This is a genomic window from Lysinibacillus sp. Bpr_S20 (assembly GCF_023337835.1).
Classification (GTDB): domain Bacteria; phylum Bacillota; class Bacilli; order Bacillales_A; family Planococcaceae; genus Lysinibacillus.
In genome coordinates, this window is the sequence record NZ_JALNLQ010000004.1 from 286919 (window position 1) to 402261 (window position 115343).

General features: G+C 38.2%; 101 protein-coding genes, 1 other RNA gene, 4 pseudogenes and 4 other annotated features (2 of these 110 running past the window's edge). Of the genes and pseudogenes, 90 read left to right on the plus strand and 16 right to left on the minus strand.

Annotated elements, in window-relative coordinates; genetic code table 11:
- Both MWJ95_RS12400 and MWJ95_RS12405 read left to right on the plus strand, forming a co-directional pair.
- Positions 1-37 carry the 3' portion of a spore germination protein gene (locus tag MWJ95_RS12400; protein ID WP_249105806.1) on the plus strand. 1061 nt of this gene lie to the left of the window's left edge, so 37 of the gene's 1098 nt are visible here — the last part of the coding sequence; its start codon lies beyond the left edge, outside the window; it ends in the stop codon at positions 35-37.
- The gene (locus MWJ95_RS12405) at positions 34-1236 is read left to right on the plus strand and encodes a Ger(x)C family spore germination protein (protein WP_249105808.1); all 1203 of its coding nucleotides are present in this window, start codon (positions 34-36) and stop codon (positions 1234-1236) included. Before MWJ95_RS12400 ends, MWJ95_RS12405 begins: the two co-directional genes overlap by 4 nt.
- A 94-nt stretch (positions 1237-1330) precedes the next feature.
- Here the strand turns inward: MWJ95_RS12405 and MWJ95_RS12410 are convergent, their stop codons facing one another.
- From MWJ95_RS12410 to MWJ95_RS12440, 7 genes are all read right to left on the minus strand, one after another.
- On the minus strand, positions 1331-2188 hold the full coding sequence (locus tag MWJ95_RS12410; protein WP_249072784.1) for a DUF6612 family protein: 858 nt from the start codon (positions 2186-2188) through the stop codon (positions 1331-1333).
- Between the two features lie 322 nt (positions 2189-2510).
- Complete coding sequence (gene qoxD, locus MWJ95_RS12415; RefSeq protein ID WP_249105811.1) at positions 2511-2795, minus strand: cytochrome aa3 quinol oxidase subunit IV; 285 nt, start codon at positions 2793-2795, stop codon at positions 2511-2513.
- Positions 2795-3394: a cytochrome aa3 quinol oxidase subunit III gene (gene qoxC, locus MWJ95_RS12420; protein ID WP_249072782.1), complete on the minus strand. Its 600-nt coding sequence runs from the start codon at positions 3392-3394 to the stop codon at positions 2795-2797. The genes qoxD and qoxC overlap by 1 nt, the downstream gene beginning before the upstream one ends.
- A 1-nt stretch (position 3395) precedes the next feature.
- Positions 3396-5339: a cytochrome aa3 quinol oxidase subunit I gene (gene qoxB / locus MWJ95_RS12425; RefSeq protein WP_249072781.1), complete on the minus strand. Its 1944-nt coding sequence runs from the start codon at positions 5337-5339 to the stop codon at positions 3396-3398.
- Positions 5340-5366: 27 nt separating this feature from the next.
- A complete protein-coding gene (qoxA, locus tag MWJ95_RS12430) occupies positions 5367-6308 on the minus strand; it encodes a cytochrome aa3 quinol oxidase subunit II (protein ID WP_249072780.1) in 942 nt (313 codons plus the stop codon).
- An 827-nt stretch (positions 6309-7135) separates the two neighbouring features.
- The gene (locus MWJ95_RS12435) at positions 7136-7978 is read right to left on the minus strand and encodes a DUF2785 domain-containing protein (RefSeq protein WP_249105814.1); all 843 of its coding nucleotides are present in this window, start codon (positions 7976-7978) and stop codon (positions 7136-7138) included.
- A gap of 305 nt (positions 7979-8283) precedes the next feature.
- Positions 8284-8751, minus strand: coding sequence for a hypothetical protein (locus MWJ95_RS12440; RefSeq protein WP_249072778.1), 468 nt, complete (start codon positions 8749-8751; stop codon positions 8284-8286).
- A gap of 185 nt (positions 8752-8936) precedes the next feature.
- On the opposite strand from MWJ95_RS12440, the gene MWJ95_RS12445 reads away from it, so the two are divergent.
- The 32 genes and pseudogenes from MWJ95_RS12445 to hemL all read left to right on the plus strand — a co-directional run bounded on the left by MWJ95_RS12445 (position 8937) and on the right by hemL (position 44791).
- Positions 8937-9926, plus strand: coding sequence for a CDC27 family protein (locus MWJ95_RS12445; protein WP_249072777.1), 990 nt, complete (start codon positions 8937-8939; stop codon positions 9924-9926).
- A gap of 111 nt (positions 9927-10037) precedes the next feature.
- Positions 10038-11327 (plus strand): trigger factor, encoded by a 1290-nt coding sequence (gene tig / locus MWJ95_RS12450; RefSeq protein ID WP_249072776.1) that lies wholly within the window; start codon positions 10038-10040, stop codon positions 11325-11327.
- A gap of 742 nt (positions 11328-12069) precedes the next feature.
- The gene (gene clpX / locus MWJ95_RS12455; RefSeq protein ID WP_249072775.1) at positions 12070-13341 is read left to right on the plus strand and encodes an ATP-dependent protease ATP-binding subunit ClpX; all 1272 of its coding nucleotides are present in this window, start codon (positions 12070-12072) and stop codon (positions 13339-13341) included.
- Between the two features lie 230 nt (positions 13342-13571).
- Entirely contained in the window at positions 13572-15896 is a 2325-nt protein-coding gene (lon, locus tag MWJ95_RS12460; protein WP_249105817.1) for an endopeptidase La, read from the plus strand.
- Between the two features lie 4 nt (positions 15897-15900).
- Positions 15901-16482, plus strand: coding sequence for a ribosome biogenesis GTP-binding protein YihA/YsxC (gene yihA, locus MWJ95_RS12465; RefSeq protein ID WP_249072773.1), 582 nt, complete (start codon positions 15901-15903; stop codon positions 16480-16482).
- Positions 16483-16604: 122 nt separating this feature from the next.
- On the plus strand, positions 16605-16778 hold the full coding sequence (locus tag MWJ95_RS12470; protein ID WP_249072772.1) for a YjfB family protein: 174 nt from the start codon (positions 16605-16607) through the stop codon (positions 16776-16778).
- Between the two features lie 164 nt (positions 16779-16942).
- The gene (locus MWJ95_RS12475; RefSeq protein ID WP_249072771.1) at positions 16943-18601 is read left to right on the plus strand and encodes a hypothetical protein; all 1659 of its coding nucleotides are present in this window, start codon (positions 16943-16945) and stop codon (positions 18599-18601) included.
- 208 nt (positions 18602-18809) lie between these two features.
- On the plus strand, positions 18810-20264 hold the full coding sequence (locus MWJ95_RS12480; RefSeq protein ID WP_249072770.1) for an S-layer homology domain-containing protein: 1455 nt from the start codon (positions 18810-18812) through the stop codon (positions 20262-20264).
- Positions 20265-20281: 17 nt separating this feature from the next.
- On the plus strand, positions 20282-23185 hold the full coding sequence (locus MWJ95_RS12485; RefSeq protein WP_249072769.1) for a VWA domain-containing protein: 2904 nt from the start codon (positions 20282-20284) through the stop codon (positions 23183-23185).
- Positions 23186-23438: 253 nt separating this feature from the next.
- Positions 23439-23630 carry a hypothetical protein gene (locus tag MWJ95_RS12490; RefSeq protein WP_249105820.1) on the plus strand — a complete coding sequence of 64 codons (192 nt, stop codon included), beginning with the start codon at positions 23439-23441 and terminating at the stop codon, positions 23628-23630.
- Positions 23631-23941: 311 nt separating this feature from the next.
- On the plus strand, positions 23942-25264 hold the full coding sequence (locus MWJ95_RS12495) for an MFS transporter (protein ID WP_249105822.1): 1323 nt from the start codon (positions 23942-23944) through the stop codon (positions 25262-25264).
- Positions 25265-25305: 41 nt separating this feature from the next.
- Positions 25306-26439, plus strand: coding sequence for a 2-aminoethylphosphonate--pyruvate transaminase (gene phnW, locus MWJ95_RS12500; protein WP_249105823.1), 1134 nt, complete (start codon positions 25306-25308; stop codon positions 26437-26439).
- A 144-nt stretch (positions 26440-26583) separates the two neighbouring features.
- On the plus strand, positions 26584-27390 hold the full coding sequence (locus MWJ95_RS12505; protein ID WP_249072765.1) for a DeoR/GlpR family DNA-binding transcription regulator: 807 nt from the start codon (positions 26584-26586) through the stop codon (positions 27388-27390).
- Positions 27391-27435: 45 nt separating this feature from the next.
- Positions 27436-27999 (plus strand): MgtC/SapB family protein, encoded by a 564-nt coding sequence (locus MWJ95_RS12510; RefSeq protein WP_249072764.1) that lies wholly within the window; start codon positions 27436-27438, stop codon positions 27997-27999.
- Between the two features lie 217 nt (positions 28000-28216).
- A complete protein-coding gene (locus MWJ95_RS12515; protein ID WP_249105826.1) occupies positions 28217-28360 on the plus strand; it encodes a Rossmann-fold NAD(P)-binding domain-containing protein in 144 nt (47 codons plus the stop codon).
- A pseudogene (locus tag MWJ95_RS12520) lies at positions 28330-28897 on the plus strand (saccharopine dehydrogenase C-terminal domain-containing protein); the annotation flags it as partial. The gene MWJ95_RS12515 and the pseudogene MWJ95_RS12520, both read left to right, overlap by 31 nt.
- Before the next feature lie 85 nt (positions 28898-28982).
- Positions 28983-29792 (plus strand): phosphonoacetaldehyde hydrolase, encoded by an 810-nt coding sequence (phnX, locus tag MWJ95_RS12525; RefSeq protein WP_249072763.1) that lies wholly within the window; start codon positions 28983-28985, stop codon positions 29790-29792.
- Between the two features lie 53 nt (positions 29793-29845).
- Positions 29846-30352, plus strand: a complete 507-nt coding sequence (locus tag MWJ95_RS12530) for a BMC domain-containing protein (RefSeq protein WP_249072762.1) — start codon at positions 29846-29848, stop codon at positions 30350-30352.
- Positions 30352-31827 carry an acetaldehyde dehydrogenase (acetylating) gene (locus tag MWJ95_RS12535; RefSeq protein ID WP_249073032.1) on the plus strand — a complete coding sequence of 492 codons (1476 nt, stop codon included), beginning with the start codon at positions 30352-30354 and terminating at the stop codon, positions 31825-31827. The genes MWJ95_RS12530 and MWJ95_RS12535 overlap by 1 nt, the downstream gene beginning before the upstream one ends.
- A gap of 12 nt (positions 31828-31839) precedes the next feature.
- Positions 31840-32121, plus strand: coding sequence for a BMC domain-containing protein (locus tag MWJ95_RS12540; protein WP_249072761.1), 282 nt, complete (start codon positions 31840-31842; stop codon positions 32119-32121).
- 3 nt (positions 32122-32124) lie between these two features.
- Positions 32125-32934 (plus strand): phosphate propanoyltransferase, encoded by an 810-nt coding sequence (gene pduL / locus MWJ95_RS12545; RefSeq protein WP_249072760.1) that lies wholly within the window; start codon positions 32125-32127, stop codon positions 32932-32934.
- Entirely contained in the window at positions 32879-33751 is an 873-nt protein-coding gene (locus MWJ95_RS12550; protein ID WP_249072759.1) for a hypothetical protein, read from the plus strand. Before pduL ends, MWJ95_RS12550 begins: the two co-directional genes overlap by 56 nt.
- Before the next feature lie 2 nt (positions 33752-33753).
- Positions 33754-34020 (plus strand): EutN/CcmL family microcompartment protein, encoded by a 267-nt coding sequence (locus tag MWJ95_RS12555; protein WP_249072758.1) that lies wholly within the window; start codon positions 33754-33756, stop codon positions 34018-34020.
- Between the two features lie 58 nt (positions 34021-34078).
- Positions 34079-35212, plus strand: coding sequence for an alanine dehydrogenase (gene ald, locus MWJ95_RS12560; protein ID WP_249072757.1), 1134 nt, complete (start codon positions 34079-34081; stop codon positions 35210-35212).
- 100 nt (positions 35213-35312) lie between these two features.
- Positions 35313-36260, plus strand: coding sequence for a malate dehydrogenase (gene mdh / locus MWJ95_RS12565; protein WP_249105829.1), 948 nt, complete (start codon positions 35313-35315; stop codon positions 36258-36260).
- Positions 36261-36850: 590 nt separating this feature from the next.
- Positions 36851-37633, plus strand: a complete 783-nt coding sequence (locus MWJ95_RS12570; protein ID WP_249106058.1) for an MBL fold metallo-hydrolase — start codon at positions 36851-36853, stop codon at positions 37631-37633.
- A 577-nt stretch (positions 37634-38210) separates the two neighbouring features.
- Positions 38211-39575 carry a glutamyl-tRNA reductase gene (gene hemA / locus MWJ95_RS12575; protein WP_249072755.1) on the plus strand — a complete coding sequence of 455 codons (1365 nt, stop codon included), beginning with the start codon at positions 38211-38213 and terminating at the stop codon, positions 39573-39575.
- 416 nt (positions 39576-39991) lie between these two features.
- Complete coding sequence (gene ccsA / locus MWJ95_RS12580; RefSeq protein ID WP_249072754.1) at positions 39992-40819, plus strand: cytochrome c biogenesis protein CcsA; 828 nt, start codon at positions 39992-39994, stop codon at positions 40817-40819.
- An 18-nt stretch (positions 40820-40837) separates the two neighbouring features.
- Entirely contained in the window at positions 40838-41770 is a 933-nt protein-coding gene (gene hemC, locus MWJ95_RS12585) for a hydroxymethylbilane synthase (RefSeq protein WP_249072753.1), read from the plus strand.
- A complete protein-coding gene (locus MWJ95_RS12590; RefSeq protein ID WP_249072752.1) occupies positions 41760-42521 on the plus strand; it encodes a uroporphyrinogen-III synthase in 762 nt (253 codons plus the stop codon). The genes hemC and MWJ95_RS12590 overlap by 11 nt, the downstream gene beginning before the upstream one ends.
- Entirely contained in the window at positions 42518-43498 is a 981-nt protein-coding gene (gene hemB, locus MWJ95_RS12595) for a porphobilinogen synthase (RefSeq protein WP_249072751.1), read from the plus strand. The genes MWJ95_RS12590 and hemB overlap by 4 nt, the downstream gene beginning before the upstream one ends.
- Positions 43499-44791, plus strand: a complete 1293-nt coding sequence (gene hemL / locus MWJ95_RS12600) for a glutamate-1-semialdehyde 2,1-aminomutase (protein ID WP_249105831.1) — start codon at positions 43499-43501, stop codon at positions 44789-44791.
- Between the two features lie 319 nt (positions 44792-45110).
- Here hemL and MWJ95_RS12605 read toward each other — a convergent pair whose 3' ends face one another.
- Positions 45111-45806, minus strand: a complete 696-nt coding sequence (locus tag MWJ95_RS12605; protein ID WP_249105832.1) for a VC0807 family protein — start codon at positions 45804-45806, stop codon at positions 45111-45113.
- Positions 45807-46597: 791 nt separating this feature from the next.
- On the opposite strand from MWJ95_RS12605, the gene MWJ95_RS12610 reads away from it, so the two are divergent.
- The 5 genes from MWJ95_RS12610 to MWJ95_RS12635 all read left to right on the plus strand — a co-directional run bounded on the left by MWJ95_RS12610 (position 46598) and on the right by MWJ95_RS12635 (position 54801).
- The gene (locus tag MWJ95_RS12610) at positions 46598-47044 is read left to right on the plus strand and encodes an SRPBCC family protein (protein ID WP_249072748.1); all 447 of its coding nucleotides are present in this window, start codon (positions 46598-46600) and stop codon (positions 47042-47044) included.
- Between the two features lie 383 nt (positions 47045-47427).
- Positions 47428-48318 (plus strand): valyl-tRNA synthetase, encoded by an 891-nt coding sequence (locus MWJ95_RS12615; RefSeq protein WP_249105834.1) that lies wholly within the window; start codon positions 47428-47430, stop codon positions 48316-48318.
- A gap of 269 nt (positions 48319-48587) precedes the next feature.
- Positions 48588-48867 (plus strand) — a binding site (T-box leader).
- 125 nt (positions 48868-48992) lie between these two features.
- Entirely contained in the window at positions 48993-51638 is a 2646-nt protein-coding gene (locus tag MWJ95_RS12625; RefSeq protein WP_249072746.1) for a valine--tRNA ligase, read from the plus strand.
- Between the two features lie 620 nt (positions 51639-52258).
- Positions 52259-53548 (plus strand): bifunctional folylpolyglutamate synthase/dihydrofolate synthase, encoded by a 1290-nt coding sequence (locus MWJ95_RS12630; protein WP_249105836.1) that lies wholly within the window; start codon positions 52259-52261, stop codon positions 53546-53548.
- Entirely contained in the window at positions 53548-54801 is a 1254-nt protein-coding gene (locus MWJ95_RS12635; RefSeq protein ID WP_481817354.1) for a bifunctional folylpolyglutamate synthase/dihydrofolate synthase, read from the plus strand. The genes MWJ95_RS12630 and MWJ95_RS12635 overlap by 1 nt, the downstream gene beginning before the upstream one ends.
- A 68-nt stretch (positions 54802-54869) precedes the next feature.
- On the opposite strand, the gene MWJ95_RS12640 is transcribed toward MWJ95_RS12635, so the two are convergent.
- Positions 54870-55286 carry an SRPBCC family protein gene (locus MWJ95_RS12640; RefSeq protein WP_249105842.1) on the minus strand — a complete coding sequence of 139 codons (417 nt, stop codon included), beginning with the start codon at positions 55284-55286 and terminating at the stop codon, positions 54870-54872.
- Between the two features lie 609 nt (positions 55287-55895).
- On the opposite strand from MWJ95_RS12640, the gene MWJ95_RS12645 reads away from it, so the two are divergent.
- The 20 genes and pseudogenes from MWJ95_RS12645 to MWJ95_RS12740 all read left to right on the plus strand — a co-directional run bounded on the left by MWJ95_RS12645 (position 55896) and on the right by MWJ95_RS12740 (position 71548).
- Complete coding sequence (locus MWJ95_RS12645; protein WP_249105843.1) at positions 55896-56543, plus strand: hypothetical protein; 648 nt, start codon at positions 55896-55898, stop codon at positions 56541-56543.
- A 99-nt stretch (positions 56544-56642) separates the two neighbouring features.
- Positions 56643-57236 carry a Maf family protein gene (locus tag MWJ95_RS12650; protein WP_249072741.1) on the plus strand — a complete coding sequence of 198 codons (594 nt, stop codon included), beginning with the start codon at positions 56643-56645 and terminating at the stop codon, positions 57234-57236.
- A gap of 34 nt (positions 57237-57270) precedes the next feature.
- A pseudogene (gene radC / locus MWJ95_RS12655) lies at positions 57271-57744 on the plus strand (RadC family protein); the annotation flags it as partial.
- 557 nt (positions 57745-58301) lie between these two features.
- Positions 58302-60111 (plus strand): annotated as a pseudogene (locus MWJ95_RS12660) (reverse transcriptase/maturase family protein).
- A 105-nt stretch (positions 60112-60216) separates the two neighbouring features.
- Positions 60217-60420 (plus strand): annotated as a pseudogene (locus tag MWJ95_RS12665) (JAB domain-containing protein); the annotation flags it as partial.
- A 576-nt stretch (positions 60421-60996) separates the two neighbouring features.
- Positions 60997-62016, plus strand: coding sequence for a rod shape-determining protein (locus MWJ95_RS12670; RefSeq protein WP_249072739.1), 1020 nt, complete (start codon positions 60997-60999; stop codon positions 62014-62016).
- A 13-nt stretch (positions 62017-62029) separates the two neighbouring features.
- A complete protein-coding gene (gene mreC / locus MWJ95_RS12675; RefSeq protein WP_249072738.1) occupies positions 62030-62944 on the plus strand; it encodes a rod shape-determining protein MreC in 915 nt (304 codons plus the stop codon).
- Positions 62944-63468, plus strand: coding sequence for a rod shape-determining protein MreD (gene mreD / locus MWJ95_RS12680; RefSeq protein ID WP_249073030.1), 525 nt, complete (start codon positions 62944-62946; stop codon positions 63466-63468). The genes mreC and mreD overlap by 1 nt, the downstream gene beginning before the upstream one ends.
- 27 nt (positions 63469-63495) lie before the next feature.
- Positions 63496-64164 carry a septum site-determining protein MinC gene (gene minC, locus MWJ95_RS12685; protein ID WP_249072737.1) on the plus strand — a complete coding sequence of 223 codons (669 nt, stop codon included), beginning with the start codon at positions 63496-63498 and terminating at the stop codon, positions 64162-64164.
- Between the two features lies 1 nt (position 64165).
- A complete protein-coding gene (gene minD, locus MWJ95_RS12690; protein WP_249072736.1) occupies positions 64166-64963 on the plus strand; it encodes a septum site-determining protein MinD in 798 nt (265 codons plus the stop codon).
- A 93-nt stretch (positions 64964-65056) separates the two neighbouring features.
- Positions 65057-65611 (plus strand): M23 family metallopeptidase, encoded by a 555-nt coding sequence (locus MWJ95_RS12695; RefSeq protein ID WP_249105846.1) that lies wholly within the window; start codon positions 65057-65059, stop codon positions 65609-65611.
- Entirely contained in the window at positions 65601-66212 is a 612-nt protein-coding gene (locus MWJ95_RS12700; protein ID WP_249072734.1) for a site-2 protease family protein, read from the plus strand. The genes MWJ95_RS12695 and MWJ95_RS12700 overlap by 11 nt, the downstream gene beginning before the upstream one ends.
- 45 nt (positions 66213-66257) lie before the next feature.
- Positions 66258-66333, plus strand: a sequence feature (ribosomal protein L21 leader region).
- A gap of 14 nt (positions 66334-66347) precedes the next feature.
- Positions 66348-66656: a 50S ribosomal protein L21 gene (rplU, locus tag MWJ95_RS12705; protein ID WP_053484819.1), complete on the plus strand. Its 309-nt coding sequence runs from the start codon at positions 66348-66350 to the stop codon at positions 66654-66656.
- 16 nt (positions 66657-66672) lie between these two features.
- Positions 66673-67029, plus strand: coding sequence for a ribosomal-processing cysteine protease Prp (locus MWJ95_RS12710; RefSeq protein ID WP_249072733.1), 357 nt, complete (start codon positions 66673-66675; stop codon positions 67027-67029).
- Positions 67026-67325: a 50S ribosomal protein L27 gene (gene rpmA / locus MWJ95_RS12715; protein WP_024363181.1), complete on the plus strand. Its 300-nt coding sequence runs from the start codon at positions 67026-67028 to the stop codon at positions 67323-67325. Before MWJ95_RS12710 ends, rpmA begins: the two co-directional genes overlap by 4 nt.
- A 316-nt stretch (positions 67326-67641) precedes the next feature.
- A complete protein-coding gene (locus MWJ95_RS12720) occupies positions 67642-68169 on the plus strand; it encodes a Spo0B domain-containing protein (RefSeq protein ID WP_249072732.1) in 528 nt (175 codons plus the stop codon).
- Positions 68170-68174: 5 nt separating this feature from the next.
- Positions 68175-69464, plus strand: coding sequence for a GTPase ObgE (gene obgE / locus MWJ95_RS12725; protein ID WP_249105848.1), 1290 nt, complete (start codon positions 68175-68177; stop codon positions 69462-69464).
- A gap of 24 nt (positions 69465-69488) precedes the next feature.
- A complete protein-coding gene (locus tag MWJ95_RS12730) occupies positions 69489-69944 on the plus strand; it encodes an ACT domain-containing protein (protein WP_249072730.1) in 456 nt (151 codons plus the stop codon).
- Positions 69945-70258: 314 nt separating this feature from the next.
- Positions 70259-71134, plus strand: coding sequence for a prephenate dehydratase (gene pheA / locus MWJ95_RS12735; protein ID WP_249072729.1), 876 nt, complete (start codon positions 70259-70261; stop codon positions 71132-71134).
- A 24-nt stretch (positions 71135-71158) separates the two neighbouring features.
- Complete coding sequence (locus MWJ95_RS12740) at positions 71159-71548, plus strand: thiol-disulfide oxidoreductase DCC family protein (protein ID WP_249072728.1); 390 nt, start codon at positions 71159-71161, stop codon at positions 71546-71548.
- A 161-nt stretch (positions 71549-71709) separates the two neighbouring features.
- Here the strand turns inward: MWJ95_RS12740 and MWJ95_RS12745 are convergent, their stop codons facing one another.
- The gene (locus MWJ95_RS12745; RefSeq protein ID WP_249072726.1) at positions 71710-72243 is read right to left on the minus strand and encodes a transcription repressor NadR; all 534 of its coding nucleotides are present in this window, start codon (positions 72241-72243) and stop codon (positions 71710-71712) included.
- Between the two features lie 141 nt (positions 72244-72384).
- Here MWJ95_RS12745 and MWJ95_RS24495 point away from each other — a divergent pair, with 141 nt between their 5' ends.
- From MWJ95_RS24495 to MWJ95_RS12785, 8 genes are all read left to right on the plus strand, one after another.
- The gene (locus MWJ95_RS24495) at positions 72385-73431 is read left to right on the plus strand and encodes a LysM peptidoglycan-binding domain-containing protein (RefSeq protein WP_283175748.1); all 1047 of its coding nucleotides are present in this window, start codon (positions 72385-72387) and stop codon (positions 73429-73431) included.
- 70 nt (positions 73432-73501) lie between these two features.
- Positions 73502-74299 carry a phosphotransferase gene (locus MWJ95_RS12755; RefSeq protein ID WP_249072725.1) on the plus strand — a complete coding sequence of 266 codons (798 nt, stop codon included), beginning with the start codon at positions 73502-73504 and terminating at the stop codon, positions 74297-74299.
- Positions 74300-74413: 114 nt separating this feature from the next.
- On the plus strand, positions 74414-75034 hold the full coding sequence (ruvA, locus tag MWJ95_RS12760; RefSeq protein WP_249072724.1) for a Holliday junction branch migration protein RuvA: 621 nt from the start codon (positions 74414-74416) through the stop codon (positions 75032-75034).
- 18 nt (positions 75035-75052) lie between these two features.
- On the plus strand, positions 75053-76057 hold the full coding sequence (gene ruvB / locus MWJ95_RS12765) for a Holliday junction branch migration DNA helicase RuvB (RefSeq protein ID WP_249072723.1): 1005 nt from the start codon (positions 75053-75055) through the stop codon (positions 76055-76057).
- Between the two features lie 17 nt (positions 76058-76074).
- Positions 76075-77118, plus strand: coding sequence for a tRNA preQ1(34) S-adenosylmethionine ribosyltransferase-isomerase QueA (gene queA / locus MWJ95_RS12770; RefSeq protein WP_249072722.1), 1044 nt, complete (start codon positions 76075-76077; stop codon positions 77116-77118).
- Positions 77119-77172: 54 nt separating this feature from the next.
- A complete protein-coding gene (gene tgt / locus MWJ95_RS12775; RefSeq protein WP_249072721.1) occupies positions 77173-78318 on the plus strand; it encodes a tRNA guanosine(34) transglycosylase Tgt in 1146 nt (381 codons plus the stop codon).
- A 169-nt stretch (positions 78319-78487) separates the two neighbouring features.
- Entirely contained in the window at positions 78488-78748 is a 261-nt protein-coding gene (yajC, locus tag MWJ95_RS12780) for a preprotein translocase subunit YajC (RefSeq protein WP_249072720.1), read from the plus strand.
- Positions 78749-78900: 152 nt separating this feature from the next.
- Positions 78901-79536: a DUF421 domain-containing protein gene (locus tag MWJ95_RS12785; protein ID WP_249072719.1), complete on the plus strand. Its 636-nt coding sequence runs from the start codon at positions 78901-78903 to the stop codon at positions 79534-79536.
- Here MWJ95_RS12785 and MWJ95_RS12790 read toward each other — a convergent pair.
- Positions 79533-81050 carry a putative polysaccharide biosynthesis protein gene (locus tag MWJ95_RS12790; protein ID WP_249072718.1) on the minus strand — a complete coding sequence of 506 codons (1518 nt, stop codon included), beginning with the start codon at positions 81048-81050 and terminating at the stop codon, positions 79533-79535. The two genes, MWJ95_RS12785 and MWJ95_RS12790, sit on opposite strands and share 4 nt — an antisense overlap.
- Before the next feature lie 93 nt (positions 81051-81143).
- Between MWJ95_RS12790 and MWJ95_RS12795 the strand changes: the two genes are divergently transcribed.
- The 10 genes from MWJ95_RS12795 (at position 81144) to trpA (ending at position 95920) form a co-directional block, all read left to right on the plus strand.
- Entirely contained in the window at positions 81144-81452 is a 309-nt protein-coding gene (locus MWJ95_RS12795; RefSeq protein WP_249072717.1) for a post-transcriptional regulator, read from the plus strand.
- A gap of 339 nt (positions 81453-81791) precedes the next feature.
- Positions 81792-84059 carry a protein translocase subunit SecDF gene (gene secDF, locus MWJ95_RS12800; RefSeq protein ID WP_249105852.1) on the plus strand — a complete coding sequence of 756 codons (2268 nt, stop codon included), beginning with the start codon at positions 81792-81794 and terminating at the stop codon, positions 84057-84059.
- A 708-nt stretch (positions 84060-84767) separates the two neighbouring features.
- On the plus strand, positions 84768-88154 hold the full coding sequence (locus MWJ95_RS12805) for a hypothetical protein (protein WP_249105854.1): 3387 nt from the start codon (positions 84768-84770) through the stop codon (positions 88152-88154).
- Between the two features lie 330 nt (positions 88155-88484).
- Positions 88485-88880 (plus strand): DUF6440 family protein, encoded by a 396-nt coding sequence (locus tag MWJ95_RS12810; RefSeq protein ID WP_249105856.1) that lies wholly within the window; start codon positions 88485-88487, stop codon positions 88878-88880.
- 397 nt (positions 88881-89277) lie between these two features.
- Positions 89278-89629 (plus strand) — a binding site (T-box leader).
- Between the two features lie 500 nt (positions 89630-90129).
- Complete coding sequence (locus MWJ95_RS12815; RefSeq protein ID WP_249105858.1) at positions 90130-91491, plus strand: chorismate-binding protein; 1362 nt, start codon at positions 90130-90132, stop codon at positions 91489-91491.
- Positions 91491-92522 (plus strand): anthranilate phosphoribosyltransferase, encoded by a 1032-nt coding sequence (trpD, locus tag MWJ95_RS12820; protein ID WP_249105860.1) that lies wholly within the window; start codon positions 91491-91493, stop codon positions 92520-92522. The genes MWJ95_RS12815 and trpD overlap by 1 nt, the downstream gene beginning before the upstream one ends.
- Positions 92519-93310, plus strand: coding sequence for an indole-3-glycerol phosphate synthase TrpC (gene trpC / locus MWJ95_RS12825; protein WP_249105862.1), 792 nt, complete (start codon positions 92519-92521; stop codon positions 93308-93310). The genes trpD and trpC overlap by 4 nt, the downstream gene beginning before the upstream one ends.
- The gene (locus MWJ95_RS12830) at positions 93307-93921 is read left to right on the plus strand and encodes a phosphoribosylanthranilate isomerase (protein ID WP_249105865.1); all 615 of its coding nucleotides are present in this window, start codon (positions 93307-93309) and stop codon (positions 93919-93921) included. The genes trpC and MWJ95_RS12830 overlap by 4 nt, the downstream gene beginning before the upstream one ends.
- Positions 93921-95129 (plus strand): tryptophan synthase subunit beta, encoded by a 1209-nt coding sequence (gene trpB / locus MWJ95_RS12835; protein WP_249072709.1) that lies wholly within the window; start codon positions 93921-93923, stop codon positions 95127-95129. The genes MWJ95_RS12830 and trpB overlap by 1 nt, the downstream gene beginning before the upstream one ends.
- Entirely contained in the window at positions 95129-95920 is a 792-nt protein-coding gene (trpA, locus tag MWJ95_RS12840; RefSeq protein WP_249105868.1) for a tryptophan synthase subunit alpha, read from the plus strand. Before trpB ends, trpA begins: the two co-directional genes overlap by 1 nt.
- On the opposite strand, the gene MWJ95_RS12845 is transcribed toward trpA, so the two are convergent.
- Positions 95917-96195, minus strand: coding sequence for a hypothetical protein (locus MWJ95_RS12845; RefSeq protein WP_249105871.1), 279 nt, complete (start codon positions 96193-96195; stop codon positions 95917-95919). The genes trpA and MWJ95_RS12845 overlap by 4 nt on opposite strands.
- A 306-nt stretch (positions 96196-96501) precedes the next feature.
- Positions 96502-96855, minus strand: a complete 354-nt coding sequence (locus tag MWJ95_RS12850) for a hypothetical protein (protein WP_249105873.1) — start codon at positions 96853-96855, stop codon at positions 96502-96504.
- Between the two features lie 323 nt (positions 96856-97178).
- Between MWJ95_RS12850 and recJ the strand changes: the two genes are divergently transcribed.
- Positions 97179-99497: a single-stranded-DNA-specific exonuclease RecJ gene (gene recJ, locus MWJ95_RS12855; RefSeq protein WP_249105876.1), complete on the plus strand. Its 2319-nt coding sequence runs from the start codon at positions 97179-97181 to the stop codon at positions 99495-99497.
- A 33-nt stretch (positions 99498-99530) separates the two neighbouring features.
- Positions 99531-100043, plus strand: coding sequence for an adenine phosphoribosyltransferase (locus MWJ95_RS12860; RefSeq protein ID WP_249105879.1), 513 nt, complete (start codon positions 99531-99533; stop codon positions 100041-100043).
- 676 nt (positions 100044-100719) lie between these two features.
- On the opposite strand, the gene MWJ95_RS12865 is transcribed toward MWJ95_RS12860, so the two are convergent.
- Positions 100720-101166 (minus strand): MarR family winged helix-turn-helix transcriptional regulator, encoded by a 447-nt coding sequence (locus MWJ95_RS12865; protein ID WP_249105882.1) that lies wholly within the window; start codon positions 101164-101166, stop codon positions 100720-100722.
- Positions 101167-101383: 217 nt separating this feature from the next.
- Between MWJ95_RS12865 and MWJ95_RS12870 the strand changes: the two genes are divergently transcribed.
- Positions 101384-102643 (plus strand): MFS transporter, encoded by a 1260-nt coding sequence (locus MWJ95_RS12870; RefSeq protein ID WP_249105886.1) that lies wholly within the window; start codon positions 101384-101386, stop codon positions 102641-102643.
- Here MWJ95_RS12870 and MWJ95_RS12875 read toward each other — a convergent pair whose 3' ends face one another.
- The gene (locus tag MWJ95_RS12875; protein ID WP_249105889.1) at positions 102644-102802 is read right to left on the minus strand and encodes a hypothetical protein; all 159 of its coding nucleotides are present in this window, start codon (positions 102800-102802) and stop codon (positions 102644-102646) included.
- Between the two features lie 328 nt (positions 102803-103130).
- Here MWJ95_RS12875 and MWJ95_RS12880 point away from each other — a divergent pair, with 328 nt between their 5' ends.
- The 5 genes from MWJ95_RS12880 (at position 103131) to MWJ95_RS12900 (ending at position 108530) form a co-directional block, all read left to right on the plus strand.
- Positions 103131-104222 carry a carbohydrate kinase gene (locus MWJ95_RS12880; RefSeq protein WP_249105891.1) on the plus strand — a complete coding sequence of 364 codons (1092 nt, stop codon included), beginning with the start codon at positions 103131-103133 and terminating at the stop codon, positions 104220-104222.
- Between the two features lie 4 nt (positions 104223-104226).
- Positions 104227-105141: a pseudouridine-5'-phosphate glycosidase gene (locus MWJ95_RS12885; RefSeq protein WP_249072700.1), complete on the plus strand. Its 915-nt coding sequence runs from the start codon at positions 104227-104229 to the stop codon at positions 105139-105141.
- Between the two features lie 370 nt (positions 105142-105511).
- On the plus strand, positions 105512-107707 hold the full coding sequence (locus MWJ95_RS12890) for a RelA/SpoT family protein (protein ID WP_249072699.1): 2196 nt from the start codon (positions 105512-105514) through the stop codon (positions 107705-107707).
- A 93-nt stretch (positions 107708-107800) separates the two neighbouring features.
- A complete protein-coding gene (gene dtd, locus MWJ95_RS12895; protein ID WP_249072698.1) occupies positions 107801-108241 on the plus strand; it encodes a D-aminoacyl-tRNA deacylase in 441 nt (146 codons plus the stop codon).
- A 73-nt stretch (positions 108242-108314) separates the two neighbouring features.
- The gene (locus MWJ95_RS12900) at positions 108315-108530 is read left to right on the plus strand and encodes a DUF2642 domain-containing protein (RefSeq protein WP_249072697.1); all 216 of its coding nucleotides are present in this window, start codon (positions 108315-108317) and stop codon (positions 108528-108530) included.
- 200 nt (positions 108531-108730) lie between these two features.
- Here MWJ95_RS12900 and MWJ95_RS12905 read toward each other — a convergent pair whose 3' ends face one another.
- The gene (locus tag MWJ95_RS12905) at positions 108731-110305 is read right to left on the minus strand and encodes an N-acetylmuramoyl-L-alanine amidase family protein (protein ID WP_249105894.1); all 1575 of its coding nucleotides are present in this window, start codon (positions 110303-110305) and stop codon (positions 108731-108733) included.
- A 162-nt stretch (positions 110306-110467) separates the two neighbouring features.
- Positions 110468-110709 (plus strand) — a binding site (T-box leader).
- 118 nt (positions 110710-110827) lie between these two features.
- Between MWJ95_RS12905 and hisS the strand changes: the two genes are divergently transcribed.
- From hisS to nagA, 5 genes are all read left to right on the plus strand, one after another.
- The gene (hisS, locus tag MWJ95_RS12910; protein ID WP_249072695.1) at positions 110828-112093 is read left to right on the plus strand and encodes a histidine--tRNA ligase; all 1266 of its coding nucleotides are present in this window, start codon (positions 110828-110830) and stop codon (positions 112091-112093) included.
- Between the two features lie 269 nt (positions 112094-112362).
- On the plus strand, positions 112363-114132 hold the full coding sequence (gene aspS / locus MWJ95_RS12915; RefSeq protein ID WP_249105896.1) for an aspartate--tRNA ligase: 1770 nt from the start codon (positions 112363-112365) through the stop codon (positions 114130-114132).
- 136 nt (positions 114133-114268) lie between these two features.
- Positions 114269-114467, plus strand: a non-coding RNA gene (gene ssrS, locus MWJ95_RS12920) — 6S RNA.
- 92 nt (positions 114468-114559) lie between these two features.
- Entirely contained in the window at positions 114560-114826 is a 267-nt protein-coding gene (locus MWJ95_RS12925) for a GrpB family protein (protein WP_249105898.1), read from the plus strand.
- A gap of 395 nt (positions 114827-115221) precedes the next feature.
- Positions 115222-115343 carry the start of an N-acetylglucosamine-6-phosphate deacetylase gene (gene nagA / locus MWJ95_RS12930; RefSeq protein ID WP_249105901.1) on the plus strand. It continues 1033 nt past the right edge of the window, so only the first 122 of its 1155 coding nucleotides appear in the window; its start codon is at positions 115222-115224; its stop codon lies off the right edge, out of view.

Consider the following 115343-nt stretch of genomic DNA (forward strand, 5'->3'; position numbering starts at 1 on the left):
ACTTATTATTTTGAGGTTAAAGGGTGGGAAAACATGAAATTAAACTATATGAAAGGACGATTTAAACTAAGTTTGCTGTTATCTTTTATACTTCTACTTCTTACAGGGTGTTGGAGCAGTAAAGAAATTGAAGATTTGGGTCTTATTGTAGGTACCTCGTTAGATTTAGAAACAGATACTAATTCTAGGGAGGAATCGGAGGAACAAGAAGCTAGGAACTCTAACAAAGAGCTGATTACGATTACGAATCAATTCGTTACCTCGGAGACAACTGGTTCCGGTCCAAAAGAAGGTAAAAAACAACAAGCTTATAAAAACGTTTCAGAAACCGGTGATGCGGTTCTTCCTACTTTACGTAATATGATACTAAAAAACGACAAACGTGCCTTTGCAGAACATTCAAAGGTTATTGTCATAGGAGAGGATTTTGCAAGTACATTCAATTTAAAGCAAACAATGGATTTTTTTCTAAGGGAACTAGAAATGAGACCAAGTGCGCTTCTGCTAATCGCTAAAAATCATGCAAGTAATATTCTTGAATCGAACGAACCATCTAAAATTCCTGCCTTTCAACTAGTTGAGATGATGAAAGGACATAAAAAAACTACTAAGATAATACCACCGATGACATTTGCAAAATTAGAGGGAAAATTATATTCAGAAGCCAGTTTTTTGTTGCAGAGTGTAGTTTCAGAGAACGATGAAATAAAGTTTGTCGGTGCAGCTGTGATAGAAGGGAAGACAAAAAAACTAAGAGGTTTTCTTACGGGAAAAGAATTAGAGGGTATAACGTGGATAACTGGAAAGGGCAAAGGAGGTTTAGTAACAAGTTTTTATGAAGAGACAGATCAGCCGATTATATATGAAATAATTTCAACGAAAAGTAAAATTATACCGCATGTTGATGGAGACAATATCTCATTTAATGTGAAAATCGAATCTGAAGGGCGGATTGCTGAGCATTGGGTTCTTTCAGAGAAAACATTTGACAATAAGTTTTTGAAAAAAGCAGAAAAGGCTACTGAAAAAGAGGTAGAACGTTTGGTAAAGAATGTTTTAGATAAGATACAACATGAATATCAAACGGACGTATCAGGATTTGGGACAAGATTGAGAATAGAGTATCCTAAAGTATGGGAAAAGGTAAAGAAAGATTGGGATCAAATATTTAGCGGGGTACCGATTCAGTGTGAGGTCAACATAACGATTAAAGATTACGGGACTTCAGGGGAATAAAACGTATATGCTGTTTTAAAGTCTCAGGATACGCTTGACGCAAATATAAAAAAGAATCTGCGTACATAAAGTATGCAGATTCTTTTTATGTTGTTTACTGTGCAATTGATTTTGCTTTATCGATAACTTCTTGTGGAATGTCGATTGTTTTTAGGTGATTGAAATCAGTGTATGTCACAACTGATTTTGTTTTCATTGATAGTTCTTGATCTTCAACTTTCATTTTTAGATCGAAATTCATATCCATTTTATTAGTATCGAATGTCTTTTTATCGATTTGTAGAATGTAATGAATTTTATCGATTGTTAATTTATCAAGTGGATTTTCTTCAAGACCCATATCTTTCATTGATTTGTTAATTTCAGAATCGATCAGTTCTTTAAATTTATCGCCCTTAGCGTCTAAAGTTAAGACATATGAATCATCTGTTTGTTCGAATTTGAAATCACCGATAAAGTCTTTAAGCTGTTCTAATTGTGCCTTAGCGTCTGCAGATGATGCTGTTTGTTCGATCATTGCATCAAATTGGTCGTCGGGTAGTTTAAACCAGCTTTTAGATGCTTCATCTTTCATGAAAAAGCCTTGATCCTTCTTCATGTACATATCAATCGGCATTTCTGTATTTTTGCCTTCATCAGCCATATCTGGCATTGTCATTGTGCCTGATAAGTGCATAGCAATTGGATCGGTAACTACATCCATATCCATTTTCGAATCGATGCTAAACTCCATAGATTGTTCACCTGATCCAACCTTGGATTCTTGAGTCATCTCCATTTTTGCACTTGCGCTTTTAACGTCGGCTTGGCGTTCTACCGCTTTTTCATACACTTGTTCTAAAGTGAGTTTACTTGTTTTAGTTGTGTCTTTCGTTGGTGTAGCGCTACTATTACAAGCAGCTAGTGTAAGTGCTAGTGCGCCAACACTTAAAACTTTAAAAAATTTGTTCATACGTTCAGCTCCTATTCTTGGTAAAAACAATATCTACTAGTATACATTACAATAATAGTAAAAGTTTCGTTATTTAAAAAACAGTGCTAATTCAATGTTAAAATAATAGTAAATACCTAACGTATACCTATATTTATAAGTCTTCTTACTCATGATTAATCTCAAGAAAATTGGTTCATCAATAGTAATTCTCATCAATGGACGTCCATAGTAACTCATCTTGGCGCAAGGGGAGGGGGGTTGACAGTAGAAGGATTTGATGTTGAAAAAAATATAAAAAGAAAAAGCCGAGAAAATGATACCATTTTCTCGGCTCTGTTTATCAATTATAGCCCCAGATCATTGCGAATAATGTACCAATGATTGTGACAACACCTACGAATACTGAATATAAAATCGTTGTATATAACGTTTTCTTGTCTTCAGATTCACCGATGTGCATGAATAATACTAATTGTACAGTTGCTTGTGCAAGAGCAGTTACAAGTAAAATACCAAATGCCATGTTAAATGACATATCAAATTTTACAACAGCTAAAGCAACAACTGTTAGTAATAGTGAGAAGCCGAAGCCCATCACGTGTTGTTTTGGGAATAATTCCTTCATCAGCTAATCAGTCCTTTCAAGTAGACGAAGCTGAAGATGAAAATCCAAACAACGTCTAGGAAGTGCCAGTACAGTGAGAAGATGAATGCTTTGTTAGCCGTTTGTGGGTTTAAACCACGGCCAGCTACTTGGATTAAGATTGCAACGCCCCAGAAGAAACCGAATGTTACGTGGGCACCGTGCGTACCAAGTAAAGTCATTAATGCAGATAAGAATGCACTTGTTTGAATTGTTGCACCTTCATCAACATATGTGATAAATTCATCAATCTCAATGCCTAAGAAGCCAAGACCTAATAGAAGTGTGATGATGAAAAATGCCATCATCGCTTTTTTATTGCCAATACGCATTGCGTGAACACCAAGACCAATTGTGAAACTACTTGTTAATAATAAGAATGTTTCCCATAATACTGGTGTTAATTCGAAAATCTCAGCGCCATTTGGGCCACTACCAGTACGTGTTTGAAGTGTGAAATACACTGTAAATAGTGTGGCGAATAATACGATTTCGGCGCCAAGGAAAACCCAGAAACCGAAAATTTTCAGGCGATTTTCTTCTGTACTATATTCTAATGGAAGTGAAGAATCGATTTTCATATTATTTATCACCTCTCAAGCTTTTCTCAGTTGCCATAACTTCTTCAACTGAAATGTATCGACCATGATCTTTTTCAAATGAACGGTGAATCATGAAGCCGAATACACCAATCATACTAATGATGGCTGGAATCCATAGATTAAATACAGCGAAGAATGCTGCAAGGAAGAAGAATCCGCTCATCCAGAATGGTGTGCCAGTGTTGTTAGGCATGTGAATCTTTTCAATTTTACCGGCTGTAATATCGCGACCTTCTTTTTTCGCGAACCAGTATTCATCTAAACGAGTAACAGTTGGAACTACTGCAAAGTTATATTCTGGTACTGGAGAATGAGTAGCCCATTCTAACGTACGACCATCCCAAACATCTGCTTTTTCATTACGAGGCATATGTTTCCAGCTGTAGTAAATGTTATATACGATTAACGCAAAGCCGACAGCAAGACCGATACCACCGATGAACGACAGCATGTTTAATGGACCGTAACCAGTTGACTCAGAGTAAGTGTACATACGACGAGCGTAACCATCTAAACCTAAAATGAATAGAGGGAAGAATGTTACGTTAAAGCATACTGCGATGAACCAGAAACCAGCTTTACCTAGTTTTTCATTCAAACGGAAACCGAACATTTTTGGCCACCAGTAGTGGTAACCTGCAAGTACACCGAATACTGTACCTGGAATTAATACATAGTGGAAGTGGGCAACTAAGAACATCGTATTATGATATTGATAGTCGGCACTTGCCATTGCAAGCATTACCCCTGTAACCCCACCAATTGTGAAGATTGGAATAAAGCCAAGCGCATAAAGCATAGGAGTAGTAAATTGAATTTTACCGTGTCTCATAGTGAGTAACCAGTTAAATATTTTAACCCCTGTTGGAACAGCGATTGCCATTGTTGTAATAGAGAATACACTGTTTACCATTACACCGTGACCCATTGTATAGAAGTGGTGGGCCCATACTAAGAATGATAGTAATGAAATAACGACCATACTCATAACCATTGATTTATAGCCGTATAAGTTTTTACGTGCAAATGTAGCAATGATTTCAGAGAAGATACCGAAAGCAGGTAGGATAACGATATAAACCTCAGGATGTCCCCAAACCCAGAATAGGTTGGCCCAAAGCATATCCATACCACCATTTTGCATTGCAAAGAATTGAGTACCGAATTGACGGTCTAACATCATTAAAGCAAGTGCTACAGTTAAAACTGGGAATGCAAATACGATAATAATGTTTGTAATTAAAATTGACCAAGTGAACATTGGCATTTTCATTAATGTCATACCAGGTGCACGCATTTTAATGATTGTTGCGATGAAGTTAACACCAGTCATTAACGTACCAATCCCTGATAATTGTAAAGCTAAAGAATAGTAGTTGTTCCCAACAGTTGGACTGAATTCTGTCCCAGCTAGTGGGAAGTAAGCTGTCCAACCAGCATCAGGTGAACCACCAATGATAAATGATAGGTTTAGTAAACCACAACCAGCTGCAAATAACCAGAAGCTGACTGCATTCAGACGTGGGAAGGCAACGTCACGTGCACCAATTTGCAGTGGGATAACAACGTTCATTAAACCAATTACGAATGGCATAGCCATGAATAAAATCATTAATAAACCGTGTGTTGTGAAAATTTCATTATAGTGTTGTGCATCAAGAAGTCCATTATCAGGAACTGCTGTTTGTGCACGCATTAATAGTGCATCGATACCGCCACGGAATAGCATCAAAAGTGCTACAGCGATATACATAATACCGATTTTTTTATGGTCAACAGTTGATAGCCAGTTTTTGTAGAAATAGCCCCATTTTTTGAAATACGTAAGGCCAGCTACAATAACCACTGCTCCAACTACGATACTAATAGCTGCCGCTAAAATCATCGGTTCTTGCATAGGATGGAATACTTCTTCCATACTCATTGGATGCGCTCCTTTCAGGTGTAAAAATTAATGTGAATGTGATTCTTCAGATTGTTTCCCGTGATCCATTTTAGAGTGATCCATTTCTTTTTCAGACATGTTCATGTCACTATGATCCATGTCGCCCATTTTCATGTGTTCACTGTGTTCCATTGGAGCAGGTCTAAATTCTAAGTGTGTAGATGAATAGCTTGAACGACCAACGTGTTCTGCTTTTAATAGTTCATCAAATTTTTCTTCTGTTAATGGTTTTTCTTTTGCTTTTACATCAGATGCCCATTTGTCGAAGTCTTCTTGTGTCATAGATTGCGCTTCAAATTCCATTTCAGCAAAACCGCGACCGCTAAAGTTAGAGTTACGGCCCATGTATGAACCAACCTCATCTGCAGCAAGGTGAATAGTTGTTAACATGTCACTCATCGCATATTTTTGACCAGCTAATTGCGGAATCCAGAAACTTGTGATTGGTCCGAAAGAGTAAAGTTTGAACTCAATTGGACGGTCTGTTGGAATATTTACATAGTTTACAGTTTCAATCCCTTGTTCTGGATAGCTAAAATGCCATTTCCAGTTAGAAGATGATGCGTAAATAACAAGTGGCTCTTTATTGTCATAACCATCTGGTGTTGCCTCTACAGTACTTGTTGTTCTTACAGTAACAATTGCTAAGAATGCCACTATGATAATAGGGATAACTGTCCATATTATTTCAAGTAGATGACTACCCTCTTCGTGAGGAGGCTCATAATCGGCAGATGCTTTAGAAGCACGGTATTTTGTTAGCATAAATGCTAAAAGCACGTACACGACTAGTAATATAAAGGCCATTGTAATAATGGATAAAATAATTGTGTCTGATAATGTTTTGGCATTTGGCCCTTTTGGATCAAAGATTGTTAGGGGTTCACAGCCAGCAAGAACTGCAAGCGCACCAAATGCAAGAAACATTAAGCTTAACTTTTTCTTCATGTTTGACTCCTTTCTATAAAACGGCTATTCATAAATTTCATGTGTTTATATGGTTGATTCGAATTTACAAATAGTGGGTAATAAGGTCACCTCTTTTAGTTGTTGTACCAATCAAATAATCAGAAATACTTACAATGGCATGGTTCATAATGAAACATTGAATATTGAATCTATATTTGATTGGTCTAGTGCAAGCGTTCGCAAAAGCATTAATCTGTGTAATCGATTTTTAAACAATGTGTCATAATCGATCGACACAAATGTTGTTGTTTGCACATTGGATTATACGCCCGTTTTACAAAAAAAAAATTATTTTTTTATATTTTTAATAATAAAGTAGGGAAGAATATGAACATTTTTTGAACAAAAATCGTTATTTCAATATTAGTATTTTTGTGTTTAATATAATAAACACTGTTAGAACGTTGAAAACACTGAGTTTCTCATCTTTGATTATGTAAATAGTTTTTTTTGTGAAAATATCATTTCACATTTTAGACGTCTTTTTGTAATAAAGTCGCCGTAAAATTAAGATGTTCAATGCTTTTTTGTTGCGTTTTTTTAAAAAATGAAATTATGAAAAGTGGAATTGTGGATATATCAGGATAAACTTTCAATGTAAGGGATGATTGGAAAGGGGTATTTCGGAAACTACTATTAATTATGTTAATATAATAACACACTTCCATATATTGTATTCAATATATTTTATCCGAAAAGTAAAAATAGCAAACTAAGGATATTCCTGGTTTGCTATTTTTGGCTATAGAGAAGAAAATAAATGTTCGAAGCAGAAAGAAAGTGAAATTCCTATTCGCGCCAGATTTCTAAGCGCCGAGCTTTAACCATTTTGCTACTTGTCCATAGATAGTATTTTGAAGTTTTGGGGCTAGGTTATTCATTTTTAATGCAAAATATAATGTTTTCATTACATTCAATGTGCATGTACGTCCGCTGAAAAAGGCATCGTTATAGCCTTGTGTCACTAAATGCATTTCAAATTTATCAAATACTTGTTCAACAAATTCTATTAACGCTTCCTCGGAGTAGTTACGAGCTAATAACGCTTCAATAATATTAATTAGGCGTTCCTCCTCGTCGTTGACAAAGACAATATCCTTCCAAGTAACAAGTTTCAATGCATGCAAAATTAACGGCGCATGTTGTAGATCAAATTTAGGGTGTTTAATCGTCATTGCTGCTAAATCTGCACCATGTGCAATGCTATGCGCCCAACCCTTATCTTGAACATAACCTCTCGTATCTTTTTCCAATAATAAAAAGCGGCCAATCTTTTGAAAGAAAATTTGTAGACGATCATCATGTAAAATCAGTAACTCAGCATCTTTTGCAAGAATACTTGCTACAAGTAAAGCGGAAAACGAACGAGTGAAGACACTATCCGTCATTTCTTCACCTATGTTTAAATATAAAAAATCGTCGCTTATTGCAGTATCAAATAAATACTGTATCTGTTCGGTGCTCAGTAAATTGTCGCTAAGTATATCAATAAAAGTACGGTAAATTAATTTGTCTCGTAGTTCTGCATCTGGTGAACCAATGTGTGTTAACATTTCTTGTAACATCCAATCGCCATTTTGTCCCATAAATTGTTGTCGCGCTGAATAAGTCATTGTTGAAAATGATTGTAATGTATTTTTGATATCCATATGTAATTCCCCCGAAGTAAAGTTCATTCTCTAGTAAAGCATTTTTTATTCTTTGGTGATTACTCATCCTTTTACCAATTCGAAGACATACTAAAAATGCTTATAAGGAACGGTCTTTTTTATTATAACGCTTCAACGTTAAATTTGTTGATTGGTGAAGTTTTCTAGTGATATAGGAGTATATTCACAATAGGAATTCCAGAAGTAAGAGAAAGTTGATATGATAGACAAGCAACGAAAAGGGATAGACTTATTAATGGAGAGCACAATAAAAGACATACCTATTTAAGTATGTCCCATCCTCGTTATGATATAACGGTTGACTTTATAGCAAGCGGCCATTCCGTAAAGGTATTTTGATTGGTTTTTAATTCTACAAGAATATTCGCATTTTTAATGGCATCGATGAGCCATTCACTATAATGAAGTTTTGGTTGAGAATGTTGTAAGATTTGTTGCATTTCTTTTATGTCGATACTTAGAAGTTTATAGTTGCATTCAATGTGGACACTTTGGGGAATAATAAAAAGTGACTCATGTTGGTGTCCGAGTGAAATGGAGCCAGGAATGTGACCTTGAATACTTATAATATGTGTAATGGCTTCTTGCATGTATAAATCAATCTTTGTCCGTGTGAGTATGTTGAATTCAATAGGACAATCCTTCTGATGGGGACCGTCCGCTGTAGAAAACGAAACAACTTGAATTGATAGTGCCTCAAACATAGGAGAGATGCTACTATCAAATTCACTAACCGTATCCATTAATTGCATGTATTCCACTCCTTGTGAAGAACTTTTTTTAAAATACAGTAGAAGCTAAGATGGCTGCCTGTATGTAATAAATGAAAGAGATATTATTCATTATAATACAATTTATTACAAAATATGAAATGCATTGTTGTGGTGAGGATTCATATAGAACGAATGCGTAAAATCGTGGTAAAGAGGTGAGAAAAATGACAAAGCGAAAACGACATGTTATCAAACATGACAATATTGTTGTTTTTCCTGGTGCTGTTCAAACATTAATACGTGAAGGACATATGTATGCGGAAAATTATCAATATGAAGAGGCTGTAGCAAGTTTTGAAAAAGCGTTCTTATATGAAGCTGGAGATGAAATTGCGTTAAGTGCCTATGCGTATGCTTTATATGAATTAAAAGCATACGATAAAGTTAAAAATGTTTGTGAGCAATTATTTGCTATGGGAACGACATTGTATGTGGAAGTAATGGAACTGTACGTTACAGTATGTATGCAGTTAAAAGAATACAATCAAGTAGAGTCATTAATTACGACATTAATGGAAGAAAACGTGCTTCCCGAAGATCAACTTGAGAAATTTGAACGCTTAAGAAGTTTGAACCAAGAGGTAGCAAGGAACCTCCAAAAAAAAGAGGATGCTAACCGATTGGTAGAAGACCAAGAATATGAACTTTCGAAATTTAGTGCTTTAACACCAGACGAACAATCTATTCGACTGCATCGCTTAATGGAAACGAATGTACGGCAATTAAAAACAGCATTAAAAGATATTATTGAATGTCCAACAATCCATCCATTTGTTCAGAGCTTAGCACTAATTCTATTAGTTGAACAAGAAGTGTCAATAGATATTACTGTCTCCAAATTTAATAAAACAAAGATTATTAATCCAATTAATTTAGTCTTACCAAATCAGTTGCCTCAATATATAGAAGTAAAAAAAATAATAGAAAATAAATTAGAGCAAGATCCATCGACGTTGGAAATGGTACAATATTTAATGGCGAAGCATGCCATTGTGACATTTCCGTTTGAATGGCAATCATTCGAAGCTGATGATATAGCCTATGGTTATATTGACTTTGTACAATCTATGCTTGGAAAAGTACAGGAAATGGACTATGAAATCATCGGATTTTTACAAATGTTAGAAAAACTAACAGAACTACATGAAGTATGAAATAAGTTGAAACTATACGCATCTATGTTATACTAAAATGGTTGTCAAAATCGTAGTAACGAATGAATTGTCTAACATTAAACTTGATTATTTATTTGGAGGTATTTATACATGTCAGCAAAATGGGAAAAACAAGAAGGTAATATCGGTACTCTTACAATCGAAGTACCTGCTGCAGAAGTAGATGCAGCAATGGACCAAGCGTTCAAAAAAGTAGTAAAACAAATTAACGTACCAGGTTTCCGTAAAGGAAAAATGCCTCGTAAGATGTTTGAACAACGTTTTGGTATTGAATCTTTATACCAAGATGCATTAGAAATCATCGTTCCTGATTCTTATGCGAAAGCTATCGATGAAGCTGGTATTATGCCAGTTGATTACCCAGAAATTTCTGGTACAGAAAACTTCGTACACGGTAAAGATTTCTCATTTACTGCTCAAGTAACTGTGAAACCAGAACCAAAACTTGGTGAGTACAAAGGTTTAGAAGTTGCGAAACTTCCAGTAGATGTTACTGACGAAGAAGTAGAAGCACAAATTCAAGACCAATTAGCTCGTAAAGCAGAACTTGAAATTAAAGAAGATGAAGCTATCGTAGAAGGCGATACAGCTACTATCGACTTTGAAGGTTTCGTAGGTGAAGAAGCATTTGAAGGTGGTAAAGGTGAAGACTATCCACTAGAAATCGGTTCAGGCTCATTCATCCCAGGCTTTGAAGAGCAACTTGTAGGTGTAAAAACTGGTGAATCTAAAGACGTAGTTGTTACTTTCCCAGAAGAATACCATGCAGCTGAATTAGCTGGTAAAGAAGCTACTTTCAAAGTAACTGTAAAAGAAGTTAAAACAAAAGTTCTTCCAGAATTAAACGATGAATTCGCTAAAGAGTTAGACCCAGAAGTTGAAGGTGTCGAAGCTTTACGCGCTAAAATCAAAGAGCAAACTGCTGAGCAAAAACAAGCTGAATCTGATGCAGCACTTCGTGATCAATTAGTTGAAAAAGCTGCTGAAAATGCAGAATTTGAAGTGCCAGCTGGTATGATTAACTCTGAAACTGATCGTATGTTACAAGAATTTGGTCAACGTCTACAAATGCAAGGTATGAACTTAGACCTTTACTACCAATTCTCAGGTCAATCAGAAGAAGATTTACGTGGACAAATGAAAGAAGAAGCTCAAAACCGTGTACGTGTATCTTTAACACTTGAAGCGATTGCTGAAGCTGAAAAAATTGAAGCAACTGAAGCTGATATTGAAGCTGAATTAGAAAAAATGACTGCTCAATTTAACATGACTAAAGACCAAATTACTGGAGCTTTAGGCGGTACAGCAGTTCTTGAAAACGACATTAAAATTCAAAAAACAGTTGAATTTTTAGTAGAAAACGCTAAAATTACTGAATAGGATTTTTTTGTAACTGGATAGAAAAATGAAACAAGGTACGGCATTAAACCGTGCCTTGTTTTATCACATATTTTTTATTTAGGCTCAGCGAGTTCCCCTTTAGAGTTAGTTTGATTAATTATATGATGAATATGACGACTACCTTCACCACAAAGAGCATACTCCAAAAGGAAATACTTTTTTGAAAAGGGGATAGGCAAAGGTCTTACACTTCTCTAATACATAGTATTGTTTGACTTTTCACACGATGCTAAATTTAACTTTATTCAGTAGAGAAAAGACTTAAGTTTATTGATGTCTCAATTCTTCCAAATGAGGAACTACGAAATACATCCTCCTCTGAATGAAGTTAAGCCTCTGGCAAATAGAATAGATTTTAAAAAATGGCAAGTTTTCATTCGGGTAACTTAAGTTGTACTGCCGACAAATGGCATGGGTCAGAGAGCTTGGAAAATAAAAGCTCCCTGGTCGCTAGAGGTTTCTGAAGAATCAGTCAGTTATATATGATACAGTTGATCAGCGGAATTCAGGCTCATCACTAGCGGAGCTAAAACGTGACAAGTCAGAACGTCACATGTTGATGATGCAAGTGAATGAATGGGCATCTTTGTGGTACAATGAATGTCGAAACTTTTTTGAAATCTGGAATCTTAAATGCCATGGTGTAAATAGATGCAGACAATTTATTTGATAATGATTCAATAATCTTGTAAGATTGTTGCTTGAATAGGGGTGAAACATATTGTTCAAATTTAATGATGAAAAAGGCAATTTAAAATGCTCATTCTGTGGAAAACCACAAGAACAGGTACGTAAATTAGTGGCAGGTCCTGGTGTTTATATTTGTGATGAATGTATCGAGCTTTGTTCAGAAATCGTTGTAGAGGAACTGGGCGTTGAAGAAGAAATTGAATTCCAAGATATTCCAAAACCGAAAGAAATCTTAACGATTTTAGATGACTATGTAATCGGACAAGAACGTGCTAAAAAAGCTTTAGCAGTTGCGGTTTACAATCACTACAAACGCATTAATACGAATAGTAAAATTGATGATGTAGAATTAGCAAAATCGAACATTGTGTTAATCGGCCCAACTGGTAGCGGTAAAACTTTATTGGCCCAAACATTGGCACGTATATTAAACGTTCCTTTTGCAATTGCAGATGCTACTTCTCTTACAGAAGCTGGCTATGTTGGTGAGGACGTTGAAAATATCTTATTAAAATTAATTCAATCCGCAGATTACGATATCGAGCGTGCTGAAAAAGGAATCATCTATATTGATGAAATCGATAAAGTTGCACGCAAATCCGAAAATCCATCTATTACACGTGATGTTTCTGGTGAAGGCGTACAACAAGCGCTTCTAAAAATTTTAGAAGGAACTGTTGCAAGTGTTCCACCTCAAGGTGGTCGTAAGCATCCTCACCAAGAGTTTTTACAAATCGATACGACAAACATCTTATTTATTGTAGGCGGAGCATTTGATGGAATAGAATCCATTATTAAACGTCGTCAGGGTGAAAAAGTAATTGGCTTCGGTTCAGATCCAAACAAAATTGATATGGATGAAAGCTCAATTATGGCAAAGCTGATTCCAGAGGATTTGTTGAAATTTGGTCTAATTCCAGAATTCATCGGTCGATTACCAGTACTTGCAAGTCTAGAACAATTAAACGAGGCTGCGCTTGTACAAATTTTAACTGAGCCTAAAAATGCACTAGCTAAGCAATATCAAAAAATGCTTGAACTAGATGGTGTTGAGCTTGAGTTTGATGAAGGTGCTCTTTCTGAAATTGCAAAAGAAGCAATTGAACGAAAAACAGGTGCACGCGGTCTTCGTTCAATTATTGAGTCAACAATGCTTGAAGTAATGTACGAACTACCTTCACGCGAAGATGTGAAAAAATGTATCATTACGGCAAAAACAATTACGGATAAAGAAAAACCGAAATTGCTTCTTGAAGATGGCACTGAACTCGATGAAGGTAGCGACACAAAAACTTCAGCATAACGAACAGACGTGGAAGTCTATTGTTATGGGATAAAGAGTAATTTAGCTGACTTCGATTGTGCAATATTCGCACATATCGATAGTCAGCTTTTTATTCATTCATACATAAAGCCCACTGTAGTTAGATGAAATTTTTGGCTCAATTGATTAACTAGTGTGAATCAGCTTTTTAGACACATACTAGTAGCGTGGGAGTGAATAAGAAAATTTTAACGGAGGTGAATACCCGCATGGTGACAATACAAAAAACAACAAATGTACCATTATTGCCTTTACGTGGACTTTTAGTTTACCCGTCGATGGTGTTACATATTGATGTGGGTAGAAATCGTTCTGTAGCGGCGCTAGAACAAGCGATGTTAGAGGACCAATTGATATTATTAGTAACACAAAAAGAAGTTCATGATGAACAGCCTGATGAGCAAGATCTATATTCAGTTGGTACGATGGCATATGTCAAACAGATGCTAAAATTACCGAATGGAACACTGCGTATTTTAGTGGAAGGTGTAGCGCGTGCAACATGGTCTAATTATCAGGCATTAGAAAAATATACGATGGTTGATATTGATGTTAAAGAGGAAACAAATGGTAAAGATGTTGAAACACAGGCTTTAATGCGTACGTTGTTAACGTATTTTGAAAGATACGCAAAATCCTCCAATAAGATTACATCTGAAACCATTAGTACTGTGGCAGACATTGAAGAACCAGGTCGTTTAGCAGACATCATTGCATCGCATTTACCGTTTAAGATTGCAGATAAACAAGAAGTGTTGGAAATATTTAGTGTGAAGAAGCGTTTAGACCATTTAATTATTCGCTTACATGACGAGCAAGAAGTACTTGAGCTAGAGAAGAAAATTAATACAAAAGTTAAGCAATCGATGGAGCGTACGCAAAAGGAATATTATTTACGTGAACAAATGAAAGCTATTCAAACTGAGCTAGGAGATCGTGAAGGAAAAACTGGCGAAGTAGCTGAATTACGTAAACGTATTAACGAAATAGGTTTGCCTGAAACAACGGAAGAAGTAGTGCTTAAAGAGTTGGATCGATACGAGAAGATCCCAGCAGCTAGTGCAGAGAGCGGTGTAATCCGAAACTATATTGATTGGATTATATCACTACCATGGAAAAATGCGACTGAAGATCGCATGAGTATCGAACATGCAGAGAACATTTTAAATCGTGATCATGACGGATTAGAAAAAGTAAAAGAACGTATATTAGAATATTTAGCTGTACGTCAGTTGAAAAATTCGTTACGTGGACCAATACTTTGTTTAGCTGGCCCTCCAGGTGTAGGTAAAACATCATTAGCTCGATCCATTGCAGAAAGCTTGGATCGCAAATTTATCCGTATTTCATTAGGTGGCGTACGTGACGAATCGGAAATTCGTGGTCATCGACGTACGTATGTTGGAGCAATGCCAGGTCGTATTATCCAAGGGATGAAAAAGGCAGGGACAATTAATCCTGTATTCCTTCTTGATGAAATTGATAAAATGTCTAATGATTTTAGAGGAGATCCAGCAGCAGCAATGCTGGAAGTTTTAGACCCAGCTCAAAATAATACATTTAGTGATCATTACATCGAAGAACCTTATGATTTATCAAATGTATTGTTTATAGCAACTGCCAATGATTTAAGTACAATTCCTGGGCCGTTACTAGATCGTATGGAAGTGATCTCAATTGCTGGTTATACAGAAATTGAAAAAGAGCAAATTACGAAAAATCATTTAATACCAAAACAATTAAAAGAGCATGGCTTGAAAAAAACACAAGTTATTATAAAAGATGAAGCAGTAATGGATATCATCCGTTATTATACGCGTGAAGCAGGTGTTCGAGGATTAGAGCGTCAAATTGCAACCTTATGTCGTAAAGTCGCTAAAATCATCGTTTCCGGTGAGAAAAAGCGAGTAACAGTAAGCTCGAAATCGTTAGAGGAATTACTCGGAAAACACCGTTTCAGATATGGACAAGCAGAAGAGGAAAATCAAATCGGTGTAGCTACTGGACTTGCTTATACAACTGTGGGTGGTGATACATTACAAATTGAGGTATCATTAACACCTGGTAAAGGAAAATTGCAGTTAACTGGGAAGTTAGGCGATGTTATGAAGGAATCTGCTCAAACAGCTTTATCGTACGTCCGTACAAAAATGGACGATCTAAAAGTGGATGCAGAATATTTTGAAACACATGATATTCATATTCACGTTCCTGAAGGAGCTGTGCCGAAAGATGGACCTTCCGCAGGTATTACGATGGCAACCGCAATTGTTTCTGCAATTTTACACCGTCCAATACGCCGTGAAGTCGGCATGACAGGTGAAATTACATTACGTGGGCGTGTACTGCCAATTGGTGGCTTAAAGGAAAAAACACTCAGTGCGCATCGAGCGGGCTTAACGACAATTATTTGTCCGAAAGATAATGAGCGAGATATTGAGGATATTCCTGAAAGTGTACGCGAACAACTAACATTTAAACTAGTGTCATCGGCTGATGAAGTATTAGCCCATGCACTGGACGGAGGTTTATAAGAAAATGAAAGTCCATAACGTAGAAATGGTCATAAGTGCTGTAAGACCAGACCAATATCCAGAAGATGGACTGCCAGAATTTGCGCTAGCCGGTCGTTCAAATGTGGGAAAATCCTCATTTATCAACCGAATGATCGGTCGTAAAGCTTTAGCGCGTATTTCTTCTAAGCCCGGAAAAACACAAACACTTAATTTTTACAAAATTGAAGAGCAATTGTTTTTTGTGGACGTTCCGGGGTATGGTTATGCAAAGGTTTCAAAGACTGAGCGTGAAGCATGGGGGAAAATGATTGAGCGTTACATTACAGGGCGCAATGAATTAAAGGCAGTCGTACAAATTGTTGATTTACGTCATCCTCCTACAGCTGATGATCGCATGATGTATGATTTTTTAAAGCATTACAATATTCCTTGTATTGTCATTGCAACAAAAGCAGATAAAATCCCAAAAGGTAAATGGGATAAGCATAAAAAAGTGGTAAAAGAAACACTGGATATGGAAAAAAATGATCCGCTTATTGTTTTTTCTTCGGAAAAAGGAATTGGTTTTGAAGAAGCTTGGCGTACGATCGAAAATAAAATGTAATAAAAAAACATCTATTGAGTCTATTATTTAGGACAGTAGATGTTTTTTTTTATTAAAAATATTAGGGGAAACGCTTGATGAATGAAACAACTGACCGATAAATGAATTAGGAGGTGGACTAAATGGATATCGCAGCTTTATCGATGGCAATGAATCAAGCAAGTTTAATGCAAAATGTATCTCTAGCTGTAACGAAACAGGCAATGGAGATGCAACAGCAAAATACAGAACAATTAGTTGAAATGTTAGATGCTCCACATCCGACAGCAGGACATACAATTGACGTTCAAGTATGATAAAGCAAAGGTAGCTTGAAATTGTAAGCTACCTCTATCTTTGTGTCTAATGGTAGATTTGAAAAGAAACTAAAAGCACTAAAATGTAACTTTTTAAATAGGAAAAACTACCAATAGTACGATATACTATTGATTAATAACAATTTTTAAGGAGGCGGGATTTGTTGAAGAAGATTCCATACATACTAATGATTTTGTTACTAACAGTTCTCGGATTTTCATCAAATCAAACAGCTCATGCAGCTCAGATGGTGACTGGAACCTTTGTTGATGTAACATTTTCAGAATATGCAAATTCTAAAAATGGAGTAATAGAAAAAAAGCTTAGTAAAATTACTTTGCAAAATGAAAGTGGTCGTCAAGTTACATACAATATAAATGATAATGCCCGCCTGTATATTAATAATACAGTGACAACAATCGAGGGCTTTAAGATGGGTATGAAAGTAGAAGCGGATATTTCTCTTCGAAGCGTTGTTGAGCTTCGAGGTACGTCTAATCTGACAAATGAAACAGAATCTCCAATAGTACAAAATACTAAAATACTTGCCGGAGTAGTAACAAGTATTGATCCAAATGGCCTGTTTATTATGTTGAAGCCAGATATTGGAGAAGAAACAACCTACTATATCAATAAAGATACAAGCTACCAAAAAAACTCCTCAGCTGTTGATATTAGCTCATTATATGTTGGGGATCGCGTTAAACTTAGCCTTAAAAATCGAAACTCATCAATCGTCACAAAAATAGAGATTAGTGAGACGGGTACATTAGTTGAAAACCTATATAAAGGTGAGATACAGACGGTTAATGCCAATGCAAATAAACTAACTGTTAAAAATCAACATGCTTTTATAAATTGGCAGTTTGGTTCTGATACAACAACGGCTTTGTCAACGATGAATTTTTCATCGAAAGTTCCGATATATGTTGGAAATGCAAAAATTGATAAAGGCCAATTGAAAAATTACATTGGCAGTGAAGCGTATTATGCAACAGTTAAACAATTTGGTAAAGAAGTGATTGAAAAGATTGTTGTATTGAAAAACAATGAGCGTACCTACTATGAGCCTATGCTTTCTGTAGATACTCAATATCAATTATTAAAACTTAAATCTGCAGGTACAGTATACTTCCACAATGGAACAATTTTAATTAGAAATGGTCGTTTAATTGAACCTACTGGCTTATTAGCTTATGGTACGGCCTTTGTTATTGCAGACGGTGCTGCACGTAATCATTATGCTCAAGTTGTACAAGTAACAAGTGATAGCTTTATGTCACCAAACTTAGCGGGTCATGATTTATATTATGGACGTTTATCACAAGCAGATGGCTATTTAATTGAAGTTGATGATGCGATGAAGATTGAGTCAAATGTCTTCAAGAAAACAGAGGGTACTGTACTATCTGTTAGTAATTCAACAAAGGCAATAGTAGATGACGGTAACAAAACATTTAATGTCATGCCTGATACGGAGCTTCATTTATATGAAGGCGAATATGGATACTTCTATGTGAAGGATGGTCATGTACAGGCCGTTCATATTCTTCATAAAGCTAAGCCTGTTGCACCATTAATGTTAACTGGTAAATTACAGTCAGTTAAATCGAAATACCCTGCTGTCATTAATGTGAAGAGCGTTAGTCAATGGCAAAATGGTCGTTGGTATGAAGCTGGTGAAATGATTGATATGAATATTGATCAATCTACAATTATTAAAGCAGGCAAAGTAATACAAGCATCTGATTTAAAACCTTCTGATCGTTTAGTAGTATTATCAGATCGTTTTGTCAAAGCTCATTTAATATTAGTTGATTGATAAAATATAATTTGCGAGTCTTCTGCGAGTATGAAAAAATGTTGCCATATGAGTAGAAGACGAGCAGATTTTAACCTTTATTTTTTCAAAGGTTTTTTTGCTTATGTAAGTCCAAAAACGGTTACCTACCACAAGATTATTATGTGATCTTGTATTGATAGCTCCAGATGCGGATATGTCTGGAATGAAAGAGAGGGACAAAAAAAGAATGCGAAAACATTTATTTAAAATAATGTTAGTAGTGCTTGCTGTATTTGTTATTGGAGCTACTACCCCAGAAAATGCATCAGCTGCTTCATTAGAAACAACAGGTGCTGTAAAAAATGAATATACATATGAGGAAGCTGTTTTCATTACAGGAACACCCATTATATTTAAAGGCACTAGTAAAGACATCAAAATTACACAAAAAGAATCCAAAGGAAAGTTAACTGAAACACATAATGTAAAGCTAACAGCAAGTAACGGTGCTACACTGACTCGAAATATTGCTTATGAATCAGATGTTGTGAATTATGATACGATTGGTCAAAAAACATCGAATGGTGTAGTAAAAAAGTATACTGAGAAAATTGTTGTTGGGAAAACAACATATACATTGGTAGATTACCAATTTTCACAAGGGACAGTGACAGATAATCGAGCAGCCTCAGATTATTACTCAGGTAATGTAATTTCGAGAAAAACATATGCCTATCAAACTGGAACTGGAAAAAATACCGTCCAAAATACTGTAACAATTGAAACAGATAGTCGTCATGCGGGCTATGAAAATTTCTGGGGAGCAACAGAAACACAAATTACAGAAGCTGTTTATAATTTTAGCGATGGTAAGACAAGCCATGTGAAAAATCGTTTATCTACAAGCAAATCTCGTGTATTAAACTATGAAGAAAACCTAGGAAGTTTAGGGAGCTTTGATGGTGGATATGCGGTAGTAAGTGAAAAGGATGTTATTTCTGAATATACGTATGATTTAGCCTCAGGGCAAAAAGGTACTCTTGATTTAGATAAAGAATACATGCCGACAATTGAACGTTTAATCATTCCTAAGTTCCGCGATTTATCAAAACATTATGCGAAAGACGCTATTGAAAAATTATATTCTTTAGGTATTTACTCTGATGCAAGTAACTTCTTCTCACCAAATACCCCTATGAAGCGTATTGACTTTACAATAGCGATTGGTAAGGCAGTTGACCTACGTGTTATGGAAGAAACGAAACCGAAAAAGTCGACATCAACAACTAGTATTTTTAAAGATGTTAAACGTACGGTAAAAGACTATGCCTACATTGAATCTGCCTATAAAAAAGGAATCATTAAAGGTGTAACGCCAGAGTATTTCAAACCAAATAATCAAATTACTCGAGCACAAGCAGCTACGATATTTGTACGCGCATTAGGGCTAGAAAACAAGGCGCCGGATCCAGGCTATGTGACGAAGTTTAAGGATGATGCGCAAATTCCGAGTTATTCAAAAGACGGAATATACATTGTCAATGAGTTAGGCTTAATGACTGGTGACCCTGTAACAGGTCGATTTAATCCAAATCAACCATTAACGCGAGCACAAGCATCAGTAGTACTAGAACGTTTCTTAAATTATTTAGAAAGCGACTTAAAACAAAACTATCGAGATGACATATTGTTCTTTAATTAAAGAAAGGACTGAAAAAAATGACGTATGTTAAAAAAGTATTTTTATCCCTACTTTGTTTCGTACTTGTCTTAATGACAGCAACTCCAGCTGTCACGCAGGCTGCTACAACCATAAACGATGTACCAACAAATAGTAGTAATTACAAAGCTATTTCATGGGCAGTCGATAATGATCTACTTTCATTGAATAGCGCTAATAACTTTTTACCAAATGAACAAGTAACTGAGCGAGAGCTTGTTGTAATGTTTGCAAAGCTTGATCGAAATTATGCATTAACATATAACGACAGTGTAGCTTACAATTTCTATAGTGATTTTTATTTACCGCTTAACGGTACTTATACAACTGCGAATCGTTCAAAGGCTGTTACACGTGGACAATTTGCACGTGTATATGCTGCATTTAAAGGCTTAGATTTGGATGAGCCGCAGGCAGTTCAATACTTATACACAAATGATATTTCAACAGGAAGCACTGGTAAAAAAACATTTGCTGACTTCAACCCTTCTACAAAGCTATCTCGTGGAGATATTGCTGAATTTTTATATCGAAGCGTACAAAACGGTAACTTTGCTGTTCTAGGATTAAAACGTGCTGCAGCAGGACGCGATAACAATAAAATTACATTACCTCCAGGCTTCATGGGCTCAACCAACACAGATTTCGAAGAGCCAAAGGATAATAATAATGATTTTACTGGTCCGGAGTATGTTAATAATGCACTACAAAGTATTGATGTTGAAAAACCAGATTTAATCGCAAATGACCAAGATTCAACGCTCATTACTGTATCTTTAAAAGCTTGTAATGGCGATCCAATCCCTGATGATAAGTCATATACATTCCGTGTAACGTCGTCATATGGCGCAAAAATCGTTGATACATCCGGTGAAGCTGTACGAAATGTACAATCAGACGGCTCAACTGTTTCTGCGATTGTCATCGCACCAAAATTAACAAAATCTGTACGTGATACTATTTCATTTGAGCTTATTAACAATACAGATCCTACTATGAAATGTCTTGTAGGTGAAAAATTAAATGCACATGTCCGATATTCACCTCAGCCAGAAATGCGTATTGATTATCAAGTGTATGATCCAAAAAACACGGATGACGAAAATGGAAATGTCACACCTCCATATGTACCGTTTGAAAAATTACCAGAGTTCTTTACAGAAAATATTGTAAACGTTCATTGGATTGATCCAGACGAAAAGCTATTTAGTATTGGACAGCAAACGAATGTAACAAATGCTCTAGGAAATGTTGAAAATAAATATCTACAATATGGTGGCAGTGATACTAAATACCCTGCTTTAGGCTATGAAAATGCTATATTACAGTTTGAAAACTATAATATTTCAGTTTGGCTATTTGAAACAATCATTCAAAAACGCTTAAAGGATTCAGTTAATGATACGATCGAAATTATGTATATGATTTCAGATGATGGGCGTCCGATTTATCGTATTCAAGGAATTGATGATGATATTGCCTCACAGGTTGAGAACATTAATCCAGTCGGTTCAATTATTCAACTTATGGGCTATTTGCCAGACGAAAAAAAATTGACGCTTGAGCATTATGATAGTGTCATGAAAATTTATGCTATTTTCACAAGCTTGAGTAACTATGATCGAACAGTATTATTAAAATACCAAGGCGGTAAATTGCTCGGTCAAGTAGAAGCCTATAAAAAACGAGTGGAAGCATTAAAAGAAAGTGCGGAAGAGGCATCAAGACCATCAGGTAAAGATCGTTATACGAAGGTAATGGTTACATTAGTAAGACCAGGTGGAGAAGTTATTACTGACTACCAAGGAACAGTAAAAATTAAATTTGATGGTGTTGAGAAAACAGCTTCATTTGTTACAAATACTTCGGATTATTTAAATAACACAGGAAGCCCAGGGACAGCTGTAGCGTACTTTGACTCAGTTATTTATGGAAAATCGAAAGCTGAAGCAACATTAGTAAATCAAATAGATCCTCGTTATGCAAAAATATTGAAGGATTTAAAAGATAAAACAATTACAAAGGAAATTTTTACAAATCCTTACTTTAGTAAAAATTCTTGTTCTTTAGCAACAGAAGTAGCTTATGTAGTTGATTATTCTGCTTCCATGAAAGCATCTGACCAAACAAATTACCGCGGTAAAAAAATGATGGAAGTCATCAATCAGATTAAGGCTAAAAATAATATTGTTGTTGAAACGAATACAAAAGCTACTGTTCTAGGAGAGGGCAGTACAGATAATGTTCTGAAAAAAGATTTGTATAAAGCATCGAAAGAAAAGGGTGCCACAGATATTTTCGCGGGTATAGACATCGCACTGTCTAAATTCTCCAATGACTCGAAAACTTCAAAATCTATCATTGTTGTATCAGATGGTAAAACAAGTAAATCGAAAATGACTAAAGTACTGAACGATGCGAAAAACAAAGGCGTAAAGGTTTACACTGTAAGTATGGGTAAAAAATCACAAGTCAATGATGCAATTTTAATGCAACTGGCTGCTGAAACTGGTGGTACTTACTACCACGCAATCGATAACTTACAATTACATCAAGTTTTCCAAAAAATTATTGATTCGATTTTATGTAAAACTACGTCTTCAAGTTGCGTGAATCCTGAAAATTTATTTGAAGAAGCGACAGTAACTCTACGCAAAGGCAATATTACAATGAATGCAAGAATTGATGGTAATTGTTCAAATGTTGCAAAGGTTAATGTACGATTCCCTTCTTTAAGTGGAGATGTGCAATTTGAATTGAAAAAGCGTAGCGATAGTGTCTATATGCTAACAAAAACAGTTCAAACCATGCAGGACTTCAAGATAAATAATGAGATTGAATTTGTAGCATATGATAAAGACGGTAAAATTATAGCTACTAAAACTGTGTCTATTACAAATTAATAGACAAAAAATAAAGCTGACCTAATTTTTAACAATTAGGTCAGCTTTTTTGATGTGTGCTCGGCATGCGTATGAACTATAGGGTTAAAGGGACCTTACAAATGTTTCGATTAAATGATGTTAACTTAAAATGGGTGTTTCTGGCGGGAACTTTTTTCGCTTTAAGCGGTGTCCTGGACGGAATGGATGCTGCTCTAATGTCCGGTATATTATTTAAATCTTTGTATATGCGGGAGTGTTTGTTGGTAAATACATGATTGACCGAATAGAGAAAATTGAAGTTTCCTTAGTGAAAAAATACCTGCTCAAGCTATTTATTGGCGGCTTATTTGTCTTTATTTCCAATGCCCTTGCTGTATATGCTATGGAAACCATCCTAGTGACCTATGTGGCAGCTATTAGAGAAATTAGTATTGTTTTTGCAGCTATTATTGGAATTATCTGATTGAATGAGAAAATCAGTTATGCAAAGTGGCTATCAATCATTTCCATAATACTGTGTGTTTTGATTATTAATTTCAGCTAAATAATTTAAAAGTCTTTAGAACCAATCAAAACCAATACAAAAAATAAATAAAGCAAAGCAAAAACAAAAAAATAAAGAAAAAACTATTCACAATTTTCAGAAAAGATGATATTCTAAATTTAACGGTACCAAGTAAGCGTTTTCACTAAAATCCACTTTTCAATTAGTAACGGTACCAAGTAAGCGTTTCTACTAAAAATTCACTTTTTAACTAGTAAAGGAGGTTATTTATGTCAGCAAACAAACAAACAAAGAAGGTAAGGACTAAAGCGTTAATTGGAAGTTTAATTGGCAGTTCCATCGAATATTATGACTACCTTTTATATGGAACGGTCGCAGCCCTTGTATTTAACAAGCTTTTCTTCCCTAATTTCACTCCAACCGTCGGTCTTTTAATTGCATTAGCATCATTTGGAATTCCTTATTTCTTCCGTCCGCTTGGCGGCGTGATCTTCAGTCACATCGGCGACAAAGTTGGAAGAAAGAAATCACTTGTTTATACTCTCGGAATTATGGGGATTAGCACAGCTTTAATCGGCTTTTTACCAGTTTACGATACAATTGGAGTTTGGGCACCCATCCTGCTAGTGTTGTTAAGGCTGATTCAAGGAATTGCAGTTGGCGGTGAATGGGGCGGAGCCGTTTTGTTGGCTGTCGAATATTCAGAAGAAAAGAAACGCGGTTTTGCTGGAAGTGTGCCTATGATGGGGGCAGCAGTCGGGATGATTTTAGCCACAGCAACGATGGCATTATTAAGATTATTACCGGATGCCCAATTTTTAACTTGGGGCTGGCGGGTCCCATTTGTAGGAAGTCTGTTATTGGTTTTCCTTGGTTTATGGATTCGAAATGGTTTAGAGGAAACCCCAGATTTCCAAAAAGCAAAGGATGAAGGGACAGTTTCAAAACTTCCAATTGCTGATACCTTTAAATATCACTGGAAGGAAATCATCTTAACAACTGGAGCGAAGGCAATTGAAACTGCACCGTTTTATATGTTTGCGACATTTGGAGTTTCTTATGCGACCAATACGTTGAAAATGCCTGAGGGACCTGTCTTAAATGCCGTTACAATTGGGACTTTGATTTCATTAGTAATGATTCCATTAATGGGTACGTTATCGGACCGTGTTGGACGAAAAAAGGTATTCTATGGAGGTACCCTGGGAGTAATTTTATTCTCGATTCCATATTTCTTCTTACTTTCAAAGAAATCGATCCTTCTACTAACGATTGCGGTAATGATTGGGTATGGAATATGGTCCGTTATCACTGCGGTATTAGGAACGATGTTCTCTGAAATGTTCCGTGCAGAAGTTCGCTATACCGGTATTTCGGTAGGGTATCAATTAGGGGCAGCTATTTTTGGCGGTACTGCACCGCTCATCGCCACATCATTAGTAGCAGCCTTTCACGGTTCTTGGCTTCCGGCAGCGATTTATTTGATGCTACTTGGGGTTATGTCACTAATTTGCGTGAGATTAATGAAAAATCTGAACGAAAAAGAACAAGAAAACATGAAAAAAGAGTTTAACCCGGCACTTTATGAATAGTTTAAATAAATAAAATTCTACTATTAGGGAGGAATAAAGAAATGAATATGAAGGATGTCACGAACAACCCATACCTATTATTAACACCAGGACCATTAACGACAACGGGTACGGTTAAACTAGCGATGATGAAAGATTGGTGTACATGGGACGATGACTATAACAATATCGTACAGGGTGTAAGGAGTAAGCTTGTTTCACTTGCTACAAAAGCTGTTGATAAATATTCAGCCGTATTAATGCAGGGAAGCGGTACTTTTAGTGTAGAATCAGTAATTGGTACAGTCCTGCCTAAGGATGGAAAGCTTCTAGTTATTGCAAATGGGGTATATGGTCATCGAATTGCAAAAATCTCTTCGAAACTGGGCATTAATACAGTGGTACTTGCCAGCGGTGAGGTTGAGGCTTTAGATTTGAACCGGCTAACAGACCAGCTGGAAAGTGATCCAGACATCACGCATGTAGCCATTGTTCATTGTGAAACTACAACGGGAATGCTGAACCCGATTGAGAAGGTTAGTGAAATCGTTAAGCGTTATAATAAAGTCTATATTGTTGATGCGATGAGCAGCTTTGGCGGCGTAGAAATGGATATTGATGAATTAAGAATAGATTATATTATTAGCAGTGCCAATAAGTGTATTGAGGGAGTTCCAGGCTTTGGCTTTGCCGTTGTTAAAAAGGATGAATTTGAGAAGTGCTCCCAAAATGCAAGATCAATCTCTCTTGACCTCTATGACCAATGGAAAACAATGGAGGAGCAAAATGGCAAATGGCGCTTCACTTCACCGACCCATGTTGTAAGAGCTTTTGCGCAAGCCTTAAAGGAATTAGATGAGGAAGGCGGCATTAAAGAGCGGGCGGCAAGATACATGAATAATCAAAAAGTCTTGTCAGAAGGAATGAGAGAATTGGGTATTGAACCAATCCTTGCAAATGAGCTGCAATCACCAATTATTACTTCATTCTACTATCCGAATTCAGAAAATTTTGAATTCACGACCTTCTATAGCAAACTCAAGGAAAAAGGCTACGTGATCTACCCTGGAAAAGTTTCTGATATGGATACGTTCAGGATTGGAAATATCGGGGATGTTCATCTGGCGGATGTTGAAGGATTATTGAAGGCAATTGAAACAAGCAGATATTGGCTCAATCCTGTACTAGAAAATTAAGTAATCACTGGCAACATACCTTTATCTTCCTCTATAATATTAATATAGGGCTAGACGAAAAAGAAGTAACTATCGTTGTTCCTATTATTTTCATGGTGAACTAGTCTAATATTATAGTGGAAATATTTATATGGGGTGAAGGTTTTGTCACTAGCGGGAGAAGAAAGAAAAAGGAAAATATTAGAACAAATAGAGGTCAAAGGGAAGGTTAAAGTACGTGAACTTGCCAAAGCTTTAGAGGTTTCTACAGAGACCATCCGAAAATATTTAGATGAATTACACCAAGAGGAAAAGCTCAAAAAAGTTTATGGCGGAGCTATTAATATTTCATTCTTTAATGAGGAGCCTTCTACATTAGAACGTGAAGTTATCCATTCTGATGAAAAGAAACGTATTGGTGAAATGGCGGCAGATCTAATTAATGATAACGATGTAATCGCGATTGATGATGGCAGTACGCCATTGCAATTAGTAAAAAATCTGCGAAAAAAACGAAATCTAACCATTTTTACAACATCAATTAATGCCCTTTCCGTACTGATTGAGTTAAGTCAGCAAAATATCTTTACGGGAAAGATTTTTATCCTTGGCGGTGAAATTAATACAGTACATCATCGAGTTACCGGAGGATTTACGATGGAAATGCTTGATAATATTTACGTAGATAAGTATTTTATTTCTGCAGATGGATTTTCAAAAGATGACGGGATAACCGGGTTTGATTATTCTAAGGGAATGATTACGAAAAAACTAATTGAACATGCTAGTAAATCAATTTTACTAATTGATTATTCAAAAGTTGGCAAACGTGCAAATTTTAAAATGGCAGACCTGAAAGACATTAGTATGGTGATTTGTGATCAGCCATACCCAAAGGATTGGGAGCATAGTCTTCAAGAAAATAATGTGAAATGGCTGGTGGCGGATCAAACGGAATCATCTTCAATGTGACTCTCCGCACTATAGGCAAAAGGCTGCCTGTAAAGGGGGAAGGGAATGGACCACTTAGGACTGTTCTACGAAGAACATTTATGGAAAAACATTGAAGTATATATGCGTCTTGTGATAAGTGCACTTCTTGGGATGTTCATCGGCTGGGACCGAAGTGCTAAAAATAAACCAGCGGGTCTAAAAACGTTCACCTATGTCTCTGTATCGTGTACGCTCATTACGATTGTTTCAATTTACAGTGCCGAGGTTTTTAGCGATTCTCACATAAATAACCGGATGGATCCGATGCGTCTAACGGCGCAGATTGTATCTGGGCTTGGTTTCTTAGGGGCCGGTCTGATTTTGAAGGACGGCCTTCAGGTAAAAGGATTGACGTCCGCAGCTATGGTATTCTTTGTCGGCGGCGTGGGAATTGGAATAGGAGCTGGTTTTTATGGGATTGTTTTTGCATCTGTGCTAATTACCTTCCTACTTGCGAAAATCAGCCAGTTGATTGAAAGTAAGCAGATTGAAAGTAGGCTGATTGAAACTAAGCAGATTGAAAGTAAGCATTTAGCAACTGTTGATGAAAATGAGCAAAAACGGACGCTCCAAAGGAATCCTGGATAACGAAATAAATAAATGGCCATATTCTGCGAATATATCGAGAGTATGGCTTTTTTTATTACAAAAGTTGGTTTTAGTTGGTGGATTTAAGAACGAAAAAAATTTTTTTGAAAAACGGACAGAAAAACCAATAAAAACCAAGACAAACCAATTTACCTGTGATATAATCAATTCAACTCATAAATTGAGTGAATATTTTAAATATTTAGGAGGGTGATGCGTGAATGTCTTTTGTTTAGGTGGAGCTGGCAGAATATGCAGAGAAGCCGTTTTGGATCTTGTTGAACATTCGGAGTTTGAAGTGATTACCATAGGTGACTTCAATGAAGAAATCGGGCTTCAAGTTGTAAAGGGATTAATTTAATCGAAGTCCGTGGTACATGGCCGAAGCAAAATACTGCAGCTCGTCAGTGCTTTGTATGATTACGGAAATTAAAGTAATCCGAAAGTCTCTGTCAATGGAGTAAAAGTGTCGGTGTAATGGATGTGATTGGTGAATATCTTATTCAATCCAAGGAAGGACAAGAAACACAAACGTACGGTTACTCCCTACATATTGAGATAGTGGGGAAAGAGGATGGCATTAAAAAACGCCACGTCCTTTATCATACACATCCCGCAAGTGACGGATCCGTTAAGGGCTGGGAAAAAATTAAGAGCCTATACGAGGAACGTAAAAATTCCAATGGCAATTGCGACAGAAATCATCGCAAAGGGATTAGTTGAAAAGACTGGAATCTTAATTCCGGAGGATGCGTTTGAACCAACGATGATTTTTGAAGCACTAAAGAAACGAGGAATTCATATTCACGAAGAGATTGTTTCTATAAAAAGTAACAATCAGGGAGCAGTTATTCTTTCCGAGAATAATAGGGAGAAAATGGTTGTTTCTACTAACTAAAAAGAACTAATAATAGCGTTTGCATGCCGGGAAGCAGATACTCTAGCGTGTGTTATATTAGTGCCGAAAAAGGAGGGTTCGTGTTTTGGGAAATCAAACTCCCCAGATTGAAGCTGTTATTTTTGACTGGGCAGGCACCACTGTAGACTATGGTTGTTTTGCACCATTGGATGTTTTTTTGGAGATTTTCAGAAAAAGAGGAATCGAAGTTTTAGATGAGGAAGCACGGGCTCCGATGGGGCTGTTAAAGTGGGATCATATTAATACGATGTGTCAGATGGACCGAATTGCACAGCTTTGGAAAGAAAAGTTTGGCCGATTACCAGAAAAGAAAGATGTCGATGACCTATATGCTGACTTCGAACCTATGTTGTTCTCAATCCTACGTAACTATTGTACGCCAATACCTGGTGCAATAGAACTGGTAGAAAGGTTAAGGAGACAAGGAATCAAAATCGGTTCCACTACTGGATACACAGCTGAAATGATGGACGTTGTCGCTCCTGAAGCGAAAAAGCAAGGGTATGCCCCAGACTTTATGATTACCCCAAGTGATGTTCCAGCGGGAAGACCGTATCCATGGATGTGTTATCAGAATGCCATGAATCTTGGTGTTTATCCAATGAAACACATCATTAAAGTGGGCGATACCATCAGTGATATTAAAGAGGGCGTCAATGCCGGTGCCTGGAGTGTTGGAATTCTTAAGGGCGGCAGTGAACTTGGGCTTAAAGAACATGAAGTAAATGCGCTTGACCCTGATACACTTGCAAAAATGCTCGAAGTTGTTACGAAAAGATTTAAAGATGCGGGTGCTCATTATGTCATTAATAGTATCGGAGAATTGGATCAATTAATTCCGAAGATTAACCAGCGTTTAGCTAATGGGGATTAAACATACTTATTAATAAATGAATAAGTTGCCGAGAGGTGGAGAGGTGAGAGTAGTTGAAAAAACATGCCTATGCACTGGGAATGGTCGAGACTATTGGTTTTCCGGCAATGGTGGCTGCTGCAGATGCTGCTGCCAAGGCTGCAGATGTGAACGTTACCACGTTTCAGAAAGCGGACTCGGGGATTGTGACGATATATATCATTGGTGATGTAGCGTCGGTGAAAAGTGCTGTCGATGTGGGAACAGAAACTGCCAAAAGAGTTGGTCAGCATCGCCACTCACATGTTATTCCTAGGCCGGACGATCATGTGATCCAAATGTTGTTTCCGGTTCTAGTAGCAGAAAAGCAAAAAACGGTTAAACAAGAGTCACAAGACTTCACTGCTACTAATGATACAAACTACCGAGATCTAAATAAAAAGAATTTGCAGGAGCTTAGAGAAATAGCAAACTCCTTTGAAGGTTTTCTGTTATCGCCAGATGAAATAGCAAAATCGAGAAAAGAGGAGTTACTACAATTAATATTAAAGTTCCAAGCAGGGAAAGGCGGCGATAAGTGATGTACCTAGATACCGATCTTGAATCGATTCAAGAGGCTAGAGAAAATCTGAAACTAGCTAAAGTGGCACAAAAGGCAATGGCAAACATGACACAGGACCAGGTTGATCAAATCGTACACTGCATGACCCAAGCTGCTATCAGAGAAGCTGGCAGACTTGCAGCAATGGCGGTTGATGAAACAGGGTATGGCAAAATGGAAGATAAAATGACTAAAAATCTCTTCTCTGCTAAGGATGTCTATGAATCAATTAAGGATAAGAAGACGGTAGGGATCATTTCACGTGACGAGGATAAGAAATTGCTGTTAGCGGCCGAGCCAGTTGGAGTTGTTGCAGGTATTATCCCTTCTACAAACCCTACGTCAACGGTTATTTTTAAAGCATTAATTGCGGTTAAATCAAGAAATGCGATTGTTTTTAGTCCACATCCATCGGCGGCTAAATGTACAAACGAAGCTGCTAAAGTTCTAAAGGAAGCGGCAAATAAGGCAGGGGCTCCGGATGGAATCATTACTTGTATTACGAAGCCCACACTTGCATCGGCACAGGAATTAATGAAGCATAAAGATACAGACCTAATTTTGGCTACAGGCGGTCCAGGAATGGTGAAGGCAGCCTATAGTTCCGGTAAGCCGGCATATGGTGTTGGCCCTGGAAATGTTCCGGTATATATTCATTCGAGTGCAAATATAGCAAAAGCTGTGAGTCAAATTGTTCATAGTAAAACGTTTGACTATGGTACGATATGCGCTTCTGAGCAAGCCCTTGTGGTGGATAAAGCCATTAAGAACAAAGTGAAATCCACACTTGAGCAGGCAGGTGCATATTTCTTAGATGATTACGAGAAGCAGAGAGTTGAAGCAATCATTCTCCGCGGCAGCGGTTTAAACCCTGACATTGTTGGAAGATCGCCACAGGCGTTGGCGAAAATTGCGGGCATTGTCATTCCGGATAATACTAGATTACTAGTAGCTGAAGAAACGAACATAGGCAAAAATTATCCAATTTCTCTGGAGAAATTGTCACCAATTCTTGCGTTTTACACTGTCACTAATGAACAGGAGGCTGGAAAGGTCTGTGATGAATTGCTCGAAATTGGAGGATTAGGCCATACAGTTGGAATTCATTGCGAGGACCAGCAATTGATTGAAAGTTTTGGTGTTCAACAAAAAGCTTCACGGGTGGTCGTGAACTCTGGTACAACCTTCGGCGGAATTGGTGCAACAACCGGGATCTCACCATCGATGACTCTTGGCTGCGGCACCTACGGAAATAATATTTCTTCGGATAATATTGGCCCAGAGCATCTATTAAATAAGAAACGAATTGCCTTTGGTATTCGAGAAATGCAAAATGAGGAACCAGCAAGAAATACTGCATATAAAGAAAGCGCTTTAAATGCTGAACCAAGTGTTTCAAAGGATGAAATTATGGAAATTGTCAAAAGTGTGTTAAAAGAATTAAATTTCAATTAGGAGGAATAAACAATGAGTGGAGAAGCTTTAGGAATGATTGAAACAAAAGGACTAGTAGGTGCAGTGGAAGCAGCTGATGCGATGGCAAAAGCAGCAAACGTAAAGCTTATCGGCAAGGTACATGTCGGCGGAGGACTTGTAACTGTAATGGTGCGTGGGGATGTTGGAGCAGTAAAAGCTTCAGTAGATGCTGGAGCTGCTGCAGCTGAAAGTGTTGGTGAATTAAACTCTGTTCATGTGATTCCGCGTCCTCATTCCGATATCGAGTTAATTCTTCCGAAATTGGAAGGATAACGTATGGTACTCATTACGGAATCCACCCTACGATCTATGATAAAAAAGGGAATTCCTAATCCTTTCATTGTTAGAGAGGGTGATAAGCTGACTCCTGCAGCCGTAGACTATCTTCGCGACAGACGAATTCCGATACAGGATATGTGTCTTGTTAAAACGGGCAAAACATCTGCCTTCAGTGGGGAAAGCCTGCAGATTCCTGTCGGGGTTTCCAACCGGCATATTCATTTAGCCGCTGAGGATGTTTCAGCACTGTTTGGTGAGGGTTATTCATTAACACAGTTACGAGAATTGTCGCAACCTGGTCAATTTGCGGCGAAGGAGCAGGTGTCTCTTGTTGGACCTAAAGGAATTATTCAACATGTAAGGATTCTTGGTCCTGCTAGAGAAGAGACACAAGTAGAAATTTCCAATACGGATGGATACCAGTTAGGGATTTATCCGCCAGTTCGCTTGTCTGGTTCTATCGAAGGCACCCCGGGGCTTACGCTAGTGGGCCCAAATGGGTGTGTTTCATTACAAAAGGGTGTGATTGTGGCAAAGCGCCACATTCATATTTCTGATATAGATGCACAAAAGTATGACCTTAAACACGGGGATTGTTTGTATTTGCAAACAGAAGGAGAGCGCCCAATCATTTTTACAGATGTTATGGTCCGAGTTCATCCAAATTATCGTTTGGATTTTCACATCGATATGGACGAAGGTAATGCAGCAGGGCTTAAAACAGGTGACATGGTCAAGTTAATCGGGAAAAATGGAGTATTTTTTAATAGAGGGGGTGAGGGAAATCGATATTCGCTCGATGGTTGAATCGGTTGTCCATGAAGTCATCCAAACAATGAAGCTGGAAAAGGAAAAAGAAAAAGTAGGGAAAGTTCTTTTTATATTTTGTGACAGTTCAGCCCACGAACCATTTGCAGATCAGTTCATTCAATTAAAGAATGCTGATATTGGGTATGATTTATTGTTTTTAGATGGAGAAACATCCTCGTGGCTCGGCATGCAGCGAGTGGAATCAACCGGCTCAGAACGTATAATAGCAGCCGATGAGCATTCACCAGCTGCCATTGAACTGGCAAAGGATTATGATGGGATCATTATTCCGGAAATTGATTTAGATAATGCTGCTAGGGTTGCGTACGGTTTGAAGGGAACGATTAAGTCAGAGGTAATTTTCTCTGCACTTATCCTTGGGAAGTTTATTCTGATAGGCGCTGATACCCCAGGAATCAAACGGGCTGATCGTCGAACATTAAAAACACTCAGTCTGCCATCGCCGTTTAAAAAACGGTTTGAGGAATATGTTAAGTTTATGACCGGACTTGGCATTGAGTTTAAGGCCCAATTGGGATTAGCAGATTCTATTGTACAAAAGTTTCATCATAAGATTGAGAAAAAGAAGGTTTTGGGGGCTTCGACCGTGGTGGGGAGTGAAGACAATCAGGCTAATGTGAATGGAAATGTGATTTTTAACAAGAAACTTCTAACACCAGAATGGATTCATGCGCAGCCTGATTTCCCTAATTCTACTGTGTATCTGCAGAAGGGAGTTATCATCTCTCCTTTAGCGAAAGATTTATTAAAAGAGAAAAAATTGATAGTTAAGTTTTTCAAGAAGGATGAGTGACGATGCTGATTGCAAAAGTAGTGGGAAGTGTCTGGGCAACACAGAAAGAAAAAGGGATGGAAAACATCAAACTACTGATTGTCCAACCAATCAATCTTTCTAAAGAGCCTGTTGGAAATTCATTGGTAGCGATGGACCGGATAGGAGCCGGGTTTGACGAAATGGTGCTGATTGCCCAAGGCTCACTGGTCCAAAAACTAGTCGCAGACAAAAACTCCCCTATTGATGCGGCTATAGTCGGTATTATTGATTCATTTGAAGGGGAATAGAATAAATGGTGTTAGGTCACCAAGAGTAGAGTCATAGTTGACGGGAGGCGGAATTACTTTGATTATTGGTGTTCCAAAAGAGATTAAGAATAATGAGAACCGCGTTGCAATAACCCCTGCAGGTGTGGTTTCGTTTGTGAATTCCGGACATAGAGTGCTTGTTGAAATGGGAGCTGGTGCCGGCTGTGGATTTACAGATGAACAGTACGAAAATATGGGTGCAGAATTGATTGAAAAGGCAGCGGATGTTTGGGCCGGAGCTGATATGGTCATGAAGGTGAAGGAGCCCCTTCCAAGTGAATATGGATATTTCCGTAATGATTTAATTTTATTTACGTACCTGCATTTAGCAGCTGAGCCGGAATTAACGGAGGCCTTAAAGGAAAAAGGTGTACTTGCAATCGCTTATGAAACCGTTTCCGATAACCGGACACTTCCGCTTCTTACACCGATGAGTGAAGTAGCTGGAAGAATGGCAGCGCAAATTGGTGCGCAATTTTTACAAAAAACAAACGGCGGTAAAGGAATTCTACTTTCCGGTGTACCAGGTGTAAACCGCGGCAAGGTAACAATCATCGGAGGTGGTGTCGTTGGGACAAACGCAGCTAAAATGGCCATCGGTCTGGGAGCAGATGTCACAATAATCGACTTAAGTGCTGACAGACTGCGTCAATTAGATGATATTTTCGGTAACCAAATTAAAACATTGATGTCTAATCCGTATAATATCACGGAAGCAGTTAAAGGGGCAGATCTTGTAATTGGTGCCGTGCTAATTCCAGGTTCCAAGGCACCAAAGCTTGTTACTAAGGAAATGGTTGAAAAAATGAATCCCGGTTCGGTTATTGTGGACGTGGCTGTTGACCAGGGGGGAGTTCTTGAAACGGTTGACCGAATTACTACACATGATCAGCCAACCTATGAAAAATATGGGGTCATTCATTATGCGGTTGCCAACATGCCTGGGGCGGTACCAAGAACCTCTACCACTGCCTTAACAAACGTGACCATTCCATTTGCCATGCAAATAGCTAATAAGGGTGTGTACAAGGCTATACTTGACAGTGAACCATTAAAGCTTGGTGTTAACACAGCTAATGGGGAAATTACGTATCAAGCTGTAGCTAAAGATCTTGGATATCAATATGTTCCAGTTGAAAAAGCGTTAGAAAAAGAATTGGCAAGTGTATAGAGGGACGAAACTAGGGAATCGGGTTAACCTGATTCCTATTTCTTTCAAGGAAACAGGATGAATTAACGGGTTCAGCCCATTCTATGAACGGAGGAGAAAAATGACTTTTAAGCGCAGAAAAATTGCCGTTATTGGAGCAGGCTTTACCGGAGCAACCGCAGCTTTGATGCTAGCTCAAAAAGAACTGGGGGATGTGGTTATTGTAGATATCCCATCACAAACCAATCCAACTAAGGGAAAGGCGCTTGATATGCTTGAGGCAAGCCCGGTTCAAGGGTTTAACGCCAATATTACAGGCACCTCCAATTATGAAGATATTCAAGATGCGGACTTGGTGTTAATCACTGCTGGTCTTCCAAGGAAGCCGGGGATGAGCCGTGATGATTTAGTTTCTATAAACGAAAAAATAATGGTTGAGGTTTCGAAAAATATCAAAAAGTACGCACCTAACAGCTATATAATCGTGTTAAGTAATCCGGTAGATGCAATGACGTATGTTTGCTTTAAAACAACAGGTTTTCCTAAAAACCGTGTCATCGGTCAATCAGGTGTCCTAGATACAGCGCGATTTAATACATTTGTTGCCCAAGAGCTAAATGTATCAGTAGAGGATATTACCGGTTTTGTCCTAGGCGGCCATGGCGACGATATGGTTCCTTTAGTTCGTTACTCTTATGCAGGAGGAATCCCGCTTGAAAAAATGCTTCCGCAGGAAAGAATTGACGCAATTGTGGAAAGAACCCGCAAAGGCGGCGGAGAAATTGTAAAATTGCTTGGAAATGGAAGTGCTTATTACGCCCCTGCAGCTTCAATGGTTCAAATGGCTGAAGCCATTTTAAAAGATAAGAAACGGATTTTACCATCGATTGCTTATCTTGAAGGTGAGTACGGCTACAACGACCTATATTTAGGTGTGCCAACTATTTTAGGTGGCAGTGGAATTGAAAGTATCATCGAAATTACTCTAACAGCGGAAGAGAAATGGGCGCTGGATCAATCTGTTCAATCTGTCCAAAACATTATGTCAATTCTAGTTGCGGCAAAATAATAAAATAGTGCATAAACATAAAGGCTAACTTAGTAAGCGAAAGTGAAAACTATTCTAAGTCGGCCTTTTTATTTGAATTTAGATTAATGGTTTCAGGCACCAAGTGCGGGGTGTGTTATTTGGTATTCACCGATTATTTATGAGAGTAATAGATTTATCTAAAATACTGCATTTAATTAATAAAATAAAACATGATTGGTATGGTTGTTAATGAAATAATGGTCGATAGCACTGTTGTAATGGTTCCTAGCTCTTCGTGGGGTTGATTTCCATTCCGGTGGGCGGCCGCTTCGCTTTCGCACAGAGCAAAGCTTCCTAGGGAGTCTGCGAAAGTGCAGTGTTAACGTAGCGGTAGCGATAGGATGATGGTCACATTCGCTTTAAGGGGAGTAGTTACAGAATTATTTTGTTTGGTTTCTACACTTAAATAGCAAGGAATATGAGAATACCATATCGAATAAGAAGATATGGCGTTTACGGATGATAAAACGAACAGTAAACTTCAATAATTTGCTTTTCCTGCTTAGATTAGTACATAAATCAATACTTTAAGTAATATTAAAAGTTATACTCGTATTTTAGGGGGGATTATAGTTAAGGACTCGTGGTTTACAATTCAGGAAATCGATAATATAACATTTGCAATTAGTGAGTATGGGCATTGGGAAAAGGTGCATTCATTTCTATTGATCGGCAATAAGAAAGCAGTTCTTATTGATACAGGTCTTGGAATTGATAATATCAAACGCATAACGGATCAATTAACTGATTTACCGATTGTTGTTTTAACAACTCATGTGCATGCTGATCATATTGGAAGCCATGGGGAATTTGAAAATGTTTATGTTCATGAAGCTGACTCAGATTGGTTAACTAATGGTATTAAAGGATTGACTATAGAACAAATAAGAAGAGATATTAGTAGAGATATAGCAATTCCAACTCCAAAATCATTTAATCCAGAAACATATAAACCATATCAAGGAACCCCAACTGGATTATTACAGGATGGTGATGTGATTGATTTAGGGAACAGAGAATTAATTATTCATCATACCCCTGGGCATTCTCCAGGTCATATATGTGTTTTTGACAAAACAAACGGATATTTATTTACTGGTGATTTACTTTATGATGGGGCACCTATCTATGCTTTTTACCCTTCGACTAACCCTCTTGACTTAGTTGATTCCTGGGAAAAGATATCAAAGATTCCGTGTGTCACAAAAATTTATGGTTCACATCATACATTAGGTCTTGAACCAAGTATCTTACAAGAACTCGTAAGCGCAGTTAAGGAACTTAAAGAAAAGAATCTAGTGAAGTTTGGAACAGGTATTCATCAATTCAAAGGATTTAGTGTACGGTTTTAATTTTATGATGGAGATCTAAGATCACCGCACTCCTTAGGAGGCGGTGATTATTCATTATATAAATAAATTGAAGTTGGGAATGTTACCTTAAAAGATATTTTGAGGTGAGGATAAATGAACAGTACCATTCCTTTCTTCTTAGTTTCATTTTGTGCGTTTTTATTAATAACATTACATGCATGCATCTGCAAAGGGTAAACCTAGTCTTTAAGAGTAAATTTAGCCTGTTAAAGATAATTTAATAATTCTATTGTAAAGGGATTCACACATAGTTTTGTGTATGAATCCTTTTTGCTCTTTGGTAGGTGGATGTCGATAAAATTCAGAAGTTGGGTGATAAAATATGAAAGTTAATCGATAAAACTCAAAAGTTGGATGATAAAACGGAAATCCATCATACGTTATGCCAGATTTTAAATTTGAAACCGAATGTATAATTTGTTACACTTAGTTTATAATAATTCTAATGTAGATGACGAATTACAGTTCTTCATGACATGTTCACAAATTATTGATGAACTCGTGTCGAACTGTGCTATAATGAGATTTGTTAATTAGAACGTGAGAGGTGTTATTCATGCATACCATCGTAGTAGGCTTGAATTATAAAACGGCGCCAGTTGAGATTCGTGAAAAGTTATCATTCATAGAGAGTGAACTACCACAGGCAATGGAAGCGCTGCAAAAGCAAAAAAGCATATTGGAAAATGTTATTGTTTCGACATGTAATCGTACGGAAATTTATGCAGTAGTTGATCAATTGCATACTGGACGTCATTTTGTAAAACAATTTTTAGCAAACTGGTTCGACTTGCCTGTGGAGACATTTTCTTCGTATTTAACAATTCGTGAAGAAGATGAGGCAATAGAGCATTTATTCAAAGTGACAGCTGGAATTGATTCGATGGTACTTGGCGAAACTCAAATTTTAGGACAAGTAAAAAAAAGCTTCTTAAATGGACAAGAGATTGGAACAACAGGAACGGTATACAATCAGCTATTTAAACAAGCAGTGACATTTGCGAAGCGTGCACATAACGAAACGGCTATCGGTGAGAACGCGGTATCAGTCTCTTATGCAGCAGTTGAATTAGCGAAGAAAATTTTCGGGTCTTTACAACGTAAACATGTAGCCATTTTAGGTGCCGGAAAAATGGGAGAACTTGCTATGGAGAACCTTTACGGTAGCGGTGTAGGGAAAGTAACCGTTATTAACCGTACGTTCGAAAAAGCAGAAAGTTTGGCAGCTAAATTTGACGGTGAAGCAAAATCTATGAAGGAACTACAATGTTCGTTACTTGAAGCGGATATTTTAATTACGTCTACAGGTGCAACAGATTATGTGATTGACTATGAATTGATGCAATTTGTTGAACGTTTACGTAAAGGTAAACCATTATTTATGGTAGATATCGCAGTTCCACGAGATATTGATCCACGTGTTGGAGATTTACCAAATGTTTTCTTATATGATATAGATGATTTACAAGGCATCGTCGAAGCCAACTTAGCAGAACGTGAACGTGCTGCTGCTGATATTTCTTCGATGATTGGTAAAGAGGTTGTGCAATTTAAAGATTGGGTCGCCACTCTTGGTGTTGTCCCTGTCATCTCGGCTTTACGTAAAAAAGCGAATCATATACAAGAAGAGACAATGATTAGTATCGAGAATAAAATGCCGGATTTAACGGATCGTGAACGTAAAATTTTAAGTAAGCATACAAAGTCGATTATTAATCAATTGTTAAAAGAACCAATTTTACAAGCTAAGGAAATGGCAAATTCACCAAAAGCAAATGAACAGTTACGTTTATTCCAACAAATTTTCGGTATAGAGGATGCTGTGGAAGCTGAAGTTACTGCGATGACAGAACAAGAGCTTGAACGCAAAGAACGCTTACAGTCGTCACAATCTTCCGCTGAACCAAAGTATTCTTTCTAACTTCTTTCAGCATGTGTTTTTGTAGCGAAAGCAAAGCGTCAGCTACAAATCTCCCACCTCTATAGGTGGTGAGATGAATGCAGGTTAAAGTTACTTTTCAGCGGGTGTCCGAAACATCCGCTGAAAGAAGTTAAAGCCTCCGGCGGATGTCACAGAATCGGAAAAGAGTTCTTTGTGCTAGCACAAAGCCGATTCCGGACGTAATTATGCCAAGGCATAATTGATAGATGTCTATGTGTTCGCGGTGCAACTTTAGAAAAGTTGTCCTTCGAGCTTTTTCCCGCGAACGAGATTTTCTATTGATATTAAATGAGGCGTTTTCGTATCTGTATGGTAAACTAAGGATACGAAAACGTTTTTTTTTCTAGGCTAAAGTACACTGCTTTAGCACTTTCAAAATAAAGAAGGGATGTCTATTGGCTGATTTGACAATGACAAGGCTCTATGAAGTAATGATCGTCTTGTATGCGATCAGTCTAGTATTTTACTTTACTGATTACTTTTATAAGCAAATTCGAGCAAGGCGAGTTGCTTTTTGGCTTGTTTCATTCGTATGGGTATTTCAAAGTGCCATTATACTATTAACTTTTGTGGAAACGAAGCGTTTTCCGATTTTATCCTTGTCTGAAGGGATTCTCTTTTATTCCTGGCTGCTCGTGACTTTATCTATTATTTTGCACTGTATAGCACGAGTCGATCTACCGGTATTTATTATTAATATACTAGGATTTTTATTCGCTAGTATTTTTACTTTTATGCCGAAAAGGTCAACAGGAATCGTTAGCGATACTTTAATTTCGGAATTGCTTTTTATTCATATATCATTTGCAATTTTATCGTACGCAGTGTTTTCGTTAACATTTGTTTTTGCGATATTGTATTTAGTATTATATCGTTTGCTTAAAAAGAAAAAATGGTCACATTTATGGACAAGGTTGCCATCATTACAGCAGACGAGTAACTGGATGAATGTTTCATTTTACATTGGTATTCCAGTGCTATTTGTAAGTTTAGTTTTAGGGTTTGAATGGGCACTACTAAATGTAGAGAGTCTTTCGTTTTTTGATGCGAAGATTATAGGGTCCTTTATTATTTTAATTTTGTATTGCTTTATCTTGTATGTGAATCGTAAGAGTAAGCTAACAGGGACAACTTACGCATGGGTACATATATATGCATACCTATTAGTTGTTGTGAACTTCTTTTTAGGAAGTAGTTTATCACGATTCCATTTATGGTATTAGGAGAGAGGTTGGAGACTGTTGAGAAAAATTATTGTAGGTTCTAGGAGAAGTAAGCTAGCTTTAACACAAACAAATTGGTTTATCAATGAGTTAAAAGCAGCTGGTGTACCATTTGAATTTGAAGTGAAAGAAATTGTCACAAAAGGCGATCAAATTTTAGATGTGCAGCTATCAAAGGTAGGTGGTAAAGGGCTTTTCGTAAAAGAAATTGAACAAGCACTTTATGACAAAGAAATCGACTTTGCTGTTCATTCTATGAAGGATATGCCTGCAGTATTGCCAGAAGGATTAGTGATTGGTTGCATTCCACCTCGTGAAGATGCGCGTGATGCATTTATTTCAAAAGGACATGTGAAATTTGCCGATCTTCCGGCAGGAGCTGTTGTTGGGACAAGTTCTCTTCGTCGTAGTGCGCAACTTTTAACAGTCCGTCCAGATATAGAAATTAAATGGATTCGCGGAAATGTAGATACACGCTTAGCTAAACTTGAAACTGATGAATACGATGCTATTATTTTAGCAGCAGCAGGACTAAAACGCCTTGGCTGGAGCGATGATGTAGTTACTGAGTTTTTACCTGTTGAGGATTGTCTGCCAGCAGTAGCGCAAGGCTCTTTAGGTATTGAATGCCGAGGAGACGACACGGAACTATTAACGGAATTAGGCAAGTTAACAGATCGTATTACATGGCAAGAAGCACATGCAGAACGTGCTTTCTTAGCAGCTATGGATGGCGGCTGTCAAGTACCTATCGCAGGATATGCAAAGTCAAATGGGGAAGAAATTACATTAACTGGCCTTGTTGCTGCACCAGATGCTTCAGTTGTTTACAAGGAAACAGTTGTGGGCACTGATGCGGAAGCAGTTGGGAAAGAGCTTGCTGAGATTTTAACGGAGCAAGGTGCTTTTGAGTTAATTCAACGAGTAAAGGCAGAGCAAGATGCAAAATAATTTACCTTTAGAAGGTAAAACTATTATTTTGACAGGTTCATCTAAGACGACAACTATAATAGAGGACATTACAGCTTTAGGTGGACAGGCAGTAATTGCCCCGTTAATTGAAACTTGCGAGCTTATCGATAAAAACGATGATGTGCAATTACAGAATGCGCGTCAATTTGAATGGCTTATTTTTACGAGTCAAAATGCTGTAGAAGCTTTTGCCAACAAGATGCTCCGATGTCATGTAAGTGTAGAGCATTTTCAAGGGAAAATTGCTTCAATTGGTACGAAAACCACTGCAGCCTTAGAAAAGCTAGGATTTCGTGTGAGCTTTATGCCTTCTATATTTAGTGCAGATGTTTTTGTTCAAGAATTTCCTAGTGTAGCAGGTAGCAATCCTACATGTCTATTTATTCGTGGAGAGAAAGCGAAAAAGACATTGAAGGAAGGGTTACCCTTTACATTGAAAGAATGGACAGTTTATGAAACGATTGAGCGACACGATTACAAACAATTGATCATTGAATGTATCCTTGCGAATAGCGATGTCACAGTGATTTTTGCTAGCCCTTCCGCTGTTGATGTCTACGCCAAGGATGTGGCTTCGGTAATTGGTTGGGAAGCGGTACATGTTGCAGCAATCGGTCATATTACAGAAGCAGCTATTTTAAATCACGGTGCGATTGTGGATGTTATGCCGAGCGTATATACCATGCAAGCAGTCATCGAGGAAATAACGAAAGTAGGAGAAAGAAAATGACAAAATTACAATTTCAAAGACATCGTCGTTTGCGTGCAAATGCTGCAATACGATCAATGGTAAAAGAAACATACTTACACAAAGAGGACTTAATTTATCCAATTTTCGTTATGGAAGGCGAAAATATTAAAAACGAAGTACCTTCTATGCCAGGAGTTTTTCAATTTTCGTTAGATAAACTTGAGGCTGAGATTGATGAAGTTGTTACTTTAGGAATTCCTGCGGTTATTTTATTTGGCTTACCTGCAGAAAAAGATGCAGTTGGAACTGGTGCATTCCATGATCATGGTATTGTGCAAGAAGCAACACGTATGATTAAAGCTCGTTATCCAGAGCTTTTAGTCATTGCAGATACATGCTTATGTGAATTTACAGATCATGGTCATTGTGGCTTAATTGAAGGCGATCAAATTTTAAACGATCCTTCATTAGATGTTTTAGCGCGTACGGCAGTATCTCAAGCAAAAGCAGGAGCGGATATCATCGCTCCATCTAATATGATGGATGGATTTGTGGCAGCTATTCGTGCGGGTCTAGATGAAGCAGGCTTTGAAAATGTTCCGATTATGTCATATGCCGTGAAATATGCATCTAGCTATTACGGTCCGTTCCGAGATGCAGCTGATGGTGCACCTCAATTTGGTGATCGCAAATCATACCAAATGGATCCTTCGAATCGTATGGAGGCATTCCGTGAAGCGGAGTCGGATATTGAAGAAGGTGCAGATTTCTTAATCGTGAAGCCAGCTCTAAGTTATTTAGACATTATTCGTGATGTGAAAAATAACTATACATTACCTATTGTTGCATACAACGTTTCTGGTGAATATGCAATGATTAAAGCAGCAGCTATTAACGGCTGGATTGACGAGAAAAATGTAGTGCTTGAAACGTTACTTAGCATGAAACGTGCAGGCTCAGATTTAATCATTACGTATCATGCTAAAGATGTTGCACGTTGGTTGGAGGAGAAATAAATGACACGTTCTTACGAAAAATCAAAACAAGCATATGCTGAAGCAATTAACTTAATGCCAGGTGGTGTAAGTAGCCCAGTACGTGCATTCAAATCCGTAAACATGGATCCAATCTTTATGGAATCTGGTCACGGTGCGATGATTAAAGACATTGATGGCAATGAGTATATTGATTATGTATTATCATGGGGACCACTTATTTTAGGGCATTCTCATCCAGAAGTTGTACAAGCAATTGCAGAAACAGCAGCGAAGGGCTCTTCGTTTGGAGCACCAAGCTACACAGAAAATCGTTTAGCCAAATTAGTGTTAGATCGACTACCTGGTATGGAAATGATTCGCTTTGTTTCTTCTGGTACAGAGGCTACGATGTCTGCTTTACGCGTAGCTCGTGGTGTTACTGGTCGCGATAAAATTTTAAAATTTGAGGGCTCGTATCACGGTCATGGAGATTCGTTACTAATTAAGGCTGGCTCTGGGGTAGCTACACTAGGTTTACCTGACAGCCCTGGTGTTCCAGCGGATATTGCACGTAATACATTAACAGTAGCGTACAATGACTTAGAAGGGGCTAAACTAGTCTTCGAAAAGTTTGGTTCAGAGCTTGCGGCAGTAATTGTTGAGCCAGTCGCAGGAAATATGGGGGTTGTCCCTCCACAACCAGGCTTCCTACAAGGTTTACGTGAATTAACAAAGGAACATGGGACATTGTTGATTTTTGATGAAGTTATGACAGGCTTCCGTGTTGATTATGGTTGTGCACAAGGTTATTTTGATGTAACACCTGATATGACAACATTAGGTAAAGTTATTGGCGGTGGACTTCCTGTCGGTGCATTTGCAGGGAAAAAGGAAATTATGGAGCAGGTAGCACCAGCGGGTCCGATCTATCAAGCTGGAACATTGTCAGGGAATCCATTAGCAATGACAGCAGGCTTTGAAACATTATCACGCCTTGATAGTAACTCTTATGAATACTTCCAAAAGCTTGGGGATCAATTAGAGGCAGGTTTCCGTGAAGCCGCAACGAAATACAATATTCCGCATACTGTAAATCGTGCTGGTTCAATGATAGGTTTCTTCTTTACGAACGAGGATGTTATTGATTTTGATTCAGCAAAAACGTCAGATTTACAATTATTTGCTGAATACTTCCGTCTAATGGCAGAAGAAGGTATTTTCTTACCGCCATCTCAATTTGAAGGTTTATTTATTTCTACGGCACATACAGAAGAGCATATCGCAAAAACAGTGGATGCTTTCCATAAAGTATTTGCTCAATTAGCAAGATAACACGAGTGTGAATTAGTAACCACTTCTTATCAATTCTAACATTTGATAAGAAGTGGTTTTTTGTATGCTTCTAAAATTTGCAAATGAGGATTTTATTGCAGATAGACGATAAGTAAGTCTTAATACATCAACTTGTCCTGTAGATTTTATATACCCATTTGCTGGTGTAGCAACCTGAGTAGAATGAATTTCCTATGAGTGCTTCCCATGATACACCGTGGTCATTGGAGGCAGGCTAACGGAACCATAGTTGGTCAACCTTCCTCTCCAAGCCGTAATTTCAATAAAAGCCCTTATTTAGGAGAGGAAAAAGAATCTTTTATTCAACAGTTGCGTTTGATTGTTGGAGAGATAGATTATTGTTGTCTTGTAATTGATTTTGTTGCATAGCAAAAAAGTTTCGTACTGGGACATTTATATAAAAGAACATACTTATAATGAAAATCGAGAAAGCCCACCCTGCGATTTGCTTATATATCAACATGCCACCATAGCCATCAATTCCATATTTATTGAGTAGGTATACTGTTAATCCTGCCATAAAAAGCCCTCTGATAATGAAAATAACCTGAATAAATTGAAACCATTTAAAGATTCCTTTTTGAAAAAATAATGCTCTGCTGTCCATTCGTGCATAACCTTGCAAATATACAAAATCAACAGCAATATATAAAGAAAGAGGACGCTTAATCAATAGCGTAACAATATAAAGAAATGTATAAAAGAGACCTAGATATACACCATTCCAAATCATTTGCTCTGCTGACCCTGATAGTAAATTTACTGTCGTACCTAGTGCTAGTGAACCTAAAATTAATAAGCCAGTAATGTTAAATTGCTTATCTAAAATAAAGCGGTAAATGGTGTAAACAATCCCTGGAATGGTTGAAATCAGCATTGCTGTATAATCACCTAAAGGCTCTCTTCCAAAATTCCATATAACATAAGGTAATGCCACATAAAAAATCAACTCGAATAAAATTAATATTTTGTTTGAACGTTGTTTTTTCACCATATTCCCCTCCATTTATCTATACTCAGCTTGTACCTTTTCATACTTGTAGATAAACTATATAATTTTGCTCAATAGTTGAACAAGCTAAAACATTTTTCTTAAACTAAATCGCTGCGTTTTTAACTGAATAATCAGACGTTTTATTCTATAAATATTAGGTAATGTGAATTGTATGACTAACGAGAAGGATTTACTGTTACAAATAAAACCAACTGGGAGAGTAATAGCAATTTATTTTTATAATAACAAATCTCTCCTTACTAAACTTATTTAATTTTTTAAGTAAACTGCGCTGTTAGTTGAAAGCATCAGATAGTCTTTAATATTTTATTTGTTTAATTTCTCTCATTTTTCATTGATCCCAATTTTATCCATACTTGCTTGTCCTGGATAACTCTCTTTTATTGCGTTTGTCCAAATAAAAACTTACTTTTAAAGATTCAATGTCATTCGTTGAAAACCATATTGCATCTGGTCTTTGTGGTCTTCGTTTCGAATTTTATGATAAGTTATTCACTAAATTCCCGCTTTACTTCAATAAAAACGGCATTATCCTTCTTGAAGAATAGCCCTCTGATAATGTGAATTTTAATTAGAGTAGATGAAATGGTTAATCAACACACTGTGCAATATGCCTTTATCTGCAATGGCTTCTATGTTTGCCAATTAAGTTACAATGAATTGTTATCGCTTGAAAAAAATTTTATTAAAATTATAACTTTCAGCATAGCCAAATTGTGGGCGAAATCGTATATAATAGAGCTATTCGTAAAAGAAAGTAGTGAATTGATATGGCAACAGGCACACATATGGTCGAAGTACCCGTAGGAATTGAAAATGTATGGGATTTCGTCAGTGATATGGAAAAATGGGCAAAGCTTGTCCCAGGTTATAATGCACATGAGATGATTGATGAAAAACATTCAAATTGGACGTTTAAAGGCAATGTGGGTGTTCTGAAAAAAACAGTACAAGTAGAGATTACTATTTTAGAATGGGCGGCTCCTACAAAAGTAACATTCGAATTAAAAGGAATTTCTGATAACTTTTCAGGAAACGGTTATTTCCTAGCAGAAAGTATTGATGCAGAAAATACAAAAATGACAGGCTTCTTGGAAGTAACAGCCGGGGGATTAGCTGGTCCTGTTTTAAATCCAATCTTTAAGCCAATCGTACCAAAAGCAACACAAATGTTAACAGACCGTGTAGCAAATAAAATTAAATTGGTGAATGTATAACGCTGTTAACTTCTTTCAGCGGGTGTTACGGAATCGGAAAGGAATGCTAAAGGGGATATTAGCCTAAATCATCGCATCCATGTGACAAGCCGATTCCAGACGCCATTATGCCGAGGCATAATTGATACAAACAGTAAAAAGGCATGCTAGAAGAATTTTTCTAGTATGCCTTTTTTGACTCGCTGTGGGGGTTGTTACTGTTATGTGTCTGTGCTTTTTCTTGGGGCATCCGATAAACCGTTCTCCTTGGACCAATACAAAATCCAAACGCATTGTTTTTCTGAGTGAAAGTCTGTATTGATTAGCCACCACCTAGCATACTATCCTTCGAAACTTCATATGATGCAAGGGGAGGGATTATTATCGAACAGAAAACTTGGAATATGAGTGAAACTTTTTGTTTTCCTGGTTATGGCTGCCCAACTGAAATAGCAGCTGTACAAATTAAACCGCGTTGGCAGACGAAGCAGTTAGAAGATTCTTTACGATTAATGGGTATTTATCATATTACGGCACATGTTCGCTTTGATTTTCAAGACATGCAAGCTTTCATGGATGATGAAGAATTAGTACAAATCGATGCGCTTGATATTCAAGGGGATACTGGTTATTTTGAGTATGCAGTTCCGTTAAATGTGGATTTACCAAAGGATGCAGCTATTGAAGATTTAATGGTAAAGGATATTCGACCTATATTAACTAATCAAATGTGTCAGCTCGAATGGACAGTTACAAGTACTTTTAATGAACCTGAGCCAGCACTCGAAAAAGCGCATGTTTTAGAAAAACAGCCGATCGCTGTCAATGCCTCAGCTCAGATAGAGAAGCAAGCTATTAAAGAAACATCACAGGTAAAACAACCTGCAGATGTAGTAGCATCGATTCAAGAAGAAAAGCCAGTAGATGTAGTAGCATCGATTCAAGAAGAACAACCTGAAGTTGTAGCGGTTTCGGCACAAGTAGAAAAGTCTACAGCAGCAGTTTCTTCACCTCAAGAAGAAAAATCTGCAGTTGTAACAACATCAAAGCAAGAGGAAAAATCAAAGGTTGTTACATTTGCTGCTCAAAAGGAAAAGTCTGAAGCAATAGTAGCCTCAGACAAAAAAGAAAAGCCTGCACAAGCTGAACAAAAAACAATGTTGAAGGAATCCTCTAGTCATATTGCAGTCCGTGAATCTAGCTCTTGGCAGGAGGTTCAATCGACGATCTGGGATTTAACGGAAGACTATACACCGCTAAAGGTTCGTGTTTCAAATGACTTCATTCAAAAGTAAATAGCATAGAAGTAGCAGGAGTAATAAGATAATAAAATCTCCAGATGTAGGAATGATGATGACACGTATAAACTGAAAAACACAAATTGGAACAATTATCGTTTTGCAATAAAATCGAAATTGTCGTAGCCAAGGTGGTAAAAGCCAAGGATTATACTTACGTCGACGCATTTGAATTTTCACTTCCTTTTCTAGTAGTGCTTCCTAAAAAATGACTAAATCACTTGAAAAATTCCACGATTTTGCGGTACAATGTGAAAAAGTCGAATATAGATGCTATGACAGGGAAGAGTAAATTATTAGTACATTTTAAGAGAGGAAACGGTAGCTGAAAAGTTTCTATTTGTACCTAATTGAATGTAGCCCTCGAGCAGCTTTAGTGAACTAACAGTAGTTAAAGCCGGTTAAACACCGTTACCGAATTGAGAGCCAGTAGAAAAAGGCTTAAGTAAGTAGTACATTTTTTTTCTGATGAAATGTGTGACAGCTTAACTCGCCTCTGCTGGAATTAAAGGTGGTACCGCGAACTTAAACTCCTTCGTCCTTTTAGACGTTAGGAGTTTTTTTTATTTTCATTAATCTTCTGGTAAATGACCTATATCTGAGTCATCAAAACAGAATGATTGGTACGATCTCACACCGGTAAAATTATGAAGTCAACAGGAGGAGTCAAAATGACAGAAAACATTTCAATGCCTACAAAATATGATCCGCAGTCCATTGAAGCGGGTCGTTATGAATGGTGGTTACAAGGGAAATTTTTTGAGGCGCAGCCTACAAGTGAAAAAGAGCCTTATTCTATTGTTATTCCACCACCGAACGTAACAGGTAAATTACACCTTGGCCATGCTTGGGATACAACATTACAAGATATTTTAATTCGTATGAAGCGCATGCAAGGCTATGATGCACTTTGGTTACCAGGAATGGACCATGCAGGTATTGCAACACAAGCAAAAGTAGAGGCTAAACTACGAGAAGATAATATTACACGTTATGATTTAGGACGTGAAAAATTCCTTGAAAAAACATGGGAATGGAAAGATGAGTATGCTGGACATATCCGCGATCAATGGGCGAAGCTAGGTCTTGCATTAGATTATTCTCGTGAGCGTTTTACACTTGACCAAGGTCTTTCCGATGCGGTTAAAACTGTGTTCGTTCAATTATATGAAAAAGGCTTAATCTATCGTGGCGAACGTATTATTAACTGGGACCCTGCTGCAAAAACAGCATTATCAGATATTGAAGTTATCTATAAAGATGTGCAAGGTGCATTCTATCATATGAAATATCCATTAGCTGATGGATCAGGCTATGTGGAAGTAGCAACAACACGACCTGAAACAATGCTAGGTGACTCTGGAGTAGCCGTTCACCCGAAAGATGAGCGCTATCAACACTTAATCGGCAAAACGGTTATTTTACCAATCGTAGGTCGTGAAATTCCAATTGTAGCAGATGACTACGTTGATATGGAATTTGGTACTGGGGTTGTAAAAATGACACCAGCACACGATCCTAATGACTTTGAGGTTGGTAACCGCCACAATCTAGAACGCATTCTTGTCATGAATGAAGATGGTACTATGAATGAGCTTGCTGGCAAGTATAATGGTATGGATCGCTTTGAATGCCGTAAGCAAATCGTAGCTGATTTACAGGATGCAGGCGTGCTAATTCGTATTGAAGAGCATACACATTCAGTAGGTCACTCTGAACGTTCTGGTGCTGTTGTAGAGCCATATCTTTCAGCTCAATGGTTCGTAAAAATGCAACCACTTGCTGATGCTTCACTTGCTCTTCAAAAAGATGAAGAAGGCCAAGTAAACTTCGTACCATCTCGTTTCGAAAACACATATTCTCGTTGGATGGAAAACATTCGTGACTGGTGTATCTCTCGTCAGTTATGGTGGGGTCACCAAATCCCAGCTTGGTATCACAATGAAACAGGTGAAATTTACGTAGGAAAAGAAGCACCAGCAGATGCAGAAAATTGGACACAAGATGAAGACGTATTAGATACATGGTTCTCTTCTGCACTATGGCCATTTTCTACAATGGGTTGGCCGGATGAGACAAATGAAGAATATAAACGTTACTATCCAACAAGCACGCTTGTAACTGGTTATGATATTATTTTCTTCTGGGTTTCTCGTATGATTTTCCAAGGTCTTGAATTTACAGGTCAACGCCCATTCAAAGATGTATTAATTCATGGTTTAGTACGTGATGGTGAAGGACGTAAGATGAGTAAATCACTTGGTAACGGTGTAGACCCTATGGACGTAATTGATCAATATGGTGCCGACTCATTACGTTACTTCTTAGCTACTGGATCATCACCTGGTCAAGATTTACGCTATACAACTGAAAAAGTAGAAGCCGTTTGGAACTTCTCTAACAAAATTTGGAATGCCTCTCGTTTCGCTTTAATGAATATGGAAGGTATGACATATGATGAAATCGACTTAACTGGTGAAAAATCAGTTGCCGATAAATGGATTCTTACTCGCTTAAATGAAACAATTGAACGTGTAACATCTCTTGCAGAGCGCTACGAATTTGGTGAAGTTGGCCGTGAGCTTTATAACTTCATTTGGGATGATTTCTGTTCTTGGTATATTGAAATGGCGAAATTACCGTTATACGGTGAAGACGAAGCAGCTAAGAAAACGACTCGTTCTATTTTAGCGTACGTTTTAGATCAAACTATGCGTCTATTACATCCATTCATGCCATTCATTACGGAAGAAATTTGGCAGCACTTACCTCATAAAGGTGAATCAATCACAGTGGCAGCATGGCCAACTGTACGTGCGGATCTTCATTTTGCAGAGGAAGCAGACAATATGAAGCTCCTAATGGATATTATACGTTCGGTACGTAATATTCGTGCGGAAGTTAATACACCAATGAGCAAAAAAGTGCCGCTATTTATTTCAGCGAAGGATGCTGCAACGGTTACAGTACTTGAAGCCAATAAAGCATACTTAGAAAAATTCTGTAATCCAGAATCACTAACAATAGGAGAAGGTTTAGAAGCTCCTGGTCAGTCAATGACAGCAGTTGTAACTGGAGCTGAGCTATTCCTACCGCTTGTTGGACTTATTAATCTGGAAGAAGAAATTGCTCGTCTTGAAAAAGAATTAGAAAAATGGGCAAAAGAAGTGAAGCTTGTAACTGGTAAATTATCAAATGAGAAATTTGTATCTAAAGCGCCGGAAGCATTAGTAAATGCGGAGCGTGAAAAATTAGCAGATTATGAAAGTAAACATGCAGTTGTTTTAAAACGTTTAGAAGAATTAAAAAATATGTAAGTCGAGACAGCGGATGGCAATAGTCATCCGCTGTTTTTCTTAATTGATTAGTATGAAATTATATTAGGTGTGTTGATAAGGAATAAATTGGTTTATTTTTGAGTGTTAAAAGGATTTTTTGTGGATCATTACAAAAACGTGTGGTTGATTTCCGTTCCGGCTGGGCGCTTTCCTGGGGGCGTCCGATGAGCCGCTTCACTCGCGATGCTCGCTCCAGGGTCTCATCTGTGACGCTAATCCCCAAGGAGTCGCCCAGCCTCCACTCCAATCAACTTATTTACATAGTAGACGTTTTAACAAAAATCATCCGCGATTTTTGGTGATGAACCTTTTTTGGTGCTATTTTGCTAATATATTCCTATTTTTTACTGATTGTAGTGGAGGGCTACTCGACTCCCGCGGGAAAGCGAGACAGACGAGACCCTACACGAAGCGAAGGAAGCGGCTCGACGCTCGCCCGTTGGAAAGCGAGTAGCCCGTAGCGGAAATCAGTGTTTTTCTGCGTGTTTTTTTACTTTCATTCAATGTAAAAGTAAACAATAGTTTTTTTAGAAATCTATGTGTATTGGGCGCTACTTGTACTAAAATAGAGATATTGCAGTGAAGAGGGAGTGTTTCGTTTGTTTAAAACGATGAAAGAATGTACAGATTTTATTTTTACGTTAAAGGCAGTTGATCATAAACGTGCACCGCTCGTATTGATGCGAGAGGTATTAGCACTTCTTAATAACCCACAGGACAGGCTACGCGCTATTCATTTAGCAGGCTCAAATGGAAAAGGGTCTACAGTGAATGCTCTAAGAGAAATGCTACAACATGCGGGCTACAAAGTAGGCGCCTTTACTTCACCTCATTTAAAACGTGTGAATGAACGTATGACTATTAATGGAATTCAAATTTCTGATGCGCAATTTTTACACTATATGAACAGAGTTTTTGAGATTATAGAGACACATTATGAAGGTGAATTTCCGAGTTTTTTTGAAGTGGTAACACTTATTATGTATCAATATTTTGCGGATGAAGAAGTGGACATTGCATTGATTGAAACGGGACTTGGTGGACGTTTGGACGCTACGAATGTCATTACGCCCCTAATTTCAATTATCACAACGATTTCACTTGAACATACTGCGTTTTTAGGAGATACGTTAGCAAAGGTGGCATTTGAGAAGGCGGGAATTATTAAAGAAAATGTACCTATTATAGTGGGGGTTAAAAGTGAGGAAGCACTTACTGTTATCAGGGAGGTAGCAAAGGAGCGTCATGCCCCGTGCCTTGTTTTAGGGAAGGACTTTACTGTTGAAAACATTGAACAAGGCACTACGATCCAACGCTTTAATTACCGAAAGGCTAATGCGGAGATGGTAGGTGTCCCATTAAAAATGGCTGGGCCTCATCAAATGAATAATGCCAGTCTTGCGATTACGGCGATCCTAACGCTAAGAGAGAATGGGGTCATTGATATTTCAGATGAGTCAATCCATCAGGCTTTGGCAAAAGCTCAGTGGGCAGGCCGATTTGAGCAGTTACCTGGCGATATTATATTAGACGGAGCACATAATTCTGAAGGAACGAACGCACTCATTCAAACACTTAAAACGGTCTATCCACAGCAAAACTATCGATTTATATATGCGGCATTAGCGGATAAAGATCATGCGAAAAGTATTGCTTTAATGGATAGTATAGCTACATCAATTGCATTTACACAAATTGAGCTACCAAATGCTATGCCTGCAGATCAATTAGCTGCATTATCTACAAATGTGAACAAAGAATATAATGCAGATTGGCGTGAAATGGTGCAAACGATACTACATCAAAGAAATAAAGAGGATGTTATCGTTATTACAGGATCCTTGTATTTTATAGCTGAAATACGACAATGGCTACAGGGGGAACAATGATGATTCCAAAATTGAATCACTACAAAGAAAAGTGGAATGTTCAGAGTGATGATGTGATTAAACCTGGTTTGACTGCGATTGAAGAGGCGTTAGCAAGAGTAGGTAATCCAGAAAATAGATTGCAAGTCGTACACATAGCCGGGACTAACGGTAAAGGCTCGACACTTACATTTCTAGAATCAATCGCTAAAGAGCATGGCTTACGTGTTGGTAAATTTATGTCTCCTTGTATTTTAGACGTGCATGACCAAATTCAAGTAGAGGGTCAAGTGATTACAGAAGCGGAAATGAATCATGTATTTCAACAAATGCAGGCAGCTGAACTAAGTGGGAAACTAACAGATTTTGAACTTTTAACGGTTGCAGCTTTTTTACATTTTGCTGCAAGTAATGTAGATATTGCCCTTATTGAAGCAGGTATGGGGGGCTTACTTGATAGTACAAATGTAGTTACGCCAATTGTGTCAATCATACCGAGCATCGCATTAGAGCATACGAATTTTTTAGGAAATTCGATTGAAAGTATTGCTTGCCATAAAGCAGGAATTATTAAACCGAATCGTCCAGTTATTATCGGTGATTTACCGTTAGAGGCGAAGAATATAGTTTATCAGGAAGCTCAAAAAAAACAATCATCGGTACTTGAGCTAAATCATCAATTTTTTGTGCAACATGACAATGATGGAGAGAGCTATAAGCATAATGACAGAGGCATCAGTATTACAAAGCTTACACGTACAATGAAGGGTGCACATCAGGCGAATAATATGGCACTAGCAATTACAGCTTTTTTTGAAGTAGCAACTGCATTAGCGTTACAAGTTAGCGAGGAAGCGATTCAAAAAGCTGTAGAAAGTGCAAACATTTTAGGGCGTTTTGAAGAAATGATACCTTACGTTTTTTTAGACGGTGCGCATAATCCAGCGAGCGCTGAGAAATTGAAAGAAACGATTCAACATGAATTCTCAAATGAGCAGATTACTTTTGTCATAGGTATACTTGCTGATAAGGCTGTAAAAGAGATTTTGCAACAATTTGAGCAAGTAAGTGATTGTTTTTACTTTGTAGATTTTGACAACCCCCGTGCGATGGCCGCTCACAGCATGCTAGAGTTGTCCAACGCCTCGCACAAAGCAATATTAGAAGATTATGTACAATTTTTAAAACAACAGTCAGAAAACAAATCGAGAACGATTGTATCGGGTTCGTTATATTTATTAACGGAAGTACGTAGTAGATTAAAAATAAATTAGCATTTAGTTGAATGAACAATATATTGGCAGTAAAGATCAGGTACTCATAAAAATGAGTCCTGATTTTTTCATTTGGGTATTCTCTCTTTAAGTTCATCAAGTACTTTTTTCCAATATTTTTTCATTTCTTCTCTTACATTCTCATCAGAAAGTTTTTCTTGGTGAAAACTAATAGTTGTTTTATTGTTTGAACTCGGTATAAATCGAACTTGAACTGTTGATGCTTTTTCCCATCCTATCTTTTGCCAAGTAAGGCGAAGTTGCTGTAAAGGTTTGACTACGCGTATTTCTCCTGTACCAAATTTCGTAATATATTTCTGTCCCGGTTCAAGGATAATGTTCGTACTCTCTCCTAACCAGAAGTTTAATCCATCTTGTGAAGTCACAAGGTTCCAGGCTTCTTCTTGGGAAATAGGAAATATCCTTCTAACACCTACTTGGAATCCTACCGTTTTTGTTTGTCCTATAATTTTCGGATTATCCATCTTATTACCCCCATAACAATTATTTATCTGTAATATTATAATTTCTATTTCTTTTTTCTATTTCCTGGGCATATCAAAAAAAGTTTAGGATGACATTTTGTTAAATCTGTATGTCATCTTCATTCGTTAGAACGCTTCTACTGAATGACGAATGGTGAGGTGAATACGGATGTGTTCCGTTAGCGGTTGCAAACACTACTGAAATAGAATTTATCGTTCCAAGCTACAATTACACCAATACGACACCAACTATGATGAACCATTTCCTTTTTTAATACCTCCTTTTCTCATTTGGTAAAATTGTTCTTTAACTGATTGTAGCGTAGGGCTACTCGACTCCCGTGGGAAAACGAGTAGCCCGTAGTGTAAATCAGAACTTTCTAATTAATTAGAGCGGATAAAAATGGTTAATAAACACGCTTGATCTTTTTGTTTATAGTAAAACTTTCATTACAAAAATAGTAAATTTTACAGTGAAACTTCGAAAATAACTATTAAATCAAAATGTAGTAAATTCGCATTTACACATCCTTTTATACATATACTTATATATCAAATTGGTCTTTTCTAAATTTACTTTGATACGTTAATGAAAGAGGTGATGGTCGAATGAAAATTGTCAGTCATGTAATAAAAAAACAAGTATTTCGAGCGATGATTATTGGAGGGATAGTTGGACTTTTTGGTGTAGCCATTTTTTTAGGTATTCTTCAAGCGAGCACTCAATTGTCTTTAAAAAATGATAGTAATGAGGTAGCCAATAAAAGTAACAATGGTAATACTTCCGGAGAAACAGTCCCGACAGCGGGGGGAGCTAAGAGTGGGCCTATGTTTTTTGCAAGTCAAGCAGGCGTCTATTCAAATTATGAAAGTGCAAGCGCGTTTGTATCTGAACATCCTTCATTAAAAGAAAGTGCCATTGTCGAGGTTGATGGAAAATTTTATGTTTGGACAAGTATGGTAACAGACGAAAGTAAGCTTGTCTTTTTAAAAGATCCTGCAACATTTAAAAAAGCATTTACAGTGAGCGGTGACAGTTGTAAGGAAGCAACGATGGCAGAGCTTCCATCTGTGCTAGCTGACAAAAATGCAACAAAATTAAATTTTAAAGATAATTCCAAGGATTCTACGTTGCCTGCTGATTGGCAATCGATTGGAGCGGCAGCCTCGTCTATTTCAACAGATATTAGCATCGTTCGCTTACAAGTTTTTGCCCATTACAAATCGAAAAATGCTTGTCTTCAAGTGAAATTTTAAGCGCAAAAGATAATAAAATAAGCATTATCTTGATTTTTAGAAAATTTTCAAAACCAAAATTCTCCGTTATGATAGCTAATAAGGAGGAATGGTCAGATAATGTTTAAAACAAATCACAAGCTAGTGCTTGCTTCTGCTTCACCAAGACGAAAGGAATTGCTTGCTATGCTATCACTTCCATTCGACATTATTACTAGTGAAGTGGAAGAGACAAGCGTACAGGCAACTACAATGCAAGATTATGTAAAAGGTGTAGCACTCTTAAAAACACGTGATGTGGCGAAAAAAGCTCCAAATGCCACGATTATTGGAGCAGATACTATTGTTGTTTATGATGATGAGCTACTCCATAAACCGAAAAATCGTGAGGAGGCAATTTCTCACTTATTGCGCTTATCAGGTAAGCGTCATGCGGTCATGACAGCTGTTGCCATTATTGAGCCTAACGGTAATGAAACTACATTCGTTGAAGAGACCAATGTTGTCTTTCATCATTTATCGCAGGAGCTCATCGAAGCATATGTAGATTCGGGAGATCCATTTGATAAAGCAGGTGGCTATGGCATTCAAACTACTGGAACCCTTTTAGTAAAACGAATTGAAGGAGATTATAACAATGTTGTTGGGTTACCACTTGCAGCGTTGTTTACGCAATTGGTAGCACTCAATATAATCCAATTTGCGAAGGAGTGAGGCTTTTTTGCCGAATGATGTTTTACCAAGGACGATGATACGAGATGTTAATATAGAGGATCGACCGCGTGAGAGGCTACGGAGACAAGGAGCTATGAGTTTATCGAATCAGGAGCTGCTGGCTATTTTACTAAGGACAGGCACTAAAGAAGAGTCTGTTCTTGTACTTGCCAATCGCATATTAAGTGTTTTTGAGCGTTTACATGATTTGAAACATGCAACAATAGAAGAAATGGTTGCTATAAGAGGAATCGGAGAGGTTAAAGCCATTCAATTATTAGCAGCCATTGAACTTGGTAGACGTCTCGCACAGAAACAAAGCGATGAAAAATATACGATTCGTTCACCGCAAGATGCCGCAGCCTATTTAATGCCTGATATGACCTCGCTGAATCAAGAACATTTTGTCGTTCTTTTTTTAAATGTAAAAAATCAAATTATTCATAAGAAGACGATTTTTATAGGCAGTCTAAACGCTTCGATTGTTCATCCTAGGGAGATAGTGCGCCCATAAGGGTTTATAAGGAATCTGCTTTCGCACAGCAGTAGGGGAATATCACTATCTGTACCCTATCATTAGCCAACTTATCTGAAAGGGAAACTAATCAGGGAGTGTAGCATGTTGGAAAAGCCAGAAGTTACTTAATGACCAAAGTACGACTGAATGGCGAGATGAATTGTATAAATAAGGATAAAGGCTAAACTGCTTGAATGATAGCTCAAGGGGGACTACTCGGACCTTTAGCGGGAGGTCATGATTTACGCTATTTGAAATGTGCATTGTTCTTAAAGATTTCGAGAATGATGATGTGATACCATTTCACCCAACTTTCATATAAAAGTAACGAGCGAACGTCATATCCGACATTATACATGCGATAAGTCTTTATAAATCTAAATGGGGATTACCTAAGTCAGAATGCCTTATGGGCTATGTGTTTAGACACTGAATATCTGATATGGTAACGGAGCTCTCGTAGTAGTCCGCGCTAGGGAAAGCCTAGTACATGGCGAAGGGGAGCAGTTTACCCTGTTAATACCAAATTGGGAAGGAGCGGAGGCTCTATGAGAATTCCAAAAGTAGTATTAAATCGTCTAACTGCCAAAGCAAGAGATGAAAGCTATGTATTTGAACGACTATATCGTAACTTGTACAATAAAGAATTCTATTTTGAAGCTTACGTAAAACTGTATAAAAACAAGGCCAGTAATACAAAAGGAATCAATGAAGATACGATTGATGGCATGAGCGTAAAGCGTATAGAAAAGCTCATTGAAAAATTAAAAAATCAAGCGTATCAACCAAATCCAGCACGACGGACATACATCCCAAGGAAAAACGGGAAAACAAGACCGCTTGGCATCCCTACTTTCGAGGATAAACTAGTCCAAGAAGTTGTTCGGCGATTACTTGAAAGCATTTATGAGCCACAGTTTTCAGTACACTCTCATGGATTTAGACCCAATCTTAGCTGTCATACAGCATTAAAAGAAATCCGTAATACTTTTACGGGAACCAGATGGTTTATTGAGGGTGATATTAAAGGGTTCTTCGATAATATAGACCATCATGTGTTAGTTAGCATTTTGAGAAGACGAATTCATGATGAAAAATTCATCAATTTAATCTGGAAATTTTTACGAGCAGGTTATGTAGAAGATTGGGTGTTTCATAAAACTTATAGTGGTGCACCACAGGGAGGAATCATCAGCCCTCTGCTATCGAATATTTATTTAAATGAACTCGATAAATATGTGGAGCAATATATGAAAAGCTATGATAAAGGTGACAAACGAGTGCACAATTTAACATATCATAATCTTGCTTCTAAGATTAATCATCGCAAAAGTAAGAATAAACATGATTGGGCGACCTTATCCGAGGAGGAAAAGAAAGAACGCTTAAAGGAATTAAAATTCCTTTATAAAGAACTGCAAAGCCATGATAGTAAAGACCTTTTCGACCCAAATTACCGACGTCTAAAATATGTTCGTTATGCAGATGATTTTATACTTGGTGTCATCGGGAGTAAAAAGGAAGCTGAACAAATTAAACAAGACTTGACAATGTTCTTAAAAGAACAGTTAAGGCTAGAATTAAGTGCTAAGAAAACATTGATTACTCATAGCAAAAAGAATGCCCGTTTTCTTGAGTATGATATTCGTGTCGTAAGAGATTGGCATCGAATGAAAATGCCAAACGGAACTAAAAAGCGTAAATTCAACTATCAAACAAAGCTTTTCGTTCCACATGAAAAATATATTCAAAAGCTCTTACAATTAAACGCTTTAAAAATAGGAATGAATAATAGTTGGAAACCTATTCATCGCCCGTATTTAGTGCATAATGACGACCTTGAAATTATTCGTACATACAATGCAGAAATAGAAGGCTATTACAATTACTATCGCCTAGCGAGTAATGTACATGTTTTACAGTCTTTCCGTCAAACGATGAAATACAGCATGATTAAAACGTATGCGAATAAATATAAGAGTACCGTTAGAAAAATTATCACTAAATATAAGATTAATGGGGAATTCGGCATTCAATATGAAACAAAAGAAGGTCCAAGAATTACTTATTTTACAGAGCAACGAATGGAAAAGAACGATGCAATTAAACAGCCAACAGTTGATATAGTTGAAAATACACTAATTTATACAGGGCGTACAAATCTGATTGACCGATTACTTGCCGAAAAATGTGAATGGTGTGGAGTATCAAGTGTATCACTTGAAATGCATCATATTCAAAAAAAAGAATTTACAAGGTAAGAAAAAATGGGAACAGAAAATGATAGCCCGTAAACAGAAAACAATGGCTTTATGTATATCGTGCCATCACGATTTGCATAATGGCAAGTTAGATTAAAGTAAATGGAAAGCCGTATACTCTGAGAGGAGTACGTACGGTTTGGAGGGGAGTTCTTGGAAACCTAATATAGAAATATACCAAGGCGCTGGGTTCTCACCCTACTTTCGCGAGGCTGTCAAAAGATCTGCCGCTTCTATTATTTGTGCACATAATCATCCTAGTGGCATTCCAACACCCAGTGATGAAGATATTGAAGTGACGAGACGAATTATAGAGGCGGGTTATATTATAGGCATTGATTTAATCGATCATCTCATCATCGGTGATCATCAGTTTATTAGTTTGAAAGAAAAAGGTTATTTTTAACTCTGCATTCATTGTGCAGAGTTTTTTTGATTTAGTTTTTCGAGTTCTTGAACATTTGTTGAGATAGTTAACGGATTACTTTAAGAATCCTTATATTGTTGCTTATGCCAACATTTGATGAAGAATCGAATCAATAAAATAATTTTGTAGTTTTTGGAGAAAATATAAAAAATAAAAACGAACCTTTTTTTTTATAAAACGTTATTGTATTCGTAGAAATGTCTATAATATTCACAAAAATTGGTAGCCTATTACACGTTGTCTTACAAGAATAAAAATTATATGCTAATCTATACGTACTGTTTTTAATTAGGAGGGAATTAAAATAGTATCTTTTCTGCGAGAAGAGGTATGTGGCACTACAAATTCTTGCGCTTTTCCGTTATAATGAACGGTATGATTTTATCTTTGTTCAAGAAAGACTCTCACTCCAGCAGGTGTGAGATAAATGAGTGTGTAGTTTTTTCAATAGGTGTCTAACACCAAGTGAATGAAGATATAGCCTCGGGGTGTAATGCGCCGGGTGTAAGTTGATGTCAACGAAAGTATGGCTTAAATAGAAAGGGAGTACACAAATTGTTTGGATTAGGAAGTAAAGATGTCGGGATTGACCTTGGCACAGCGAATACATTAGTGTTTATTAAAGGGAAGGGGATCGTTTTACGTGAACCTTCAGTTGTAGCAAAAAATACAAAAACTGGAGATATCGTTGCAGTTGGTAATGATGCGAAAAATATGATTGGTCGTACACCTGGCTCAATCGTAGCAATCCGTCCTATGAAAGATGGTGTTATTGCTGATTTTGATATTACTACAGCGATGATAGAATACTATTTAAAAGAAGCTTGTAAAAATTCTGGTGGTAACTGGAAAAAACCGAATGTTATGATTTGTGTGCCTTATGGTATTACATCGGTTGAACAGCGTGCGGTTATCGATGCTGCTCGTCAAGCAGGTGCTAAAGAAGCATTTACAATTGAAGAGCCATTTGCAGCTGCAATCGGTTCGAACTTACCAGTATGGGATCCAACAGGGTCAATGGTCGTTGATATCGGTGGCGGTACAACAGAGGTTGCCGTTATTTCATTAGGTGGTATTGTAACGAGTGAATCCGTGCGTGTGGGCGGGGATGCTATGGACCAATCCATTATTTCGTATATCCGTAAATCATATAACTTAACAATTGGTGAACGTACTGCGGAAGCAGTAAAAATGGAAATTGGTACAGCGTTAGCTGAGGGTCCAGAAGAAAAAATGGAAATTAGAGGACGCGACCTATTAACAGGTTTACCTAAAACAATCGAAATTTCTTCACAGGAAATTTCTGAATCTTTACGTGAAGCGGTAGCATCTATTATTGATGGTGTTCGAAAAACTCTTGAACAAACACCTCCGGAATTATCTGCAGACGTAATGGAACGCGGAATTGTATTAACAGGTGGTGGAGCGCTATTAACGAATTTAGACAAAGTTATTAGCCAAGAAACTAATATGCCAGTATTTATCGCAGAAGATCCACTTGACTGTGTAGCAATTGGTACAGGTAAAGCTTTAGAACATATTGATTTAATTCGTCAACAACAAGTTAAAGGGTAAGGAGGTTTAGGCAATGCCACACTTTTTTTTCAATAAGAAATTAATTCTGCTGCTCGTGGGCATGGTTTTTCTTGTGGCATTGATTAGCTTCTCATTACGTGATCGGACGAATGCAACTTTACCAGAGCAAATTATTAAAGACACTGTCGGCGTCGCACAATCTATTGTTGCGAAGCCGGCGAATTATATTACTGGTGTTATTAATAGTATTGATTCCCTCTTAAACACGTACGAAGAAAATAAACGTTTAAAAGCACGCTTAGATGAATTTGCTGCTGTACAAGCTGAGGCATCGGACTTGAAATCTGATATAAAGAAATTTAAGGATCTCATGGACAAATCGGAAAGCTTAAAAGCCTATGATCCGATTCATGCCACAGTTATCGCTAGAAATCCTGACCAGTGGGAAGAAAAAATTATTTTAGATAAAGGATCTTCACACGGTGTAGAGAAAAATATGGCAGTTATGACAGCGAAAGGGTTAGTCGGTAAAGTTACTTTAGTGACACCTTTCACCTCTGAGGTAGAGCTTTTATATACAAATAATCCAAACTATCGTGTTTCTGCGATGGTTCAAGGAGATAAACAAGCATACGGTTTAATCGAGGGCTATGATAAAGAGCGTAATGAACTCATCATGAAGCGAATCGATTCAAGTTTAACAGTTAAAAAAGGTCAGCAAGTAGTTTCATCAGGACTTGGCGGTATTTTCCCTAAAAATGTGCCAATCGGAGAAATAACTGAAGTAAGTACAGATGATTTTGGCTTAACAAAACTGGCCTATGTAAAACCATCTGCTGATTTCTCAATTTTAGACTATGTTGTTATTGCTAAACGTTCCGCTACTGTGATAGATGGATCTGATGGTAATACATCCAACGAGGATTTAACAAATCCACCACAAAAGGGTAAAGAGGAGGCGAAATGATGGTTCGGTTTCTCATCCCCTCTGTGGCAGTTTTACTATTTTTAGTGGAGCCAGAGTTTGCTATGCTTTCACCGATTGAAGTGAAAGGACAAATCTTTTATTTAGTTCCAAGGTTTTTAATCTTATATTTAATATTTATATCCATCTATTACAGCCGTCAGCGTGCGGTAATGTATGGACTTTTTTTTGGTGTCTTGTATGATGTGTTTTACATTGATATTATTGGATTATATTCAGTACTGTTTCCGCTTACTTGTTTTCTAGCAGGGTCAATTGTGAAAGTTATTCATCAGCACTTAGTTGTGACAACGACCATTTCAGTTGTTTTAGTAGCAATTTTAGAATTTATACTCTATCAATTCTTCTATCTTATCGACTTTACAACGATTCCATTATCGGATTTCTTACGTTCACGACTGCTGCCGACGATCATTGCTAATGCATTATTTTTAATGATTCTTGGTTGGGCCTTCAAGTATTTAATTAATGCGCGTGTCTTACAGAGAGCACGTGAAGTTTCTTAACAAAGAGCAACGTGGGGTGAGGCATTCATGAAAAAACAGTTAGTTAATATGAAGGGAACAAAGGATGGTTTTGTTCTTCATTTAGATGATCAATGTGCGTATGTCGATTTAGTAGAAGAGCTTAAAAAGAAAGTTTCAGAAAGCGGTATCGATAGTAAAGTAGATGTACAATTATATTTGGGCTATCGATACTGTTCTGAAGAACAAATCAAAGAGCTTATCAAAATTGTTCAGGAAACAGAGCAACTAATCGTTTCTAAGGTGCAAAGTGAAGTACTGACTGTCCATGAGAGCAACCAGAAAAGGATTGAAAGTCAACAAGATACATATTTTGGTGTGGTCAGATCGGGTCAAGTTCTGCGTTCACCGGGAGATATTATTATCGTAGGGAATGTCAATCCGAACGGACGTGTAGAAGCGGGTGGCAATGTGTATATCCTAGGGAAACTCAAGGGGATAGCGCATGCTGGTGTTCATGGTAATAAGGAGGCAATCATTGCAGCATCTTGTTTTGAGGCTACACATATCATGATCGCTGATCAGGTTCAGGCAATGTCGGACGAGCATGTAAAAGCAATTAAACATGAAGAGATGACTTGTGCATTTATTGACTATGATGGGCGCATTACGTACGATCAAATTCACGCGTTAAAAAATATTCGACCATTTTTAAATGTGTCTAAGGGAGGTAGCTAGTGTGGGAGAAGCGATCGTCATAACTTCAGGTAAAGGCGGTGTCGGAAAAACAACGACAACGGCTAACCTTGGGACTGCATTGGCACTACAAGGTAAAAAAATATGTTTAGTGGATACTGATATTGGCCTACGTAATTTGGACGTAATTTTAGGTCTTGAGAATCGAATTATTTATGATTTAGTAGACGTTGTTGAGGGACGTTGTAAGATTCATCAAGCGTTAATAAAAGATAAACGTGTAGATGAGAAACTATTTTTATTGCCTGCTGCTCAAACGACAGATAAAAATGCTGTTAAACCCGAGCAAATGAAGAGCTTAGTAGAAGAATTAAAAAGAGATTATGATTATGTTTTAATAGACTGTCCAGCGGGCATAGAACAAGGCTATCGAAATGCTGTTGCTGGTGCAGACCACGCAATTGTTGTAACAACACCAGAAATCTCTGCTGTGCGTGATGCAGATCGAATTATTGGCTTGCTAGAACAAGAAGACATTACTGCACCTAAACTAATTATTAACCGTATTCGCCAGCATATGATGAAAAGTGGTGATACTTTGGATGTTAATGAAATTACAACACATTTATCTATCGATTTATTAGGGATCATCGTAGATAACGAAGAAGTTATTTCATCATCCAATAAAGGTGAACCAGTAGTAATGGATCCTACGAATAAAGCATCTCTAGGTTATCGTAATATTGCCCGTAGAATACTTGGCGAGTCTGTGCCTCTTATGGCAATTGAAAATGAACATAAGGGTGTATTTTCAAAGCTAAAATCGTTATTTTCAAGATAATCATTAACCTTTTCGTGCATTTGTACGAGAAGGTTTTTTTCTTGTGCATGAATGGACATGCAATCTCATATAGTGTGAAAAAAGGATGAGGGCTTGTTTAAAAAATGGAAATGGTTGGTCACAATCCTGCTTGTGGCTGCGATTATGCTTGTCATACGTTTAGAGGATCAAGGTGTGCTGGAAACACCAGTGCGAAAACTTGTTACAACATCAGCAGATTTAGCCTATTTAAGTGAGCTCGGACAAAGCTGGTTAAATAAAGAGGATACGACAATTTTGGTATCGAGTGATGTTGGGCAAACTGAACTATTATCTTTTGCCAATGCGCAAGTTTTTAAGGAAGGTTTTTTATTGCAATATGACATGGGCCTACCGGTTTATGCTGGAAAGAATGGTCTTGTTGTTTTTACCGGCCATACAAAATATACTGGAAAAACAATGACGGTAAACTACGATGATGGGACAACTGTATCCTATGGTATGCTGGATAGTTTAGCTCAACTTCCATATACAACTGTGCAGGCAAACGATTTAATCGGCATGAAAGAGGCGGGACAACTCTATATCTCGATTGAAAAAGATAAGACACAATATAGTTTAGAGCAGATTGTACAGTGGCTTGAAACAGCGGCGTCCAATGAAAATTAAACTTCATCTTCTATGTATTCCTCTCGTATTTTTCATGATTTTTACTGGCCAAATTGCTTATTACGCCATTATTTTATTTTCGTTATTGTGGCATGAGGCGGGTCATTTGTTAACGGCAATGCTTTGTGGTGTTAAGGTGAAATCATGTATTATTACACCTTACGGAGGGGAAATAGAATTTGAAAATCCAGCGGTTGTGCCTGCAACGTCACTCCTTTGGATTGCCTTAGGGGGACCAATCGCTACAATATTAGGGATTGGCCTCGCTTTTTTTATGCCAGAACTACTTGCTACTAAGCTAATTAATGTGCAATTTGTGCTATTAGCAATCAATGTTTTACCGATCATTCCGTTGGATGGTGGCAGAGTATTTTTAGCGAGCTTATTTTTAGTTTATCCAAGTGCTCGTGCGTTTGAATATTACTACTGGCTTTCTCTTATAATTGCCTTTATACTATTCATGATAACTTTATGTTACCTGCCACAATCTATTTTTTTAGCAATTTTATGTTTATTTATATGGCTTCAAGTGTTAAAGGAATGGAATTATCGAAAATATCGTTTAGCATTTGAGAAATATGTAATGAATAGATTGACTTAAAATAATTCGTGTGGTAATATTTTAATGTTATTGTTTGTAGCACCTGTGCTACTACAACCGCACTGGAAAGGTTTAAGTATCGTATGATCACCTTTATAAGCAGGCGAGTCTGAGTCTATGAGGAGGTGCAGTAAAATGTACGCAATTATTGAAACTGGTGGTAAACAAATCAAAGTAGAAGCTGGTCAAGAAATCTATGTTGAAAAATTAGGTGTAGAAGCTGACGAGGTTGTAACTTTTGATAAAGTTTTATTCGTAGGTGGCGAAAACGTTAAAGTTGGAGCTCCATTCGTAGAAGGCGCTACTGTAACAGCTAAAGTTGTGAAAGAAGGCCGTGCGAAAAAAATCGTTGTTTTCAAATTGAAAGCTAAAAAGAACTACCGTCGTAAACAAGGTCACCGTCAACCTTACACAAAATTAGTTGTTGAAACTATCAACGCTTAATTGTGAGGTGTAGCGAATGATACAAGTTACGATTCATCACGATGAAAATAGACATGTGTCAGCATTCGAATTTTCAGGACATGCTGAATACGATGAATCTGGTAAGGATTTAGTATGTGCAGGAGCATCTACCATTGCCATTGGTACGGTGAATGCTATTTATGCATTATTACAATTACAGCCAGAAGTCGAACAAGCTGCTGAAGGCGGAGGCTATCTTAAGGTAGGTCTACCAACAGATATAGAGCCTGAGATTGATGCAAAACTACAGTTAATTGTCCAAGTAATGACTGCCCAAGTGTATTCAATGGTGCAAAATTACGGACAATACATCCAAATCAACTACAACCAAGTAGGAGGTGGAACACGATGAAATTATTATTAGCATTAGACCTTCAACTTTTCGCATCTAAAAAAGGTGTAGGTTCTACTAAAAACGGACGTGACTCTGAGTCAAAACGACTTGGTGCTAAACGTGCTGATGGCCAATTCGTAACTGGTGGTTCAATTCTTTACCGTCAACGCGGTACAAAAATTTACCCAGGTACAAACGTAGGTCGCGGTGGTGACGATACACTATTTGCTAAAGTTGACGGCGTTGTAAAATTCGAACGCTTAGGTCGCGATCGCAAACAAGTATCTGTATACCCAGCAACACAAGAAGCTTAATCTTTTATAAGATAACATAAAGCGGAGGACTGCATTTATTGCAGTCCTTTTTTTGGCTAAATTTCAACTTCTTACAGCAATTGTTTTCTGTAGCGAAAACAACACGATTTTTATCTGTGTGAAAGCAACAACAAAAAAATATCGATTGCTGCCGCTACGTTAGCACTGCGCTTTCGCACAAAAAAACATTTGCGGGCCTAAGCATAAAGCCGATTCGTGGCGCAATTTTGCCGAGGTATAATTGATTGAAGAATTAAGGGAAAAATACAGCAAAACTTGTTATACTAGTAAAGATAACTTTATTGGAGTGAATGGGATGAACAATCAATCACTAACCATTAGTGAGGTATTACGTTTTGCAAATCATGATTATGTGAATCAGCTTCAGCTTATTCGCATGAATTTAGATTTAGGTAGAATTGATGAATCAAAAAAACTTATTCAAGAGTATTCAGAGCAAATGCAAGTGCTTTCTATCCTTAATCGTCTACAATTACCGAAAACAATAGAATGGCTGCAAACAGCTGGCTGGCGCTATCCTTCATTACCGATGAAGATAAGTGGTGAGATCAAAAAATCTGTTACAAATACTATTGATACGGAAGTTGTAGACTATTTAAACAAAACAGTTATGCATGTTTATGATACATTAGATCCATTTACAGAGCAGAGTTTAGGGCTCGATGTACGTGTTGACGATCATACATTTGCCGTGACATTCACGTTAAATGGTCTATGGAGTGCTGATGCATTCACCGAAAAAGGTTTGAAACAATTAGACATTCGAACAATTGAACAGACGAAGACGCGCTGGCAATATGTCATGAATGCAAATAGGGAGTGAACTAAATGTTTGTCGATCACGTAAAGATTTATGTTAAAGGTGGCGACGGTGGAGATGGAATGGTTGCCTTCCGCCGAGAAAAATATGTACCGAATGGTGGTCCAGCTGGTGGTGATGGTGGACATGGTGGTAACGTAGTGTTTGAAGTGGAAGAGGGCTTACGAACATTAATGGATTTCCGCTACAAACGCCATTTCAAGGCTGACCGTGGTGAGCATGGTATGAGTAAAGGAATGCATGGTAAACGCGCAGACGATTTAATCGTTAAAGTACCACCAGGCACAGTCGTAATGAACGAAGAAACAGGTGCTGTTATAGCCGATTTAGTCGAGCATGGCCAACAAGCGATTATCGCAAAAGCTGGCCGTGGTGGACGAGGAAATTCTCGCTTCGCAACACCAGCAAATCCAGCGCCAGAGCTTTCTGAAAAAGGTGAGCCAGGACAAGAATTAAATGTTATATTAGAGTTGAAAGTTTTAGCAGATGTAGGACTAGTAGGTTTCCCAAGTGTTGGTAAATCAACACTTTTATCTGTTGTTTCTGCTGCGAAGCCAAAAATTGGCGCCTATCACTTTACAACAATTGTCCCTAATTTAGGAATGATTGAAACAGATGATCATCGAAGCTTTGCGATGGCAGATTTACCTGGTCTTATTGAAGGGGCACACCAAGGGGTAGGATTAGGTCATCAGTTTTTACGACATATTGAACGTACGCGTGTTATTGTCCATGTTATTGATATGTCAGGAATGGAAGGCCGCGATCCGTACGAGGATTATTTAACGATTAATGAAGAGTTAAAGCAATATAATCTTCGTTTAACAGAGCGTCCACAAATTGTTGTTGCCAATAAAATGGATATGCCTGATGCAGAAGAAAAATTAGAGGAATTCCGCAAAAAAGTGGGAGAAGATATTCAAATTTTCCCGATATCAGCTGTTTCACGTCAAGGTTTAAAAGAATTACTATTTGCTATAGCTGATTTACTTGAAGTAACACCTGAATTCCCACTATATGATGATATAGAGGAGCAATCCGAAGCAACAGTCATGTACAAACATGAAGCAAAAGGTGAAGATTTCGTCATTACTCGTGATGATGATGGTGCATTTATTATTAGTGGTTACGCAATTGAACGCCTATTTAAAATGACTGACTTTAGCCGTGAAGATGGTATTCGTCGATTTGCTCGTCAATTACGTGCAATGGGTGTGGATGAGGCTCTACGCGAACATGGAGCTCAAGATGGCGATACAGTTCGTCTGCAAGAGTTTGAATTTGAATTTGTCGATTAAGACAAGAGTTTTAGGGGGAAGCGTATGAAGAATGTTGCGAATCAGCGATATTATTTAGTTCGTGAAGATGTTTTAACGGATGCTATGCAAAAAACTTTGGAGGCGAAACACTTACTTTCAAGTGGTTCGGTATCTTCCATTTGGGATGCGGTAAAGCAGGTGGATTTATCGCGTAGTGCGTTTTACAAATATCGTGATGCTGTATTTCCTTTTCATTCAATTGTGCAGGAACGCATTTTAACAGTCTTTTTACAGCTTCAGGACCGTAAAGGAACACTTGCAAAGCTTTTAGAAACAGTAACAAATACGCATTGCAATATACTGACTATCCATCAAACAATACCGATTCAAGGACGTGCTAATGTTACATTGTCATTAGATGTCACTAGTATGACATGTGAACTTGATGATTTAATACAGCAACTCAAACGTTTAGATTTTGTCGAGTCAGCAGAAGTAATTAGTTCTGGTGCATTGTAATGACTAAAAGCAAGCTTGAATTTTAAATAGAATGTAAATAGCTCAAAAGGAGCAGTCCTATGTAGTGGTATGATATCGCTTCATGGGACAGCTCCTTATTCTATAACCGAAGAGAAGGAATGCAATTCAAAGTGATTTTCATGGGTTGAGAATTCTGAATCTTTCCATTAGTGAAATTTAAGGATACCATTTGTTAGAACGTTGTCATGTGTATAAGTTGATTAGAGTTAGGGTGGATAAAAATGGTTAATAAACACACTTGGAATTTTAATATAAAATAAAAAGCTACAAGTTGTAGTGAAGGAGGTAAAGTAATGACAGAGCAACAATGGGAAAAACGAATTGGATATTTAGGACCGGAGGCATCATTTACATACTTAGCAACAAAGGCAACCTTTCCGAACGAGTGGCTTGTCCCTTGTTCTACAATACCAGAATGTATTGAGGCAGTAGCAGAGGGAAAGGTAGATCTAGCAGTTGTACCACTGGAAAATGCTTTAGAAGGCTCTGTATCGTTAACGCTCGATTATTTATTTCATGAGGCGACCCTATATGTGACAGGTGAGCTTCTGTTAAAAATACAACAGCATTTAATGGTCAATAAAGCGCAAAAGGAGAAGTGGGAATCGATTACAGGTGTTTATTCACATCCACATGCGCTAGCTCAATGTCATAAATACTTATTTTATCGTTTCAGCCATGCTCCGTTACATCAAACGACATCAACAGCAGCAGCTGCTAAATTTGTATCTGAAAATCCAAACGAGTGCATTGCTGCGGTTGGAAATGCAGCGGCAGCCGATAAATATGGCTTAGAAATCGTTCAACCTAATATTCATGATTTCCATTTTAACCATACACGCTTCTTCGTATTATCTAAGCAAAATAGACGATTGCCGCAAGAATTATCAGAAGGACAGGCAAAGACTACATTCATGATTACACTGCCAACGGATCGTTCAGGGGCATTACATCAAGTGTTATCAGTATTTGCATGGCGACAGCTCAATTTAAGTAAAATCGAATCACGACCTTTAAAAACGGGCTTAGGCGATTATTTCTTTATGATTGATGTATTGGCAGATGAAAAGGAGCCTATGATGCGTGGGGCTATGGAGGAACTAGCTGCTCTTGGTTGCAAGGTGAAGTCGCTTGGTACATACTTTACTTATCTAACGTCGGATGAGTAATATAAGTGGCTAGGAGGAATCATTGTGGGCGGCATTATTTTGTTTGACGGGGTGTGCAATTTCTGTGATCGTAGTGTGCAATTTATTATCAAATATGATCAGGCAGCATATTTTCAATTTGCGTCCATCCAAAGTGATAGTGGGCAGGCATTACTTGCACAATACGAAGTACCAGAAAATATTGATAGTGTCATATTAATTGAGCATGGAAAGGTATATTTTGAATCCACAGCAGCACTTAAAATCTGTAAGAGGTTAGATAGTATTTGGCCTGTCTGCTATATTTTCATCCTTATTCCTCCAGCTATGCGAAATAAAATGTATCGACTATTTGCTAAAAATAGATATCGTCTTTTTGGGCGAAAAGAAAAATGTTTATTGCCAACACCTTCACAACGAAAAAGATTTCTCTAACTCTGAAGCTATCCATTTAACGTGGATAGCTTTTTTTTAGAAATGGCAATAGTATGCTCCACATGAATATGGAACAAATGAAATCAGCCTCTTCGAATAAATAGAAAACTGCTAGTCCCCGTGAAGGGCTAGCAGCTACATGAAATATTTGGTTTTACACGTTATTGATCTACAACTAAATAACCTTTTTTTTCTAAAGTAAGCTCAATTAAATCTAAAATTTCAACAGAAGGGGCAGAAATAACATGGAGATGTGTACCACCTGTTAGATCAGATAAATAACTTGCTTGTGTTTCGTTGACACGCTGAATAAATTTTTTTACCTCATGACGGTTAGAAATCATAATCGATGCGGTGATGTCCCCGTAAATTGGATGTTCAACAATCACATTTTTTACTGTACCACCGCAATCAACGATTGTTATAAGTTCGTCTTCTGCATCCTCTGCAGTGTGGAAGCAAGGAATTGTACGTTCAACAGCATGATGTAATTGTTCCTGGTGCATATAGAGATATCCTTGGCTAGTTGCGATAATAGGTTCATTTCTAGCCTTTAACAATGTCATATCATTGACAATGACTTGTCTGGAAACATTAGCGAATTTAGCTAGGTCCGTCCCTGTAATAGGTGCTGTGCTTTGTTTTAATTGCGCTAGGAGTTGCAGTCGGCGTTCTTCGCCTAACATTTTTTTCATAAGAGATCACCTCTGCGAGTAATAAAGGAAGCAGTTTTCCTTAAAACCTAGTGTACCATGAAGCATTTCCAACTGCGTGAAATTTTTGTATCCAAATGAAACATTGAACATATGATACGAAGAGAGGAAGGGAGGAAAAAATTGCGTATTCATATTGTCCAAAAGGGAGACACGTTGTGGAAGATAGCGAAAGAGTACGGAGTTTCGTTTGAAGATTTAAAGCGGCTTAATGCCCATCTTGCTAATCCGGATTATATTGTACCGGGCATGGAAATTATCCTACCTGAAAAAATAAACAAAGAACCGCATAGAGAACCACATAGAGAACATCATCGAGAAACAGATTGGGGAATGCATAGAGAAGGGCATAGAGAAGGACATAGAGAAGGGCATAGAGAAGGCCACAGAGAGGGCCACAAGGAACACATGCATAAAGAACATATGCACAAGGAGTCACCTACAAGGCATGTTAAAGAAAAAGAGGTACAGAGACCGATGCCGCCACCAATTATTGTACCACCACCACCAATGCCAGAACCACAGATGATTCCAATTCCTTATCCAATGCCGATGCCGATGCCTCAGCCAGCGCCTGTTGAGCTTAGCTGGAATCAAAACGTTGTCATGCCAAGTGTAGAGCAAACTGTATCTCCAATTCAAATTCAACCACAACCACAGCCTGTAGCCCAACCGGAGGCGCCACCACCAGCACCAATGCCGCAACCGATTTTTATCATGCCACAAATGCCGGCAGTACCACATTGTGCTAGCTGCCATCAGCCAGTACATCATCATATGTATTGGCCGATGCCAATGCCAATGCCGATGCCTATGGAACCGCAAGTTGAGGCGTATACGATGCCAGAACAACCAACATGTGATATGGGATGTGAAAAAGTTGCTGGGGCGGAGGAGTTTTTAGAATCTAGTACATCTCCATTCTTCCCTATGAATCCAGAATTTCAACCTATGCCGGAAATGATGCCGGAAATGGAACAGCCATGTGGTTGTCATGCACAGCCAGTCATGATGCCGACTTGGCAAATGGACCAATGTTTCTGTCCGCCACCATGCCCACCGCCGTGTCCATCACATTGCCATATGCCACATTCCCATATGCAACATTCGGTAGGACCATGGATGTCACCGCACTTTTACCCAGGCGGGATGACGCCTTATCGATGGTGAAAAAGCGTATATAATTGAAGAAGTAAAGCCGAATATTTGGAAGTATAAATATCAATCCAATATTTATTTTGTGAAACGAGCAAAACAGATAGAAATAGCAGAAAAGGTAAGGGCTATTCATAGACAGCTTGGCCATCTGGAACCCTCGCTGATTTTACCTTTAATGAAAAGTGATGATGAGTATTTAATCGTGCAAGATTGGCAAGAAGGCAGTCATAGTGCTAATTTTGCACATAAAAAGGATCGAAAGGAATCACTCAAACTATTAAATACATTACATGATACACATAAAAAAATTGCTTGGCAGCGAGTTCCAGGTTTGCACACCTATTCACAGCTTTTAAAATGGCAAATGCGTCATATGCGCTTTAAAAGCAGACGGAATGAATTTCGTGCATTTTTAACAAAAGAAGAAATTAATCAAATTTCACATTATAGTGAAAAATCGTTACAGCTAATCGCACTGGAAGACCTACCTGAAAAAGAAATAACGCTTTTACATGGCGATGTCGTACATCATAATTTTTTATGGTGCTCAGATGGGCATTTACGTTTAATAGATTTTGATTTGGCTCACCTTGGGGAAGCGGATGATGAATACATCTTATGGTTGCATCGAGTATTGCCGGCTGTTGATTATGACCTTGGTAAAATATTTGCCGAGCTACCAGAGCTGAAAAGATTAGATAAAAGAAAACTACATCGTTTAAAATATCCAAATGAGCTATTACGTGAATGGCTTTTTGCAGTAGATTTGCCATTAGATCAACAGATGATATTTTTAGATTATTTAGTGCCATTTACAAAAAGAGCTCTCACATATTGGCCAAAACTGTGGTACGATATTGATAAAATGATAAAGAAATGACCGTCTTTTGGCGGTCATTTTTGTATGTGGACGACGAGTTGTGTTATTTCTTATAGTCGAGCATTCGTTCGTAATATGCTATAATCGAAGACGATGATTGTGAGGGAATATAGAATGTATGATTATTTAAAAGGACAAGTAAAGCGTGTAACTCCTGAGTATATCGTCCTTGAACAGCAAGGGATTGGCTGGCAGCTGAATACACCAAATCCATTTGCGTTTAGGACATCACCCCTTGAACAACAAATTTTTGTTCACTTGCATGTACGTGAGGATGCACAAGTGTTATATGGCTTTCCGAATTTAGACCAACGAGAGCTATTCCGTAAACTTATTTTAGTGTCAGGAATTGGACCAAAGGGTGCGCTTGCAATTTTAGCTACTGGGAACCCACAACAAGTTATAAGTGCAATTGAGCGTGAGGATGAATCGTTTTTAGTAAAATTTCCAGGTGTGGGTAAGAAAACGGCACGTCAAATGATTTTAGATTTAAAAGGTAAACTTGGCGGGTTATTGGAGACTATAGAGTTACCTAGTACAGAAGATGAGCTACCGTTATTTGGTGTAAATCCATTTAAACATGAGCTTGAAGAAGCGATTCTTGCCTTAATGGCACTTGGTTATTCTGAAAAAGAATTAGAAAAAATTCGTCCACAGCTTGAAGAAAACGACAAGCTTGAAACAACAGATGCATTTATGAAGCAAGCTTTACAATTGCTATTAAAGTTAAAATAGTGAAAGGGGGGGAAGTACATGTCTGAACGTATGATGGCTAGTGAAGCAGGTAGCTATGATGAACAGTTTGAATTATCTTTGCGTCCACAAAGATTAGCCCAATACATTGGTCAGCATAAAGTAAAGGAAAATTTACAAATTTTCATTGAAGCGGCAAAGCTTCGTCAGGAAAGTTTAGATCATGTGCTGTTATATGGACCGCCTGGACTTGGTAAAACTACATTAGCGGCTGTTATTGCTAATGAAATGAATGTCAATGTGCGCATGACTAGCGGCCCTGCGATTGAACGTCCTGGAGATTTAGCAGCTATTTTAAGCTCACTGGAGCCAGGAGATGTACTATTTATCGATGAAATCCATCGCCTGCCTCGTGCAATTGAAGAAGTGCTTTATCCTGCCATGGAGGATTTTTGTTTAGATATTGTCGTTGGTAAAGGCCCTGAAGCACGGTCTGTTCGACTTGATTTACCACCATTTACACTTGTCGGTGCAACAACAAGGGCAGGAGCATTATCAGCACCTTTAAGGGATCGCTTTGGCGTATTATTACGATTGGAGTATTATGATAATACATCGCTGGCAGAAATTGTCGTACGAAGTGCGCATTTATTTGATGTTGAGATCGAACAAGTAGCAGCACTTGAAATGGCTACACGCTCGCGTGGTACACCCCGTATTGCGAATCGCCTACTGAAACGAGTACGAGATTATGCACAGGTGCTCGGAGATGGTATGATAACGGAGGGACTTGCTAAGCAAGCGCTTGAGCTATTACAAGTCGATCCTAGAGGGCTTGACCATATTGACCATAAACTTGTGACCAATATGATTGAGCGCTTCCGTGGAGGCCCTGTAGGCTTAGATACGCTGGCAGCTTCTATTGGCGAGGAACGCGTTACGATTGAAGATGTGTACGAGCCATATTTAATGCAAATTGGCTTAATCCAGCGGACGCCACGTGGACGTGTGGCAACACATTTAGCCTACGAACATTTTGGATATGAATATCCCCAACAAACCTAGAAGAAGGAAGTATTTTCATGCGTGTAGAAGATTTTGATTTTGAATTGCCAGAAGAGCTTATTGCACAAACACCACTTGTGGACCGAACAGCTAGTCGTTTAATGGTAGTGACGCCAGGCTCAAAAAATGTAGAGCATCATCATTTTGCTCATATATTAGATGAGCTAAAAGCTGGAGACTGCCTTGTGTTAAATGATACAAGAGTCTTACCAGCGCGTTTAATGGGCGTTAAAGAGGAAACTGGTGCTCATATAGAAGTACTGCTATTAAAGCAAATGGCAGGTACAGATGAATGGGAAACGCTTGTTAAACCAGCTAAACGTGTAAAAGTTGGCACAGTTGTAACATTTGGAGATGGCTTACTGACAGCTATTTGTACAGGAGAGCTTGATCATGGTGGACGTACATTTGAGTTTAAATATAATGGGATTTTCTATGAAATTTTAGAGCAACTTGGTGAGATGCCACTACCTCCGTATATTCGTGAAAAATTAGCGGACAAGGATCGTTACCAAACTGTTTATGCAAAAGAGCGTGGCTCAGCTGCAGCACCAACAGCCGGCTTACATTTTACAGAAGAATTACTAGAGCAAGTAAAAGCAAAAGGGGTCGAGGTTGTATTTATCACTTTACATGTGGGGCTTGGAACCTTCCGTCCTGTAAGTGTAGATTCCATTGAAAATCACGAAATGCATGCCGAATTTTATAGTGTAACGGAAGAAACCGCATCTATTATAAATCGGGTAAAGAGTAATGGTGGAAAAGTGATTGCTGTAGGTACAACCTCTACGCGTACATTAGAAACGATCGGCTCAAAATATGGAGGCGAAGTGCGAGCGGAACAAGGTTGGACGTCTATTTTCATTTATCCAGGATATGATTTTACGATTGTAGATGGTTTAATCACAAACTTCCATTTACCAAAATCAACCCTTGTAATGCTTGTAAGTACGCTTGCGACAAGAGAAACAATTTTAAGTGCATATCAACAAGCTGTAGAAGAAAAATATCGTTTCTTTAGCTTTGGTGATGCTATGTTTATTCGTCCAAAAGGAGAATAAAGAAAAAATCGGAGTACTGTTTTTACTTTAGATAAGAGAGGAATTTTTTATACTATGACACAACCAGCAATTCGTTATGAGCTACTTCATACTTGTAAACAAACAGGAGCGCGCCTTGGCATCGTGCATACACCGCATGGCTCTTTTGAAACACCAGCATTTATGCCTGTAGGTACACAAGCAACTGTTAAAACAATGTCACCTGAGGAATTAAAAGAAATGAATGCAGGTATTATTCTGTCAAATACGTATCATTTATGGCTTCGACCAGGTAATGATATTGTGAAGGAAGCAGGAGGCTTGCATAAATTTATGAACTGGGATCGCCCGATTTTAACAGATTCAGGTGGTTTCCAAGTGTTCTCACTTAGTCAATTCCGCAAAATTGAAGAAGAAGGCGTTCATTTCCGTAATCATTTGAATGGGGACAAACTGTTTTTAAGTCCAGAAAAGGCGATGGAAATTCAAAATGATTTAGGTTCGGATATTATGATGGCTTTTGATGAATGTCCACCTTATCCTGCGACATATGACTATATGCTGCAATCAGTAGACCGTACAACACGTTGGGCTAAACGTTGTAAAGAGGCTCATAAACGAACAGAAGATCAAGGTCTATTCGGTATCATTCAAGGGGGAGAATTCGAGGATTTACGCCGTCGTTCTGCAGAAGCGTTAGTAGAGTTAGACTTCCCAGGTTATGCAATTGGCGGACTATCAGTAGGTGAACCTAAAGACGTGATGAACCGCGTATTAGAGTTTACAACACCATTAATGCCAGCGAATAAACCGCGATATTTAATGGGTGTAGGGTCACCTGACTCATTAATTGATGGTGCTATTCGAGGCATTGATATGTTTGACTGTGTATTACCAACACGTATTGCCCGTAATGGCACATTAATGACATCTGAAGGCCGCTTAGTTGTTAAAAATGCAAAATATGCACGTGATTTCGGACCAATTGATCCGAACTGTGATTGCTATACATGTAAAAATTATTCACGCGCTTATATTCGCCATCTAATTCGTACGGAAGAAACGTTTGGTATCCGTTTAACGACTTACCACAACTTACATTTCCTACTGAAGCTAATGGAACAAGTACGTGAAGCAATTCGCCAGGACCGTCTTGGTGATTTCAGAGAAGAATTTTTCGAGAAATACGGCTTTAACGGACCGAATGCAAAGAACTTCTAATATTTAGTAAAAATATCATGTAAATTTGTGTGAAATGAGAATATTTCTAGCAAAACATTGTCATTCTTAGAAAAAATATTAGTAATACAGAAAAATTTTGGGCTTGTCCATCGCTTTTTTATGGTGGAATAGTCTATACTAAATAAGAATTGGAAAGGGGGCAAGAATGATGGAACAACTATTAGGATTCGCACCAATATTATTAATGTTCGTTGCAATGTGGTTTATTTTAATCCGCCCTGCTAAAAAGAGACAGCAGGAAACACAAAATATGCAAGGTAATTTGCAACGTGGAGATAAAGTTATTACAATCGGTGGCTTACATGGTGAAATTGACTCAATTGAGGACACAGCTGTGACATTAAAAATCGCAGATAATGTGCGCGTGAAATTTGATCGTCAGGCAATCGGACGTATTGTTAATGACTAAATTTTTTCTGCAAAGGCGTTGTCCAACTATAATGGACAACGCCTTGCTCATATAAATAGCTTTGTCAAAATGTAATAATCCGTTTGACAAGGCTTTTTTTTGTATAAAAAGTAACTTACACGGTCACCTTAGTATATGATGGGGGTGCCTGTATGGGAGAATATTTAACGATTATTTTTAGAACAATCTTTTTATATGTGTTTATCCTAATAATTTTTCGTTTAATGGGTAAACGAGAGGTCGGCGAATTGTCTGTAATCGATTTAGTCGTATCCATTTTAATGGCTGAGGTTGCAGCATTTGCACTCGATGATTTCAAAAGTCCTTTATTTAAAGTGATTTTACCAATTATCATTTTGTTTTTCATACAAATAATAACTGCCTATATTTCACTTAAAAATAAAAAATTTCGTGACCTAGTTGATGGTGATCCAGTCTTACTTATAAGAGATGGTGTTATTTTAGAAAATGAAATGCGCAAGCAACGCTACAATTTAGATGATTTGTGTCAACAATTACGCGAAAACGGGAATGCATCCGTTACAGATATTGCTTATGCCTATTTAGAGCCTTCTGGCAATCTGTCCGTATACCAAAAAGATGAAAAAGCATTTGTTTACCCACTGATTATAGATGGTGATATTCAAGATAGGCATTTAAAGGTCTTGCATAAAGATACTGATTGGTTAATGGCAGAGCTTGCTAAAAATAATATTACAGATAGTAACACCGTATTTTTTTGTGTTTGGGAGGAAGATCGGCTTCATATTCAGCTGAAAGAATCTTAAACTTTCTTAGCAAGCTTACGAAGGTAGCGCAAATCAGTGATGCGTAACTGGTTGGAAAATAGTAAGAAAGTAAAGAGTAAAAATAAGGTTACACAGCTACTTAAAACAAAGGGCAATGGCATAACTTGCATCAGGAAATACTGAGAAACACAAACAGCAATAAAGCAACCATAAGGAACGACAAACATTCTAAATCCAGCACGCAAATTTTTACGCTGTCTGACTGTTGCAATATGCAAGAATGAGGTTAATAACACGCCGAAACCAATTGCTACAACGGCACCTTTTTCCTGTATACCGGGCTGAGAAGCAAGGACGAACATGACAAAGAGCTTACCAAGACCACCGTAGATAGAGTTCATCATGGCTGCACGAGCTTCACCGATTGCTTGTAATATAGAGTGCAATGGGCTTTGTATATAATAAAAATAAAAAATAGGGGCTAATATTTTCACATACCCTCGATTTTCTTGTAAGTGAAAGAGCTTCATAGCTAAGTCGTCCCCATGAACAAAAAAGTAAGTAGCGGCAACGCAGCCCACTAAGGATGATAGCCGTAATGAGACAGAAATACGTTCCTGTAAGAGCGGTATATGCTGACGTGCAACGGCGTCACTAACAGCCGGTATAAGAACGATCGAAAGAGCGGCTGATACAAAAGCCGGGAATAATAATAGCGGGACTAGTACACCCGAAATAACCCCATATAAAATTGTTGCTGCGGAGGCTGTTAATCCAGCCATTGTTAAAGCCTTTAAAAAAATGATTGGCTCTAAAAACCAAGTAAAAGATCCAAACAGCTTGCTTCCAGCAGAAGGAAGAGCAATCCGTAACATCGGAGAGGACGGATATGCCTCGATTTTGCTTTTTCGTGTCAATAATTTTTTCTTTGAGACAATATAATGCATCCACAAATACAAGAAAGCAACGACTTCAGCTAAAAGTGTAATACCCATTGCAGAGGCTGCGGTTACGGCAGCGTTATCATAGGCAGCTACAAAGGGTAGCGTAAATGTGATAAAGCTAATGCGGATAATTTGTTCAATCATTTGAGCCCAAGCTGTCGGTGTAATTTTCGCAATACCCTGTAAATAAGCGCGCAATAATCCAGAACCAACTGACACTGGTACAGCAAAGAGTGCAATCCAGAGCGTAATTGTTGTTTGTTCATTATGTAAAAGCGTAGTCGAGATATATGGTATAGTAAGTGCAACAATCGGCATAAAGATGATCATTCCAATAAATGACCAAAGAATAGCCGTACGCATAACACCATAGATGTCTTCGCGTTTGTTTTTTGCTAGTAACTCTGCTACAATTTTTGCCACAGCAATAGGTAGTCCAAGTTGAATGAGTGAGATGAAGAAAATGAACGCCGGATAGACGGTCATATAAATGCCGACTGCCTCTTCACCAGCGATACGCATAAATTGCATTCTATAAAAGAAGCCAAAAAGTTTAGATAAAAAAATCACAAACATTAAAAATAGTGTACCCCGTACAAAAGAACTCATGCCATCCGTCCCTTCTCAAGCCACAAAAATTCATTTACACTATTTGTATGCAAACATGTCTTACGATACAACTTTGATTGGAGATGATTCAAAATGAGTATGCAGCATGAGCAACTATTTGAAAAAATTCGTCCTGCAATTGATAGTAAGATGGAAGAGTTTAAACATTATCAATACGATGCGATTACAGCCGAAGAACTATGGCGCTATTGTGTAGAGAAGAAATGGCGTAAAAAAAATATTGAGCAATTACATTTACATGAAATTATCGCAACTATTTTTGCCGTATCGCCATCCGATATCGTATCATTTAATCAAGTAGAATTTTTACAAAGTAATGATTGGTTTACAGAATTAAATACGGAAGAGTTAAAAATGCTACTTGGTCCGGTTAAAACTTAAGAAGAATATGTGAAATTTGTCAAATAATAAAAGAATACTAAAAGTGTTGAATTGACACCAAGCGCAACGTGTTTCATAATGAGTGTGTTGCGCTTTTTTTATTTGTATAAGTATATTTATTCAAAAACCTCCTTAAAATTCTTTTCTGAATTTGGAGGACTATACCTATTCATCAATTTGCGCGTTATGAACGATTGAAATAAGTAGAGCAACCTTTTTGAAGCACAGGCAACATTATTCTAAAGGAAAAGGAGGAATAAACGTTTCAAAAGGACTTGCTAGTAATACTTGTTTGTAGTGTAAGGGGTTTCCTTACACCAATTCGAGGAGGATTTATAAATGAAACTAAAAAGTCGTATAGTTGCATTCGTACTAATAATGGTTATTTTTGCTGCAACCATCGGTACGACTGTAAGCGGCGTCTTAAAGGACATTAAGCTAGGCCTTGACTTACAGGGCGGGTTTGAGGTTCTTTATGAGGTGAAAGAATTACACAAGGGCGAAAAAGTTACACCAGGTGTTTTGTCTGCAACTGCAACAGCTCTTGGTGAACGTGTAAATGCTATCGGGGTAAGTGAACCGAGCATTCAGGTTGAAGACAAAAACCGCATTCGTGTGCAATTAGCGGGTGTTGAAGACCAAGAATCTGCACGTAAATTATTGTCTACGTCTGCGAATTTAACATTCCGTGATGTCGATGACAATATTTTGCTGGATGGTAAGGACTTAAAGCCAGGTGGCGCAAAGGATTCCTTTGATCAGCAAAATCGTCCGATTGTTTCGTTAAAGTTAAAGGATGCGAAAAAGTTTGCTGATATCACAAGTAAAATTGCCGCTAAACCAGCAGGTCAAAATTTACTCGTTGTTTGGTTAGACTTTGAAGAAGGTGTTGATTCATATAAAGCTGAATCACAAAAAGCGAAGCCTCGCTATGCATCTGCAGCAACAGTTAACCAACGATTAGATACAACAGATGTAATGATTAGCGGGAACTTCACAGTTGAAGAAACAAAAAATCTAGCGGGTATTTTAGATGCTGGGGCACTTCCTGTTAAACTAAATGAAATTTATTCTACTTCAGTTGGTGCACAATTCGGTGACCAAGCACTTAAAAGTACAATTTTTGCAGGTGTTGTGGGTGTAGTAATAATTTTCTTATTTATGCTATTCTACTATCGTTTACCTGGCTTTATTTCCATCATTACGCTTGCTATTTTCACTTTCCTAGTACTAGTTGTATTCGACTGGATTAATGCGGTGTTAACACTTCCAGGTATCGCAGCTATCGTTCTCGGTATAGGGATGGCGGTAGATGCGAATATTCTTGCTGCAGAACGTATTCGTGAAGAATTACGTGTCGGTTATTCGGTTAAACAAGCATTCCAGATTGGCTCGAAGCAGTCTTTATCAGCAATTGTCGATGCACAGCTAACTACATTATTAGCGGCAGCTGTATTATTCCAATGGGGGACAAGCTCTGTTAAAGGATTTGCGACAACTTTAATTATTAGTATTTTACTAAGCTTCTTAACTGCTGTTTGGGGTTCTCGTGTACTATTAGGTTTACTTGTTAACAGTGGCTATTTCAACAATCCAGCCTGGTTTGGTATTGCAAAATCGAAACAGCATAGCTTAGATGAAAAAGTAGAAACATTAGATTTATCAACGAAATTCGATCGTTTTGACTTTGTCCATAACCGTAAGAAATTCTATACATTCTCATTAGCAATATTAGTGGCTGGTTTAGTGGTTCTTGGAATTTTCCGCTTAAACCTAGGTATTGATTTCCAAAGTGGTACTCGTGTTCAAGTTGAATCGGATCAAACTTTAACTAAAGAAGAAGTATCTAAATACTTAGATAGTATCGGTTTCTCATCTGAAGATATCGTTTTAGCAGGTGAAAAGAACAACTCTGCGGTTATCCGTTATAAAGATGACCTATCGCAAGCAGAAATTTTAAAATTCAAAAAAGAAGCAGGCGAAAAATATGGTCATGAACCTGGAGTAAGTACAGTGTCACCAACTGTCGGTAAAGAGCTTGTGAAAAATGCTATTAAAGCATTAACCCTTGCAGCTATCGGTATCATTATCTATGTAGCGGTTCGTTTCGAGTGGCGCATGGGTATTGGGGCAATTGTCTCATTACTACATGACGTATTCTTAATTGTTGCTGTATTTAGCTTTATGCGCTTAGAAGTGGATATTACATTTATAGCAGCTGTGCTGACAATTGTCGGTTATTCGATTAACGATACAATCGTTACGTTTGACCGAATGCGAGAAAACTTAAATCGATATGATACGATTAAAGACCGTGAAGTGTTAGCGGATATTGTAAACAAATCATTACGTCAAACGATGGGTCGATCTGTTAACACAGTGTTAACGGTTATTATCGTGACAGTGTCACTTCTTATTTTAGGAGCACCGTCGATTGAAAACTTCTCAATCGCGTTATTAGTTGGTTTAATCACAGGTATGTATTCTTCCATTTGTATTGCCGCACAAATCTGGTATTCACTTAAAGTTCGTGAAATGAAAAAATCAGATGGTCAAATACACAAAAAAGAGAAAAAACAATGGGGTACTGACGAGCCTACTGTTTAACATAAGTCTTTAAAACAGGGAAAAGAAACATTTCTTTCCCTGTTTTTTCATGTCCCAAAAGAGGAATTTCCTCCTGAACATAAAATGCCGAAGCGTTGATTTAACAACGCTTCGGCATTTTTGAATGCAAGTAATTTTGTTGTAAAAGGAACTGATTAAATCCAGTGGATTCGCTTTTGTTCAATTTCCTTTAGGTAAAGGCAGTCTGAATTCATAAACCAAAAGAAACTCTCCATCAACAGAATAAGAATTAAATACATTGGATAAGTACTTTTATTGAAAATCGTATGTTTAAAATATGAGTTTTTCCCGTACATATAGCATCAAATTTGGATTTCAATATATGTAGAAGAAGTAACGAAAAATGGACTTAGGTATTTTGGCGTAATGTAGTATGGTTTATTTATATTATACAAAAAGAAGGGGGTCATGTGATGGATAGGGATTTAAATGCATCATTAAATTTAGCAACATATGGAAAAGTGGCGGCTTAGCGATTTTCAAAACACTGTTAATATGTACGATTCGTTGTATCGGAATTTACGCCCTCGGAGTGTGATACCAAACGAGAGTAGCTTCGGCAAAACCGGTCACGTAGAACAGGGAAATAAATAAACTTTATAGATTTTTATAAGGTTTTGGCAACGAAATTTTAAATTAAAAACAAAATTGCGGTATAAAAAATTTTAGTGAAAGGAGTCTTTCTTTATGTATGAATATCAAAAAGTAAAGAGAAAAATTAAAAAATTATATATGTATGGTGCAACGATTGCTTTTGTAGCTTGTACTTCACCTTTTGTGAGTTATCGATCTGCTCAAGCTTTAGTGGATTCAACAAACGAAAATACAGCCGGGATTGAAGCAAGCGACGATTCAACAAACGAAAATACAGCCGAAATTGAAGCAAGCGACGAATCAACAAACGAAAATACAGCCGAAATTGAAGCAAGCGACGATTCAACAAACGAAAATACTGCCGGAATTGAAGCAAGCGACGATTCAACAAACGAAAATACTGCTGGAATTGAAGCAAGCGAAGATTCAACAAACGAAAATACAGCTGAAATTGAAGCAAGCGACGATTCAACAAACGAAAATACAGCCGAAATTGAAGCAAGTGACGATTCAACAAACGAAAATACAGCTGAAATTGAAGCAAGCGACGATTCAACAAACGAAAATACTGCAGAAGACGACTTGGACATATACCAAGCTGTTCTCCAAGACGATTTCGACTTAAACAACTTTTTAGACAAACTTCTTCAAGACAAAACGTTGGACGAAAAAATCATATCCCTTCAGGGTATAAACATAGACAAAGTAATCGATAGCCTTATCAAAAATAGAAAAGGGGAATCTATTTTACCATTCATAGAAGCTTACGGTGAACTTAGAAACGATCTAATTACCCAGAGAGATCAGATCATGTACGAAAATGAAGACGACATCTACCAAGCTGTTCTCCAAGATGATTTCGACTTCAACCAATTTTTAGACAAAGGTTTTCAAAACAAAACTTTGGACGAACAAATAGATTATTTTAATGCTATAGACGCTAACATAATAAAAGGGTATCTCGGAGGGGATAATGAAAAACAACAACAATTCTTAGAAGCTTACAATAATATTAGAAACGATCTATCTTACGAACTATACGAACAATATCTCGGAGAAATAGCAGAAGACAAAGCATACAACGACCTATTCAGAGCTATGCTCCAAGGCGGACGCGACTTCTACTTACCAAACTTTTTAGAAAAAGTTTTCCAAAACAAAACTTTTGAAGAACAAAAAGATTATTTTAATGCTCTAGACGTTGACTTAGCCGTCGACTTCGACAAAATAGATGAGTTTCTTAGGGCAGCAGAAAGTTATCAATTATTTGACGGTATCGGTTACTGGCGTCTAAGAAACAATCTAGACGTAGAGAGAAACAATCTACGCGTAGAGAGAGGAAAAAGTGGAGACGACATATACAAAGCCTATCTTTATGACACTTTATACAAAGCTCTTCAAAACAAAACTTTGGACGAACAAATCAAATATCTTAAGCCTATTACCGTTAACCCCCTTTCTGAATACAACGCGACGACTGCTTCTATTAATAATTTTTATAACATGGGCCTAGCCGAAGGTGAAGTTTACTCTAAAATTTTTAAGATACTATTTCTCGAAGGTGTATACGAAAATACAGCAGAAGACAGCATATACAGAGCTGTTCTCAAAGATATTTACCAAGACAACTTCGACATAACCCAATTTTTAGACAAAGTTCTTCAAAACAAAACTTTGGACGAACAAATCAAATATTTTAAGGCTATAGACCAGTCCATAGTAAACTATATGGCTCAATCTTATACGTATGATGGATATAGCGGTTCCTACTTCTGGCATGATTTAACCTTTTTTTATAACAATCTAGATATGAGAGTGTCAGCAGAGAGAGTGTCAGCAGAAGACAACATATACCTGGCTGCTCTCCAAGACAACTTCGACTTAACCCAATTTTTAAAAAAAGTTCTTCAAAACAAAACTTTGGACGAAAAGATCGAATATATAAAGGAGAAAGACTTTGGATTCATTGAGTTAATCAACAAAAACAAAAAAGTAGACTTAGATGACCAAAGATTTAAGTCTATATTCTATGCCTCTCACGAAGGGGACTATTTGACAGTTATATACAAATTTTTGAATTTCGATGATGATGGGGTGTACGCTTTACACTTTAAGGGTGGTAAAGGGCAGGAAGAATTTGATAGTAGGATGGAATGGGAATCGATTGTATACCCGGAAGATTATTGGACGGTTGATACAGTTGAAAAATCGTGGGAAGAGATTGCTAGTGCATTTGCAAAAGGAAGAATGGCACCATTAGAATCAACATTATCGAATTTTAGATATTTTTCTAATGGCCCGTATATTAATGAAAGTTTTCATGGTTGGTATCTCAATGAAGATTATGATGCATTTAATTCTATGATATATGACAGTATATCTGATTTAAAGGCGTTGTATTCTGGAACTAACATTCACCCTGTTGATATTTATTTTTCTGATACAGATATGTTAACTCAAGTGGGTTGGTCGGGTCCACTTTGGAGCTCTCCATTTTGGGGAGTGTTTATTACAACAAGCGATGGTAAGGTATACCGTTCTACTCTTCAATATAACACCCCAGTTGGTTTTCATTTATATACAGAGTACAACATGATTGATAAAGGTGGGGAAGAAGGGTCATCCAACGAAGTACCGCCCGGAGGTGAAACAGGCGAAGGGTCATCCAACGAAGTACAGCCCGGAGGTGAAACGGGCGAAGGGTCATCCAACGAAGTACAGCCCGGAGGTGAAACAGGCGAAGGGTCATCCAACGAAGTACCACCTGGAGGTGAAACAGGCGAAGGGTCATCCAACGAAGTACAACCTGGAGGTGAAACAGGCGAAGGGTCATCCAACGAAGTACCACCCGGAGGTGAAACGGGCGAAGGGTCATCCAATGAAAATCCAGCCGGTGACGAAATAGGCGAAGAGCCAGCAACCGAAAATCCAGCCGGTGACGAAATAGGCGAAGAGCCAACAAACGAAAATCCAACTGGTGACGAAATAGGTGAAGAGGCAACAAACGAAAATCCAGCCGGTGACGAAATAGGCGAAGAGCCAGCAACCGAAAATCCGGCCGGTGACGAAACAGGCGAAGAGCCAACAAACGAAAATCCAGTCGGTGACGAAACAGGCGAAGAGCCAGCAAACGAAAATCCAGTCGGTGACGAAACAGGCGAAGAGCCAGCAAACGAAAATCCAGCCGGTGACGAAATAGGCGAAGAGCCAACAAACGAAAATCCAGCCGGTGACGAAACAGGTGAAGATCCAACAAATGAAAATCCAGCTGGTGACGAAACAAACGAAGATCCAACAAACGAAAATCCAACTGGTGATGAATCAAGCGAAGATTCACCAAACGATAATAAGACTATAAAAAGATTTGAGGACTCACCTTTCGGCCGCCGAAGATTTGATATAAATGAGGATTATGTAACGGTAGAAGATGAAGATGAACATGTATCCAGCTATTTTGAAATCTCCGTATCAGGCGATTAGATGATTGTGGTCATTTGTGTTTTTTAGCAGTACTGCACTTCAATTAGCGTCTAGCAATTGAGGTGCGGTTCATCTTGTGAAGGGTTATCTACTGTACCTAGAAACGCACTGTGCCAAATATTATGCAGCCCATTCTATATTCGCAATTGGATTTTGTAAGCTACATTTAGTTAGTTGACATCTTATTTTTGAAAATAAAGAACTTTCGAGTACCTTTAGCACTAATTCTAGAATTTCAACATATGTTAAAAATTCAACAAAGGCTGGTTTTGGATATTTTGGAGTAATATATTAAAGCTAAAATGCAGATATTAATGAAAGGATGATAAAATGTCTAAACATAAGTCGAAACATAAAGAGTCGAAACATAAGTCGAAACATAAAGAGTCTAAACATAAGTCGAAACATAAAGAGTCTAAACATAAGTCTAAACATAAGTCTAAACGTAAAGAGTCTAAACATATAAAGAGTCTAAGCATAAAGAATCTAAGCATAAAGAATCTAAACATAAAGAATCTAAACATAAAGAATCTAAACATTAAAGAGTCTAAACAAAAAGAGTCGAAACAAGATAAAGAAGGCGTTTTCGACAGAAAGATTATAACAGATGCTGAAACAGGAGTGCAATACTTATTTGCTTACAGTGGTAATGCAGCGGGATTAACACTATTAGTAGACAAGGACGGAAAGCCGTTGATAAAGAAGGATTATGAGAATTCTAAATAATAGGCATTGCAAGGCAAAAGCAATATAGATTGATAATGATGTAATCTGGCTACATAGCAAGCTCATAGTTCATTCGAAGCATTCATATAAAAAAAAAGAAAATTTCAACAAGCAGTATCTATCGCAGATCATGAGAGATGAATTATTGAACTTGAAAATGATATCGAGACGAAAGTATGTAGTTTAATTCCCTTTTATTGGCGCAGATAGAAGATGATTTTCCCTATTATGTAAATTCAAAAGTCCTTTCAACATTTTTTCTTTTTCTCTGAATTGATTGACAATTTTCGTAGATTGGCATAAAATAAGGCTAACTTTTTTGTTCGATCCAAGGTAGTTGGTCTCGGGAGCGAGGTCAGCCTTAGAACAGATGAGCTGAGTTTAGTTGAGAATAGCTGAGAAATTGTTGAATAAGAGTAGTAGCATAAGTGTGCAATTTAGAGAGTCAGTGGATGGTGCAAACTGATTTGTAGCTTATGTGAATGGACTTATGAGAGTCGCTAATGATCTTCATCCAGTAGGTTTACAAACACCTATTGAACGAAATTAATGCCTCTGGCTGTAATGATGCCAAGGCAGATAATAGCGAACGGATTCCCCACGTTATAGGGGGTGCTTCGACTTAGACAAATCTTTTCGTCATCCACCTAAAAGGTATCAGTTAAAATGGCGAACTAAGGCTGAGCACATAAGGGAGAGCAAATATGCTCTAATATGAGGTGGCAACGCGGTCTTGAATCGTCCTCTGCAATTAGGAAAAATCCTTTTTGCAGAGGGCTTTTTTTATTGTTTTTATTTGCAAGAGGATGAATGCTTCGCTTTCACACAGAAAACAATTGTCACTGCCGCTTCACTTTCTCACAAAAAAACATCTTGCTGAAGTTTGTTTTATAACTATAAATTGAAGCGACATATTAGAATACAGACGCAATGTAAATAAGTTGATTGGAGTGAAGACTGAGCGACTCCTTGAGGATCAGCGTCACAGATGAGACCCTAGAGCGAGCAACGCGAGTGAAGCGGCTCATCGGACGCCCCCAGGAAGCTCTGCTCTGCGCGAAAGCGAAGCGTCAGCGGCAATATTTTATCTGTGCGAAAGCGAAGCGACAGCAACAAAGCGCCCAGTCGGAACGGAAATCAACACCACGCTATGCTGATGATACTTTTTATTCAACAAAAAAACGATACAGCTGCTAAACATTTGTAAGTCCAAGGGTAGAGGATTTTTAAGAAAAGGAGCTTGGTAATTATGCAATCGACGAGTTCAAGAACAAAAATGAAAACCATTAATGCTGATTCTTTAACGCCGATTTTAATTTTTAGACGCCTACAAGGTCATTATAAATTTTTACTTGAGAGTTCATCACAGCATGAGGGAGCAGGACGTTATTCTTTTATCGGTGCTAATCCAAGAAAAACATATAAAGGCTTTGGAGATGAGATTCAGGAATATTCATATAAGACCGGCAACACTTATACACATAAGGGCGATCTTTTTGTTTTATTGAAAAGATTAATGCCTCGTATATCCAATACAACACAATTCCCATTTTCAGGTGGAGCTATTGGCTATGTTGGTCATGGTGCAACAAAGATCGATTCGACTGCTTTGGATAATGGACAGCTACCAAATGTGCATTTCCATATATATGAGACAGTGATTGTCTTTGATCATGTAACAGATGAGGTCACGTTGATTCATACGAATATAGATGCAGAAAAAAAAGAACCCAATTTAGAAGAGTTGGCTGAGCAGCTTCTTCAAGGGAGAGAGGATGAAGATACAACTTATCGTTATGAACCTTATGAAGCATCTATGAATGAATTATTTTCAGCTTCCCTTACCTCTATCAAAGATCATTTAGATGAAAATATTACTAGAGTCGTCCTATCCAAATGTTCTTTAGCAAATTTACAAGGAGATGCTTTCGCTTTATATCGTCAATTGCGTAAAAAACATCCTGCTCCTTATATGTATTATGTAGAATTTGAGGATCATGTAGTCTTAGGAACGTCACCGGAGAGTTTCATTCGAGTAAAAGATGAGCGGGTGATTGCAACGCCAACGGAGGGGACATTTCCTAGAGGTTCCACAAAAAGTGAGGACTTAGCACATGAACGAAAGCTCTATGAAAACATAAATATTAGGCAGGCACATGCTGAACTGGTTTCTACCGTTCAGCAAGAACTACGATCTGTATGCTTACAAGACACCATACAAGTCATTGAGGCGATGAGAATTGAGCGTTCAAAGCATGCATTACACATGAAATCGAGGGTAGAGGGTCAAATATTACCGATGCTTCATGCACTCGATGCATTAGCTGCAACATTACCACCCTTTGCATCGACAGGTATTCCACAGGATTATTTGAAAAAATCTAATCAAGCGACTGGGATAGTTGGAGGAGCTCTAGGATTTATTGGTTTTAACGGTCATCTTGATTTTGCTTTAACAGGAAAATCTATTGTCATCGAAAATGAAACGATGTATATGCAATCTACTGTTACGGTAACCAAATACACAAATGTTATGGAAGCTTTAACACAAGTAGAACAGGACGAACAGGAATTTTTACAGCTACTTGAAAAAGAAGGAGGTCGACATTGATGGAAAGTATTCTTCAAAAAGTACAACAGCGAGAGCATCTAATGTATGAAGAAATGCAACAGGCTGCAGAATGGATGTTTCTAGATGACACGCCAAAGGAACAAATTGCAAGCTTTTTAACGGCATTAGCTGTCAAAGGTGAAACAGCCCATGAAGTAGCTGCATTAGCCACAGTTATGCGTTCGTTTGCTCTAGACGTACCAGCAAAAGAAGGTGTCTATATGGATAATTGCGGCACTGGTGGTGATGGTCTTAATACATTTAATATCAGTACGGCTTGCGCCTTTGTTTTAGCGGGGGCAGGTGTCAAAATGGCGAAGCACGGCAATCGTAAAATTTCTTCGGCATCAGGAAGCGCTGATGTTTTGGAAGCACTCGGTATTCATGCGAATATTTCCATTGAGCAAACTGTTGAGCTGTTAGAGAAAGAAGGAATAGCCTTTTTATATGCTCCAAATGTTCATCCAAAATTAAAGCGCATTGGCGAGGTACGTCGGGCACTAGGGAAGCCAACTATATTTAATCTTGTCGGTCCACTTACGAATCCAGTGCCTTTATTCACGCAATTTACCGGCATTAACCGCCCTAATTTTGTCATGGAGTATGCATCCGTATTACAAATGCTCGGGCGGGAACGTGCAATGGTCGTTTCGGGGCCACTAGGTTTAGATGAGGCATCATTAGCTGGTCAAAATACTTTTGTTTTGGTTGATAAAGGCGACTTAATTCCATTTTCATTAACTGCAGAGGAAGCGGGTCTTAGCTATGCCCCAATCGAAGCTATTCGTGGAAGAAATGCAGATGAAAATGCCGCAATTATGCGTACATTATTAGCTGGAGAGCAAAGTGCTTACTTTGACACCGTTTTATTGAATGCTGGTATTGGTTTGTTTAGCTATGGAATGGCTGACACCGTTAAAGAAGGCGTAGAAATAGCAAAGGATAGTATTTTTAGCGGGCGTGCACGACAAAAATTAGAGGCAGTCGTTGCTTATAGTGAGGATATGAAAGAAGAGGAGGTTCGACAATGAATATCTTAAATAAAATTCTCGAACAAAAAAAGATTGAAATTGGTGCTTTACTTGAACAGCCTGACCCGTTAGCTGATTTTACAGAAAAGCTGCGATCGTCATTATTTGAACGATTGAGAAAGGCTGACACATTAGAGGTTATTTCTGAAATGAAGCGTGCTTCCCCCTCGAAAGGATTAATCGCAGAAGGAGCAGATCCAGTGGCGCAGGCAAAAACTTATGTGGAGGCTGGAGCAGCGGCCATTTCTGTTTTAACAGATAAAATGTTTTTTAAGGGTTCCTTTGATGATTTAGCCGCAGTTGCAAATGCTGTTCAAACGCCACTTCTTTGTAAGGACTTTATGATCGATCGTGTGCAAATACGATTTGCAAAGGCATCAGGTGCATCTATTATTTTGCTAATTGTAGCCGCGTTAACAGATGAGGCATTACGTGATCTATATAGCTATGCAACAGGCTTAAATCTAGAGGTCTTAGTGGAGGTGCATGATTTAGAGGAGCTTGAACGTGCTATTGCAGTTGGTGCCAAGCTGATAGGTGTCAATAACCGTGATTTACGTACCTTTGAAGTGAGCTTAGAACGTACACGTGAAATTGCTGAAGCTTTTCCGTTCGAAGAAGAGAAAGTATTGATTAGTGAAAGTGGTATTTGGACGCAAGACGATGCTAAAGCGGTGGCGGCCATGGGAGCAAGTGGCGTTCTTGTAGGGGAGTCATTAATGCGCAGTGGTGATGTAGGTACTGCGCTAAAAAGTTTACAGGTCAACAAGGCAGGTGCCCCTGTATGACGAAGGTGAAAATTTGTGGACTGAAGGAACAACAGCATGTGCAGGCAGCAATAGAAGCAGGAACGGATGCAATTGGTTTTGTCTTTGCACCAAGTAAACGACAAGTGTCGATTCAACAGGCACAGCAGCTAGCTAAACATGTGCCAGATGGCGTTTTAAAAATCGGTGTTTTTGTCAATCCAAGCGCAGAGGAATTACGCACAGCGGTAGAAAGCGTGCCATTAGATTTTGTGCAGTATCACGGGGAAGAATCTCCGGAGTTTATTCGTCAGCAAGGTTACCCGGCCATTAAAGCTCTGTCAGTAAGAGGTGTTGAAGATGTTCAGGCGGCTGCTAACTATGACGTAGACTATTACTTATTTGATGCACCAGGAACAGATTTTAAAGGGGGGAGTGGCCACACGTTTGATTGGACTCTACTAGAAATGGTAGGAATCTCAAGGGAACAGTTAATCTTAGCAGGTGGCTTGCAAGCTGCAAATATCGAAGAAGCAGTGTCACTTGTATCGCCATTTATGGTAGATGTATCGAGTGGTGTGGAGACAGATGGTGTAAAAGATATAACAAAAATAACCGCATTTATTCAGGCAGTGAAGAAGGGGAGAGCATGATGGCGATTTCAATTGCAAATAGTGTACCGACAAAGGAAGGGCGTTACGGAAAATTTGGTGGACAATTTGTTCCGGAAACATTAATGACCGCTTTGATGGAATTAGAGACGGCCTATGATGAGGCAATGGATGATCAATCTTTTACGGAGGAATTGGCCTATTATTTACAACAATACGTTGGTCGTGAAACGCCATTGTATTACGCAGAAAATTTAACAAAAGAGCTAGGTGGCGCGAAGGTTTATTTAAAGCGTGAAGATTTAAATCATACTGGAGCCCATAAAATTAATAATGCGATTGGTCAAGCGCTTCTTGCAAAACGTATGGGTAAAAACAAAATAGTGGCAGAAACGGGTGCAGGGCAGCATGGAGTGGCCACGGCAACTGCATGTGCATTATTAAATCTTGAATGTGTTGTATTTATGGGAGCAGAGGATATTAAACGCCAACAGTTGAATGTCTTTCGCATGGAATTACTCGGTACAAAAGTGGAGTCTGTAGAAACAGGCTCAAAAACATTGAAGGATGCCGTCAATGCAGCACTGCGATACTGGGTGACGAATGTTGAGGATACTCATTATATTTTAGGCTCAGCTTTAGGACCACATCCATTCCCGAAAATCGTAAGGGATTTCCAACGTGTAATTGGTGTTGAAACTAGAGAGCAGATTTTAGCTAAAGAAGGATGTTTACCAGATGCAGTCGTTGCTTGTATAGGTGGAGGTAGTAATGCAATCGGTATGTTCCATCCTTTTGTCGATGATGAAACTGTAGCGCTATACGGAGTAGAGGCTGCTGGCAGTGGCATTGGAACTGCTAAGCATGCGGCAGCGATTGCCGGTGGTCAGCTGGGCGTTTTACATGGTGCATACATGTATTTATTACAAGATGAAAATGGCTTTGTACAAGAAGCACATTCTATTTCTGCTGGTCTAGATTATCCTGGGAAGGGTCCAGAGCATTGTTATTTACATGATATTGGGCGTGTTACATTTGATTCGATTACAGATAGTGAAGCACTTGAGGGCTTGCAGTTACTGTGTAGAACAGAAGGTATACTACCCGCATTAGAAAGCGCTCATGCTATTGCCTATACAGCAAAACTCGCGAAGACAATGTCTACAGATGACATCATCGTTGTGTGCTTATCTGGCCGAGGAGATAAGGATGTTCATACTGTCCGTAAAGCATTAGGAGGAGAGATATAATGACAACATTACAGCAGGCAATTGAACAAACGAAAATCGCTGGGAATAAAGCATTTGTACCTTATATTATGGCGGGTGATGGGGGTCTGAAAACGTTGAAGCCAACGATTTTGAAGCTCCAACAAATGGGTGTAACGGCAATTGAAGTTGGCATACCATTTACGGATCCTGTCGCGGATGGACCGACCATCGAGCAAGCAGGCGAACGGGCTTTAGCAGAAGGTGTGACATTACGTAAAGTGCTAGAAAACTTAGCTTCATTTAAAGAAGAAATTCATGTTCCATTAGTTGTCATGACTTATTTTAATCCTGTGTTAACTTTTGGGTTAGAGGCTTTTGCGAAGGCTTGTGTGGCGGGGGGCGTTAAAGGGTTAATCGTTCCTGATGTACCACTTGAGGAAAGCGCAGTCTTACGTACCACATTAAATCCTTATGGTATCGATATCGTTCAGCTTGTATCGTTAACAAGTCCACCAGAGCGAATTGCACGAATCGCGGCTGCTAGTCAGGGCTTTGTTTATGCAATAACAGTCAATGGAATCACAGGAGCTCGCACAAGCTTTGCTAATGATTTACAGGATCATTTTGCTCGTTTACGCGAGGCGAGCCAAATACCAGTGCTAGCCGGCTTTGGAATTTCAACGCCTGAGCAAGTGGTAAGTATGGGGGCACTTAGTGATGGCGTCATCGTGGGTAGTGCGATCGTGACAGCATTGCATGACGGTAAATTGGAGAAGATTGAGGCATTAGTGTCTGCTTCAAAAGGTGTGTTTCAGAAGTCTACTCTTTAATGGAGTAGGCTTTTTTCTATTGGGACTGATATGCAAGGAATTGTTGGTTCTATCCAAGCATCGTCTGTATCCACGATATAGCCGGTTCTATCCATGACTTCGGCAGTTCTAACCACGATATAGCCGATTCTATCCACGGTATCGTCTGTATCCACGATATAGCCGGTTCTAACCGCGGTTTCGGCATTTCTATCCATGATTTTGGTGGTTCTAACCACGGCATCGTCTGTAACCACGACTTTGGCATTTCTAACCCCGGCATCGTCTGTAACCACGATATAGCTGGTTCTAACCACGGTTTCGGCGGTTTATCCATGACATAGCCGGTTCTACCCACGGCATCGTCTGTATCCACGACATAGCCGGTTCTATCCACGGTTTCGGCGGTTCTAACCACGATATAGCCAGTTCTATCCATTCTATCCACGGCATCGTCTGTATCCACGATATAGCCGGTTCTATCCGCGGTTTCGGCGGTTCTAACCACGACATTGCTGGTTCTATCCATGGCTTCGGCAGTTCTAACCCCGGCATCGTCTGTATCCACGATATAGCCGGTTCTATCCGCGGTTTCGGCGGTTCTAACACGACATTGCCGATTCTATCCATGACTTCGGCATTTCTAACCCCGGCATCGTCTGTAACCACGATATAGCTGGTTCTAACCACGGTTTCGGCGGTTTATCCATGACATAGCCGGTTCTACCCACGGCATCGTCTGTATCCACGACATAGCCGGTTCTATCCACGGTTTCGGCGGTTCTAACCACGATATAGCCAGTTCTATCCATGACTTCGGCAGTTCTAACCACGACATTGCTGGTTCTATCCATGGCTTCGGCAGTTCTAACCACGGCATCGTCTGTATCCACGATATAGCCGGTTCTATCCGCGGTTTCGGCGGTTCTAACCACGACATTGCCGATTCTATCCATGACTTCGGCATTTCTAACCCCGGCATCGTCTGTAACCACGATATAGCTGGTTCTAACCACGGTTTCGGCGGTTTATCCATGACATAGCCGGTTCTACCCACGGCATCGTCTGTAACCACGAAATAGCCGATTCTATCCGCGGTTTCGGCATTTCTAACCACGATATAGCTGGTTCTATCCACGACATCGCCGGTTCTATCCATCACTCTGAATTCTATTCTTCGAGTAGTTTAGTATGATCTGATGGATAAAACTATCATTCTGACAGATAGTGCGGATAGGCTCGATTTTCGGTATAATAGCTTTCGTGAGGAAGTGAGAAGATGATTCTATCAAAAAAGAGATGGCAGGTAGAGCGCCCAGACGCTAAGCTTGTCCAAACATTACAAAATGACCTACAACTTTCTGCGATTGCGGCTAAAATTTTAGCTGCACGAGGCTGTGAAACTACTGCTGACGCAGAGAGCTTATTAAATATGACAGAAGCAAGTATCCATGACCCGTTTTTAATGCATGGTATGACAGAAGCTGTGGCACGTATAGAGCAAGCGCTTGATAATGGAGAGAAAATCCTAGTATATGGTGACTACGATTGCGATGGTGTCACAAGTACGACAGTAATGCTCAATGTGCTACTTGACCTCGGTGCCGATGTATCGTTTAAAATACCGAATCGCTTTATTCACGGCTATGGACCGCATGAAGCACTATTTCGTGAAGCACATGACGAGGGTGTGCAGCTTATAATTACAGTTGATAATGGTATTTCAGGTATTGAACCGATTCGTGTTGCGAAAGAACTAGGTATGGATGTTATCGTGACAGACCATCATGAGCCGGGCGATGAATTACCACCTGCAGATATAATATTACACCCTCGCATTCCAGAGGGACATTATCCATTTGGTGAGCTTGCCGGTGTAGGGGTAGCATTTAAGTTAGCACATGCTCTATATGGAGAACTACCAACGCATTTAATTGAATATGTTGCTGTTGGAACAGTAGCGGATTTAGTACCATTAGTTGATGAAAACCGTTACCTAGTAAAACGAGGAATAGAAGAAATGCGCCGGTCACTCAGTCCTTGGGTGCAGGCAATGTGTGAAGTAGCAAGTGCAGAGCAAGCCAAAATCAGTGAAGAAACAATCGGTTTTTACTTTGGACCGCGCTTAAATGCAGTCGGACGGCTTGGAGAAGCGGCACCGGGTGTCGAACTATTAATGGCTGAGGATAATACGAAGGCGACAGCATTGGCAAAACAGCTTAATACGTGTAATAGTGAGCGCAAAGATATTGTTAAGCGTATTACAGATGAGGCCATTGCTCTCATTGAATCCGATAAAAAAATCGGGGATTCACTTGTTTTAGTGATTGCGGGAGAAGGCTGGAATGCTGGAGTAGTAGGAATTGTCGCTTCTCGCCTTGTAGAGCTCTATTATCGCCCAACAATTGTCCTGTCATTAGACTATGAAAAAGGAACAGCTAAAGGCTCAGCTCGTAGTATCGAAGGCTTCCATTTATATAATGAATTAGCGAAAAATCGAGATATATTACCTCATTTTGGTGGGCATCCTATGGCAGCAGGGATGACATTATCCATTGAGCATGTGGATGAATTAAGAGCACGCTTAGATACGCAAGCTAGAGCATGTTTATCGGAAGAGCAATTGACACCTGTACTCAATATAGATATACCACTAAAAATGGATGAGATTTCAGCAGATGCTATTGAAGAGATTTCTACGCTTGGGCCATATGGTACGGATTTTCCGAAGCCTGTTTATGTGCTCGAAGATGTGGAGATCTCCTCCATGCGGAAAATTGGAGCAGCAGAAAATCATATAAAAATGGAATTGACGGATGGCTATGAAAAATTAGATAGTGTCGGATTCAATAAAGGACATTTACACGACGAGTTAACATATGGAATCAAAGTATCATTTACTGGAGATTTACAAATTAACGAATGGCAAGGACGTAAAAAAGCACAATTTATGATAGAGGATGTCCAAACGACTGAATGGCAGTTATTTGACATTCGTGGTATACGTCAAACATCACGCTGGTTAAATACGGTCCCGAAAGAGGAGGCAACATTCATCGCCTTCCGTCCAGAGACGGTGACTTATTACCAATCCCTAATTGGTGTACCGATTTTGGCAGTGGATGCTACACTTTCAAATGTAGAACAAAGCAATTATATTGTCCTACTGGATTTGCCACAAAATGTTCAAATGTTAGAAGATGTCTTACGAAAAGCGGCGCCTTCCCGTATTTATGCACACTTTTACATGCCAGATTCTCAGTATTTCAATGGATTGCCTACACGCGAGCAATTCTCTTGGTATTATAAGTTTTTGAAGAATCGCCCTGCTTTTCCACTAAATATGCATTTGCCTGAATTAGCGAAGCATACGGGCTGGCCATTAGATGCATTAAAATTTATGACACAGGTGTTTTTTGAGCTTGATTTTGTTAGAATGGAGAGTGGACTGACGACTGTCAACGTGAATGCTCCAAAACAGGCACTTACAGAGGCGCCGTCTTACAAACAACGTTCAGAACAGATTGAAATGGAGCAAAAGCTTGTGTATGCCCCTTATATAGAATTAAAACAATGGTTTGATGAACGATTACATTAATATACGAAAAAGTTTCGTAGGAGGAACAATAACATGGATTTAAAGCAATACGTAACAGCGGTTGAAAACTGGCCAAAAGAAGGCATCAGCTTCAAAGATATTACAACAATTATGGATAACGGTCCTGCATACAAATATGCAACAGATCAAATCGTTAGTTACGCAAAAGAATTAGGTGCTGAAATTGTAGTAGGTCCTGAGGCTCGTGGCTTCATTATCGGATGTCCTGTTGCTTATGCACTTGAAATTGGTTTTGCCCCTGTTCGTAAGCCAGGAAAATTACCACGTGAAGTGATCAGTGCTGACTACGGTCTTGAATACGGTAAAGATACGCTAACAATTCACAAAGATGCGATTAAACCAGGTCAAAAAGTATTAATCTGTGATGATTTACTTGCGACTGGTGGTACAGTTGAAGCGACAGTACGTCTAGTTGAACAATTAGGTGGTCAAGTTGTTGGCTGTGCCTTCCTAATCGAGTTAACAGATCTAAACGGTCGTGCAAAACTTGGTGACCTAGACATTAAAACACTTATTCAATATTAATAAAGATGAGTTTCTTGTTATAAAGATTGCAAAAAAGCGTCACATTTTTGTGGCGTTTTTTTATTTATAATAAGGGAGACGTAGCTTTGTCCGTTTATGTTATTGACGCTTTTACAGAAACAAAATTTGGCGGTCATCCAGCAGGTGTAGTGATTCATGTAAATTTAGACGAAGAGTTTATGCTCATCACTTTCTAAATGAATTTAATCAAAGTACTTGTTCCTCCAAGGGCACAGTATGGGTAGACCCTCTAACATTGTGACAAAATTACTAAATAAAAATAATCCAAGCGTGATGGTAGGTGGGCAAGCAGTAATCTTGTCAAAAGGGGAACTATGCTAGCGGTATTTGAATGTCGAAGTAAAAGTGATTTCGGTTTCAGGCTACTCGCTTTCAAGGGGCGAGCGTCAAGCCGCCTGTTTCGCTTTCACTGCGGGGAGCTTTGCTCTGCGAGAAAGCAAAGCGTCAGCTGCAAATGTTTTATGTAGCGAAAGCGAAGCGGCAGCAACAAATGTTTTATCTGTGCGACAGCGGGACAAAGCGCTCAGTCGGAACGGAAATCACTCCCTCATTTTGCCGAAGAGCTATACTTAATTGACACCTTAATTTCATTGAGATAATCATCATGCAGAATCCATTTTGAACAAACATTTTCAAAATGGATTCTTTCGTTTATTTATTCTTCGTCATAAGTTTTAATTATTTTTTGGATAGTTTTAAGTGTTTCATAAAAATCCTCGTATTTCTCAATGCCAATATCATTGATAATTCTTTCTTGGATATCTTGCCAAATTGGAGCAGCCTCGTTTAATTTTTCAATCCCTTTATCTGTAAGCGTAATGACCTTTGTTCGAGCATCTTGTGGATCTCTATTTAAATCGACATAGCCATTTTGTTTTAACAAGTTAATATTACGAGTAATAGTTGTTTGATCAAGTAGCAAAATTTCCCCTAGTTGACTTATGGAAACGGATTGTTGAAGATCGATATTTGCTAGCATTGAGTATTGTGTAACTTTTAAGCCAGTGGGCTGTAGTAATTTATCATACAGTTGTGTCACGACGCGTGTTTTTTTTCGAAGGTTTGCACATACGCATATTTGTGTGTAATCTATATTCTTCATTGCTCCGGACTCCTTTTCGAGTTGGTTCAATATTATAGTAGCCTTATTGATTTATTTTGTTAAGCTGGAAAATGTTTCTTGACAGTAGTAAAAGCGATTACTAAGATTATATATGTATATACATGTTTTTAAAAGGGATTTATTCCATTAATATATGCATATACATGTATTACTAAGGAGTATTTCAAAAAATCTTTCAAGAAATGAAGGTGTCAAGATGAAGCGTATTCATTATAGCTGGTTTATTTTAGTCGTAACCTTTTTCTCCATTATTGTTGCAGGGATTACTATGTCATCTTCTGGGGTATTTATAGACTCCTTTGAAAAAGAATTTAATTGGGATCGGTCTTTAATTGCTTTAGCATTTGCAGTGAGTCTATTTTTATATGGATTTTCAGGTCCATTTATGGCAGCTTTACTAGAAATAGCCGGTTTAAAGAAAATGATGCTAGGGGCGATGGCTACATTATTCGTAGGTATGTTGCTTACGCTTTTCATGACTCAATCATGGCAGTTAATTATTATATGGGGCGGTATTATTGGCTTAGGAGCAAGTCTTTTTTTAACGGTGTTAAGTCCTTATGTAGCCAATCATTGGTTTGTGAAAAGTAGAGGGTTGGCAGTAGGCATTTTAACGGCGAGTACTGCAACAGGGCAGTTAATTCTCCTCCCTATATTAGCAATTATTATTGAGCATTATTCTTGGCGATGGGCGATTGGATTAATTCTCATTTTAAGTATGGTTATGTTTATCACGATTTCTATATTTATTAAAAATAAACCGCAGGATATTGGAATTCTTCCTTATGGAATGGAAGAAGAAGTTGAAACCCAAAAAGAGAATCATAAGAAAAATCCGATTATTATTGCTTTTAATGGGTTATTTGAGGCTATTAAGAAGAAAGAATTTTGGCTATTAGCGGGGAGTTTTTTTATTTGTGGACTTTCAACTAGTGGGTTAGTTGGTACCCATTTTGTTTCTTACTGTATTAGCTTTGGTGTCCCTTTAGTAACCGCTGCATCCTTTCTTTCTTTTATGGGCGTGTTTAATCTTGTAGGCACGACTTTATCTGGGTGGTTGTCTGACCGTTTTGATAATCGATGGTTATTGTTTTGGTATTACCTTTTAAGAGGAATGTCTTTGCTTTTACTCCCGTATGCATTAATGCAAGGGTCGTTCACTTTACTGACAATCTTTACAATTTTTTACGGATTAGATTGGATCGCTACAGTGCCTCCAACGATTAGTATTTCTAGACAAATTTTCGGTACAAACAAAAGTGGCATTATTTATGGGTGGATTTTTGCTTCACATCAAGCAGGAGCGGCAGTTGCTGCTTATGGTGGAGGCCTTATTTACAAATTTTTCGATTCCTATACTTGGGCCTTTTTCCTTGCAGGTATGTTCTGTGCATTGGCAAGCTTATTTGTCATCATCGTGAAAAAACAACCGCCTCATCAAGCTAATACTCGATAATCAAGAATTCTTGATGCTATCGTCGGTTGTCGGCAATTTATCAGCGATGATCATGATGTTATCAGCGATACCTGGCAATTTATCAGCGGTTTCCGTGATGTTATCAGCGGTGTTCATGATGTTATCAGCGATACCCAGCAATTTATCAGCGATTGGCATTTCGGAGCACCGAGTTGCTTTCGCTGCTTTTGTTGTTGTTTCGCTTTCGCACAGAAAACATTAGTCCAGCTTATATTGGACTTCGCCGCTAAAAGTGTGAGTTTCGCCGCCAAACTATAAAAATGCGCCGCCAAGCAAGCAAAGAACGCCGCCAAACCACAAAAATGCGCCGCCAACCAAGCGAAGAACGCCGCAAAAACCTGAACTTTGCACAACAACATTGAAGTTGAAGCCAATAACATAGCGGCTTCAACTTTTTTAAAAAATTTTTTTGACATCATTCAAACAAAAGTTTATAATGTAAACAAATATAACAAAAGGTGATGCTATGAATGAAAGAGAACAGGCGGTCCTTGCATTAATTCGTCAGAATCCGTTTATGTCTCAGCAAGAGATGGCAGATAAGATGAATCTGTCTCGACCGGTGCTTGCTAATTTAGTGTCGAGCTTAACGAAGCAGGGGAAAATCGTCGGTCGTGCTTATATTTTACCTGAGGAGAATGAAATCATTTGTATCGGTGGAGCCAATCTTGACCGAAAGTTTCATGTAAAGGGTAATGTCCAATTCGGTACATCTAATCCTGTTAGCTCTTCATTTAGTGTAGGTGGTGTTGGGCGAAATATCGCTGAAAACTTAGGCAGATTAAATCATCAAGTAACATTGTTGACTACTGCTGGCAAAGATGCTGATTGGCAAGTGATCCAGGAAGCTTCAGAGCCATTTATGAATTTACGCTATGTGGAACAGCTACCAGATGCTTCGACTGGTTCCTATACTGCGATAATGGATGAGCAGGGCGAGTTAGCATTAGCTGTAGCAAATATGGAAGTGTATGAGCTTTTATTGCCAAGTTTGCTGAAAAAACATGAGGCCATGCTGATGAATGCAGGCTGCTTTATTATGGACTTAAATTGTCCAAAGGAAACCGTGGCATACATACAGCAGGTTGCGATTGCACGTGACATACCATTTGTCATCGTACCGGTATCTTCGCCAAAAATGAATCGATTACCGGATACATTGCAAGGAGTTACATGGTTTATTTGTAATACAGATGAAGCAGAGACGATTGTTGGTCATAAAATCCATAACTCTGCGCATTATGAAAAGGCTTTACAGCAACTTCTTACATTAGGTGCTGAACAGGTAATAATTACTGCGGGTAGCAAGGGTGTGTATGCAGCGTCCACTACAACGAAGCCAAGTCACTTTGCAGCTAAAGCTATTGAAAAAATTGAAGATGTAACAGGTGCAGGAGATGCCTTTGTCAGTGCTGTGATCCATAGCTGGCTTACTGAGCAATCCTTTGCAACATGTATTGATGCAGGCTTAACGAATGCCAAAAATACGCTTGCATCTCCATATACAGTAAGACCTGAATTATCAGTTGATTTGTTAAACAGTGAAATGGAGGAATAACAACATGAAAGAATTCATCGTATTATCAGAAGAGGTAAAAGCAGGACAAGCGAAAGGCTTACCAATCGTAGCATTAGAATCAACAATTATTTCCCACGGAATGCCATATCCACAAAATGTTCAAACTGCACGTGAAGTAGAACAAATTGTTCGTGATAATGGTGGAGTACCAGCAACTATTGCATTAATCGATGGTAAAATTAAAATTGGTTTATCTGATGAAGAACTTGAAATGTTCGGTAATGCACAAGGGGTAGCAAAAGCATCTCGTCGCGACTTGGGCTATCTTTTAGCAACAAAAAAATTAGGAGCAACAACAGTAGCTGCAACAATGATTTGTGCGGAGCTAGCTGGTATTGAAATTTTTGTAACTGGCGGTATCGGCGGCGTACACCGCGGTGCTGAAACAACAATGGATATTTCAGCAGACTTAGAAGAATTAGCACAAACAAATGTTGCTGTCATTTGTGCAGGGGCTAAGTCTATTTTAGATATTGGTTTAACGTTGGAATATCTTGAAACAAAAGGTGTACCAGTAGTTGGATACGGTACTGATGAACTACCAGCATTCTATACACGTCAAAGTGGTTTTGATGTAAACTTCAAGATTGATACACCAGAGGAAGTGGCGGAAATGCTACGTGCAAAATGGCAATTAGGCTTACAAGGTGGAGCTGTTATCGCGAACCCAATCCCAGAGTCTGAAGCACTTGAAAGTTCATTCATTACAGGTATCATTGAAAAAGCTCTAGTAGAAGCAGAAGAAAACGGTATTCAAGGTAAAAACGTGACACCATTCTTACTTGGAAAAGTGAAAGAATTAACAGAAGGTAAAAGCCTTGATGCCAATATTGCATTAGTGAAAAATAATGCAGTAGTTGGTACAAAAATTGCTGTAGCATATAATAAATTAAGCTAAACAATTCAATTGATCATAAAATTCATATTTTGGATCCCTAAAAATTATGGATGACAATGTTAAAACATTTAGTTGATTGGAGTGGAGACTGGGCGACTCCTTAGGGATCAGCACAGAAATCAACCACACGTTATGGTTAAAAACCATATTTTTAGTGGAGTAACCATTATATGGAGAGATAGGCTCTTTGCGAAATATTAAATTCGCAAAGGGTCTTTTTATTCATTTCAGAGAATATTTTTCCATTTTTCGCATTGTTCATGAGAATAACTAAACAAAATGACACAGTTACTTTACAATAGCCCATATAATTTTATACAATTAAGTTTATATCTAATCTGAAAAATTTGACGAGCAAGGTGGACATGTTATGGCGAAAGAGCAAATTTTGACTCCCGAGGACGTTTTTGAGTTAGTCAAATCCTACATGAATGATGAAAATGTCGCATTCGTGAAAAAAGCATATGAATTAGCAAGGGATGCCCATATTGAGCAATTCCGAAGCTCGGGTGAACCGTATATTATTCACCCTGTGCAAGTAGCTGGTATTTTAGCTGAATTACAAATGGATCCTGAAACAGTTGCGGCTGGTTTTTTACATGATGTTGTCGAGGATACGGATTTTACACGCGACGATTTGGTACGTGAATTCGGCGAAGAGGTTGCGATACTTGTAGACGGAGTAACAAAGCTAGGGAAAATTAAATATTTATCGAAAGAAGCACAACAAGCAGAAAATCATCGGAAAATGTTTGTAGCGATGGCGCAGGATATTCGTGTCATTTTGATTAAATTGGCAGACCGTCTACATAATATGCGCACGTTAAAGCATCTACCAGCAGAAAAACAACGCCGTATTTCTAAAGAAACGCTTGAAATTTTTGCACCACTTGCGCATCGTCTTGGGATTTCAACTGTTAAATGGGAGCTTGAGGATACAGCACTTCGTTATTTAAATCCACAGCAATATTATCGCATTGTCAGTCTTATGAAGAAAAAACGTGATGAACGTGAAGCCTATTTAGACAATGTAATGGCAGAGATGAAGTCACAGCTTACAGATGTTGAAATTGAAGCAGATGTTTATGGTCGTCCAAAACATATTTACAGTATTTATCGTAAGATGGTATTACAAAAGAAACAATTCAACGAGATTTATGATTTATTAGCCATTCGTGTACTTGTCGATAGTATTAAAGATTGCTATGCCGTACTTGGGATTGTGCATACTTTATGGAAGCCAATGCCTGGACGTTTTAAAGATTATATCGCAATGCCAAAACAAAACCTCTATCAATCACTGCATACAACAGTAATTGGCCCTTATGGTGACCCATTAGAAGTTCAAATTCGTACGAAGGAAATGCATAAAATTGCCGAGTACGGGATTGCAGCGCATTGGGCGTATAAGGAAGGTAAAAAAGTTGATAACGAAAAACAAAATGTCGACCAGAAATTAACGTGGTTCCGAGAAATTTTAGAATTCCAAAATGAATCTTCTAATGCTGAAGAATTTATGGAATCTTTAAAGTTTGATTTATTCTCTGATATGGTCTATGTATTCACACCAGAAGGAGATGTCATTGAATTACCAGCAGGCTCTGTACCTATCGACTTCGCATACCGTGTGCATTCAGAAGTTGGAAATCGTACAATTGGCGCGAAAATCAATGGTAAAATGGTACCGCTTGATACACCGTTAAAAACGGGAGATATTATTGAAATTTTAACTTCTAAGCAATCATTTGGTCCGAGCCGCGATTGGCTAAAAATAGCCCAATCCTCACAGGCAAAAAATAAAATAAAGCAATTTTTCAAACGTCATCTTCGTGAGGAGAACATCATCAAAGGTAAAGAGATGATAGAAAAGGAAATCCGTGCACAAGATTTTGACGTAAAAGAAACAATGTCAGCAGAAAATTTGAAACGTGTATGTGAAAAATTTAACTATACAAATGAAGAAGATATATATGCTGCTGTCGGCGTGAATGGAATTACAGCTCAACAGGTTGTTAATCGCTTAGCGGAAAAACGTCGTAAAGAGCGTGAACAGGAAGAAGCGCTTGAGAAAATTGAACAAAAAATGAAAAACCCTATTCCACAAAAACGTACGGAATCGGGTGTTATCGTAAAAGATATCGACAATATGCTTATTCGACTTTCACGTTGCTGCACGCCAGTTCCTGGAGATGAAATTGTAGGTTTCATTACAAAAGGTCGAGGTGTTTCAGTGCACCGTGCAGACTGTCCAAATATTCAAGTTGATGATGAACAGGAGCGCCTAATAGAGGTTGAATGGGAACACGGACTTGCCCCAGAGAAAAAAGAATATCCTGTTGATATTGAAGTTTCAGCCTTTGATAGACCAGGCATTTTAAATGAAATTATGCAAATTGTTAGCGAAACGAAAACGAATATTTTAGCAGTGAGTGGTCGTGCAGACCGCGAAAAAATGGCAACGATTCATTTAACGATTTCGATTTCAAATATTTCACATTTGCATAAAGTAGTGGAACGTATTAAGCAAACGCCTGATATATATTCAGTACAACGTGTTATTAACTAATTTCTTGACCAAATATATGATGGCCATTTTGTTATGTATCGAGTAATGGATTTTCTGGTGCATCACAATGAAAGAGAATTGAGGTTTTAAAGAATGAAAGTCGTTTTACAACGTAGTAAAGCCGCCTCTGTTACTGTTGACGGAAAAGTGACGGGAGCTATTGATAGCGGTTATGTTCTTCTAGTGGGCATTACACACGGGGACACGCAAGAGGATGTTGAATATTTAGCGAAAAAAGTAGCGAATCTCCGCCTTTGGGAGGATGCTGATGGAAAAATGAATCATTCCATTTTAGAGCATGGAGGGGCTATTCTATCCGTCTCACAATTTACATTGTATGGGGATGCTAAAAAAGGGAATCGTCCAAGTTTTACAAGTGCAGCAAGACCAGAAGTTGCGGAACCGTTATGGGAGGCGTTTAATAATGCCTTGCTTGAACACGGTTTACATGTGGAGACAGGAATATTTGGTGCAATGATGGATGTTGCACTAACAAATGATGGCCCGATTACAATACTTCTTGAGTCTAAATAAATGGTACATTTCCTATAATTTCTTCATACAGTAAATAGTATGGTTAGTTTTGTAGGAAGGAAGTGTATGAAGGATGACGCAAGTAGGAAGCATATCAAATCCATATTTATACGAAACTCTTAACATGATGATTGGTCAGGAAATTGTAGTACAAACTGAGAAAAATATTCAGCAAGGAAAATTAATCTCTGTATTACCAGACGATATCGTTGTAGAGGTTAGCCGTACACCGCTTTTCATTTGTATGAAGGAAATAGCATGGGTGACGGTAGCAAAAAGAAAAGAATAAGCGCATAGAGGATCACATGTAAAGTGAGTTGGAGCCTTTTTCGTTTTAGCGTTAGGCATAATGGATTTAAACGAAATAGTCATAAATAATTTCATAAGTGCATAATAAATAAGCTGCAAGGAAGTACAGTTCTACTTTCCTTCGCAGCTTATTTGTTATTGCTCGATTGGTGAAGACTAAGAATCTCAAGTTTCGCTTTATTAATTTTCGTTAAAGTAGTTTAAAATACCTTGGTAGATGCCGAGAGTAGCTTGTTCACGGAATTTAGCGGTTGTAATAAAACGTTCCTCACTACCATTACTTAAGTAGCCTAGCTCTATAAGGGCAGCCTGTTGGCGATTTTCTCGTAAAACTAAATAATTCCCTTGCTGGGTCCCACGATTCTTTAAATCTATTTTATTTGAGAGTCCCTTATTTATTGCCTCTGCAAGACCCTGTTGATTACTGTTCATATAATATGAGGTAAAGCCATTAACAGAGCTATCGTCTGTTGCATCATAATGAATACTGATAAAAGCGTCTGCTTCATACTGGTGCGCAATGGATACGCGCTTACGAAGTGCCACATATTCATCAGATTCTCTTGTCATAACAACATTGGCTCCAGCGGCACTTAACTTTGAACCAAGTAGAGATGCCGTTTTCAATGTAATTTCCTTCTCATTTGTTCCACGTTGTCCTGTAGTGCCGTGATCATTTCCACCATGTCCTGCATCTACGACAATTGTAAGCCCATTTAAAGTGCCTTTCTTGCGTGGCTCAGATTTTTCCTTTTTTATAGCAGTTGCGGCATTACCTGACGAAGTGGTAGTAACGACCCAGTTTGCCACGAATGCAGTTTTGTCATTTACTTGTATTTCGTAAAAGTCATTTTTAGCGCCCACAATAGGGTAGGTTTCACCAGCATCTACACGTGTAACAACATCAGCTGCTGTTGTTGCATCTGTCCGTAGGTTTGTCCCATTATAAATGATTGTGACAGATTCAAGCTCTGAGGACGATGTAGATTTGGATGCCGTTTTTTTAGTATTTGAATAAGTGCCGTAAAAGCTATAAACCCAACCTGTTATTTTGTTGTTATATTGAATTTGTACCCAGTTATGCTCTTGAGCTAGCACTTTAAAGGCTTGTCCATTTGAAACAGTACCTATTTTTTTAGCATTTAAGTCGGGCTGTTGGCGCACATTAAGCGAATCCACTAAAACTGTAAATGTTGTATCTTTGTTGATTTTTTTTGTAGATACTTCAATTTTTGGTTCGTTAGTTTCTGTCTTTTTTTCGGGTAGGTCATTGATCGTAACATAGTCAGTAGATACCCACCCAACTAGTCCGTTCCAATCTATTTTTGCCCATTCGCCATTTTTTTCAATAAGTGTTGCTTGGTTTCCTATTGATAATTGTCCAAGAACTGCTGAAGATATGTCAGGCTCAGTACGGATATTTAGACGATCGACTTGTGAAATTAATGTTTTATCAATCATTTGTTTATCGTTGATTGAAGCTGTCAGCCAGGAGGCTACCCAACCTTCGTAATCGCCTGCTTTTACTTGAATCCAATCGCCTTCTAGACTAATAGAAGTTAAAGGATCACCCTCATCTAATGTTGTAATGATTGGATAGGATAGGCCAGGTCCCTCACGTAAATGAAGAATCGTTCCATTTACTTTTAAATCACTGGTGTTGGCTAGTGCTTTTTGAACATTATTCATACTTGGAATCGCAATCATTAGCACTAATACGAAGATGATACTAATATTTAAAAGTTTTTTCCTCATCAGATTCCTCCTATTCTTGTGCTATTTTACCATGCTTTTGTAATAGATTTCTTGGGAAAAAGGTAATGGAATTTGTTATTTTAACAAATGTATTGTAAAAAAAACAAAAACAGTTGACATTGCCTATTGTTGTGACTAACATAAAGGGTAATCAAAAATGATTAACCGCTTATGACCAAGCAAGTAGCATATACCTCTATTGAAGAAGAGAGGGAAAGACCTAGGCTGAAATCTTTCCTACAAAAATGTATATTGTGAACAACACTTGAGAGGCTTTTTTCTGAAAAGTAACGCTTAGTAGGAAAAAACGGAATCGGCCGTTATCCGATTAGGAGGAGGACGCATGTATTTGATGCGTCAACTAGGGTGGAACCGCGGAAGCTTGCACAGCTCTCGTCCCTTGCAATACGCAAGGAGGCGAGGGCTTTTTTTTATTGGACATTTTGAGCGTTTCGTTCCTCAAAAATGAAAGAAGACCAGAAGACAGCTTGTTCATAAGCAATTTATAAAGGAGGTTTTTCTATGAGTTTTAAAGTGCCACGAGGGACACAAGATATCTTGCCTGGTCAATCAGAAAAATGGCAAAAGATAGAAGCAGTTATCCGTGATATCTGTCGTGTTTATCGCTACAATGAAATTCGCACACCAATTTTTGAGCAAACAGATTTATTTGCACGTGGTGTCGGTGAAACAACAGATGTTGTTCAAAAGGAAATGTATACATTTGAAGATCGCGGTGGCCGTTCGTTAACATTACGTCCAGAAAATACAGCTGGTGTAGTTCGTGCTTATGTGGAGCATAAAATGTTTGGTGCACCTGATCAACCAGTAAAGCTTTCATATTTAGGACCAATGTTCCGCTATGAACGTCAACAAGCAGGGCGTTACCGTCAATTTGTTCAATTTGGCGTAGAGGCCATTGGTTCAGCTGATCCAGCTATTGATGCGGAAGTAATTGCACTTGCAATGGATGTCTATGAATCCGCTGGTTTAAAGGATTTAAAATTAGTCATTAATTCACTTGGCGATAAAGAAACACGTGAAACACACCGTACAGCGCTGCTACAACATTTCGAACCACATATTCATGAGTTTTGTTCGGATTGCCAAAATCGTTTGCAAAAAAATCCATTACGTATTTTGGATTGTAAGGTAGACCGCGAGCACCCATTAATGAAATCTGCACCTGCATTAACTGATTTCTTAACAGAGGAATCAGCAGCATATTTCGCTCAAGTTAAAACGTATTTAGATACACTGGGTATTACGTATGAGGTTGATCCAAATCTTGTAAGGGGTCTTGATTATTACAATCATACTACTTTCGAAATTATGTCAACGGCTTCTGGTTTTGGCGCAATAACTACACTTTGTGGTGGAGGTCGTTATAATGGCCTTGTGCAAGAAATCGGTGGACCTGAAGTACCAGGTATCGGTTTCGCATTAAGTATCGAGCGTTTGTTACTTGCACTCGAAGCTGAGGGTGTTGAATTAGATACAGCATCAGGACTTGATGTCTATATGATCGCTATGGGCGAAGAAGCGAAGCTAAAAACTGTAGAATTAACAAGTACCTTCCGTGCAAAGGGCATTTCTACGGAGATGGATTATTTAGATCGCAAAATGAAAGCTCAAATGAAATCGGCAGACCGTTTAGGTGCAAAATATACGATTGTTTTAGGGGAAACAGAGCTAGAAGAGCAAGTAGCGACTGTTAAACATATGGAATCAGGTGAACAACAAAAAGTAGCGTTCTCAGAATTAGTGAACTACCTGTTAAAACAATAAACGATTAATCGTTTATAGCAATACAGGATGATCTGTCCAAATGATTAAAAATCTATGCCTTCATTTTGGACAGATTACATCATTTACATTGAAATGAAATCTAATTTTCCTTAGCATCCATTCGCTACTTATTAGGAACTGTATGCTACATAAGTAAAATAAATGGTCAATCATCAAGAGTTAGGGATGACGTTTTGTGGATAAGATAGAACGCAAATCACCCCTAAGTTATGGTAATTAGCCAAATAAATTTTGGAGGAATTAAATAAATGGCAACACGAACACATGCTAGTAACGAACTTTCAGAAGCATTAAAAGGTGAAAAAGTCGTATTAAAAGGTTGGGTACAACGTCGCCGCGACCTAGGTGGTTTAATTTTCATTGATTTACGTGACCGTACTGGAATCACACAAGTAGTGTTTAGTCCTGATGTAGCAGAAGCGCATGCTTTAGCGGATAAAGTACGTAGTGAATACGTAATCGAAGTGGAAGGAACAATCATTCTTCGTGCAGAAGATCAAATCAACCCAAATGTACCAAACGGTAAAATTGAGGTAGAAGCTACAAAATTAGTCGTGATTAATACGGCAAAAACAACACCATTCCAAATCGAAGATCGCACGGATGTATCCGAAGATTTACGTTTAAAATATCGTTATCTTGACCTGCGACGTCCTGTAATGTTTGATACTTTCAAAATGCGTTCAGACGTTACTCGTACAATTCGTAACTTCTTACAAAACGAAGGCTTCTTAGAAGTAGAAACACCAATTTTAACAAAATCAACTCCAGAAGGTGCTCGTGACTATTTAGTACCATCACGTGTTCATGAAGGTGAATTTTATGCATTACCACAATCACCTCAGCTATTTAAGCAATTATTAATGGTATCTGGTTTCGAGAAGTATTTCCAAATCGCACGTTGCTTCCGTGATGAAGACTTACGAGCTGACCGTCAACCAGAGTTTACACAAGTAGATATTGAAACAAGCTTCTTTACACAAGAAGAAGTTTTAGAAATGAATGAACGCTTAATCCAAGCTGTAATGAAAGAAGTAAAAGGCATTGATATCCCTGCTCCATTCCAACGAATGAAATATCAAGAAGCCATGGATCGTTACGGCTCAGATAAACCTGATGTACGTTTTGGCTTAGAGTTAGTTGCATTAAACGATATTTTTGATGGCTGTAATTTCAAAGTATTTGCTGATACAGTAGCTCAAGGCAAACAAGTAAAGAGTATCAATATTAAAGGTGCAGCAGATAAATATTCTCGTAAAGACATGGACGAACTGACAAAATTTGTTGGCATTTATGGAGCAAAAGGTCTTGCTTGGTTAAAAGTAACAGAAGAAGGCTTAAATGGACCAATTGCAAAATTCTTTGACGATGCTTTAGCAGCTTCATTAATTGAACGTATGAAAGCTGAAGTAGGCGATATTTTAGTATTTGTAGCTGATAAAGCGTCTGTTGTAGCAGCATCTCTAGGTGCACTTCGTACGAAATTAGGACAAGATTTAGGCTTAATCGACGAATCAGAATTTGCATTCCTATGGATCACAGATTGGCCATTGTTTGAGTACTCTGAGGAAGATGGTCGTTACTATGCTGCCCATCACCCATTCACACGTCCATTCGATGAAGATATTCAGTTAATGGATACTGATCCTTCAGCAGTGCGAGCACAAGCGTATGATATCGTATTAAACGGCTATGAGCTTGGCGGAGGTTCATTACGTATTTATGAGCGCGATTTACAAGAAAAAATGTTTAAATTACTTGGTTTCTCAGAAGAAGAAGCGAAGGCGCAATTTGGTTTCTTATTAGAAGCATTTGAATACGGTGTACCACCACACGGAGGACTAGCATTTGGTCTTGACCGTTTCGTCATGCTACTTGCAGGTCGCAACAATTTACGTGATACAATTGCATTCCCGAAAACGGCAAGTGCAAGCTGCTTAATGACAGACGCACCAAGTGAAGTGTCTCCTGATCAATTAAGCGAGTTAAGTTTAGCCATCAAACCATTCAGAAAATAATTAATTCTAAATACCTGGGTTCTCTAGCAAAATTTGTTGAGAATCTAGGTATTTTTTGCGTTTTCGCAAGAATTTAGATTTTTCTAAAGAAAATAGTTTGAATTATCAGATATAAGGTGTTATTATAACTGTAATACGAATCCTGATGTGTTCGTCTAATTGCCAGCTCTACTTAACAGTTTTGACCGAACACTTTTGAATCGGGAGCCTTCATTTTGTAGTCGCAAACAAGCCCCAACGGAGCGGGACGTTTAAAGCTGCAAAGCGGGCACCCCCCTGCGAATTGCGGGTTCAAAACGAATGTTTCTTGGTATAACGGCACAACCGGGATTCGTCATACATAGTAAATACGTACAAAAGGGAGCATAAAATAGCTCCTTTTTTAGTGCAAATAAATAGTTACTCAAAAAGACAGAGGAGAACAGACATGATCCTTGGCTTAAAAAAGAATGAAGTGAAAATTTTGCCGTATGATAATGAATGGAAAAATGAATTTATACGAGCTCGTTCTATGATTATAGAACATACGAATATCCATTGTGATCGTATTCAACATATTGGTAGTACATCGATTGAGGGGATTCAGGCAAAGCCAGTGATCGATATTATTATGGGTGTTGATGATATTGATAATATTTCAGAGTCATTTTTAAAAGAAATGAGAACATTTGTAAAAGCTATACTTTGTGTATAAAGTTGATTGAAGTGGAGGCTGGGCGACTCCTTGGGGATTAGCGATAGGGGAACGAAGGCTAAAACCATCACATCCTGTGATAACGCCTTCGTGACCAACATCCTGCTGCTGCCGCTGCGTTAACACTACGCTTTCGCGCAAAAAACACATGTTGCCCCGACGCCCCCAGGAAGCTCTGCTCTGCGCGAAAGTGAAGCGTCAGCGGCAAAGCGCCCAGCCGGAACGGAAATCAACCCCACGTTATGATAATCCATCTAAAAATTTAGAAAATATAAAAAAGTACTTTTTATTTTTGCAAAAGCATCATATAATTGGTATAGACAACTATACCGATTTAACAGGTAGCTTGTTCACTTCGGCAAAGGCTCCTCAAAAAATGATTAGGGGGTGATTAATTGAAGAATACGCTTTTAATTTCCAATGTTACGATCGTCAATCATCATGAAGTATTTATGGGGGATGTATACATTGAAGATGGTAGGGTTAATAAAATAAGTCGCGATTTATCTGTTAAGGC

What these genes read in the sequence shown, in the direction of transcription:
- MWJ95_RS12720 (WP_249072732.1), top strand. Translation starts at nt 67,642, where the DNA reads ATGAACAATCAATCACTAACCATTAGTGAGGTATTACGTTTTGCAAAT.
- MWJ95_RS12890 (WP_249072699.1), top strand. Translation starts at nt 105,512, where the DNA reads ATGGCGAAAGAGCAAATTTTGACTCCCGAGGACGTTTTTGAGTTAGTC.
- MWJ95_RS12615 (WP_249105834.1), top strand. Translation starts at nt 47,428, where the DNA reads ATGAGTGAAACTTTTTGTTTTCCTGGTTATGGCTGCCCAACTGAAATA.
- MWJ95_RS12635 (WP_481817354.1), top strand. Translation starts at nt 53,548, where the DNA reads ATGATTCCAAAATTGAATCACTACAAAGAAAAGTGGAATGTTCAGAGT.
- MWJ95_RS12490 (WP_249105820.1), top strand. Translation starts at nt 23,439, where the DNA reads ATGATTGACCGAATAGAGAAAATTGAAGTTTCCTTAGTGAAAAAATAC.
- qoxB (WP_249072781.1), bottom strand. Translation starts at nt 5,339, where the DNA reads ATGAGTATGGAAGAAGTATTCCATCCTATGCAAGAACCGATGATTTTA.
- MWJ95_RS12860 (WP_249105879.1), top strand. Translation starts at nt 99,531, where the DNA reads ATGGATTTAAAGCAATACGTAACAGCGGTTGAAAACTGGCCAAAAGAA.
- hemB (WP_249072751.1), top strand. Translation starts at nt 42,518, where the DNA reads ATGACAAAATTACAATTTCAAAGACATCGTCGTTTGCGTGCAAATGCT.
- MWJ95_RS12790 (WP_249072718.1), bottom strand. Translation starts at nt 81,050, where the DNA reads ATGAGTTCTTTTGTACGGGGTACACTATTTTTAATGTTTGTGATTTTT.
- MWJ95_RS12700 (WP_249072734.1), top strand. Translation starts at nt 65,601, where the DNA reads ATGAAAATTAAACTTCATCTTCTATGTATTCCTCTCGTATTTTTCATG.
- lon (WP_249105817.1), top strand. Translation starts at nt 13,572, where the DNA reads ATGGTGACAATACAAAAAACAACAAATGTACCATTATTGCCTTTACGT.
- pduL (WP_249072760.1), top strand. Translation starts at nt 32,125, where the DNA reads ATGGTACTCATTACGGAATCCACCCTACGATCTATGATAAAAAAGGGA.
- trpB (WP_249072709.1), top strand. Translation starts at nt 93,921, where the DNA reads ATGGCGATTTCAATTGCAAATAGTGTACCGACAAAGGAAGGGCGTTAC.
- MWJ95_RS12875 (WP_249105889.1), bottom strand. Translation starts at nt 102,802, where the DNA reads ATGCCAATCGCTGATAAATTGCTGGGTATCGCTGATAACATCATGAAC.
- MWJ95_RS12495 (WP_249105822.1), top strand. Translation starts at nt 23,942, where the DNA reads ATGTCAGCAAACAAACAAACAAAGAAGGTAAGGACTAAAGCGTTAATT.
- MWJ95_RS12470 (WP_249072772.1), top strand. Translation starts at nt 16,605, where the DNA reads ATGGATATCGCAGCTTTATCGATGGCAATGAATCAAGCAAGTTTAATG.
- MWJ95_RS12440 (WP_249072778.1), bottom strand. Translation starts at nt 8,751, where the DNA reads ATGCAATTAATGGATACGGTTAGTGAATTTGATAGTAGCATCTCTCCT.
- MWJ95_RS12540 (WP_249072761.1), top strand. Translation starts at nt 31,840, where the DNA reads ATGAGTGGAGAAGCTTTAGGAATGATTGAAACAAAAGGACTAGTAGGT.
- dtd (WP_249072698.1), top strand. Translation starts at nt 107,801, where the DNA reads ATGAAAGTCGTTTTACAACGTAGTAAAGCCGCCTCTGTTACTGTTGAC.
- MWJ95_RS12870 (WP_249105886.1), top strand. Translation starts at nt 101,384, where the DNA reads ATGAAGCGTATTCATTATAGCTGGTTTATTTTAGTCGTAACCTTTTTC.
- MWJ95_RS12885 (WP_249072700.1), top strand. Translation starts at nt 104,227, where the DNA reads ATGAAAGAATTCATCGTATTATCAGAAGAGGTAAAAGCAGGACAAGCG.
- qoxD (WP_249105811.1), bottom strand. Translation starts at nt 2,795, where the DNA reads ATGAAGGAATTATTCCCAAAACAACACGTGATGGGCTTCGGCTTCTCA.
- MWJ95_RS12435 (WP_249105814.1), bottom strand. Translation starts at nt 7,978, where the DNA reads ATGGATATCAAAAATACATTACAATCATTTTCAACAATGACTTATTCA.
- MWJ95_RS12810 (WP_249105856.1), top strand. Translation starts at nt 88,485, where the DNA reads ATGTCTAAACATAAGTCGAAACATAAAGAGTCGAAACATAAGTCGAAA.
- MWJ95_RS12480 (WP_249072770.1), top strand. Translation starts at nt 18,810, where the DNA reads ATGCGAAAACATTTATTTAAAATAATGTTAGTAGTGCTTGCTGTATTT.
- obgE (WP_249105848.1), top strand. Translation starts at nt 68,175, where the DNA reads ATGTTTGTCGATCACGTAAAGATTTATGTTAAAGGTGGCGACGGTGGA.
- MWJ95_RS12805 (WP_249105854.1), top strand. Translation starts at nt 84,768, where the DNA reads ATGTATGAATATCAAAAAGTAAAGAGAAAAATTAAAAAATTATATATG.
- MWJ95_RS12405 (WP_249105808.1), top strand. Translation starts at nt 34, where the DNA reads ATGAAATTAAACTATATGAAAGGACGATTTAAACTAAGTTTGCTGTTA.
- MWJ95_RS12625 (WP_249072746.1), top strand. Translation starts at nt 48,993, where the DNA reads ATGACAGAAAACATTTCAATGCCTACAAAATATGATCCGCAGTCCATT.
- mdh (WP_249105829.1), top strand. Translation starts at nt 35,313, where the DNA reads ATGACTTTTAAGCGCAGAAAAATTGCCGTTATTGGAGCAGGCTTTACC.
- rplU (WP_053484819.1), top strand. Translation starts at nt 66,348, where the DNA reads ATGTACGCAATTATTGAAACTGGTGGTAAACAAATCAAAGTAGAAGCT.
- hisS (WP_249072695.1), top strand. Translation starts at nt 110,828, where the DNA reads ATGAGTTTTAAAGTGCCACGAGGGACACAAGATATCTTGCCTGGTCAA.
- MWJ95_RS12730 (WP_249072730.1), top strand. Translation starts at nt 69,489, where the DNA reads ATGAAGAATGTTGCGAATCAGCGATATTATTTAGTTCGTGAAGATGTT.
- tig (WP_249072776.1), top strand. Translation starts at nt 10,038, where the DNA reads ATGTCAGCAAAATGGGAAAAACAAGAAGGTAATATCGGTACTCTTACA.
- mreC (WP_249072738.1), top strand. Translation starts at nt 62,030, where the DNA reads ATGCCACACTTTTTTTTCAATAAGAAATTAATTCTGCTGCTCGTGGGC.
- secDF (WP_249105852.1), top strand. Translation starts at nt 81,792, where the DNA reads ATGAAACTAAAAAGTCGTATAGTTGCATTCGTACTAATAATGGTTATT.
- MWJ95_RS12645 (WP_249105843.1), top strand. Translation starts at nt 55,896, where the DNA reads ATGAAAATTGTCAGTCATGTAATAAAAAAACAAGTATTTCGAGCGATG.
- MWJ95_RS12815 (WP_249105858.1), top strand. Translation starts at nt 90,130, where the DNA reads ATGCAATCGACGAGTTCAAGAACAAAAATGAAAACCATTAATGCTGAT.
- MWJ95_RS12605 (WP_249105832.1), bottom strand. Translation starts at nt 45,806, where the DNA reads ATGGTGAAAAAACAACGTTCAAACAAAATATTAATTTTATTCGAGTTG.
- MWJ95_RS12710 (WP_249072733.1), top strand. Translation starts at nt 66,673, where the DNA reads ATGATACAAGTTACGATTCATCACGATGAAAATAGACATGTGTCAGCA.
- aspS (WP_249105896.1), top strand. Translation starts at nt 112,363, where the DNA reads ATGGCAACACGAACACATGCTAGTAACGAACTTTCAGAAGCATTAAAA.
- phnW (WP_249105823.1), top strand. Translation starts at nt 25,306, where the DNA reads ATGAATATGAAGGATGTCACGAACAACCCATACCTATTATTAACACCA.
- trpD (WP_249105860.1), top strand. Translation starts at nt 91,491, where the DNA reads ATGGAAAGTATTCTTCAAAAAGTACAACAGCGAGAGCATCTAATGTAT.
- queA (WP_249072722.1), top strand. Translation starts at nt 76,075, where the DNA reads ATGCGTGTAGAAGATTTTGATTTTGAATTGCCAGAAGAGCTTATTGCA.
- rpmA (WP_024363181.1), top strand. Translation starts at nt 67,026, where the DNA reads ATGAAATTATTATTAGCATTAGACCTTCAACTTTTCGCATCTAAAAAA.
- MWJ95_RS12785 (WP_249072719.1), top strand. Translation starts at nt 78,901, where the DNA reads ATGGGAGAATATTTAACGATTATTTTTAGAACAATCTTTTTATATGTG.
- hemL (WP_249105831.1), top strand. Translation starts at nt 43,499, where the DNA reads ATGACACGTTCTTACGAAAAATCAAAACAAGCATATGCTGAAGCAATT.
- qoxA (WP_249072780.1), bottom strand. Translation starts at nt 6,308, where the DNA reads ATGAAGAAAAAGTTAAGCTTAATGTTTCTTGCATTTGGTGCGCTTGCA.
- MWJ95_RS12550 (WP_249072759.1), top strand. Translation starts at nt 32,879, where the DNA reads ATGGAGTATTTTTTAATAGAGGGGGTGAGGGAAATCGATATTCGCTCG.
- MWJ95_RS12650 (WP_249072741.1), top strand. Translation starts at nt 56,643, where the DNA reads ATGTTTAAAACAAATCACAAGCTAGTGCTTGCTTCTGCTTCACCAAGA.
- MWJ95_RS12905 (WP_249105894.1), bottom strand. Translation starts at nt 110,305, where the DNA reads ATGAGGAAAAAACTTTTAAATATTAGTATCATCTTCGTATTAGTGCTA.
- MWJ95_RS12485 (WP_249072769.1), top strand. Translation starts at nt 20,282, where the DNA reads ATGACGTATGTTAAAAAAGTATTTTTATCCCTACTTTGTTTCGTACTT.
- hemA (WP_249072755.1), top strand. Translation starts at nt 38,211, where the DNA reads ATGCATACCATCGTAGTAGGCTTGAATTATAAAACGGCGCCAGTTGAG.
- yihA (WP_249072773.1), top strand. Translation starts at nt 15,901, where the DNA reads ATGAAAGTCCATAACGTAGAAATGGTCATAAGTGCTGTAAGACCAGAC.
- MWJ95_RS12745 (WP_249072726.1), bottom strand. Translation starts at nt 72,243, where the DNA reads ATGAAAAAAATGTTAGGCGAAGAACGCCGACTGCAACTCCTAGCGCAA.
- MWJ95_RS12830 (WP_249105865.1), top strand. Translation starts at nt 93,307, where the DNA reads ATGACGAAGGTGAAAATTTGTGGACTGAAGGAACAACAGCATGTGCAG.
- MWJ95_RS12925 (WP_249105898.1), top strand. Translation starts at nt 114,560, where the DNA reads ATGATCCTTGGCTTAAAAAAGAATGAAGTGAAAATTTTGCCGTATGAT.
- MWJ95_RS12865 (WP_249105882.1), bottom strand. Translation starts at nt 101,166, where the DNA reads ATGAAGAATATAGATTACACACAAATATGCGTATGTGCAAACCTTCGA.
- trpC (WP_249105862.1), top strand. Translation starts at nt 92,519, where the DNA reads ATGAATATCTTAAATAAAATTCTCGAACAAAAAAAGATTGAAATTGGT.
- MWJ95_RS12610 (WP_249072748.1), top strand. Translation starts at nt 46,598, where the DNA reads ATGGCAACAGGCACACATATGGTCGAAGTACCCGTAGGAATTGAAAAT.
- MWJ95_RS12535 (WP_249073032.1), top strand. Translation starts at nt 30,352, where the DNA reads ATGTACCTAGATACCGATCTTGAATCGATTCAAGAGGCTAGAGAAAAT.
- ruvA (WP_249072724.1), top strand. Translation starts at nt 74,414, where the DNA reads ATGTATGATTATTTAAAAGGACAAGTAAAGCGTGTAACTCCTGAGTAT.
- MWJ95_RS12555 (WP_249072758.1), top strand. Translation starts at nt 33,754, where the DNA reads ATGCTGATTGCAAAAGTAGTGGGAAGTGTCTGGGCAACACAGAAAGAA.
- tgt (WP_249072721.1), top strand. Translation starts at nt 77,173, where the DNA reads ATGACACAACCAGCAATTCGTTATGAGCTACTTCATACTTGTAAACAA.
- minC (WP_249072737.1), top strand. Translation starts at nt 63,496, where the DNA reads ATGAAAAAACAGTTAGTTAATATGAAGGGAACAAAGGATGGTTTTGTT.
- MWJ95_RS12880 (WP_249105891.1), top strand. Translation starts at nt 103,131, where the DNA reads ATGAATGAAAGAGAACAGGCGGTCCTTGCATTAATTCGTCAGAATCCG.
- MWJ95_RS12850 (WP_249105873.1), bottom strand. Translation starts at nt 96,855, where the DNA reads ATGGATAGAATCGGCAATGTCGTGGTTAGAACCGCCGAAACCGCGGAT.
- trpA (WP_249105868.1), top strand. Translation starts at nt 95,129, where the DNA reads ATGACAACATTACAGCAGGCAATTGAACAAACGAAAATCGCTGGGAAT.
- MWJ95_RS12640 (WP_249105842.1), bottom strand. Translation starts at nt 55,286, where the DNA reads ATGGATAATCCGAAAATTATAGGACAAACAAAAACGGTAGGATTCCAA.
- mreD (WP_249073030.1), top strand. Translation starts at nt 62,944, where the DNA reads ATGGTTCGGTTTCTCATCCCCTCTGTGGCAGTTTTACTATTTTTAGTG.
- yajC (WP_249072720.1), top strand. Translation starts at nt 78,488, where the DNA reads ATGGAACAACTATTAGGATTCGCACCAATATTATTAATGTTCGTTGCA.
- MWJ95_RS12445 (WP_249072777.1), top strand. Translation starts at nt 8,937, where the DNA reads ATGACAAAGCGAAAACGACATGTTATCAAACATGACAATATTGTTGTT.
- qoxC (WP_249072782.1), bottom strand. Translation starts at nt 3,394, where the DNA reads ATGAAAATCGATTCTTCACTTCCATTAGAATATAGTACAGAAGAAAAT.
- MWJ95_RS12510 (WP_249072764.1), top strand. Translation starts at nt 27,436, where the DNA reads ATGGACCACTTAGGACTGTTCTACGAAGAACATTTATGGAAAAACATT.
- ruvB (WP_249072723.1), top strand. Translation starts at nt 75,053, where the DNA reads ATGTCTGAACGTATGATGGCTAGTGAAGCAGGTAGCTATGATGAACAG.
- MWJ95_RS12900 (WP_249072697.1), top strand. Translation starts at nt 108,315, where the DNA reads ATGACGCAAGTAGGAAGCATATCAAATCCATATTTATACGAAACTCTT.
- MWJ95_RS12410 (WP_249072784.1), bottom strand. Translation starts at nt 2,188, where the DNA reads ATGAACAAATTTTTTAAAGTTTTAAGTGTTGGCGCACTAGCACTTACA.
- MWJ95_RS12795 (WP_249072717.1), top strand. Translation starts at nt 81,144, where the DNA reads ATGAGTATGCAGCATGAGCAACTATTTGAAAAAATTCGTCCTGCAATT.
- recJ (WP_249105876.1), top strand. Translation starts at nt 97,179, where the DNA reads ATGATTCTATCAAAAAAGAGATGGCAGGTAGAGCGCCCAGACGCTAAG.
- MWJ95_RS12590 (WP_249072752.1), top strand. Translation starts at nt 41,760, where the DNA reads ATGCAAAATAATTTACCTTTAGAAGGTAAAACTATTATTTTGACAGGT.
- pheA (WP_249072729.1), top strand. Translation starts at nt 70,259, where the DNA reads ATGACAGAGCAACAATGGGAAAAACGAATTGGATATTTAGGACCGGAG.